106 protein-coding genes, 3 tRNA genes and 1 pseudogene (1 of these 110 only partly in view) are annotated in these 109,997 nt (G+C 68.1%); 51 read left to right on the forward strand and 59 right to left on the reverse strand.

The features are described 5' to 3' along the window. From D8670_RS00255 to D8670_RS00275, 5 genes are all read right to left on the reverse strand, one after another. A protein-coding gene (locus D8670_RS00255; RefSeq protein ID WP_121816096.1) for an NAD(P)/FAD-dependent oxidoreductase crosses the window boundary here: on the reverse strand, positions 1-119 show its 5' portion. The gene continues 430 nt to the left of window position 1, outside the view; the window shows 119 of its 549 coding nt (coding positions 1-119); it begins with the start codon at positions 117-119; its stop codon lies off the left edge, out of view. Between the two features lie 31 nt (positions 120-150). Beyond that, complete coding sequence (locus D8670_RS00260; protein WP_121816097.1) at positions 151-639, reverse strand: SRPBCC family protein; 489 nt, start codon at positions 637-639, stop codon at positions 151-153. 289 nt (positions 640-928) lie between these two features. Beyond that, a complete protein-coding gene (gene lrpA1 / locus D8670_RS00265) occupies positions 929-1,357 on the reverse strand; it encodes an HTH-type transcriptional regulator LrpA1 (RefSeq protein WP_121816098.1) in 429 nt (142 codons plus the stop codon). A 140-nt stretch (positions 1,358-1,497) separates the two neighbouring features. Continuing rightward, positions 1,498-2,433 (reverse strand): thiamine pyrophosphate-dependent enzyme, encoded by a 936-nt coding sequence (locus D8670_RS00270; RefSeq protein ID WP_121816099.1) that lies wholly within the window; start codon positions 2,431-2,433, stop codon positions 1,498-1,500. Positions 2,434-2,435: 2 nt separating this feature from the next. After that, positions 2,436-4,331 (reverse strand): 2-oxoacid:acceptor oxidoreductase subunit alpha, encoded by a 1,896-nt coding sequence (locus D8670_RS00275; protein ID WP_121816100.1) that lies wholly within the window; start codon positions 4,329-4,331, stop codon positions 2,436-2,438. 206 nt (positions 4,332-4,537) lie between these two features. Between D8670_RS00275 and D8670_RS00280 the strand changes: the two genes are divergently transcribed. Both D8670_RS00280 and D8670_RS20520 read left to right on the forward strand, forming a co-directional pair. Beyond that, positions 4,538-7,852 carry a PKD domain-containing protein gene (locus tag D8670_RS00280; protein WP_162994100.1) on the forward strand — a complete coding sequence of 1,105 codons (3,315 nt, stop codon included), beginning with the start codon at positions 4,538-4,540 and terminating at the stop codon, positions 7,850-7,852. Further along, positions 7,849-8,787, forward strand: coding sequence for a hypothetical protein (locus tag D8670_RS20520; protein ID WP_162994101.1), 939 nt, complete (start codon positions 7,849-7,851; stop codon positions 8,785-8,787). The genes D8670_RS00280 and D8670_RS20520 overlap by 4 nt, the downstream gene beginning before the upstream one ends. Before the next feature lie 4 nt (positions 8,788-8,791). Here D8670_RS20520 and aroC read toward each other — a convergent pair whose 3' ends face one another. The 3 genes from aroC to aroA form a co-directional block, all read right to left on the reverse strand. Then, positions 8,792-9,946, reverse strand: a complete 1,155-nt coding sequence (gene aroC, locus D8670_RS00290; RefSeq protein WP_121816103.1) for a chorismate synthase — start codon at positions 9,944-9,946, stop codon at positions 8,792-8,794. 92 nt (positions 9,947-10,038) lie between these two features. Then, positions 10,039-11,286, reverse strand: coding sequence for an alkaline phosphatase family protein (locus D8670_RS00295; RefSeq protein WP_121816104.1), 1,248 nt, complete (start codon positions 11,284-11,286; stop codon positions 10,039-10,041). A gap of 69 nt (positions 11,287-11,355) precedes the next feature. After that, the gene (aroA, locus tag D8670_RS00300) at positions 11,356-12,666 is read right to left on the reverse strand and encodes a 3-phosphoshikimate 1-carboxyvinyltransferase (RefSeq protein ID WP_121816105.1); all 1,311 of its coding nucleotides are present in this window, start codon (positions 12,664-12,666) and stop codon (positions 11,356-11,358) included. 120 nt (positions 12,667-12,786) lie between these two features. On the opposite strand from aroA, the gene D8670_RS00305 reads away from it, so the two are divergent. Then, on the forward strand, positions 12,787-13,959 hold the full coding sequence (locus tag D8670_RS00305) for a M24 family metallopeptidase (RefSeq protein WP_121816106.1): 1,173 nt from the start codon (positions 12,787-12,789) through the stop codon (positions 13,957-13,959). A gap of 30 nt (positions 13,960-13,989) precedes the next feature. Here the strand turns inward: D8670_RS00305 and D8670_RS00310 are convergent, their stop codons facing one another. Next, complete coding sequence (locus D8670_RS00310; protein ID WP_121816107.1) at positions 13,990-14,784, reverse strand: DUF7537 family lipoprotein; 795 nt, start codon at positions 14,782-14,784, stop codon at positions 13,990-13,992. Between the two features lie 94 nt (positions 14,785-14,878). Between D8670_RS00310 and D8670_RS00315 the strand changes: the two genes are divergently transcribed. The 5 genes from D8670_RS00315 to D8670_RS00335 all read left to right on the forward strand — a co-directional run bounded on the left by D8670_RS00315 (position 14,879) and on the right by D8670_RS00335 (position 19,001). Further along, positions 14,879-15,607 (forward strand): prephenate dehydrogenase/arogenate dehydrogenase family protein, encoded by a 729-nt coding sequence (locus D8670_RS00315; protein ID WP_121816108.1) that lies wholly within the window; start codon positions 14,879-14,881, stop codon positions 15,605-15,607. A gap of 40 nt (positions 15,608-15,647) precedes the next feature. Continuing rightward, entirely contained in the window at positions 15,648-17,078 is a 1,431-nt protein-coding gene (locus D8670_RS00320) for a small ribosomal subunit Rsm22 family protein (protein ID WP_121816109.1), read from the forward strand. A gap of 103 nt (positions 17,079-17,181) precedes the next feature. Further along, positions 17,182-17,985 (forward strand): 5'/3'-nucleotidase SurE, encoded by an 804-nt coding sequence (gene surE / locus D8670_RS00325; RefSeq protein WP_121816110.1) that lies wholly within the window; start codon positions 17,182-17,184, stop codon positions 17,983-17,985. A 70-nt stretch (positions 17,986-18,055) separates the two neighbouring features. Beyond that, positions 18,056-18,286 carry an Rdx family protein gene (locus D8670_RS00330; RefSeq protein ID WP_121816111.1) on the forward strand — a complete coding sequence of 77 codons (231 nt, stop codon included), beginning with the start codon at positions 18,056-18,058 and terminating at the stop codon, positions 18,284-18,286. Between the two features lie 58 nt (positions 18,287-18,344). Beyond that, on the forward strand, positions 18,345-19,001 hold the full coding sequence (locus tag D8670_RS00335) for an HD domain-containing protein (protein WP_121816112.1): 657 nt from the start codon (positions 18,345-18,347) through the stop codon (positions 18,999-19,001). Between the two features lie 30 nt (positions 19,002-19,031). Here D8670_RS00335 and D8670_RS00340 read toward each other — a convergent pair whose 3' ends face one another. Further along, the gene (locus D8670_RS00340; RefSeq protein ID WP_121816113.1) at positions 19,032-19,265 is read right to left on the reverse strand and encodes a DUF7385 family protein; all 234 of its coding nucleotides are present in this window, start codon (positions 19,263-19,265) and stop codon (positions 19,032-19,034) included. A gap of 156 nt (positions 19,266-19,421) precedes the next feature. Continuing rightward, positions 19,422-19,616 carry a cold-shock protein gene (locus D8670_RS00345; RefSeq protein ID WP_121816114.1) on the reverse strand — a complete coding sequence of 65 codons (195 nt, stop codon included), beginning with the start codon at positions 19,614-19,616 and terminating at the stop codon, positions 19,422-19,424. 248 nt (positions 19,617-19,864) lie between these two features. Between D8670_RS00345 and D8670_RS00350 the strand changes: the two genes are divergently transcribed. Then, on the forward strand, positions 19,865-20,380 hold the full coding sequence (locus tag D8670_RS00350) for a DUF6789 family protein (RefSeq protein WP_121816115.1): 516 nt from the start codon (positions 19,865-19,867) through the stop codon (positions 20,378-20,380). Between the two features lie 173 nt (positions 20,381-20,553). Further along, positions 20,554-21,174, forward strand: coding sequence for a class I SAM-dependent methyltransferase (locus D8670_RS00355; protein ID WP_121816116.1), 621 nt, complete (start codon positions 20,554-20,556; stop codon positions 21,172-21,174). A gap of 193 nt (positions 21,175-21,367) precedes the next feature. Here D8670_RS00355 and D8670_RS00360 read toward each other — a convergent pair. Then, positions 21,368-22,620, reverse strand: a pseudogene (locus D8670_RS00360) (anion permease). A gap of 168 nt (positions 22,621-22,788) precedes the next feature. Next, positions 22,789-22,860, reverse strand: a tRNA-Ala gene (locus D8670_RS00365). 221 nt (positions 22,861-23,081) lie between these two features. Here D8670_RS00365 and D8670_RS00370 point away from each other — a divergent pair. The 5 genes from D8670_RS00370 to D8670_RS00390 all read left to right on the forward strand — a co-directional run bounded on the left by D8670_RS00370 (position 23,082) and on the right by D8670_RS00390 (position 26,300). Then, the gene (locus D8670_RS00370; protein ID WP_121816117.1) at positions 23,082-23,636 is read left to right on the forward strand and encodes an NUDIX hydrolase; all 555 of its coding nucleotides are present in this window, start codon (positions 23,082-23,084) and stop codon (positions 23,634-23,636) included. A gap of 152 nt (positions 23,637-23,788) precedes the next feature. After that, positions 23,789-24,253, forward strand: a complete 465-nt coding sequence (locus D8670_RS00375; protein WP_121816118.1) for a 30S ribosomal protein S15 — start codon at positions 23,789-23,791, stop codon at positions 24,251-24,253. After that, positions 24,254-25,435, forward strand: coding sequence for an exonuclease RecJ (locus D8670_RS00380; RefSeq protein WP_121816119.1), 1,182 nt, complete (start codon positions 24,254-24,256; stop codon positions 25,433-25,435). Continuing rightward, positions 25,432-25,668 carry a KEOPS complex subunit Pcc1 gene (locus D8670_RS00385; protein WP_121816120.1) on the forward strand — a complete coding sequence of 79 codons (237 nt, stop codon included), beginning with the start codon at positions 25,432-25,434 and terminating at the stop codon, positions 25,666-25,668. Before D8670_RS00380 ends, D8670_RS00385 begins: the two co-directional genes overlap by 4 nt. Further along, positions 25,665-26,300, forward strand: coding sequence for a 30S ribosomal protein S3ae (locus D8670_RS00390; protein WP_121816121.1), 636 nt, complete (start codon positions 25,665-25,667; stop codon positions 26,298-26,300). The genes D8670_RS00385 and D8670_RS00390 overlap by 4 nt, the downstream gene beginning before the upstream one ends. Before the next feature lie 48 nt (positions 26,301-26,348). On the opposite strand, the gene D8670_RS00395 is transcribed toward D8670_RS00390, so the two are convergent. The 9 genes from D8670_RS00395 to D8670_RS00435 all read right to left on the reverse strand — a co-directional run bounded on the left by D8670_RS00395 (position 26,349) and on the right by D8670_RS00435 (position 36,600). Beyond that, positions 26,349-27,116: a DUF7289 family protein gene (locus D8670_RS00395; RefSeq protein WP_121816122.1), complete on the reverse strand. Its 768-nt coding sequence runs from the start codon at positions 27,114-27,116 to the stop codon at positions 26,349-26,351. Then, the gene (locus D8670_RS00400; RefSeq protein ID WP_121816123.1) at positions 27,113-27,619 is read right to left on the reverse strand and encodes a DUF7266 family protein; all 507 of its coding nucleotides are present in this window, start codon (positions 27,617-27,619) and stop codon (positions 27,113-27,115) included. The genes D8670_RS00395 and D8670_RS00400 overlap by 4 nt, the downstream gene beginning before the upstream one ends. Further along, entirely contained in the window at positions 27,616-28,578 is a 963-nt protein-coding gene (locus tag D8670_RS00405; protein ID WP_121816124.1) for a DUF7261 family protein, read from the reverse strand. Before D8670_RS00405 ends, D8670_RS00400 begins: the two co-directional genes overlap by 4 nt. After that, on the reverse strand, positions 28,572-29,219 hold the full coding sequence (locus tag D8670_RS00410) for a DUF7288 family protein (protein WP_121816125.1): 648 nt from the start codon (positions 29,217-29,219) through the stop codon (positions 28,572-28,574). The genes D8670_RS00405 and D8670_RS00410 overlap by 7 nt, the downstream gene beginning before the upstream one ends. Positions 29,220-29,221: 2 nt before the next feature. Beyond that, positions 29,222-29,731 carry a DUF7287 family protein gene (locus D8670_RS00415; RefSeq protein ID WP_162994102.1) on the reverse strand — a complete coding sequence of 170 codons (510 nt, stop codon included), beginning with the start codon at positions 29,729-29,731 and terminating at the stop codon, positions 29,222-29,224. Next, entirely contained in the window at positions 29,713-31,746 is a 2,034-nt protein-coding gene (locus D8670_RS00420; RefSeq protein WP_121816127.1) for a type II secretion system F family protein, read from the reverse strand. The genes D8670_RS00415 and D8670_RS00420 overlap by 19 nt, the downstream gene beginning before the upstream one ends. Then, complete coding sequence (locus D8670_RS21765; RefSeq protein ID WP_121816128.1) at positions 31,743-35,762, reverse strand: type II/IV secretion system ATPase subunit; 4,020 nt, start codon at positions 35,760-35,762, stop codon at positions 31,743-31,745. Before D8670_RS21765 ends, D8670_RS00420 begins: the two co-directional genes overlap by 4 nt. A gap of 444 nt (positions 35,763-36,206) precedes the next feature. Further along, positions 36,207-36,280: transfer RNA gene (locus tag D8670_RS00430), tRNA-Arg, on the reverse strand. Between the two features lie 20 nt (positions 36,281-36,300). Next, entirely contained in the window at positions 36,301-36,600 is a 300-nt protein-coding gene (locus tag D8670_RS00435) for a twin-arginine translocase TatA/TatE family subunit (protein ID WP_121816129.1), read from the reverse strand. A 122-nt stretch (positions 36,601-36,722) separates the two neighbouring features. Here D8670_RS00435 and D8670_RS00440 point away from each other — a divergent pair, with 122 nt between their 5' ends. Genes D8670_RS00440 through D8670_RS00450 form a run of 3 tightly spaced genes read left to right on the forward strand, consistent with a single transcriptional unit; the run spans position 36,723 to position 39,413 of the window. Then, positions 36,723-37,199, forward strand: a complete 477-nt coding sequence (locus tag D8670_RS00440) for a redoxin domain-containing protein (RefSeq protein WP_121816130.1) — start codon at positions 36,723-36,725, stop codon at positions 37,197-37,199. Positions 37,200-37,247: 48 nt separating this feature from the next. Continuing rightward, positions 37,248-38,063, forward strand: a complete 816-nt coding sequence (locus D8670_RS00445) for an HD domain-containing protein (RefSeq protein WP_121816131.1) — start codon at positions 37,248-37,250, stop codon at positions 38,061-38,063. A gap of 54 nt (positions 38,064-38,117) precedes the next feature. Beyond that, positions 38,118-39,413 (forward strand): MFS transporter, encoded by a 1,296-nt coding sequence (locus tag D8670_RS00450; protein WP_121816132.1) that lies wholly within the window; start codon positions 38,118-38,120, stop codon positions 39,411-39,413. Positions 39,414-39,621: 208 nt separating this feature from the next. Here the strand turns inward: D8670_RS00450 and D8670_RS00455 are convergent, their stop codons facing one another. Beyond that, the gene (locus tag D8670_RS00455) at positions 39,622-39,843 is read right to left on the reverse strand and encodes a TrmB family transcriptional regulator (RefSeq protein ID WP_121816133.1); all 222 of its coding nucleotides are present in this window, start codon (positions 39,841-39,843) and stop codon (positions 39,622-39,624) included. 275 nt (positions 39,844-40,118) lie between these two features. On the opposite strand from D8670_RS00455, the gene D8670_RS00460 reads away from it, so the two are divergent. Continuing rightward, on the forward strand, positions 40,119-40,346 hold the full coding sequence (locus D8670_RS00460) for a hypothetical protein (protein ID WP_162994103.1): 228 nt from the start codon (positions 40,119-40,121) through the stop codon (positions 40,344-40,346). Between the two features lie 83 nt (positions 40,347-40,429). On the opposite strand, the gene D8670_RS00465 is transcribed toward D8670_RS00460, so the two are convergent. From D8670_RS00465 to D8670_RS00490, 6 genes are all read right to left on the reverse strand, one after another. Continuing rightward, positions 40,430-40,526, reverse strand: a tRNA-Pro gene (locus D8670_RS00465). A gap of 132 nt (positions 40,527-40,658) precedes the next feature. Further along, positions 40,659-42,491: an FAD-binding protein gene (locus D8670_RS00470; RefSeq protein WP_121816135.1), complete on the reverse strand. Its 1,833-nt coding sequence runs from the start codon at positions 42,489-42,491 to the stop codon at positions 40,659-40,661. A 37-nt stretch (positions 42,492-42,528) separates the two neighbouring features. Continuing rightward, positions 42,529-43,404: a succinate dehydrogenase/fumarate reductase iron-sulfur subunit gene (locus tag D8670_RS00475; protein ID WP_121816136.1), complete on the reverse strand. Its 876-nt coding sequence runs from the start codon at positions 43,402-43,404 to the stop codon at positions 42,529-42,531. 1 nt (position 43,405) lies between these two features. Beyond that, the gene (locus D8670_RS00480) at positions 43,406-43,768 is read right to left on the reverse strand and encodes a succinate dehydrogenase hydrophobic membrane anchor subunit (protein WP_121816137.1); all 363 of its coding nucleotides are present in this window, start codon (positions 43,766-43,768) and stop codon (positions 43,406-43,408) included. Further along, positions 43,768-44,163: a succinate dehydrogenase, cytochrome b556 subunit gene (gene sdhC, locus D8670_RS00485; RefSeq protein WP_121816138.1), complete on the reverse strand. Its 396-nt coding sequence runs from the start codon at positions 44,161-44,163 to the stop codon at positions 43,768-43,770. The genes D8670_RS00480 and sdhC overlap by 1 nt, the downstream gene beginning before the upstream one ends. A 104-nt stretch (positions 44,164-44,267) precedes the next feature. After that, on the reverse strand, positions 44,268-45,287 hold the full coding sequence (locus D8670_RS00490; RefSeq protein ID WP_121816139.1) for a succinylglutamate desuccinylase/aspartoacylase family protein: 1,020 nt from the start codon (positions 45,285-45,287) through the stop codon (positions 44,268-44,270). A 168-nt stretch (positions 45,288-45,455) separates the two neighbouring features. Here D8670_RS00490 and D8670_RS00495 point away from each other — a divergent pair, with 168 nt between their 5' ends. Further along, positions 45,456-46,787: a RimK family alpha-L-glutamate ligase gene (locus D8670_RS00495; RefSeq protein ID WP_121816140.1), complete on the forward strand. Its 1,332-nt coding sequence runs from the start codon at positions 45,456-45,458 to the stop codon at positions 46,785-46,787. A 6-nt stretch (positions 46,788-46,793) separates the two neighbouring features. On the opposite strand, the gene D8670_RS00500 is transcribed toward D8670_RS00495, so the two are convergent. The 3 genes from D8670_RS00500 to D8670_RS00510 form a co-directional block, all read right to left on the reverse strand. After that, positions 46,794-47,849 (reverse strand): class I SAM-dependent methyltransferase, encoded by a 1,056-nt coding sequence (locus tag D8670_RS00500; RefSeq protein WP_121816141.1) that lies wholly within the window; start codon positions 47,847-47,849, stop codon positions 46,794-46,796. A 55-nt stretch (positions 47,850-47,904) separates the two neighbouring features. Then, a complete protein-coding gene (locus D8670_RS00505; RefSeq protein ID WP_121816142.1) occupies positions 47,905-48,498 on the reverse strand; it encodes a DNA-3-methyladenine glycosylase family protein in 594 nt (197 codons plus the stop codon). A gap of 286 nt (positions 48,499-48,784) precedes the next feature. After that, positions 48,785-49,939, reverse strand: coding sequence for an acyl-CoA dehydrogenase family protein (locus D8670_RS00510; RefSeq protein ID WP_121816143.1), 1,155 nt, complete (start codon positions 49,937-49,939; stop codon positions 48,785-48,787). A gap of 115 nt (positions 49,940-50,054) precedes the next feature. Between D8670_RS00510 and D8670_RS00515 the strand changes: the two genes are divergently transcribed. Continuing rightward, positions 50,055-52,031, forward strand: coding sequence for a 3-hydroxyacyl-CoA dehydrogenase/enoyl-CoA hydratase family protein (locus tag D8670_RS00515; RefSeq protein ID WP_121816144.1), 1,977 nt, complete (start codon positions 50,055-50,057; stop codon positions 52,029-52,031). A gap of 216 nt (positions 52,032-52,247) precedes the next feature. Continuing rightward, positions 52,248-52,763, forward strand: a complete 516-nt coding sequence (locus D8670_RS00520; protein ID WP_121816145.1) for a hypothetical protein — start codon at positions 52,248-52,250, stop codon at positions 52,761-52,763. A gap of 77 nt (positions 52,764-52,840) precedes the next feature. Here D8670_RS00520 and D8670_RS00525 read toward each other — a convergent pair whose 3' ends face one another. Further along, positions 52,841-53,611 (reverse strand): DICT sensory domain-containing protein, encoded by a 771-nt coding sequence (locus D8670_RS00525; RefSeq protein WP_121816146.1) that lies wholly within the window; start codon positions 53,609-53,611, stop codon positions 52,841-52,843. A gap of 127 nt (positions 53,612-53,738) precedes the next feature. On the opposite strand from D8670_RS00525, the gene D8670_RS00530 reads away from it, so the two are divergent. From D8670_RS00530 to D8670_RS00550, 5 genes are all read left to right on the forward strand, one after another. Then, the gene (locus D8670_RS00530; RefSeq protein ID WP_121816147.1) at positions 53,739-54,665 is read left to right on the forward strand and encodes a DMT family transporter; all 927 of its coding nucleotides are present in this window, start codon (positions 53,739-53,741) and stop codon (positions 54,663-54,665) included. Between the two features lie 143 nt (positions 54,666-54,808). Beyond that, on the forward strand, positions 54,809-55,522 hold the full coding sequence (locus tag D8670_RS00535) for a hypothetical protein (RefSeq protein ID WP_121816285.1): 714 nt from the start codon (positions 54,809-54,811) through the stop codon (positions 55,520-55,522). A gap of 71 nt (positions 55,523-55,593) precedes the next feature. Then, a complete protein-coding gene (locus D8670_RS00540) occupies positions 55,594-56,025 on the forward strand; it encodes a DUF7960 family protein (protein WP_121816148.1) in 432 nt (143 codons plus the stop codon). Positions 56,026-56,068: 43 nt separating this feature from the next. Next, entirely contained in the window at positions 56,069-56,797 is a 729-nt protein-coding gene (locus tag D8670_RS00545; protein ID WP_121816149.1) for a DICT sensory domain-containing protein, read from the forward strand. Between the two features lie 183 nt (positions 56,798-56,980). After that, positions 56,981-57,553 (forward strand): HalX domain-containing protein, encoded by a 573-nt coding sequence (locus D8670_RS00550; protein ID WP_121816150.1) that lies wholly within the window; start codon positions 56,981-56,983, stop codon positions 57,551-57,553. Positions 57,554-57,589: 36 nt separating this feature from the next. Here D8670_RS00550 and D8670_RS00555 read toward each other — a convergent pair whose 3' ends face one another. Continuing rightward, positions 57,590-59,590: a hybrid sensor histidine kinase/response regulator gene (locus D8670_RS00555; protein WP_121816151.1), complete on the reverse strand. Its 2,001-nt coding sequence runs from the start codon at positions 59,588-59,590 to the stop codon at positions 57,590-57,592. Positions 59,591-59,808: 218 nt separating this feature from the next. On the opposite strand from D8670_RS00555, the gene D8670_RS00560 reads away from it, so the two are divergent. Continuing rightward, positions 59,809-61,413: a sensor histidine kinase gene (locus tag D8670_RS00560; protein ID WP_121816152.1), complete on the forward strand. Its 1,605-nt coding sequence runs from the start codon at positions 59,809-59,811 to the stop codon at positions 61,411-61,413. Positions 61,414-61,420: 7 nt separating this feature from the next. Here D8670_RS00560 and D8670_RS00565 read toward each other — a convergent pair whose 3' ends face one another. Beyond that, positions 61,421-62,569 (reverse strand): acyl-CoA dehydrogenase family protein, encoded by a 1,149-nt coding sequence (locus D8670_RS00565; RefSeq protein ID WP_121816153.1) that lies wholly within the window; start codon positions 62,567-62,569, stop codon positions 61,421-61,423. A gap of 178 nt (positions 62,570-62,747) precedes the next feature. Here D8670_RS00565 and D8670_RS00570 point away from each other — a divergent pair, with 178 nt between their 5' ends. Continuing rightward, positions 62,748-62,918 (forward strand): DUF5786 family protein, encoded by a 171-nt coding sequence (locus tag D8670_RS00570; protein WP_121816154.1) that lies wholly within the window; start codon positions 62,748-62,750, stop codon positions 62,916-62,918. Positions 62,919-62,983: 65 nt separating this feature from the next. After that, positions 62,984-64,075 carry an aminopeptidase gene (locus tag D8670_RS00575; RefSeq protein ID WP_121816155.1) on the forward strand — a complete coding sequence of 364 codons (1,092 nt, stop codon included), beginning with the start codon at positions 62,984-62,986 and terminating at the stop codon, positions 64,073-64,075. Positions 64,076-64,096: 21 nt separating this feature from the next. Here the strand turns inward: D8670_RS00575 and D8670_RS00580 are convergent, their stop codons facing one another. From D8670_RS00580 to D8670_RS00590, 3 genes are all read right to left on the reverse strand, one after another. Next, positions 64,097-64,762, reverse strand: a complete 666-nt coding sequence (locus tag D8670_RS00580) for an O-methyltransferase (protein ID WP_121816156.1) — start codon at positions 64,760-64,762, stop codon at positions 64,097-64,099. A 68-nt stretch (positions 64,763-64,830) separates the two neighbouring features. Next, positions 64,831-65,151 (reverse strand): DUF7344 domain-containing protein, encoded by a 321-nt coding sequence (locus D8670_RS00585; RefSeq protein WP_121816157.1) that lies wholly within the window; start codon positions 65,149-65,151, stop codon positions 64,831-64,833. 100 nt (positions 65,152-65,251) lie between these two features. Continuing rightward, on the reverse strand, positions 65,252-66,205 hold the full coding sequence (locus tag D8670_RS00590; protein WP_121816158.1) for a mechanosensitive ion channel family protein: 954 nt from the start codon (positions 66,203-66,205) through the stop codon (positions 65,252-65,254). A gap of 137 nt (positions 66,206-66,342) precedes the next feature. Between D8670_RS00590 and msrA the strand changes: the two genes are divergently transcribed. After that, positions 66,343-66,885, forward strand: a complete 543-nt coding sequence (gene msrA / locus D8670_RS00595; RefSeq protein WP_121816159.1) for a peptide-methionine (S)-S-oxide reductase MsrA — start codon at positions 66,343-66,345, stop codon at positions 66,883-66,885. Continuing rightward, complete coding sequence (locus tag D8670_RS00600; protein WP_121816160.1) at positions 66,882-67,505, forward strand: peptide-methionine (S)-S-oxide reductase MsrA; 624 nt, start codon at positions 66,882-66,884, stop codon at positions 67,503-67,505. Before msrA ends, D8670_RS00600 begins: the two co-directional genes overlap by 4 nt. Before the next feature lie 140 nt (positions 67,506-67,645). Here D8670_RS00600 and D8670_RS00605 read toward each other — a convergent pair whose 3' ends face one another. Then, positions 67,646-68,683 carry an NAD(P)-dependent alcohol dehydrogenase gene (locus D8670_RS00605; protein ID WP_121816161.1) on the reverse strand — a complete coding sequence of 346 codons (1,038 nt, stop codon included), beginning with the start codon at positions 68,681-68,683 and terminating at the stop codon, positions 67,646-67,648. A gap of 122 nt (positions 68,684-68,805) precedes the next feature. Between D8670_RS00605 and D8670_RS00610 the strand changes: the two genes are divergently transcribed. From D8670_RS00610 to D8670_RS00620, 3 genes are all read left to right on the forward strand, one after another. Beyond that, complete coding sequence (locus tag D8670_RS00610) at positions 68,806-69,393, forward strand: DJ-1/PfpI family protein (RefSeq protein ID WP_121816162.1); 588 nt, start codon at positions 68,806-68,808, stop codon at positions 69,391-69,393. A gap of 243 nt (positions 69,394-69,636) precedes the next feature. Then, on the forward strand, positions 69,637-74,697 hold the full coding sequence (locus tag D8670_RS00615) for a S8 family serine peptidase (protein WP_162994104.1): 5,061 nt from the start codon (positions 69,637-69,639) through the stop codon (positions 74,695-74,697). 97 nt (positions 74,698-74,794) lie between these two features. Beyond that, positions 74,795-76,330 (forward strand): uracil-xanthine permease family protein, encoded by a 1,536-nt coding sequence (locus D8670_RS00620; RefSeq protein ID WP_121816164.1) that lies wholly within the window; start codon positions 74,795-74,797, stop codon positions 76,328-76,330. On the opposite strand, the gene dhaM is transcribed toward D8670_RS00620, so the two are convergent. Together dhaM and dhaL are read right to left on the reverse strand one after the other, a co-directional pair. Next, complete coding sequence (gene dhaM / locus D8670_RS00625) at positions 76,331-76,711, reverse strand: dihydroxyacetone kinase phosphoryl donor subunit DhaM (RefSeq protein WP_121816165.1); 381 nt, start codon at positions 76,709-76,711, stop codon at positions 76,331-76,333. Further along, on the reverse strand, positions 76,712-77,416 hold the full coding sequence (gene dhaL / locus D8670_RS00630; RefSeq protein WP_121816166.1) for a dihydroxyacetone kinase subunit DhaL: 705 nt from the start codon (positions 77,414-77,416) through the stop codon (positions 76,712-76,714). Positions 77,417-77,544: 128 nt separating this feature from the next. Between dhaL and D8670_RS00635 the strand changes: the two genes are divergently transcribed. Next, positions 77,545-78,912 carry a bifunctional metallophosphatase/5'-nucleotidase gene (locus D8670_RS00635; RefSeq protein WP_121816167.1) on the forward strand — a complete coding sequence of 456 codons (1,368 nt, stop codon included), beginning with the start codon at positions 77,545-77,547 and terminating at the stop codon, positions 78,910-78,912. 24 nt (positions 78,913-78,936) lie between these two features. Here D8670_RS00635 and dhaK read toward each other — a convergent pair whose 3' ends face one another. Continuing rightward, positions 78,937-79,929 (reverse strand): dihydroxyacetone kinase subunit DhaK, encoded by a 993-nt coding sequence (dhaK, locus tag D8670_RS00640; protein WP_121816168.1) that lies wholly within the window; start codon positions 79,927-79,929, stop codon positions 78,937-78,939. 121 nt (positions 79,930-80,050) lie between these two features. Continuing rightward, a complete protein-coding gene (locus tag D8670_RS00645) occupies positions 80,051-80,860 on the reverse strand; it encodes a BtpA/SgcQ family protein (protein WP_121816169.1) in 810 nt (269 codons plus the stop codon). Between the two features lie 99 nt (positions 80,861-80,959). On the opposite strand from D8670_RS00645, the gene D8670_RS00650 reads away from it, so the two are divergent. Beyond that, a complete protein-coding gene (locus D8670_RS00650) occupies positions 80,960-82,051 on the forward strand; it encodes an NADH:flavin oxidoreductase/NADH oxidase (RefSeq protein ID WP_121816170.1) in 1,092 nt (363 codons plus the stop codon). Positions 82,052-82,095: 44 nt separating this feature from the next. On the opposite strand, the gene D8670_RS00655 is transcribed toward D8670_RS00650, so the two are convergent. Both D8670_RS00655 and D8670_RS00660 read right to left on the reverse strand, forming a co-directional pair. After that, entirely contained in the window at positions 82,096-82,659 is a 564-nt protein-coding gene (locus tag D8670_RS00655; RefSeq protein ID WP_121816171.1) for a thioredoxin family protein, read from the reverse strand. A 125-nt stretch (positions 82,660-82,784) separates the two neighbouring features. Next, entirely contained in the window at positions 82,785-83,201 is a 417-nt protein-coding gene (locus tag D8670_RS00660) for an EamA family transporter (RefSeq protein ID WP_121816172.1), read from the reverse strand. A gap of 130 nt (positions 83,202-83,331) precedes the next feature. On the opposite strand from D8670_RS00660, the gene D8670_RS00665 reads away from it, so the two are divergent. From D8670_RS00665 to D8670_RS00695, 7 genes are all read left to right on the forward strand, one after another. Continuing rightward, complete coding sequence (locus tag D8670_RS00665) at positions 83,332-83,820, forward strand: Lrp/AsnC family transcriptional regulator (RefSeq protein WP_121816173.1); 489 nt, start codon at positions 83,332-83,334, stop codon at positions 83,818-83,820. Beyond that, entirely contained in the window at positions 83,817-84,953 is a 1,137-nt protein-coding gene (locus D8670_RS00670; RefSeq protein ID WP_121816174.1) for a pyridoxal phosphate-dependent aminotransferase, read from the forward strand. Before D8670_RS00665 ends, D8670_RS00670 begins: the two co-directional genes overlap by 4 nt. A 124-nt stretch (positions 84,954-85,077) precedes the next feature. After that, on the forward strand, positions 85,078-85,284 hold the full coding sequence (locus tag D8670_RS00675) for a YMGG-like glycine zipper-containing protein (protein ID WP_121816175.1): 207 nt from the start codon (positions 85,078-85,080) through the stop codon (positions 85,282-85,284). Between the two features lie 46 nt (positions 85,285-85,330). Further along, the gene (locus tag D8670_RS00680; RefSeq protein ID WP_121816176.1) at positions 85,331-86,515 is read left to right on the forward strand and encodes a GNAT family N-acetyltransferase; all 1,185 of its coding nucleotides are present in this window, start codon (positions 85,331-85,333) and stop codon (positions 86,513-86,515) included. Positions 86,516-86,726: 211 nt separating this feature from the next. Next, the gene (locus tag D8670_RS00685; protein WP_121816286.1) at positions 86,727-88,001 is read left to right on the forward strand and encodes an NRAMP family divalent metal transporter; all 1,275 of its coding nucleotides are present in this window, start codon (positions 86,727-86,729) and stop codon (positions 87,999-88,001) included. A gap of 2 nt (positions 88,002-88,003) precedes the next feature. Then, a complete protein-coding gene (locus D8670_RS00690; RefSeq protein ID WP_121816177.1) occupies positions 88,004-88,561 on the forward strand; it encodes a hypothetical protein in 558 nt (185 codons plus the stop codon). A gap of 122 nt (positions 88,562-88,683) precedes the next feature. Continuing rightward, entirely contained in the window at positions 88,684-90,558 is a 1,875-nt protein-coding gene (locus D8670_RS00695) for a sensor histidine kinase (RefSeq protein WP_121816178.1), read from the forward strand. Between the two features lie 2 nt (positions 90,559-90,560). On the opposite strand, the gene D8670_RS00700 is transcribed toward D8670_RS00695, so the two are convergent. Then, entirely contained in the window at positions 90,561-91,151 is a 591-nt protein-coding gene (locus tag D8670_RS00700) for a HalX domain-containing protein (RefSeq protein ID WP_121816179.1), read from the reverse strand. A 226-nt stretch (positions 91,152-91,377) separates the two neighbouring features. Here D8670_RS00700 and D8670_RS00705 point away from each other — a divergent pair, with 226 nt between their 5' ends. Further along, entirely contained in the window at positions 91,378-92,169 is a 792-nt protein-coding gene (locus D8670_RS00705; RefSeq protein ID WP_121816180.1) for a hypothetical protein, read from the forward strand. Here the strand turns inward: D8670_RS00705 and purL are convergent. Beyond that, a complete protein-coding gene (purL, locus tag D8670_RS00710) occupies positions 92,147-94,321 on the reverse strand; it encodes a phosphoribosylformylglycinamidine synthase subunit PurL (protein ID WP_121816181.1) in 2,175 nt (724 codons plus the stop codon). The genes D8670_RS00705 and purL overlap by 23 nt on opposite strands. A 152-nt stretch (positions 94,322-94,473) precedes the next feature. Here purL and D8670_RS00715 point away from each other — a divergent pair, with 152 nt between their 5' ends. Genes D8670_RS00715 through D8670_RS00725 form a run of 3 tightly spaced genes read left to right on the forward strand, consistent with a single transcriptional unit; the run spans position 94,474 to position 97,830 of the window. Further along, positions 94,474-95,160 (forward strand): PHP domain-containing protein, encoded by a 687-nt coding sequence (locus D8670_RS00715; RefSeq protein ID WP_121816182.1) that lies wholly within the window; start codon positions 94,474-94,476, stop codon positions 95,158-95,160. A gap of 2 nt (positions 95,161-95,162) precedes the next feature. After that, positions 95,163-96,299 carry an asparagine synthase C-terminal domain-containing protein gene (locus D8670_RS00720; RefSeq protein WP_121816287.1) on the forward strand — a complete coding sequence of 379 codons (1,137 nt, stop codon included), beginning with the start codon at positions 95,163-95,165 and terminating at the stop codon, positions 96,297-96,299. A gap of 58 nt (positions 96,300-96,357) precedes the next feature. After that, complete coding sequence (locus tag D8670_RS00725) at positions 96,358-97,830, forward strand: hypothetical protein (protein ID WP_121816183.1); 1,473 nt, start codon at positions 96,358-96,360, stop codon at positions 97,828-97,830. On the opposite strand, the gene D8670_RS00730 is transcribed toward D8670_RS00725, so the two are convergent. Both D8670_RS00730 and D8670_RS00735 read right to left on the reverse strand, forming a co-directional pair. Further along, positions 97,821-98,342, reverse strand: a complete 522-nt coding sequence (locus D8670_RS00730) for an NUDIX hydrolase (protein ID WP_121816184.1) — start codon at positions 98,340-98,342, stop codon at positions 97,821-97,823. The two genes, D8670_RS00725 and D8670_RS00730, sit on opposite strands and share 10 nt — an antisense overlap. 94 nt (positions 98,343-98,436) lie before the next feature. Further along, the gene (locus D8670_RS00735) at positions 98,437-99,432 is read right to left on the reverse strand and encodes a transcription initiation factor IIB (protein ID WP_121816185.1); all 996 of its coding nucleotides are present in this window, start codon (positions 99,430-99,432) and stop codon (positions 98,437-98,439) included. 322 nt (positions 99,433-99,754) lie between these two features. Here D8670_RS00735 and gatC point away from each other — a divergent pair, with 322 nt between their 5' ends. Together gatC and gatA are read left to right on the forward strand one after the other, a co-directional pair. Continuing rightward, positions 99,755-100,033: an Asp-tRNA(Asn)/Glu-tRNA(Gln) amidotransferase subunit GatC gene (gene gatC / locus D8670_RS00740; RefSeq protein WP_121816186.1), complete on the forward strand. Its 279-nt coding sequence runs from the start codon at positions 99,755-99,757 to the stop codon at positions 100,031-100,033. Further along, positions 100,030-101,298 carry an Asp-tRNA(Asn)/Glu-tRNA(Gln) amidotransferase subunit GatA gene (gene gatA / locus D8670_RS00745; protein WP_121816187.1) on the forward strand — a complete coding sequence of 423 codons (1,269 nt, stop codon included), beginning with the start codon at positions 100,030-100,032 and terminating at the stop codon, positions 101,296-101,298. Before gatC ends, gatA begins: the two co-directional genes overlap by 4 nt. 137 nt (positions 101,299-101,435) lie before the next feature. Here the strand turns inward: gatA and D8670_RS00750 are convergent, their stop codons facing one another. The 4 genes from D8670_RS00750 to D8670_RS00765 form a co-directional block, all read right to left on the reverse strand. After that, on the reverse strand, positions 101,436-101,885 hold the full coding sequence (locus tag D8670_RS00750) for an SPW repeat domain-containing protein (RefSeq protein WP_121816188.1): 450 nt from the start codon (positions 101,883-101,885) through the stop codon (positions 101,436-101,438). A gap of 132 nt (positions 101,886-102,017) precedes the next feature. After that, positions 102,018-102,173 (reverse strand): hypothetical protein, encoded by a 156-nt coding sequence (locus tag D8670_RS20525; protein ID WP_162994105.1) that lies wholly within the window; start codon positions 102,171-102,173, stop codon positions 102,018-102,020. 378 nt (positions 102,174-102,551) lie between these two features. Continuing rightward, the gene (locus tag D8670_RS00760) at positions 102,552-102,746 is read right to left on the reverse strand and encodes a hypothetical protein (RefSeq protein ID WP_121816190.1); all 195 of its coding nucleotides are present in this window, start codon (positions 102,744-102,746) and stop codon (positions 102,552-102,554) included. Between the two features lie 140 nt (positions 102,747-102,886). Beyond that, positions 102,887-103,297, reverse strand: a complete 411-nt coding sequence (locus D8670_RS00765) for a helix-turn-helix domain-containing protein (RefSeq protein ID WP_121816191.1) — start codon at positions 103,295-103,297, stop codon at positions 102,887-102,889. 223 nt (positions 103,298-103,520) lie between these two features. On the opposite strand from D8670_RS00765, the gene D8670_RS00770 reads away from it, so the two are divergent. Then, positions 103,521-104,111, forward strand: coding sequence for a DUF8170 family protein (locus tag D8670_RS00770; RefSeq protein ID WP_121816192.1), 591 nt, complete (start codon positions 103,521-103,523; stop codon positions 104,109-104,111). A 294-nt stretch (positions 104,112-104,405) separates the two neighbouring features. Here the strand turns inward: D8670_RS00770 and D8670_RS00775 are convergent, their stop codons facing one another. From D8670_RS00775 to D8670_RS00800, 6 genes are all read right to left on the reverse strand, one after another. Then, on the reverse strand, positions 104,406-104,756 hold the full coding sequence (locus D8670_RS00775) for a helix-turn-helix transcriptional regulator (protein ID WP_121816288.1): 351 nt from the start codon (positions 104,754-104,756) through the stop codon (positions 104,406-104,408). A gap of 67 nt (positions 104,757-104,823) precedes the next feature. Further along, a complete protein-coding gene (locus D8670_RS00780) occupies positions 104,824-105,570 on the reverse strand; it encodes an NRDE family protein (protein WP_121816193.1) in 747 nt (248 codons plus the stop codon). Between the two features lie 40 nt (positions 105,571-105,610). Then, complete coding sequence (locus D8670_RS00785) at positions 105,611-106,210, reverse strand: DJ-1/PfpI family protein (RefSeq protein ID WP_121816194.1); 600 nt, start codon at positions 106,208-106,210, stop codon at positions 105,611-105,613. Positions 106,211-106,265: 55 nt separating this feature from the next. Next, positions 106,266-107,765 (reverse strand): o-succinylbenzoate--CoA ligase, encoded by a 1,500-nt coding sequence (gene menE, locus D8670_RS00790; protein WP_121816195.1) that lies wholly within the window; start codon positions 107,763-107,765, stop codon positions 106,266-106,268. Continuing rightward, positions 107,762-108,799 carry an o-succinylbenzoate synthase gene (menC, locus tag D8670_RS00795; protein WP_121816196.1) on the reverse strand — a complete coding sequence of 346 codons (1,038 nt, stop codon included), beginning with the start codon at positions 108,797-108,799 and terminating at the stop codon, positions 107,762-107,764. Before menC ends, menE begins: the two co-directional genes overlap by 4 nt. Next, a complete protein-coding gene (locus tag D8670_RS00800; protein WP_121816197.1) occupies positions 108,799-109,743 on the reverse strand; it encodes a 1,4-dihydroxy-2-naphthoate polyprenyltransferase in 945 nt (314 codons plus the stop codon). The genes menC and D8670_RS00800 overlap by 1 nt, the downstream gene beginning before the upstream one ends. Between the last annotated feature and the right edge of the window lie 254 nt (positions 109,744-109,997).

A 109,997-nucleotide genomic window follows, 5' to 3' on the forward strand; every position in this document is an offset into this window, starting at 1 on the left:
GCCTTGTGCATCCACGTCTCGTCCGTGTCGAAGAGAGTGGTGTCGTGCCCGTTCTTCGCCGTGAACAGGGCGGCGCTCAGCCCCGCCGGTCCGCCGCCGATGACTGCTACGTCTGCCATGGAAGACGTACGGCGGACGATCAGTTAAACGTCAGCGGCGGCGCTCCAGCAGCTTCTTCGTCTTCCGGTGTCGGTAGCGAAACATCGGTTCGAACCCGATCGTCGCCAGCGGTCCGACGGCCTCTCCGACCTTTCCACCGGGGAGTTCGTACTCGACGTGGTCGCGGATCAGCGTCGCGCCGTCCTCCCCGACGAACTCGTGAGTGTGGACCCAGCGGTCGAAAGGTCCGTTCTCCATGACGTCCTGGAACGTCGCGCGCCCGTCGCGGTACTCGCGTTCGGTGATGACCGACGTCCACTCCTGCCGCGGGCCGAAGTTGAACGGGCGCATCGACATCCTGATCGCTGCCCCCACCTCCAGCACCTCCGGGTCGCGCTTCCCGTCCGGTCCCGTGACAGACTCCACCCGTAGGTTCGTGAACGCCGGCGTCAGCTCCAAGAGCCCGGAGACGGTCGAGTGGAAGTCCCAGACCTCCGGCAGCGGGGCCGCGACCCGCGTCTCGCGCTGGTAGACGGACATGCCCGTTCGTAGGGGCGACGGGAGTAAAACAGGTGGGGGTAGGCGAGACGATTCACCGGCGGCAGCGCTGGCGTACGCGAGTGAAACGAGGCAGGCGTTCGGAGCGTGCCGTCGCAATCGCGGGGACTTCGCGAACGGAGCGAGCGAAGCAAGCGAAAGCTCGGAGTGGCTTCGCTGCTCCAGCGGACACCGAAAGGGCGCAGCAGCGGACGTCAGAACGTGAAGCCACCTGATGAACTCGGAAATCGCTTTGCGATGTCCGACCGTCAGTCCGCTGCAGGGACTTTCTTTATTTGAGCCGTTCCTGCAGGAACGAGGGGTGGGCGGCCGTCACGCCGTCGATTTCGAGCAGGCCGTCGCTGATGATCTCGCCGAGTTCGTCCCCGTCGGCGGCGCGAACCTCGGCCATGAGCATGTGGTCGCCCGAGGAGGTAAACAGCGCCTCGACCTCGTCTAACTGTTTCAGTTCCTTCGTCGCCTCGACGTAGCGCTCGCTCTCCACGTCGATACCCACCATCGCGATGCTCTGGCTGGAGAGCTTCTTGGGGTCGATGTCCGCCGAGTACCCGACGATGACGCCCTCCGACTCCAGCTTGTCGATGTACTTTCGTACCGTCGGCTTGGAGACGTCGGCCCGATCGGCGATCTCCGCGTAGGAGGCCTGGGCGTCGTCCTCGAGGACAGAGAGTATACGATCTTCCGTGGACTGCGTACTCATAGGGATATATTTTGCTCCGACGGAAAAATATCTTTTGAACCCGAAAACAGTCTGCGCTCGGACTGAATAGTCAAACCGTCGTCAGAAAACCCCGACGGCGGTGCGTCGGGACCGGGCGCTGCGAGGGCGCGCCGTCCGGTCTACTTGTGGCGCTCGAGCAGGTCGGCACTGCGCTCCCACTCGTAGTCGTCGTCGAAGTACCGCTCCGCGAGCGGTTCGTCCGGCATCTCGCCGATCGCCTGCTTCTCCTCCTGGTAGGACGGGCGCTCGTCGTCGACGTAGAAGCGCCCGGTGAGGACCTCGCCCTCGTAGAGGGCGTCCTCTGCTTCGTACATCATCTCCGACGCCTCGCGGCGGTCGTGGATGTCGAAGTCGTAGTCGTCGCTGTCCTGGATGTCCACGTACGGGACGTACTGCTTCGCGTCCTTGTTCCAGGTCGGGCACTGGGTCAGGAAGTCGATGTGCGCGAAGCCGTCGTGCTCGATGGCCTCCTTGATGATCTCCTTGGCCTGGTTCGGGTTGACGGCGGCCGTCCGGGCGATGTACGACGCGCCGGACGTCAGGCTCTGGGACAGCGGCCGGATGGGCATCTTGGCGCTGCCCGAGGGCTGGGTCTTCGACTTGTGACCCTTCGGGCTCGTCGGCGAGGTCTGGCCCTTCGTCAGCCCGAAGATCTCGTTGTTGAACACGATGTAGGTCATGTCGTGGTTCTCCCGGGCAGTGTGGACGAAGTGGTTCCCGCCGATGCCGTAGCCGTCGCCGTCCCCGCCGGCGGCGATGACCTCGACGCCGGGGTTGGCGAGCTTGGCGGCGCGGGCGACCGGGAGCGACCGACCGTGGATCGTGTGGAAGCCGTACGTTTCGAGGTAGCTGTTCAGCTTGCCCGAGCAGCCGATCCCCGTTACCGTCAGCGTCTCGTCGGGCGTGCGGCCGACCTCCGGGAGGGCCTGCTTCAGCGCCTTCAGGACGCCGAAGTCGCCGCATCCCGGACACCACGTCGGCTGGGGCTCCAGCCCGGGCGTGAATTCGTCTCGGTCGATGTCGCGTTCTTCACCGATTGCGTTGAATGCGCTCATGATTAGTCACCTGCTGCGGGTTCGATCCGAGTACCGGTCGCGAGGTCGTCAGCGCTGTCGTCGATCTGGGCCTCGAAGCCCTTGACGATCTCGCCCGGCTCGAACGGGTTACCGTTGTACTTGAGGAGGCTGGTCATCTTGTCGCCGTAGAGGCCGAGTTCCTTCTGGGTCAGGCCGCGGAACTGGGCCGTGGCGTTCATCTCCACGACGAGCGCCTCGTCGACGCTCTCTAAGAACTCCGTCATCTCCCTCTCGGGGAACGGCATCATGTCGCTGACGCCGATGGACTTCACCGAGTGACCGGCGTCGTTCAGGCGGTCGACGGCCTCCTCGACCGCGCCCTGCTGACTGCCCCACGTGATGATCCCGTAGTCCGCGTCCTCGGGACCGTGGTAGGTCTGCTGGGACTCGTGTTCCTCGTCGAGCTCCGTGCGGATGGACTCGAGCTTCTGCATCCGGCGGTCCATCTGGTAGACCCGGTTCTCGGGGTCCTCGCTGATGTGACCGGCCTGGTTGTGCTCGTTACCCGTCGCGAGATAGCGACCGCCCTTCTGTCCCGGCAGCGAGCGCGGGCTGACGCCGTTCTCCGTCTCGTGGAGGAACCGGTGGAACTTGCCCGACTCGTCGTGTGCGGCCTCCGCGATCTCGTCCTCGGTGAGGACGCTCCCCGGGTCCGGGTTGGGTTCGCGGTCGAAGAAGCTCGCGGGGAGGTTCGTGTTCTCGCCGGAGAGCTTCTGGTCGAAGATGACGATGGCCGGGATCTGGTAGTCGTAGGCCATCTTGAACGCCATCCGCGTCTGGTCGTACGCCTCGGCGACCGTGCCGGGCGCGAAGACGACGCGGTTGGAGTCGCCCTGGCTGGAGTACAGGACGTGTTCGAGGTCGCCCTGCTCGGGCTTGGTCGGCATCCCGGTCGACGGGCCCGCGCGCATCGCCTCGACGAGGACGACCGGCGTCTCGGTCATCTCCGCGAGGCCGAGCGGCTCGCTCATCAGGGCGAAGCCGCCGCCGGAGGAGCCGGACATCGCCTTCACGCCGGCGTGGCTCGCACCGACCGCGAGCGCCGCCGCGGCGATCTCATCCTCGACCTGCTCGGAGATCCCGCCGAACTTCGGCAGGTTCTGGGACATGATGGTGAACACGTCCGTCCACGGCGTCATGGGGTAGCCGGAGATGAACCGGCAGCCCTCGTCGAGCGCGCCGTAGGCGATCGCGTTCGACCCGGAGAGCAGGACCTGCTCCTCGTCGTGCTCGCCCGTGGGGACGCGCAGGTCGTGCTCGAAGTCGTACTCCTCCTTGACCTGGTCGTAGGACTCCTGCAGGATCTGGAGGTTCGCCTCCAGGATGTCGCCGCCCATGGCGTCGGACATCAGGTCCTCGATGTGCGTGAGGTCCATGTCCAGCAGCGCGGCAGTCGCGCCGACGCCCGCCGTGTTCCGCATGACCTCGCGGCCGTGCTCCTTCGCGAGCCCGCGCAGGTCGAGGTCGAACACGTGCCAGTCGTTCTCCTCGGCGCGCTCCTCGAAGTTCGGCACGTCCTCGGCGTCGAGCAGCCCCGAGTCGTACACGATGATGCCGCCCTCGCGGAGTTCGTCCAGGTTCTCCGACAGCGGCTTCGTCTCCTCGTTGCCGTAGTAGGCGTTCTCCTGCGGATTTCGGGCGAACGAGTCGCCCAGCGCGAGCAGGAAGTTGTAGCCGTCACCGCGCGATTTCACCTCGTGCTCGGCGGCCCGGATCTCCACGTACGTGTGGCCACCGCGGATGCGCGAGGGGTAGTGACGATGCGTGAATACGTTCAGCCCCGCTCGCATCAGGGCCTTCGCGAAGTTCTGGCTCGTCGAGTCGATCCCGTCACCGGAACCGCCCGCGACTCGCCAGATGAGTTCGTTGTCAGTCATAGTTTAGCTCCCGGCCCTTTCGGGCCACCAGTGTCCATTAGTTTTCGATAGCTCAACTAAAGCCTTTGCTATACATTGACAAGGAACTATTGTGAAGATTCTTCGCGTTTGACGGTGAGGGGAACCACCTCTCTAGAAACCGATTCCAAATATTTATAATCCGGTTGAATGTGTAACTAACTCCGAGACGAATGAAAGGAATGGTAATGACCGTACTGCTCGTTACAGTAACGGTAGGCACCCCGATCGCAGGACATCCCCCGAACAACGAAGCTCCTCTCGCGGACGCCGGACTCGATCAGACCGTCTCTCTGGGCTCTACCGTCCTCTTGGACGCCACCGGGTCTCAGGACCCGGACGGAGAGATAGCCGCGTACAGTTGGCGTATCACCGCACCGAACGGTTCCGTCACCAGTCCGACGTGTACGGACTGCGCTCGGACGGAGTTCGCACCGTCGGAGACGGGAACCTACGCGGTCCGTGTTACTGTCACTGACGACGACGGCGCGACGAGCGCCGACACGCTCTACGTGAACGTGACGCCCGGCGACTCTCCGTCTGTGTCGCTTACCGGCCCGGACGCGCTCGATACCGGGACTGAGGGCACCTATTCCGCCGTGGTCCGACGCGGTGGCGCCTCCCTCGACAACGTACGCTGGCGGGTCGATGGAACGGTCGTACGAAGTGAGTCGATCACCGACGACCGGATCGCTCTCGAACGCTCGTTCGAGTCCCGCGGCAACCGCTCCGTGACGGCCGTCGTCGTCGACGAGTCCGGTCAGCGCGATACGGCGACGGTCACGACGCGGGTAGCGTCTCCGACGTCTCCGAGTCCGAAACCCTCGGATCCGGTCCGAACGGACCCCGATCCCGTCGTCCGCGGCGCGGAACTTCTCACAGGAACCGGCCCGTTTACCGAAACCTACACCGTCGAAACCAGACGGGACTCGTCTCGCGTCGAGCAGGTCAGCTGGACCCGCGACGGCGAGTCGAACGGCACGACACGGGAACTTACCGCGGACTGGGAGCCCGGTCGACACTCGCTCACGTCCGAGGTGACGTACGCCGACGGCTCCAGCGCCAACGCACAGTTCGAGAACGGCAGTACCACAGTCGTCGTCGATCCCCGTCCGACCGCCTCGTTCCGACAGATCGACAACGGAAGCACCCTCTCCGGCATCGTCGACGCGTCGGACGCCAACGGCAACCTCCAGCGAGTCTCCGTCGAAGTCGACGGGACGAGGATCAGAGAGTGGGACGCACGCGACAGTCCGCGGTTCGGCAAGATCTACGATCGACAACTCCTCTTCCGGGAGGACGAGGTCTCCCTCGGAACGGCTGAGAACGTGACGCTCGTCGCGGTCGACGCACGCGGGCAGCGCTTCGAAACGACCCGCAACGTAACCCCCCGCGCGAACCCGGAGATCGTTCGCGCCGAGTTCGTCAACGGGCCGGTCGACTCCTACCACGACCGGATCGAAGCGGAGCGCTACGCTGCCCATCACGTCGTTGAGGTGGATCTAGACGGAGCAAGCCCCGGTGCCGTCGAAGTGGAAACAGGGTCCCGTTCGACGAATGTGAGCGAAGTCGATACTGTAGAATTCAACAAATACAGGGACTATGATAGAGAAAGAGGAACACTTACCGTTCACACTTATTGGAGCGGGATATCACCCGGTAACTATACTGTTTTATCGGACGTAGAGATCTCTAACCAGAATCAAATAAATGATAGCACAGAATCCATTTCTACTACGTTCTCCGTGACACCCAGTCCGCCTGAAATCCGGATCAATATCACTCATGGCGGATATTTCGAGCATATCCGCGACTTCGGAAAGGTCGTGGATGCCAGAGATTCGTTTGATCCGGATGGGACGGAAATTAAGTTCCACTGGGGGCAAGGTGCGCAAGCGACTACCATAACCGGAGTTGGAAAGTTTAGCTCATTTCGGTATGCCAATTTAACAGTTAGGGACGATTATGGTCTAGAAAGTGAGATCCCCCATCAGTTCGCTCAGTATTATACTCCGGAGATAACACATGTAAGAGAAGTTTCTCAAGGGCCCTATAATCTAACTGACTCAGTTCGATTCAATGTGTACTCTGACCGTTTTCAGTTTACAAAGAATCTATTCCATGAACGCCACGATGTAGAGGTAACTGCAGCGTATGGCGTCCGCTTGTTAGAATTCAACAGTAATACAATCGAAAGGAGAGAGGCAGAAACGGATCCAGACATCGATCAGAGTGGGCAACAATATGTGGCGACTGTCGAGGTTGAAGCAGCAGCGCTCACTGGAGACAGGCCTGTGCCAGATGTTACGTTCTACAATCCTTCACATCCCCAGACGACTCGTAAAAACGCCTCACTTACTACGGACAGCCGTATCTTCGCTGCCGCAGAGTGGGAACGAACGAACATGACGGTTGAAGATCTATCTTATGATGTCCGTCTGCCATATCGAATACAGCGAACGGTAGGCTCCAGAGAGCGACGCAACCAGTTGTTAGAAGCAGGGTATCGCGTTGATCGACAGGGCGAAGCTGGCACTGAGTATGTAGTGGAGAAACGAGAGCAGGTACGGGAAGCCCAGTATGACGAAGAAACGCAGTGGTACCGGACGAGAACCGAACGTAATCAGTTCCTTGAGGTATCCAAAGGATGGCAGACAGGAGAGAGAGACGTCCAGCAACGAACCCGTACTACCACTGAGACGGAGTGGCGAAATACCCGCGGGGGCCGGGGAGAATTCACCGGAAATACCCGTCGTATTCAGACAGAACCTGCCCAGTATCGTACTCTTCGTAAATATCAATACGACACTGCTGTCGAGCGGACGAGAACGATAACGGAAACGCACACTGTTTCCGTTCCCGATCCGGACGGATGGGGGACGGTCGAACATACTTATGAGACGACAAAAGAAGAAACTTACACGACGACAGTCACGAGGTCGTATTGGAGTACAGCCGCTCGGGGATTCGGTCATTCATTCACCGGCGAAACACGGCGTGTCGAGAATTCACCTGCGGAGTACACGAATCAGTACCAGTATTCGTATCAAACAGAAGTAATCGAAAACGTTCCTCGATACAGCGCTACACGACGTATACAGACGCAGACAGCGAAGTACGAGTGGCAGATACACGAGACACTATCTGACGGGGTTATCGCGAGACAAATGGCCCAAACGAGTTCTGATATGAGGATCGGTGAACGGAGGCCCATCAGCCAGTGGGTCTTGAGTAAACAAAGTGGATTCCAGAACGTCACGAAGAGCGACTACGACAACCGAAACAATGTCATACGGACCAGAGCACTCGTCAGGGGGAATGTCACGCGCATTTCTGAACAAACCAATGGTGACAATCTCCGACGAGAATACGTTCGTGACTTCACGACGGAATATGTAGACTCAGGGGTTGTGGATCCAGAGGAAATAAAAGACGAGTTGCATTCGATGGGGGAAAAGAGAGATCCATGTCTCCCTAATCGAGTTACGAGGTGTGAGCGATGAGTAAGAAGTTGGTTTCCATTTCAGTATTACTATTGCTTCTTGTGGGTTCTCTGGGAAGTGTACCGATAGCTCTAGGAGAGCCAACTGCTGATGAAGGGTTTGACAATAATTCTGAAGAGGTAACTGATAGATATGGGATAGAATACACCGTTAAATTTCAGGAAAGTGAAAATAGGATCGAAGTGAGTGCCCATAATCCCACGTCCAGAGAGCAGTTGACAGGATTCGAAGTAAGAGTAGACGGTTATCGAAATAGAGAAGAAACTCTGAATATTTCCCAGAATAAAACCTGGAAAGAGTCGTGGGATATTACTGACAATATTGATGGTACTCAAGATGAACATCGAGTGATATTTTCAGTAGTTGGTGAATCTGTCAGGTTCAACTTTAACCGAGAGATAGATCTCTCAAATTCCACAGAAGTCCCCTCACCACGAATAACGAACGTCGAAGTGACCAACGGAACGGTCTACGGAAACGAAACTTCGGTCTTAGAGGTTACTGTGGAGAACCCCGCAGACCAGCTTTACGGTTCAAACTTGATGGTACATACGCTTGAAACGAACCATAGCCGTCTCGGGGGTGCTACCGCTGCACCCGGGGAACAGACGACGGTCCAAGTCCCGCTAGACGAACCACGGGGATCGACCATCGCCGGAGAGGTCCGACTGTACGACGAGAACCTCTCCGAGGCGGAGGACGGTTTCGATCAGCGCGAGTTCGTCGGCCGCGCCGGCGGGGACACGAAGGTGTGGAACAGGACGTACGAACCGGCCGACCCGCACTGGGCCAAAAGCGGCGGGTACCGGTACGAGAACGAGACGATGGAGGAGCGGATCGACGACGGTGAGGAAGAGTCGTCGGTGCCCGCAACCGTGACCCTCGCGGCGGGAATCATCCTCCTCCTCGCGCTCGTCGTCTGGCGGTATCGGTAACCCCTTACTCCTCGTTCTCCGGACTACTGGGGTGGTACTCCGTATCGTACTCGCCGGGCCGGTCGTCGACGCGGTCGGGGTTCATGCGGCCGGAGAGCAGCATGAAGTCGACGAGCGTCAGCGCGAGCATCGCCTCGACGACGGGGACGCCCCGCGGCGGGAGGACCGGGTCGTGCCGGCCGATCACCTTCTCCTCTTTCTCCTCGCCGGTCTCCCAGTCGACCGTCTGCTGGGACTTGGGGATCGACGTGGGCGCGTGCAGGGTCACCTCGCCGTAGATGGGTTCGCCGCTGGTGATGCCGCCCTGGAGGCCGCCGTGGTCGTTCTCGGCGGGGACCGGGTCGCCGTCCTCGCCGAACTCCCAGTGGTCGTTGCGCTCGTAGCCGGTGTACTCCCGGGCGTCCTTGCCGAGGCCGAACTCGAAGGCGGTCGTCGCGGGGACGCTCATCATCGCCTGGCCGAGGCGGGCCTCGACCGAGTCGAACCGGGGCGCGCCGAGGCCGCGCGGGACGCCGCGGGCCTCGAAGTAGATGCTCCCGCCGATGGAGTCGCCCTCCTCCTGGTACTCCTCGATGAGTTCCTGCATCGCCTCGGCGGTCTCGGGGTGGGCGCAGCGGACGTCGTTCTCCTCGGAGTGCTCCTTGATCTGCTCGAAGGAGACCTCGGGCGCCTCGACGTCGCCGATCTGGTTGACGTGGGCCTTGAGTTCGATCCCCTCGCGGGCGAGCAGTTTCTTGGCGATCGCGCCGGCGGCGACCCAGTTGACCGTCTCGCGCGCGGAGGAGCGCCCGCCACCGCCCCAGTTTCGCGTGCCGAACTTGGCGGAGTAGGTGAAGTCGCCGTGGCTCGGCCGCGGCGCAGTGATGAAGGGCTCGTACTTGCCGGAGCGGGCGTCCTTGTTCTGGATGACCATTCCGATCGGGGTGCCCGTCGTGTAGCCGTCCTGAACGCCGCTTTTGATCGAGACGTCGTCCGGCTCGCCGCGGCTCGTCGTGATCATCGACTGGCCGGGTTTGCGCCGGTCGAGGTCTTGCTGAATGTCCTCCTCGGAGAGTTCGAGCCCGGCAGGACAGCCGCTGACCGTCACGCCCATGGCCTCGCCGTGGCTCTCGCCGAAGGTGGTCACCTGGAACAGGCGACCGAAGCTGTTGCCGTTCATTACTCACTCGTCCGGACGCCGGCCATTTAGATGTTGCAATACGCGCAAGAACGGGCAGGGCGGCTCGGCAGCGTCGGCGAGATGGACGCCGACTACTCCCGCAACTCGGACAGCCGGACAGCCGCGAACGGCACCAGCATCTCGTGGGGGTGTAGGCCGCCGTGCATCCCGATCAGTTCCAGCTCACCCGGTTCGGCGTCGCCCCACCAGGTCCCCAGGTTCCGGTGAGTGAGAACCAGGTCGCCGAGGCGGCGGCGGAAGGCTCCGGAGGGCTCGACGTCGCCGAACAGGTCGCGGCCGAGGACCTCCTCGCGGGTGAAGACCCGCGCGTCGAGTTCGCCGCGGAGGCGGTCGGCGACGGCGTCGACGCGGTCCGGCCGGAGCTGTAGGTGAACGTTCCGTGGGCTCCCGGAGAAGCGGATCGGCGTGCCGTCGGCGCGCTGGCGGAGGGAATCGGGCAGCCCATCGATGCCGCCGAGGTCCACGTTGCGTGCGGGGTCGGTGTCGACGTGGCCGTGGTCGGCGGTGACGACGAGGAGCGCGTCCTCCGCGGTGTCGTCGCCGACGCTTTCGACCGCGCGTTCGAGCTGCTCGCAGAGCGACGCGAGCGTCTCCTGATAGGACTCCGCCTCGGTCCCGTCAGCGTGCGAGGCGGCGTCGATCTGGGGGAGGTAGGTGAAGACGTAGGACAGCCCGTCCCCGTCTGTGTCGACGAGGGCATCGCGGAGTCGGTCGCCGACCTCTACGACGTCCTCGTACGGGTAGCCCTCGACACCCTCGACCCCGTCCGCGAAGGGCGACACGAAGCGCGCCCCGATCCCCGCGTCCGCGAGTTCCGGGTACAGCGGGTCCGCGTTCGCCACGTCGTCGCGGGTCAGCCCGGTCGGCGGAGTCCCGTCCTTGGTCAGGAACGGGAGCGCTTCGAACTCCTCGTCGACGGTCGGTTCGTACACGTTCCAGCCGACCACGCCGTGTTCGGCCGGGAGGGCGCCGGTGTGGAGCGTGGTGATAGCTGCGGCCGTCTCCGAGGGATAGACGGAGGTGAGCGGCGTGACGACGCCGCGTTCGGTGATCCGGTCGAGGAGCGCGTGGCGCTCGCGGTCGCGCTTCCACTGTTGGAGACCGAACCCGTCGATCAGGACGACGAGGACGGTGTCGACGCCGTCCGTCTCGACGCCGTCGAAGACGTCTTCCGGGAGCGTTCGCCCGGTCTCCGCGCCGAGCAGCGACGTGGCGGTGTGGGAGACGTTCGCGAAGCAGTACCCCTCGTAGTCCGGGAAGAGGTAGCCGTCGTCCTCGAACTCGTCACGGAGGTGGGCCTCCACGTCCGACCGAAGCATGGTCGAGGCGTCGGCCGACCGCGAGAAGTAGCTATCGGTGCTGTGGGTCGGTGTACCGCTCTCGGTGGTTCACTCCCCCGAGCGTTCGACCGACGCGCCGAGGTCGTACAGCACGTCGAAGAAGTCGGGGAAGGAGACGTCGACGTGTTCGCCGCCCTCGATCGTCGTCTCGCCGTCGGCGACGAGGCCGGCGACAGCTAGCGACATGACGACGCGGTGGTCCGCGCGGCCGTCGACCCGCGCGCCGACCAGGTCCGAGTCGCCGCCGTGGATCGTGAGGGTGTCCTCCTCTTCGCTGACCTCCGCGCCGAGCTTCTCCAATTCCTCGGCCATCGCGCTCACGCGGTCGGTCTCCTTGTAGCGCACGTGCTCGCAGTTTTCGATCTCCGTGACGCCGTCGGCGATAGCGCCGACCGCGGCGACCGTCGGCAGGAGGTCCGGCGTGTCGCCCACGTCGACGGTGGTGCCGACGAGGTCGGAGCGTTCGACGGTGATGACGCCCTCCTCGCGGTCCCAGTCGACGGACGCGCCCATGTCTTCGAGGATGCCGACGATCGCGCTGTCGCCCTGCGCGCTCGGATGGGCGCCCTCGACGCGGAGGTCGTCCCCAGCGGCGACAGCGCCGGCGGCGAGCAGGTACGACATCGAGGAGAAGTCGCCGGGGACGTGGTACTCCCCGCCGGCGTCGTAGGACTGCCCGCCGGCGTCGTAGGACTGCCCGCCGGCGACGCTGAACCCGTCGTCGGTCTTCTCGGCGTCGACGCCGAAGTCGTCGAGCACCTCCAGCGTGATGTCCACGTACGGCGCGGACTTCAGTTCGGTTTCGAGGTCGACGTCGATCCCCTCGTCGGTGACGGCGCCGGCCATCAGTAGCGCCGTGATGTACTGTGACGACACGTCGCCGGGGATAGAGACCTCGCCGCCGGAGAGGGGGCCGCCGACGACCAGCGGCGCTTGCCCGTTGCCGCGGGTGCTCTCCGCGCGCCCGCCCAGGTCCTCGATGGCGTCGAGCAGCGGCCCTTGCGGGCGCGACCGAAGGGAGTCGTCGCCGGTGATGACCGTCGCGCCGTCGGCGAGCGCCGCCGCGGCGGTGACCAGCCGCATCGTCGTCCCGCTGTTGGCGCAGTCGACGACGTCGTCCGGGACGTAGGGGCGGCCGGCGAAGCCGGTGATCGCGAGGTCGTCGCCGGAATCTTCGACGGTGCCGCCGAAGGCCTCGACGGCGCGCATCGTCGCGCGGGTGTCGGCGCTCCGGAGCGGGTCGTGGACCAGCGCCCCGTCCGCGTAGCCGGCGGCGAGGATGGCGCGGTGCGTGTAGCTCTTCGACGGCGGGGCTCTCGCAGCGCCCGCGACCGTCGACTCGGAGACGGTGACGTCCATAGCGGATGCTTTCCCCGCACCGCTATCAGGCTACCGGAGTCGGCAGCGTTCCCCCGCAGCGGACGCCGAGAGCGGATCGGATCCCCGCATATTTTGTCGGTTCCGGCCGGAGCAACGCGCATGGAACCCGACCTCTCGCGACTCGACGCGCACCTCGACGACGCGGACGCCGACGGCTACCTCATCTACGACGACGACTCGGAGTCGGACCAGCTCTATCTCGCCGGGTTCGGCGCGCCCGACCCGTTCACGACGCTGTACACGCCCGACGGCCTCCACCTGCTCGTCTCCGGGCTGGAGTACGGCCGCGCGACCTCCGAGAGCAGGGCCGACAGCGTCACCCGACTGGCCGACTACGACCGCCGCGCGAAGATCGAGGAGTACGGTCGCCACGAGGCGTTCTACCGGATCATCGCGGAGTTCCTCGACGACCACGGCGTCGCCGCCGCCGCCGTCCCCTCGGACTTCCCCGTCGGCCTCGCCGACGGCCTGCGGGACCTCGACGTGACCGTCCTTCCTGAGACCGACGACGTGATCACGGAGATCCGGTCGGTCAAGACCGACGAGGAGGTCGAGCACGTCCGCGCCGCCCAGAAGGCGAACGAGGCGGCGATGGCGGCGGCGGAGTCGCTGATCGCGGCGGCCGACGTGGAGGACGGCACCCTCGTCTACGAGGGCGAGCCCCTGACCAGCGAGCGCGTCAAGGAGGAGATAGAGGTGACGCTCCTGCGCAACGGCTGCGCGCTCGACGAGACCATCGTCGCCTGCGGCGCGTCGGCCGCCGACCCGCACGACCGCGGGAGCGGCCCGCTCGCGGCCGACGAGACGATCGTCGTCGACATCTTCCCGCGGGACAAGGAGACGAAGTACCACGCCGACATGACCCGGACGTTCGTCAAGGGCGAGGCGAGCGACGAGGTCCGGGACTACTACGAGACGACCCACGACGCGATGGAGGCGGCGTTCGACGCCATCGAGCCCGGCGCGACTGGGGCCGAGGTCCACGACGCCGTCTGCGACGTGTACGAGTCGGCCGGCTACCCGACGCTTCGGAGCGACGAGAGCGCCGAGACGGGATTCATCCACGGCACCGGCCACGGCGTCGGTCTGGACGTCCACGAGCAGCCGGGCGTCCACCCGGACGGCGAGGAGCTCGAACCGGGTCACGTGATCACCGTCGAGCCCGGCCTCTACGACCCCGAGGTCGGCGGCGTCCGCATCGAGGACCTCGTGGTCGTCACGGAGGACGGGTACGAGAACCTCACGGACTACGAGAAGGCGTTAGAACTGTAACCCGCGCGTCGCGGGAAGTCGCTCCCGGAGTTACGCCTGCGAGCGGGCGTCCTCGACCCACGCCGGCGGTTCGACCGTCACGTCGCCGAGCGCGGTGACGCGGTAGCTCGCCTCGAACGAGACCGCCGTCCCGTCGCTCGTCGTCCCCTCGGCGGAGACCTGCACCTCGTGGACGACGCCGGACTCGCTGACGAGGGCGAAGCCGGAGGCGTTCTCCGTCTCGAAGTTCTCGTTGCTGTCGTTGTACGCGGCCAGCTCGTAGCGGACCAGGGTCTCGCCGTCGCGCTCGACGACCTCCTCGGCGGTGAAGTTACCGGTCGAGAGGAGGTCGTTCACCAGCTGGCCGGCGGTCTCCTGCCGGTGGGTCTCCTCGAAGGACGCGCTCGACTCCTGGACGCGGAGCCTGGTGTCGCCGTTCGCGGTCAGGTTGTTGTGCTGGTGCGTCGCGTTCTGGTACCACTCGTTTTGCATCCCCTCGGTCGCGATCGCGCCGACCATCCGCTGGTCGTCGAGGCTGCTCCGGAGGGAGTACGTCACGTTCTGGCTCCGCTCGCCCTGGACGGACGTCTGGTCGATCTCAATCGCGTAGTCGCTCTCGTTCAGCGCCGCGCCGTGGGCGGCGACCACTGCGTCCACGTCGTCGATGCCGTCGGCGGACGCCCCGTCGGGGTAGTCGACGTCCGAGAGCGACAGGGCCTCGGTCGTCTCCATCTCCGTCGTTCCGTTCGTCTCTCCCTCGGGCGCGTCCGAGCCCACGAGGCCCGAACACCCCGCGAGAGCGACGAGGGCGATCACGGCCGTGACTGCGAACAATCTGCGATTCATACCGATACCTACCATTTCTCATTGATAAACCTGGCGAGGGTATCGGTGCGCTGATCGAACCGCTTTTAGGAGAGAGCGAGCCTACTTCCCGTCAATGGAGGTACTGGTCGTCGGCGCGGGGGCGATGGGTCGCTGGTTCGCCGACGCCGTCGGGGCCGCGACCGCGTTCGCCGACGTGGACCGAGACGCGGCGGCGGCCGCCGCCGAGGCGACGGGCGGGCGCGTCGTCCCCCTCGACGGGGACGAGACGTTCGACGCGGTGTGTATCGCGGTGCCCATCTCGGCCGGCGAGGCGGCCATCGCAGAGCACGCCCCGCGGACCGAGCGCGCGCTGGTGGACGTCACCGGCGTCATGACCGGCCCCGTCGCGGCGATGGCCGAACACGCGCCCGACCGCGAGCGGCTGAGCCTGCACCCGATGTTCGCGCCGGAGAACGCCCCCGGCAACGTGGCGGCGGTCCGAGACGCCGCCGGCCCCGTCACCGACGCGATCGTCGAGGACCTGGCCGCGGCGGGCAACGACCTGTGCGAGACGACGCCCGCGGAGCACGACGAGGCGATGGAGACTGTACAGGCGAGTGCCCACGCCGCCGTCCTCGCGTTCGCGCTCGCGGCCGGGGACGTGCCCGAGGGGCTGACGACGCCGGTGTACGAGGACCTGGCCGCCATCGCGGACCAGGTGACCGGGAACGAACCGCAGGTGTACGCCGAGATCCAGTCGACGTTCGACGGCGCGGACGCGGTGGCGGAGGCGGCGGCCCGTCTCGCCGACGCGGACGGCGACGCGTTCGAGGCGCTGTACCGGGAGGCGAGCGAGCGATGAGCGACCGGCCCGCGACAGACGACAGCGAGGACACCAGACGATGACAGACCAGCGAGCGGCGATACGATCGAACGCGAAGTACCTGCGCAACGTCAGGCCAGTCGATCCCGAGGAGATCTGCGAGTACGTCGAGGGCCAGCCCCACCCCGCGGTCGTCCGGCAGACGCTCCGCGAGGAGGCGTTCGACCTCGGCCTCGTCGAGCGCGAGGACGGCACCTTCGTCCCGGTCGACGACGAGCCGGCGCGGCCAGCGTTTCACGGCGTCACGTCGTTTCCCGACGCCTACGCTCGGGAACTGGAGGACCTGCTGGTCGAGCGCTACGGCGCCGGCTGGCCCGAGGGAGAGAGCGGCGACGCGCTGCGGGAGACGATCCGGAAGCTGAAGGACGCATACTACCGACAGCATCCCGTCGAGTACGATGCGGAGGCGGCGCTCGCCTACGCGGTCTACCACCTGCCGGACTACTACGCCGCCGTCCAGTACGTCCTCGCGGAACTGGCCGAGGAGGGGCTGCTGCCCCGGACGCTCCGCGTGCTGGACGTGGGCGCGGGCGTCGGCGGCCCGGCGCTCGGCCTGCACGACTTCCTCCCCGACGACGCGCTCGTCGACTACCACGCCGTCGAGCCCAGCGCGAGCGCGGACGTCCTCGAACAACTACTCGACGGGACGCGGCGGAACTTCCGGACGACCGTCCACCGCGACCGGGCGGAGGAGTTCGACCTGAAAACGGATGGCTCGGCGGGAGACGGCGACGACTGGGACCTGATCCTCTTCGCCAACGTCCTCAACGAACTGGACGACCCGGAGGGGACGGCCCGCAGCTACCTCGACGCGCTGGCAGAGGACGGCTCGCTGGTCGCGCTTGCGCCCGCGGACAAGAACACGAGCGCCGGCCTCCGCGCGGTCGAGCGCTCCCTGACCGACGACGCAGCGGTGTTCTCGCCGACCGTCCGCCTGTGGCCCCACGAGGAACCGGACGACGCGGGCTGGTCGTTCACGGTGAAACCCGACCTCGACGCGCCGGCGTTCCAGCGTCGACTGGACGAGGCCGCGACCGATCCCGAACACGAGCCCGGCGAGTTCGTCAACGTCGACGTGCAGTACTCCCACGCGATACTGCGGCCGGACGGCCGGCGGAAGATCGACTACAACCCCGACCCGTCGCGGTTCGCGAAGATGGCTGAGATGGACGCCCACGTCACCGACCGCATCGACCTCGTCGCGCTCAAGTTGAGCCACGACCTCAGCGGTCCCGACGCCAACCCGCTGTTCAAGGTGAGCGACGGGAGCGAAGGGGTCGACCACTACGCCGTGTTGACGAAGGAGACGACGCTGAACGCCGACCTCCGGACGGCGGAGTACGGCGACCTGCTGACGTTCGACGGGGCGCTCGCGCTGTGGAACGACGACGAGGGGGCGTACAACCTCGTGATCGACGAGGAGACCGTGGTCGAGCGCGTGCCGGTGTAGGCACGACCGGCGGCCGCAGACCGCGGACCCCCGACCGCTGACGGTCGGTCCCTCGCTCCGACCGAGCGGTGGGCTTTTCGCGGAGGCCTCCTAGTCGAAGCCCATGGCGGAGAACGACCGGCCCGAGATCCTCCTGACGAACGACGACGGCATCGAGAGCCCCGGCTTCCGCGCGCTGTACGACGCGCTCTCGGCGGTCGGCAACGTCACCGCCGTCGCCCCCGCGGACGACCAGAGCGCGGTCGGGCGGGCGATGTCGAACGAAGCGGCGGTGACCGAACACGAGCTCGGCTACGCGGTCGAGGGGACGCCCGCGGACTGCGTCGTGGCCGGGCTCCAGGCGCTCGGGCCGTATCCGGACATCGTGGTCTCCGGATGCAATACCGGCGCTAACCTCGGCGCGTACGTGCTCGGGCGGTCCGGCACGGTCAGCGCGGCCGTCGAGGCGGCGTTCTTCGGCGTACCGGCCATCGCCGTCTCGCTGTACGTTCCCGTCGGCGACATCGAGTGGTCCGACTTCGAGCCGGCCCCCGGGGACTACGAGGAGGCCGTCCGCGCGACGACGCACCTCGTCGAGAACGCGCTCGACGCGGACCTGTTCGAGACCGCGGACTACCTGAACGTGAACGCGCCGATGCCCGAGGGGACGCCCGCCCCGATGGAGGTCACCGAGCCGTCGCACGTCTACGACATGGACGCCACCCACGAGGACGGCGTCGTCCGCCTCCACGACCGCATCTGGGAGCGCATGGCCGAGGGCGACGTTCCGGACCCCGAGGGGACGGACCGCCGGGCGGTCGCCGAGGGGCGGATCAGCGTCTCCGCGCTCACCGCGCCCCACACCACCGAGCACCACGAGCCGCTCGACTCGCTCGTCCAGGCGTACCCGGGCAACGCGTCGCGATAGGCCGCGAGGCCGGTCCCGCAGCGGTGACCGCGCGCGTGGTTTTACGTCGCGGTCGCCCGTACCGTCGACCATGTCGCACGTCGAAATCGAGTACTGCGTCCCCTGCGGCTTCCTCGACCGCGCCGAAGACGTCCAGCACGCCCTGCTGTCCTCGCTGGGAGAGGATCTAGAAGCCGTGACGCTGCGCACCGGCGACCACGGCGTGTTTCGCGTCGACGTCGACGGCGAAACCGTGTTCGACAAGGCCGACGACGAGTTCGACGTCGACGGCATCGTCCGCGACGTTCGGAACCGGCTCTAGCGCCCCCTCGTACCGCTCCGCCGACACCGTTTTGGTAGCCGTCCCCGAGACCCGACGTATGACCGACAGATCCGTCGCGGGGGCGACCGAGCACCGCGACCGCCCCGTCTTCCGAGCGATCGCCGACGAGATGGAAGCGTGGCTGGGCGACGACTCCACCGGCCACGACATGGACCACGCGTGGCGCGTGTTCGACCTCGGCGTCCGCATCGCCGAGGCGGAGGGCGCGGACGTCGAGGTCGTCGGCGCCGCCGCGCTGACCCACGACGTGCACCGCGCGATGGGCGAGTCGATGGACGTCCACCCGAAGGAGTCGCTTGAGGAGGTCCGAGCCGTGCTCTCAGCGGCGGGCTACCCCGCGGAGAAGGTCGACGACGTGCTCCACTGCGTGACGGTCCACGACGAGTACGAGTTCCGCGGGATCGAGCACGAGGCCGAGAGCGTCGAGGCCGAGGTGCTCCGCGACGCGGACAACCTCGACGCGATGGGGGCGGTGGGTATCGCCCGGACCTTCGCGTTCAGCGGCGTCGCGGGCCACCGTCTCTGGGACCCCGACGGCGGGGAGTACTCGGCGCTCGACCACTTCGACGAGAAGCTGTTGCGACTGCGCGAGGAGATGCACACGGAGACGGCGCGGGCGTTCGCCGAGGAGCGCCACGCCTTCATGGAGGAGTTCGTCGAGCGCTTCCGCGAGGAGTGGCGGGGCGAACTGTAACTGACGCGAGGACGTCGCCGCGGCCCGAACTCAGTGCTTGTGCGTGAACAGCAGCACGTCGTCCTCGTGAGTCGTCACGCAGAGGTCGAGCAGCATGCTCAGTTCGAGGCTGTTCATCTCCTCCTCGCAGATCACGAGGTCGTCGAACGGATCGTCGCAGGCCGGACAGGTGATGCTCACCGTGTTGCGGTAAGTCGTGACGCCGTCGGCGGACTCGTGGGGCGTCAGCGACGAGACCATCTCGTCGAATTCGCTTTCGTCCATGGTCTGACAGACGGACCGATCCATCATAATACTTCGTCGCCGCGGACCGGCGCGTGGGCTCGTCGGTCGTGCGGTCACAGAACCGTCGGTCGTCGCGCCCGATAGCCGGAGCGGTCGCTCGCCGGTCGAAAAATCGTAGAAAGCGTGGGTCGAACTCTAGACGCGAACGACGTTCGTCGCGCGCGGGCCCTTGGGGGCCTGCTCGATGTCGAATTCGATGTCCTCATCTTCTTCCAGGTCGGGGCCGCCAACGTCTTCCATGTGGAAAAACACGTCGTCGTCCGCGTCGTCAGTCGAGATGAAACCGTAGCCGCCAGTGTCGTTGAAGAAATCAACAGTTCCTTTCGCCATTACGAATAGACAAACGGCCGCTCTACGGATAACCTTTCCGAGAGTCGTGGTACCACGATGGTATCTTGATGGACGGTCGAACGAAAATACCCGGGCTCGTTCAACGCTCATCTATCCGAGTTGGGAGAGCTACGCCGGTTCGTCGGTCACCCCCTCACCGCCGGCGTGGCACGGCCACCCGACCCCGGTTAACGGGTGACAGTCACCCTCACAGTTTATAGTTAACGAGAACCACGTTACGAGTTAGCATGAGCAGCGAACACTCGGAGGCCAGTTCGATACCCGGCGAAGAAACGGTGCTCGCCGAAGAGATCCCGATCACGCTCCGGTTGATCGGGACGGCCATGGTCAGCGGGCTGGTCGGGATGATCCTGATGCTGCCTCTACTGGCGGGGGTCCCCATCCTGGTCGACCTGTTCCGGACCGAACCGATCCTGGAGTTCGCGACGTTCGCGACAATCATCGGGGTCGAGCCGTCGCTGATCGTCGGGATGGCGCTGTTCGGCCTCGGCGGCACGCTGTTCCTTCCAGTCCAGTTCCTCGTCGTCGGGGCGTTCCTCCCGCCGGACACCCCGCGGTACCTCCGCGGCGTCAGCTTCGCCCTCATCTACTGGATCGGGTTCATGCTGGCGTTCTGGCCCGGCGGCAGCGCCCTCGCGATCGGCCTGTTCATCGTCGTCTCGTTCGTCTCGCACGTGATCTACGGCCTCTCGATCGGCTACCTGACGGACCGGTGGGCCGAGATCCCGCAGCACGCGGTCTGAGGTTTCGAACCCTTTTCGAGAAGTCCGCAGCGGATCGGCTACTCGGTGATGCCGTGAGACGCTACCCTCGGTGCAGTGTTACGCCTCCCTCGACGAGCCCAGAACCGTGACCGAGCACTTGCCCGCATGAGCAACCCCCGCGGGTACATAGGCCCGGAGGCCGAAGGGCCGCTATGACCTCGTGGGACGAACGCTTTCGCACCGGTAGCTATCCGTCCGACCCGGATCCCGCGCCGGTCCTGCGGGACTACGTCGAGACGTTTCCGGACGGACGCGCTCTCGACGTGGCGACCGGCACCGGCCGAAACGCCGTCTTTCTCGCCGAGCGTGGGTACGAGGTCGACGGACTCGACAGATCCCGCGAAGGACTCCGGATCGCGCGACGGAACGCGACGCGGCGCGGCGTCGACGCGCGCTGTAACTGGATCCAGGCCGACGCGACGGCGTTCGAGTATCCGGCGGACCGGTACGACGTGATCGCGATCAGTTTCTTCCGACCGTTCGGGCGACTCCCGGACATCAAAGCGGCGCTGGCGCCCGGCGGCGTCCTCTTCTATCACCACCATCTCCGGTCGTCGGACCCCGTCGACGCCGGCCCCGGAACGGACCGCTACCGGTTCGCGTCGAACGAACTCCTCCGGGCGTGTCTCGACCTGACCGTCCTCTACTACGAGGAGACGACCGACCCCGACGGCGACCGTTCTGCCGCCCACGCAACCGTCATCGCCCGGAACTCGTCGGGTCCGGAGCAAACCTATCCGCGAACGCCCCGGTCGAGAGGGAGAAACGGGTAAGGACCGCCGCGACCGAACTCGTCGGCGGTGCCGACGCCCTGCCCGGCGAACCCCGCAGCGTCCTCGCACGCACGAATCACCGCCACCGCCTGTGCGGTGGAGACTAGTGTCGGGCACTGTCTCACCCGCTGGTCGGCGTAGACTCAGTTCGGAGGAGGGACCCGAGGCCCGGATACCCGGTCGGACAGTCGGTTCATAACAGGATCAGGAAGAGGAGATACGACCCGACGACCGATAGCGACGGCGTGAGGATCCAGAGGACGACGATACGGCTCGTTGCCGCCGGATCGAACAGGGTTTCGGCGGTCAGTTCCTCGATGTCCTCCTTGCCGATCGGTGGCACCGACGGGGGATCGTCGTCCCGGCCGGCGCGGGCGGGGCCCTCACCAGCCGCGAGCTTGCCGACGGTCGGGCCTGCGGGCTCGTCGCCCTCGGCCGGCGGGGCTGCGAGCGCTCCGATGGCGAGACTCGGGCCGGGTTCGTCCTCGGTGGGGAGGGCGGCTAGCTCCGCGAGCGTGACAGCACGACTCGCCCGACCCCAGCCGAGGCCGATGATACAGCAGGTCGTGCTCACCGCGAGGCTCGCAGGAATGCCGTAATACGAGAGGACGGTGATGATCGTCGCACCCACGGTGGAGACGATCAGAGCCGCCAGGATCGGGAGATCGGTGATGCCGTCACCGACCGTCGCGAGGGTGCGACGAGCGATAGTGAACCCGCCGAGGCTGATGGCGCCGACCGCGAGAAGCACGCCCTGGTCGATACTGACCGCTCCGTTGCCGACGACGGGGCGACCGCGTTGGCCGCGTTCGAAGCCCCTGCACTGAACCCCATGTAGCAGGCGATCCCGAGTACCAGCGCCGACCCGACGAGGTCGCGCGGTGACGCGTTCCGGTTGAATCTGAGTCGTGGAAGACCGCCCGAGCGGTCGACCTGTATCAACTGCCGTTCGAGTCGCGTGAACGACATGCGAGCGTCGAGTTGCGGATAGACGTACCGGCCGATGACGGTATCGATCACCAACCCGATGAGCGGCGCGACGAGCCACGCAGAAACGATGGTGAACATCAACGCCTCGTTGAGCGTCCCCGTCGCGAGCCCCAGTCCGACGATAGCACCGACGGCCGTCATCGACGTCGAAGCCGGGACGCCGTAGATGTTCGATATCAGCAGCGAGAGGCCGGTGAAAAACCGGACGCCGATACCCGCCACGGGGGTGAACTTCACCGACGGGACGATGCCGCCGCTCATCGTCTCGATGACGTTCCGGCCGACCGTCCACGCGCCCAGAAACGCGAAGACGGTAAAGAGCACTCCGGCAGTGAATTTTCTGACAAGTCAGCTCCCGACGGCCGGCCCGAAGGCGACCCCGGTCGACGATCCGCCCATATTAAACCCGACGAATGCGGCGACAAACAGGCCAACGACGAGCAGTGTTGTGGCCATAGTCGACTCTCGTATAGGACGACCGTTCCGGTTGTAAATGTAAGGGACCGTCTATCTGTGGTCGGGGCGTACGATGGCGATTCACAGAACGGCAAACAGGAGCGGGGACGAAGACGTCCGAACAGGATCCTTTCCTCTCGAACCCTGATCACGCCGCGAGAACGGTAGTGGACTCGGCGGGATTTGAACCCGCGGCCTTCCCCGTGCCAGGGGGATGATCTACCGCTGATCTACGAGCCCTCGTGCGCAGTATATCGTAGCGTCGGATGTATTGATAAAACCGTCGGATCGGTCGCTCCCCGGGACAGCGTATCACTCGGTCGACTCAACCCCGGTCGTTCGGCTCCGATCCCCGAGTACCAGCCCCGAGACGGTCACACACCGGCCGCACCGTCGGACCGAAGATCCGGAACGATCGTGACGTAGAAACGCTTTCTCATCGATGCGTGCTATCAATCACCATGGTCGATTTCGACTTCGCCGACATCGACGCCGTCGCGGTCGACCCGGACCACTGCCACCGCTGCGGCGAAGCGGTCGGCACCTGCGAGTTCGAGGGGAACGAACAGCCGTGGTGCCCGGAGTGCGACCTCGTGCTCTCCCGGAACCCGGTGCCGGGGGTCCACGTCGTCGTGCGCGACGAGGACAGCGTTCTCGTCCTCGACGAACCGATCCCGCAACATGAGGGGGTGTTGAGCCTTCCCGGCGGACACGCGAGACACGACGAGGGCCCGCGGGAGGCGCTCGTCCGCGAACTGGAAGAGGAAACCGGTCTCCGGGCCGACCCCGCGGACCTACGGCTGCTCACCGTTCTCCACGCCGAGGGGGCGGACGTCGCCTTCTACCTGATCACGTACGCGCTGGCGCGGGCCGACGCCGAGGGCGCGTTGACGCCGGAGGCCGAGGGGTTCGAGGTCGAGTTTCGACCGCTGCGGGAACTCAGAGCGTCGTCCGACCGAATTCGAGACTCCGACCTGGAGCGCATCGAGCTGGCGTTCGACGGCGACGCGGAGTAGAAACCCTTTAGTCCGGCACGCGGGTACGGTCCGACGGGAACAGCACGACCGCAAATCTGACACGCCGTCGCGTTCGACGGCTCGGGATTGCGGTAGTGCAGGCGCGAACGCGCCGATACTACAGCGGTCTGTGCGGTTCCTATCCTCAAACTATGGCACGAATGCACACCCGACGCCGCGGCTCGTCCGGTTCGGACAAGCCGACGGCGGACGAACCGCCGGAGTGGAGCGACGTCGACGACGAGGCCATCGAAGAGCGCGTCGTCGAACTGGCAGAGCAGGGGCTTGACCCGAGTCAGATCGGGATGAAGCTCCGTGACGAGGGCGTGAAAGGCACGCCGGTCCCGGACGTCAAGCTGGCGACCGGGAAGAAGGTCACGGAGATCCTAGAAGAGAACGACGCCGGCTCCGACCTGCCGGAGGACCTGCGGAACCTCATGGAACGCGCGATCCGACTGCGCGAGCACATGGAGGAGAACCCCCAGGACCACCAGAACAAGCGCGCGCTGCAGAACACCGAGTCGAAGGTCCGCCGCCTGGTCGACTACTACCGCGGCGACGCCCTCGACGAGGACTTCACGTACTCGTACGACGTCGCCGTCGACCTCCTCGAATAGATGTCCACCACGGGTCGAACCGCACCGGCCGACGCCGACGCCCTCGCCGCGCGGCTCCGCGAGGCCCCGTTCGTTCGGATCCTCGCGGCCGCCGACGGCGACAGCGTCGCCGCGAGCGCCGTCGTCGCTCGCGCGCTCGACTCGCCGTTCCAGGTGAGCGTCACCCGGACGGCCGACGAGCGCGAGCGCCGCGCGGCGCGGGTCGCGGACGACCACCCTGACGAGGCGGCCCTGACGCTCGTCGTCGGCGACGACGCCGACGGCCCGGCCGTCCCGGGCGTCGAGCGGCCCGCCAGCGTCACCGCCGTCGACGTCGCCCGCGAACTGGGCGCGTCGCCGGACCCGGTGCTTTCGCTCGCCGGAACGTTCGCGGCGGGGACCGTCCCCGGCGCGGGCGACAGCGCGAGCGTCCTCGCCGCGGCGGAGGAGCGCGACCTGGTCGAGCGCCGACCGGGCGTCGCCGTTCCCACCGCCGACCTGACGGACGGGCTGGCTCACACGACGCTCGTCCACGCCGACTTCTCCGGCGACCCGACGGCGGCCGGCGCGGCGCTGGCCGACCTCGACCTGCCGGCGGAGCTCGACGACGACGCCCGGCGGTCGGTCGCATCGCTCGTCGCGCTGTCGGCCACGGGCGGCGAGGGGACTATCCCGCGCGCCGCCGACGCCGTCGAACGGGCGCTTCGCCCGTACGCGACGCCGGACGCGCCCTTCGCCACCGTCGGCGGCTACGCCGACGTGCTCGACGCGGTCGCCGAGCACGCGCCCGGCACCGCCGTCGCGCTGGCGCTCGGCCACGACGCCCGCGACGCCGCGCTCGACGCGTGGCGCGACGCGAGCGAGCGCGCGCACCGCGCGCTCCGCGAGGCGACGACCGGCCGGTACGACGGCCTGTTCGTCGCCCGCGACGACGCCGCGCCGGTCGCCACGGCAGCCCGACTGCTGCGGGACTTCCGATCGCCGGAGCCCGTGGCGCTCGTCGTCGGAAACGGCGAGGCGGCCGCCGCGGCGACGGACGACCGCGGTATCGGCCCGGCGATGCGCGCCGGCGCTGCGGCCGTCGACGGCGAGGCAGGCGGCGACACCCGCACCGGCTACGCGCGGTTCGACCCGGACGAGGACGACGGGGCGACCAGCCCCGAAACGAGGGAGTTCATCGCGGCGTTCAGGGGGGCACTATGAAGCGCGCCGAGATCCGCACGGAACTGGAGCGGCCCGCCCTCGTCGCCGCGGCGGTCAGCCCCGACAACACGTCGGAGATGACCACGCGCGTCGAGGGCGACGCCGTCGTCACGCGCATCGAGCGCGAGACGACCGGCGGGCTCCGGTCGACCGTCGACGACTACGTCGTCAACCTCGACGTCGCCTCCCGGGTAGCACAGCTCGGAAACGACTTCACCAACACACAATCATGAGCGAACGATCAGTCTCGAAGCAGAAGCAGGAGAAGCGGTGGTACACCGTCCACGCCCCGGAGCAGTTCGACCGGGAGCCGCTCGGCGATACCCCCGCGGACGAACCTGAGAAAGTACTGGGCAGAACGATCGAAACCACGCTCGGCGACCTCACCTCGGACGCCGGCGAGAACAACACGAAGCTGACCTTCAAGATCAACGACGTGGGCAGCGACGCGGCCTACACCGAGTTCATCAAGCACGAACTCACCCGCGACTACCTGCGCAGCCTCGTCCGCCGCGGCGCCTCGAAGATCGAGGCCAACATCACGGTGCTGACGACGGACGACTACCGCGTCCAGATCCAGCCCGTCGCGTTCACGACGAAGAAGGCCGACGCTAGCCAGGAGAAGGCCATCCGCCGGACGATGATCGACCTCGTCAACGAGGCCGCCGACGAGCGCTCGTTCGAGCAGCTCATCGACAGCATCGTCGAGGGGCGGCTCTCCAGCGCCATCTACGGCGAGGCGAAGACGATCTACCCGCTTCGCCGCGTCGAGATCCAGAAGGCGACGCTCGAAGCGCGTCCCGAGGAAGTCGCCACCGAAGAGGAGACCGCTGTCGACGTCGACGAAGAGGAAGTCGAGGTCTAACCGACGCAATTTTTCTCCGCGACGCCCGAACGAGCCGAGAGCGCCGCGTCAGCCGATGAACCGGATGTGGATCTCGGTCTGTCGGACGTAGAGGTCGATCTGACCGCTATCGGGGGCGCACTGGTACGTGACCCTGTTACCGTCGGTTTCCTCGTGGGTCCATCCCTCGTCCTCGAAGTAGTCGCCCCAGGCCTCGGTCTTGCTGGAGTCGATGGTCACGTTCACGTAGTCGACCGATGCGGTGTCGGACGACGTGGTCGTACTCCGGTTGAGCGGATACCGCAGGTAGCGCTTGTCGAGTTCCGCGACGACCTGCGCGGTGCCGTCGGAACTGTAAGCGGTTTCCTCCGGCGTCGACAGCGACACGATCGAGACGACGGCGTGCGAGTCGGAACACTGGATCTCGGGCTCCGAGAGCATCGCGCGGCGGTTGTCGCCGTCGCGGCGGAACACGGCCCCGCTCTCGTACTCGATACGGGTGCCCTCGTACTCGTACGTTAGCGCCCCGACCCGATCGAACGATTGGTTCCAGTTCGGGGACGAGACGTTGAACTGGGTGTCCTCCTGGACCGAGATGGTCCCGCCCGAGAGCCGGAGTTCGCCGGATCGGCCCTGAACCTGTCGGTCCTCGATGTCGCCGAGGTTGTCCGAGAGGGCGACGAACGCCCGTTCGGCGTTGCGCTTCTGCTCGTCTTCCTGGTAGCCGGTGAGCGTCGACAGCCCGTAGGTGTAGGTGATACCGACGCTCGTGATGATGAGCGAGAAGACGAGCACGAACGCGATCATGTCGCTGACGGCGCGGTCCGTTCCTCTCATGGGTCGTTCTCGATAGTTATCGTCGGGCTTTCGCCCGGTTCGTTTTCGTACACGATGAACACGTCGCCACCGTTCGCGGCACCGTCCTCCACCTTCGTGTCCAGATCCAGCGGGACGACCACGTCGCGATCGAGCTCCGAAGTGGACAGTACCAGACATCCGTCGTACGCATCGACGTAACTGACGTCGCAGACGGTCCCGTTCCGTAACCGGACCGTGTAACTGGACCCGCTCACCCGCGACGGGTGGTTGGTCTCCAGTTCGATGCGTTCGTCGGCGTCAGGGGTCGCCGCTCGGTCGACGCTGCTTATCTCCCCGCCGATACGGTCGCCGATCGTGTTGAGCTCTCCGCGGGCCGCGTTCTCGCGTTCCTGTTCGAGGATGCTCCCCGCGGAGATGAGCAGTCCCGCGAGCAGGATCGTCGTGATACCGATGGCGAGGATGTGCGTGACGGCGACCGAGACGCCGCGGCGGTCGTCGCGGAAGTGGCCGCGGTCGATCACTGCGGTCCCTCCCTGACCGTGACGGTCTGGTTGCTCTCGTAGGTGACCGACCGGGACTCGAAGTCGAGGTCGACGCCGGCCTCTAGAAGGATGACGTTAGCGTACGGATCGTCTCCATTTCTGGTGTTGTAGTCTGATCGGCCGTCGTAGTCGGTTCCGTTGACGATGAACGAGTAGTTTCCTTCAATCTTATCCGAATCGTCGTACGAAACCGAATATGGGGCAGTAAGCTGCTCCATCGAATCGAACGTGCAGCCGTCCCCGTTGATGCTGCCGTTCGTCACATTAACCGACACCACTCCTGACGGATCACTCTCCGTGCATGACTTCTCTAACGTGTTCCCCTGATACTGATTGAGTACCAGTTCGTTGGACCCGGTTGTATACATTTCGAGCGTTATATCTTGCTCCGAACCGCCCTCACTTCGGAGCGTGATGTTGAAGTAACTGACAGCACTGCTGTAGTCTGGACCGGTATCGACGTTGATGATAAAATCGCTTACATTTCGAGGGTCAGAGTCTTCTACTGGGTGCCAGTCAGTATCTGAATCTGCAGATACAAACGTCCCGCCGTCTTCCTGCACCACTCGCGTCCCGTTCACTGTGCTCGATTTGTTGAACCGCACGTCGACGTACTGCGGACTCGTGTCCGCGTACGACTCCGCTAGGAGGTCGCCGTACACCGTGACGTTCTCGTCGACGTTCTCGACGACCTTGTCGTTGGAGTCCGTCCCGTTTTCCACGTGTTTCACGAGTTCGGGCAGTTCGCGGTCGACCTGCTGCTGGAACTCCGAGGCGTCCTCGACTTCCTCGACGGCGCCGCGGGCGGCGAGGTTGTTCGTGAACAGGACGGTGTTGAACACGACCACCAGACTGAGGATGATGAACGCGATGGCGACGCTCCCCACGAGTACCAGTTGGGCACGGTCGTCATCGGTGAAAGCGGGTCGGGTCACCATACGACGACGCGCACCTCCGCGACGGTGTAGATGGTACTGTTCGGAGCGGTGTCGCTCACCGGGAACTCGTAGTTCGGGTCCGCGGCCGCATCCTCGACCGTGCCGTCGTAGTTCGGCAGCGTGTCGTTGTCGTAGATCGTCACCATTCTGGTCGCGACGACGGCGTTGTCCGACGGCACGCCGCGATACACCATGTTCCTGCGCATCACGCCGACGGTGGCGTTCCCGCCCGCGCCCTCGCAGTTCGAGTCGTTCGTCGCGACGCAGCGGTACTCGACGACGACGTTGTACACCTTCCCGCGCTGGTTGAACGTCTGGTTCAACATCGTCCCGAACTGCGTTGGAGGCGGGTCCGCGCCGTAGCCGATGTCAGACCGTTCGCTCCCCTCGTAGTAGTCCGAGTCTTCGCCGTCGAAGTTCAACACGAGATACTTCAGCGACCCGTTGTTGTGGGCCTGCTGCAGGATGTCGTTGGCCTGCGTCTGGTGCTGCGCGCGGACGTCGCGGTCGACCGTCCCCGAGGTCGTCGGGGTGATGATGACCGACTGGAGCGCGAACAGCACCGCCGTCAGGATCAGCATCGAGCCGATGAACCCTTCGAGCGTGAACGCCTGCGCGCGCTCGTCGTTTCGTCCCGGCATGATCACCACACCCTCACGAGGAGTCGGCAGGCGGACTGGTTGTTGCCCGGGTCAGGGCTACAGACGTTGCCCTCGTCGAACGTGACCACGCGACTGGAACTCGCGGACGGCTGGTCACGGTACGTGTCGCCGCGGGCCAGTTTCGTACTGTCGATACTGTGGATCGTCGACCCGTTCTGCGTCCTGACCGTCACGTTGATTTGCGATGTCGTCGGCAGGGAGTAGAGCTTCCGGAGGGCGTCGCCGCCGTTTCCGGCGTCGAAGAACTCCTCCACCGACGCGTTGTCGAGCGTTCCGGACTTGCCCTCCACGGAGTGGTTGTCGACGAACGCCGACGCGACGCGGTCGGACTGGGCGATCTCGCTGTTCTGTACGTCCCCGTCGAACGGGGAGAAGATGGTGGGGATGAACGCGAACACGAACGCGGTCGTCAGCAGGAAGATGCTGATCCCCACCGCGAAGTCCTGGTTCGTCTGGGCGCGCTCGTCGCCGATCATCCCACCACCGTCCATACCGCGAGCGCGATCGTCTGGAGGATGACGACGAACTTCAGGCCGCCCATCAGGTCCGCCTCCCGCATGTAGCCGCTGATCATCCCGGAGAGGATCGCCTGCAGGGTCACCGCGTGGAAGAACAGCAGCGACAGCATCTGCGTGTCCACGCCGCTGGTGAGGCCCTGTTGCCCGCCGCCACCGCCGCCGGCCTGGTCGCCGAGCCCGGCCATCACGTCGAGGAACTGGGTCTTCAGGATGGCCATGACCGCGAGCAGCGTCAGGTAGGTCATGATGATGATGACCATCTGCATCCGCGTCCGGGACTTCCGCTCGCGCTCGATGTCGTCCTGGTTCTCGCTCGCCTGCGCGGCGGTCGTCAGCACGGCCGTGATCTGGCTGGACGCCTCCTGGGACTTGCTGATGAGCTTCACCGTGCGGGCGAGGCGGGGGATGTGGTACTTGTTGTTGAACTCCACCAGCGCCGCCTTCAGGCTCATCCCGTAGTTGACCTTGGCGTGGATCTGCTCGAACTCGTAGGCCAGTTTGCCGGAGGTCGTGTTCGCGACCGTCTCGAACGACTCCAGCAGCGTCAGCCCGGTGTCGTTCGCGGACGACAGCTTTCGGAGGTTGTTCGAGATGTCCGACAGCACGGCCTTCCGCGTCCGGATGTTCCACTCCCGGAAGATGGTCAGCGGGACGACGACGATGTACGTCGGCACGTACACGTAGAGGAACGTCCCCCAGACCGGCTGCTCGATCATCCCGTCGATGGAGGTCGGGGCCGACCCCGACGCGACCGCGGTGACGAGGATGACCAGCGCCGCCGGGACCGTCAGCGCGAGCGTGTACAGCGGGTTGTCGCGGAAGAAGATGTGCGGTCGCTTCAGCACCTTCTTCGTCTCGTGAGTCCCCTCGCGGCTTTTGATCCGGTCGAAGACGCTGTACTCGCCGGTGAACATCTCAACGAGGCCGAGGTCGAGCAGGCTGTCGTTGCTCGCGTTCTTCAGGCGGTCGCTGCTGCCGGCGGGTTCGAGGTAGCCGTCGCCGACCTCGTCCTGCTTGACCGTCGACACCATCACCAGGAACCCGACCCCGAGGATGGGGATGAGGCCGTACACGGTCCCGTACAGCATCGTCGTCTTCGCCTCGCCCATCATCCCCATGATGACCATGATGATGATGAGCAGCAGCGGGAACAGCGAGAGGGTCATGTACATCTCGCCGAACAGCTCCAGGGTCTCCAGCGTTAGCTCCTGTTGCTGTTTCGCGGTGCGCATGTGCTTTTCCTTCTTGTCGTCGAGGAAGCCCTGCATGTCACCGCCGCTGTTGACGATAGAGAGCATGTCCGTCAGAAACTGGCTGAGTTCGTCGCTCGGTGTCTCCATCGACTGCGTCCGCAGCGCGGTCCGGTAGTCCGTGTCGAAGTACTCCGTCTCCTGGACGATGTTCTTGAACTCGTAGGCCACTTCGCCGTACGTGTCCTCCGCCTGCGCCATCGCCTCGAGGATCTCGAGCTGGTTCAGCCCCCCCACCGACAGCGCGTACATGAACGAGACGGCGTCGGGGAGGAGCATGTTGATCTCCCGCTCGCGCGCCGACGCGCGGGAGTACGGTACCGCGACGAGCGCGCCGAAGCCCATCCCGAAGCCGATGGAGCCGAGGACGAGCCCCGTCACCACGATGAGCGCCGGGATCTTCAGCGTCTGAACGAGCCACAGCAGCGTCTCGTTCGGGATCCGCGCCCCGAGGATGAGCCCCACCTCCACGACGCCCGTCGCGAACAGCACGTACCCGAGCAGAGTCCCGATGAGCCAGAGGAACCCGCCGGTGAGGAAGCCGATACCGAGCGCCCGCGAGAGGTACATCTCGACGGGGTCGGTCATCCGCGCCTGCGCGAGTTTCGTCTCGACGCCGGCGATGAAGTCGCTGTTCTCGTCGAACAGCATCTCGTACAGGGGGTAGAACGCGTCGCCGACGGGGTCGTCGCTGGAGCCGATCGACCCGCCCGGTCCCGATTTGGTGTCTAAGCTCATCGTTCGTCCTCGTCCTCGTCGCCGGCGTCACCGAAGACCGATCCGCCGTCGTCGCCGTCGTCCTCGTCGTCACCGAATATCGACCCCTCGTCGTCCTCGCCGTCGCCGAAGACCGACCCGCCGTCGCCGTCGTCCTCGTCGTCGGTACTGAATATCGACTCGCCTTCGGTTTCCCCGAAGATCGATTCGTCGTCGTCACCGAATATCGACTCGTCATCGTCGTCGTCGCCGAAGACCGAATCGCCGCCGTCCTCGCTGCCGCCGTCGTCGCCGAAGATCGATCCGCCGTCGCCGCCGTCGTCATCGTCGTCGAAGAACGACTCGTCGTCGCCGAAGAGGCCGTCGCCGCCGTCGCCGCCGTCGTCTCCGAACGGGGAATCGTCGATGTCGGCTCCGTCGCCGCCGAACACGTCACCGGACGAGCGGTCCTCGTCTACCGAACTGTCGGACGGGGTCTCGTCGGGGCGGTCGGTCGTTCCGTCGGAGTCCCCGAACGGACTATCGTCGGCTTCGTCTCGGTCCGCGGAGTCGGCCTCCGAGGACGTTCCACCTTGCTGGACGGGATCAGCTTCCGCCGGCGTCGTCGCCGCCTCAGCCGCGTCGGAGGTCTCGGCGGTATCGGCGGACGGCTCCTCGGGCGTCGCGCTCGCGTCCGGCGGCGACTCATCGGCGCTGACGTCGCCGTCGCCGCCGGAGGCGGAGGCGTCGCCGCTAACCGGGTCGTCGTCGGTCGCCGAGGCGTCGGTCGCCGCCTCGTCGCCGGCGTCCCGGTCCGGGCTGGAACTGAACACCGGGTCGTCGCCGGGGTCCTCGACGTCGTCCGGTTGCTCGGCAGGACCGGCCGGTTCGGCGGACGACGCGCCAGCCTCCCCGGTTTCGTCGCCGTCCGTCGGGTCGCTGAAGACGGGGTCGTCCGGCTCGCCGTCGGCCGCGTCGTCCTCCGGCGCGTCCGCATCGGCGTCCTGTGCGGGGCTTGCGTCCGCGGGAGACTCGGTTCCCGCGGCGTCCACGGCCTCCGCACCCGCCTCGGTGGCGTCCTCGCCGGCCGCCGCGAGGGCCGGCGTCTCGTCCTCGTCGTCGTCCGCCTCCGACGCGTCTTCCCCGTCTTCGAGTTCCGGTGTCGCGTCGGCGTCGGCCGCCGGCGGTTCGTCTGCCGCGTCGTCCTCGCCGTCGCCGAACCCGTCGTCACTGAGCCAGCCGGGCCCCGCGTCGGACACTTCCTCGTCGCCCTCGGCGGTGCTGCCGAAGGTGAAGTCCTCGGCGTCGTCGCCGAGGTCGAAGTCCCCGTCGTCGACGCCCTCGTCGGTCAGGCCGCCGCCGAAGTCGAAGTCGTCGGCGTCCGCGGCGTCGGGCGTGATCGTCGGCTCCTCCTCGCCGGAGATGCCGCCGAGGGCGCTCCCGAGTCCGTCGGGGACCTGCCCGCGGTACTCCTCGAAGATGCGCTCCTCCGCGCGTTCGAGGATGTCCGTCGCCTCGTTGTAGATCTCCTCGCCGGCGTCCGGGCGCGGGACCAGCGCCTCCTTCTCGGGGTCGACGTCGATGAGGACGGACTCCATCTCGCGGAGGTCCTCGAGGCTCTCCTCCAGTTGCTCGTTCGCAATGAGCGTGAGGATCGTCTCGGGGTCGTTGATGTACGCCTGCACCGTCGCGGCGACCTTCGTGTACTCGTTCAGCCCGTTCTTGATGAGGTACGCGAGGATGACGCGTCGCTCGAACAGCTCGTCCTCCAGCCGGTCGCGGCTCCACCCGCGGTCGAACTGGATCTCGTCGAGGGTGTTCGAGTCCCCCATCATGAGGAACTCGTCGGTCTCGGCCTGCCACTGATAGACGTCCTGAACGTTGATCTCGTCGTTCTCGGCGTCGTAGTGGTTGATCTCGGTCAGCGACTTGTTTCGGCGGACCTTGTTCCCCTTGACCCGCGTCTGGGTCTGGATGGAGACGAGGTCGAGCGCCGTGAACATCGTCTTCGAGACGTTGATCGGGTCGGTGGTGAACCGCTTCAGCACCTCGCCGACGGAGTCGGCGTGGAACGTGGTGTAGGTGGTGTGCCCGGTCGACATGACCTGGAACAGCGTCCGGCCCTCTTCACCGCGGATCTCGCCCATGACGATGTAGTCGGGTCGCTGACGCAGCGCGGCCTCCAGCAGGTCGAACTCGTCGACGTCGCCCTCGCTGTCGTCGGAGAACGACGGCCGAGTGACGCTCGCGATCCAGTTCCGCTGGGGCAGCTCGACCTCGCGGGTGTCCTCGATGGAGACGATCTTCGAGCTCGACGGGATGAAAAGCGAGATCGCGTTCAGGCTCGTGGTCTTCCCGGACGCCGTACCGCCGGCGAAGATGAGCGACTTGTGGTTCTCGATGCAGAGCCACAGGAACGCCATCTCGTCCAGCGAGAACGTGTTCCAGTTGATGAGGTCGATCGGCGTGAACGGGACGTCCTTGAACTGTCGGATGGTGTAGTTCGTCCCGTGGTCGGACACCTCGCGCCCGAGCGTCAGCTGCGAGCGCGACCCGTCCGGCAGCGTCGCGTCGACCTGCGGCCGGCGCTTGCTGATGCCTTTCCCCGAACGCTGGGCGAGCTTGACGACGAAGTCGTCGAGTTCCTCCTCGCCGTGATAGATGTTCGAGATGATCTGCTCGTGGTCGGAGTGGTAGACGAAGACCGGGGAGTGGTAGCCGTTACAGGAGATGTCCTCCACGTTGATGTCGTGTTTGATCGGGTCGATCCGCTCGTAGCCGATGAAGTTCCGCTTGAGGAGGTAGAGCAGTTTCTCGACCTGATACTCCGAGAGCTGGTCCGGATCGTCTTCGAGGATAGCCGGTTCCGGCCGGGCGGACAGTCCGTCGAGACCGCCGTCATCGTCGTCGTCAGGCTCGGTCCCCGCGGTCGCCTCCTCATCGCCGAACAGTTCCTTGATGCGGCCGACGACCGACTCGGCGTCGATGCCGCCGACGGTACCGCCGCCCGGGTTCTCGAAAAGGTCGTAGCGTTTCAGCAGTCGCTTCGTCTCGCGTTCGATGACGGCCTTGCGGTCCTCGTCGCCGCCGTCGACCGCGGCGACGTCGTCGTCGGCGTACTTGATCGCCGTCCTGAGCTTCCCGGAGAGGAAGTCCTGCAGGTCCTCCTCGATCTCGGTGAGGTAGGGTTCGATCGCGTAGTACTTCTTCTCGTTTTCCTTCTCGGAGTGAAACAGGATGATGAAGGAGTAGGGCTTGTTGACCCAGTATCGGTCCTCCTCGCGGAAGTGGGTCTTCTTCTCCAGCGGAACCGCCTTCTCCATGTCGTAGCGGTTGACGACCGTCGTGTGGCCGTCCTGGGTGCTGAAGAACTCGTCCTCGTCCTCGTGACGGATGTTGACGGTCCGCTCCTCGACGACGTCGTGAAGTTCGTCGGCGAAGTCCTGTCCCTGGCTCAGGATGCCCTCTATCTCCTCGGGGTCGAAGCCGGCGGCGTCCTCCTTATCGAACGGCTCGGTCTCGCCCTCGGCGTCGGTCGGCAGGTCGCCGTCCTCCTCGTAGTAGAAGTCCCACTTGTAGTGTTCCCACGTGTACTCGTCCTTGACGACCGGCGTCGACTCGATGTCCTCCTTGAAGTCGGCCCAGAGCCGTTTCGCCGGCGGCGCGGCGTCCTCGGTGATGATCTCGCCGAGGTCGTCGGGGTGAAACCCGAGGTACTCCTCGGGGTCGAACTCGACGCCGTTCCAGTCGTCGCCGCTGGGGGGACCGACAGCCTCGTCCTCGGAACTGCCGAGACCGAGCGACCCTCCCGAATCGTTCGTCGAGTTCGCCGGGTACACCCTGTCGACCTCGTCGGCGTACCCGTGTTCCTCCATGAAGTCCGCCCACGTGTACTCCCCCACTACGGCGCCGCCCCCCTGGTCGGCGGCGTCCGGTTCCGCGTCGTCCGTCTCGGGCTCCGCAGAAGAATCCGGGTCGCCCGCGGACTCAGGTGCCGACTCATCCACCTCCCCTTCGAGTTGTTTAGTATCCGACTTGTCGGCGTCGTCGATAGCCATTAGGTACCCCCTGACGCCGACTAGGCAAAAAACCTTTTATCGATTATCATTACTGATATTCGAAAACTACTCCCGTACGCGATCTGGATTTCCGGGACTCTTGTGGCGTATCTCCGTTTTAATCTATCACTATCTCCGGTTGGGACACATTTCTGCGCAGATATTTCGGGGTGATCTACGCAGCGCTATATTTAGTATATCTTACCAGTCGGGTGAGTGTCGTAAACCGGACTCTGAAAGTATATTGACAGGACGGGTGAGAAGTCAGGTCGACTGGCCTCGCGTTCGCGTGATTCGGCTCCGGTTCCGCTCACACGGCTCACTGGCGTTCGCCGGTGAGCGGACGTGATGGGATTCGAACCACGCCGTCGGCTCACTCCGTTCGTCGCCGTCTACTTCGAATCTCGTACATCGCGGTCGCTCACGTCCGTTCGCGACACGCAGCGGACGTGATGGGATTCGAACCCACGCTCTGGAGGTTAGGAACCTCCCGCCTTGGTCCACTAGGCCACACGTCCGCAAAAGGAAGATCGCCGCGTTACTGCTCGGTATCGCGCTCGGTGTCCGTCTCCTCGCTGGTGACGGGGTCGGTGTCGACGAAGTCGTCGTCCGCGGTAGTGTCCGTGCTGGAGTCGGTACCGCCCTGACGCATCTCTTCGAGTTCTTGTTCGACTTCCTCGCGACCCTTCTGGAACTCGCCCATCGCCTCGCCCGTCGACCGCGCCAGTTTCGGGATCTTGTTCGCCCCGAACAGGAGCACGGCGATCAGGAGGATGACGACGAGTTCGGTTCCGCCGGGGAGGCCCCCAACGAAAGCCGGTGCAGTTTCAAGTACCATCTCTACCTCAGGCTAGCCGACTGGCGATTATAGTCTTTTTGCTCAGGAAGGCCACGTAGCGGGCTGATAGGTCAGTTGTAAACGTAATTGACTTCCCCCTGCTTTCGGAACTACCGAGCGCAATGATCGACACAGGTGACGACGCTCCCGACTTCACCGCACCGCTCGCGAACGGCGACATCGAGTCGTTCACCCTCTCGGAGGAACTCGACGACGCGCCCCTCGTTCTCGCGTTCTTCCCTGGGGCGTTCACGAGCGTCTGCACGTCCGAGATGTGCACCTTCCGCGACGAGCTCTCCGCGTTCGAGGACGTCGGCGCGACGGTGTACGGGGTCAGCGTCGACACGCCGTTCACGCTGAACGAGTTCCGCGACCAGAACGACCTGAACTTCGGGCTTCTCAGCGACGTCGACAAGGACGTCATCGACGCGTACGGCGTCAGCATGGACTTCGCCGACCTCGGCGTCCACGGCGTCGCCAAGCGCGCGGTGTTCGTCGTCGACGACGACGGCGAGGTCGCCTACGAGTGGGTCAGCGACGACCCCGGCGTCGAACCCGACTACGACGAGGTCGCCGCGGCCGCCGAGGACGCCGCGTAACGGACCCGCTCCCGATCTCTTTTAGCTTCGCCCCGCGAACGGAGTCGTATGGCAGAGATATCTAGCGACGGCAACGGCCGTACGTACGCACCCGACGCGGAGCACGCGTTCCCGGACGAGCGCCTGAACGCGGTGCTCGAGTTTCTGCGAAACGACGAGGAGGTGCAGGCGTACCTCGAAGCGCAGAACGTCAACCCCGTCACGCGCAAGGGGTACAACGACCACGGGGCGAAACACATCAGCATCGTTCGCAACCGCGCGCTGTGCCTCTACGACCTGCTGAAGGAGGCGGGCGTCGAGTTCAACGGCGCGAGCGACCAGGGCCTCGACGAGGCGGACGAGGCCGTCATCGTCGGGCTCGCCGGGACGCTCCACGACATCGGTCACGTCGTCCACCGGGACAGCCACGCCTACTACTCTATCCCGCTGGCCGCCGACGTTCTCGACCGGATCCTCCCCGAGTTCTACGACACGGCGGACGCCGTGCGGGTGAAAGGCGAGGTCCTGCACGCTATCCTCTGTCACCACACGTCCGAGGACCCACTGACCACCGAGGCCGGCGTCATCCGGGTCGCCGACGCGCTCGACATGGAGCGCGGCCGGTCGCGGATGCCCTACGAGATGGGTGGTCGGGGGATCAACACGATCTCCAGTCAGGCCATCGAGAACGTCGCCCTCCTGCCCGGCGACGACCGGGCGGTGCTCGTCGAGATCGAGATGACCAACGCCGCGGGCGTCTACCAGGTGGACAACCTGCTCAAGGCGAAGCTGCACGGGTCGGGCCTCGAAGACGACATCCGCATCGTCGCGGTCAACGTCAACGAGGAGGACGCGGACCAGCTCGTCGAGCGGATCGAGCTGTAGGGACGCGAGTTCTAAGGACTTACAAGCGTCCGGCGGCTGTTTCGGTTCGTAACCGTGTCGGGGTCCCCGGGCAGCGTTCGACATCTCTTTCGGAACCGCGAGTTCGTCGCGCTGGCGAGCACCGCGTTCGCCCGCAGTCAGGCGTATTCGACGATCCTCATCGCGCTCGCGCTGTACGCCGACCTCTTCAACACGAGCGGCGCGGTCGAGGGGCTGTTCGGCACCGCCTTCGCGGCGGCGCAACTCGTCATCGTCCTCCCGCTCGGCCGGTTGATCGACGTCGGCAACGCGAAGCGGTATCTCGTCGCCGGCCTCCTGCTCAACGTCGGCGTGTTCGTGGGGTTCTCGTTCGTCTCGGCCGTCGAGCACGTCGTCGCAATGCGCGTGGTTCAGGGAGTCGGCGCGAGCCTGCTCTGGATCACCGGTACCGCCGTCGTCGGCGAGATCAGCCCGGACGAGTCCCGCGGGCTCTGGCTCGGGGCGTACAACCAGGTCGGTGCCGTCTCCAGCCTCGCGGGCGACGTGTTCGGCGGCCTCCTGCTCTATCTCTACGGCTTCCGGACCACCTACGCCGTGCTGATCGCCGTCACCGCGTTCGCGACGCTCTCGGTCGTCCTCTTCCTCCGGGACAACCCCGGCGGGAAGAAGGACGCCGACGAGGCGACGGGCGTCCAGACGCTCCGGAACCTCCTCGGCCGGACCGCCGTCCGCGCGCTCGTCACGTTCCGCCTCGCGTTCAGCGTCGGGAAGATGGCGGTCATCATCTTCCTGCCCATCTACGCGCGCACCGAGTTCGGGATCAGCGCGCTCCTCATCGGCGGTATCCTCGCGGGCGGGAAACTCACGAAGTCGCTGCTGCAGGGGACCGTCGGCGAGTACACCGACAGGGTCGGGAGCAAACACCACTTCGTGCTCGCCGGTGCGCTGCTGTACGCGGTCGGGACGGCGCTCATCCCGTTCGCGGAGTACGGCGCGGCCGTCTTCCCGACGGTGTCGCTGACGGTACTCGGGGACACGCTGACGCTCGTACCCGCCTTCTTCGCGCTGTTTACCGCCTACGGGCTGATCGGCGTGGCCGACAGCCTCCGCCTGCCGGCGAGCATGGCGCTGTTCGTCGAGGAGGGGGAGCAGTTCGACGCCGTCGCCGGGAGCATGTCGCTTCGCTCTATCGCCTGGAAGGTCGGGCAGGTGTCCGGTCCCGTGGCGGTCGGCGCGCTCTGGGACGCGACGTCAGTGTTCGTCGCCTTCTGGACCGCGGCCGCATTCATCGTCGTCTCCTCGGGCGCGTTCGCGGTGCTGTACGACCGCGACCCGATCGGGGACGCGACGACCGTCGCGTCGACCGACTGAACGGCCGGCGAAAAGGTCCCGGCCGCTTCGCGGACGTGCCGCCCGTTGCGGTCTGGGAGAGGGGGGAACGCAACAGCCGTTAGTGACCACGCAACCGACTGTGACGGCGTCCGCAGTTGGCCGTGTGAAAGACGACGTAATATGCGTTGTGGTTTTGGAGGAACGTTCGTGTGAAACGCCGTTCCGGAGCGGCATGGATTTCCCGCCCTCACGTAGGCCGATACGTGTCGGCGTCTTTCCGCACCAGGTCCTGCCGCGAGAGGGTCTCCAGAATGCTGAACAGGGTGATCTTCTCCAGATGCAGTCCGTCCTGTAGCGCCTCAACGGTCGCCCCGCCCCGGGTGGAGAGATACAGGTACACCAGTTTCGCGCGCGGCGACTTCAGTTCTCGGGGGAGCGTCGCCTCCCCGCTCTGGGTCCGTGTAGCCATCGTACGCCGTTCCACCGGTTCGACGATATTAAAACCACTCTACGACGTTCGTCGAACTGAAACGCCGCGTTCGGTCCGTCGCGAGCGGCGAACCCGATCCTCGACGGCGAACGACGGCGTTTCTCGTCGCCGGACGCTCGTTCCGTTCGACCACCGTCGATACCGATGACTGATCGTGAACGTCCGCGGCCGCGGCGTCGGCAAGACTGCGATTACCAAGCACACCCAACTGTTTAGGCTCTGCACTCATCCGTCGGAGCGGCCTCCGTGTGCACATGAAAGACATCGTCAGTGCCCTACGGTCCAGCCTCGGACTCCAGCGCTCGTCCGTCGAAGCGCCGAACGATCCGGATCTGGCCGCGTCGAACGCGGGCGCTGCGGAGCGGGATCCGACGGGGTCGAGCGTCGACCTCTACGAGTGTCCCGCGTGTAACACCGTCCTCATCGAGCCAGCGAGCGACGAGTGTTCGCAGTGTCCCGACGGGACGCTGCTGAAGGTCTGACGCGGTCGCCGCTGTTCTCCGAAGACGACGTCGCTCGATAGCAGCGGCTCCCGAGAGAGCGCCTCGCAGACTGTGGTCCGGAGTGGAAGGGGCGGGATTTGAACCACGCGAAGCCTTGGAAGCCGCGCCGACGGGCAGGATCCGTCCGCGCGGGGCGCTCTACCACTGAGCCACCCTTCCTCGAGCGGAGCTACGATACCGAGCGACTAAGAAATGTCGCCCGAGCCGTCATACGGTCTGCCGGAACGATCTCCCGGAAGCAACCGCAGGACGAGTCGCGGTTGCGCCGGAAAGAGCTTGCAGCAGTCCGTCTCAGTAACTGCGGACCTTCGGCTCGTAGGTCTTGTTTTCGCCTTCGAGGATGACGGGCTTGTAGAACAGCTCGGGGTCCCCGTCGTTCCAGCGCAGCAGCGTGTGCTTCAGCCACTCGTCGTCGCGGCGCTCCTGGAACTCCTGTCGCCAGTGCGCGCCGCGGAACTCCTCGCGGGCGAGCGCGCCGAGGGTGATGGCCTCGGCGAGGTCGATGAGGTTCCGCGTCTCGATGGTGTGCAGGAGGTCGGTGTTGAACGTCCGGGACGGGTCGTCGACGTACACGTCCTGGTAGCGCTCGCGCGCCTCGCGGATGTCCTCCAGCGCGGTCTTCAGGCCGTCCTCGTTGCGGAAGACGTTGACGTTCTCCGTCATCGACGCCTGCAGGTCCTCGCGGATCGCCGCGTGCTGGAGCCCTTCGTCCTTCTCGAGGAACGACTGCACGCGCTCGCGCTCGTGCTCGACGGTCTGCTCGACGACCGCCGTGGGGTCGGCCAGCGCACCGCCGTCGGCCGCGACGTCGTCGCTCGTCTGCCGAATTGAGCCGGGCGCGACGGGCGTGTCGACCTCGCCGGGCTCGCACTCGTCGGTGTAGCCCGTCGTGATCTCGGCCTCCTTCATGTCCTTGCCGGCGGCGTGCTGCCCGGCGCGCTTGCCGAACACGATGAGTTCGGGCAGGGCGTTGCCGCCCAGGCGGTTCGACCCGTGGACCGAGACGCAGGCGCACTCGCCGGCCGCGTACAGGCCCTCGATACAGGTCTCGCCGTTCTCGTCGGTCTCGATGCCGCCCATCTCGTAGTGCTGGCCGGGCTTGACCGGCATCGGCTCCACGAGACCGTCGACGCCCTCGAAGTCCTCCGCGAGGTGGAGGATGTTCTCCAGGCGGTCGAGGATGCGCTCCTCGCCGAGGTGGCGCATGTCGAGGTAGACGTACTCGTCGTTGACGCCCCGTCCCTCGTTGACCTCGGTCAGCTCGGCGCGGGAGACGACGTCGCGGGAGGCGAGTTCGCCCTCGTTGTTCGCGTAGCCGTGTTCGAACATGAACCGCTCGCCGTCGGCGTTGTAGAGGACGCCGCCCTCGCCGCGGACGCCCTCGCTGATGAGGACGCCGGTCGAGGGGAGCGTCGTCGGGTGGAACTGGACGAACTCCATGTCCTCGAGCGGGACGCCGGCGCGGTAGGCCATCGCGTAGCCGTCGCCGGTGTTCGAGACGGCGTTGGTGGTGTGGTCGTACACCTGGCCGGGACCGCCGGTCGCGAGGATGACCCCGCGGTTGGCCTTGAAGCCCTCGATGTTGCCGGTCTTGACGTCGTACGCGACGACGCCGTGGCACTTGCGGTCCTCGGGGTCCTCGTGGTCGGTGACGGCGAGTTCGGTCACCTGCCACTCGTCGTACACCTGGATGCCGTGTTTGACCGCCTGCTCGTACATCGTGTGCAGCAGGTGGTGGCCCGTCTCGGCCCCGGCGTACGTCGTCCGGGGGAACGAGAGGCCGCCGAACGGGCGCTGGGAGACGCGGCCGTCGTCCTCGCGGGAGAACGGCATGCCCCAGTGTTCGAGGTTGATGACCTCCTCGGGCGCGTCCTGCGCCAGTGTCTCGATGGCCGGCGCGTCGCCGAGGTAGTCCGACCCCTTCATCGTGTCGTAGGCGTGGTCCTCCCAGGAGTCGCCCTCTCGCAGAGCGGCGTTGATGCCGCCCTCCGCGGCGCCCGTGTGACTGCGCACCGGGTGCAGTTTCGAGACGATCGCCGTGTCCGCTCCTTCCTCGCTCGCTGCGATCGCGGCTCGGAGGCCCGCACCGCCGCCGCCGACCACGATCACGTCGTGTTCGTGCATAGTTTGGTGGTAGTGTCGGTGGTTGGTTTCGCGTCGGTCACCAGAACTTCAGGTTGCTCTTGACAGCCTCGCGCTTGAGCTCCTGAATGTGTTCGGTCAGGGGGATGTCCTTCGGGCACACCTCGGTACAGGAGAACTGGGTCTGGCAGCGCCAGACGCCGTGTTCCTGTTCGAGGACGCGCATCCGGTGTTCCTGCAGGTCCTCGCCCTCGCGCTCGTCCATGTAGAAGCGGTAGGCCTTGTTGATCGCCGCGGGGCCGAGGTACTCGTTGTCCCCGGCGGCGATGTTGCAGGAGGACATGCACGCGCCGCACCAGATGCAGCGCGTCGACATCTTGATCTTCTCGCGGTTCTCGCGGGACTGGCGCTGCTCCTCCAGTTCGCCGTCCGGCGTCTCGTTGGTCTGGAAGTACGGCTCGACGGCCTCCATCTGGTCGTAGAAGTGCTGCATGTCGACGACCAGGTCCTTTACGACCTCCTGATGGGGGAGCGGCTCGACGCGGACGGGGGTCTCCAGCTCGCCCAGCTGCGTCTTGCAGCAGAGCCGCTGGGAGCCGTTGACGAACATCGCGTCGCTCCCGCAGATGGCCTGCCGGCAGGAGTGCCGGAAGGTGAGCGAGGAGTCGTAGTGGTCGCGCGCGTACATCAGCGCGTCGAGCACCGTCATCCCCTTCTCGTAGGGGACGTGGAAGTCGTCGAACCGCGGCTCCTGCTTGCCCTCGACTTCGGGGTCGTAGCGGAACACCTTCAGGTGGACCGTCTCGTCGGCGGCCTCCAGTTCCTCGCGCGCGAGGCGCTCGCGGTCGGCGGCCTCGCGGCGCTCGGCCTTCTCGGCCATCCGGCGCTCCTGATGCGGTTTGCTCTCCGTCTCGGCTTCGGTCTCCGTCTCGGTCTCCGGAACTTGCGTGCTCATGTTAGAATCCCGCCATTGCGATGGCGACTCTGACGCCCTGTGCGATCAGTCCGAGGCTGGCGACGACCAGCACCCACTTGACGACCTGCTTCTGCGTGCCTTCGAGGCCCTGATTGATCAGGGCGTTGTACACGCCGTTGACGCCGTGGAACGTGCCCGTCACGAGGAAGGCGATCATCGTCGCGAAGTAGCCGATGTTCTGCATCCGGGCCTGCGTGCCGGCGAACTCGATCTCGTAGGCGTGGTGCACGAAGTGCAGGAGGAAGAAGTGGAACGCGAGCACCACGACGAGAAACGCCGCAGTCACGCGCTGGAGGACCCATCGCGTGCTGGCGGGCTCGAACGAGGAATACCGTTCCGCCATCAGACGCCCACCTCCGAGAGGAAGGTCGGGACGCTCGCGACGACGATGAGGCCGGTCAGCACCATCGACGCGTAGAAGCTCTTGTCCTGCGCTTCGAGGCCGACGCCGAGGTCGACCATCAGCAGGCGGATCCCGTTGAGGATGTGGAACACGGCGACCGCCAACAGCCCGATCTCCATGATGCGGACGATGAACAGGCTCTCGAGGCCCTGCAGCGTCGTGTTGTACACTTCGGCGCTCTGGGTCGCGCTGCTCAGCACGGCGATGTGCGTGAACAGGTAGCCGATGAGCACCCAGCCGGTGAACTTGTGGAAGACCCAGGCCCACATGCCGGCCGAGAACTCCCGCCACCGACCGAAGTCCTCGACGCGACCTCGATTGTAAGACTGACTCATGCTCTACTCTGAGGCTTGGACCCCGGCGGTATAGAAGTTACTACCTTTCGCCGTCGGCGCCGGGGTTCGTCGGGGTCTCGGGGCGAACGCGTTCGCCCGACCGGTCAGACGGTCCCCCCGCGCTCCCGCTCCAGGGCGCTTCTGGTCGCCGGGTCGAGTTCAACGAGGTGGCAGATCGGGTTCCCCGGATACACGAGCGGGTTCTGGAGGATGCCCACGAGCAGGCCCGTGAAGGGGGCCGTCACATCGTTGGTCTCGGTCTCGAAGGGGTTGGTGATCGTGCATATCGTCTCGCCCTTCCGGACGAGCGACCCCCGCGAGAAGTGCATCTCGACCATCCCGCCGGTGTCGGCGCGGAGCCACGTCTTCTCGGCGGACCCGTCGACGACGGTGCGCCAGCCCGGCCACCTGACGGCGTTGGTGGGGTGCAGCCCGAACTCGGCGAAGACGCTCGCGACGCCCTCCAGCGCGCGGTCGATGAAGTGGCGCTGGAACTCGTGGGCCTTCCCCATCTCGATGGTGATCGTCGGGACCCCGTGCTCGGTCGCCTCCCGCCGGAGGGTGCCGCTCGGCCCGTCGCTGGAGATGATGACGTTCGACCCGAACGCGTTGGCCAGCCGGCGCACCTCCTCGTTCTCCGTGTCCCCCCGGACGTGGAGCATGTTCGTTCGGCCGCGCGTCGAGGTGTGGAAGTCGAGGCCGATGTCGCAGGGGGCGATGAAGTTGTCGAAGATACGGGAGGCGATCCGCTTCGAACTCGTGCTGTTTTCCGACCCGGGGAACGAGCGGTTGAGGTCGCGGTCGTAGATGGGGAGGTAGCGCTGCTGGGCGAGGAACCCGGGGACGTTGACGACGGGCATGCAGACGACCGTGCCGCACAGCCCCGAGTGGTCCCACTCGTTCGCCACCTCGCGGACGACCTCGATGCCGTTGAGCTCGTCGCCGTGGACCGCCGCGCTGAGAAACGCCGTCGGGCCGGGACGCTCCCCGTTGACGATCGTCACGGGGATCCGGACGGGGTCGCCGAGGTACGTCTCGCTGACGCTGTACCGGATGTTGGCCGACTCACCCGGCGCGACGCTCCCGCCGTTGTAGGTGAACGTCTCGGCCTCCGTGTCGCTCATATACGTGGTTCCGCGTCGGCCACGTAAAAGTCTGCCACGTCACGGTTTCGATGGGATCGAGTCCGACACCGAGCGGACGCGCCCGCACAGGCGGCAACTGACTGACCACGCTGTCTGTGGACCCGGAACACAGCTAACAGTTTTTGTTATGGCTATCGAACAGTACCTATGTCCAATACCGGGGAGACGGTTTCGGTCGGCGTTCTCAGTCTACACAACAGCAAGGAGACGAAGGCGATACTCAACGCGGTCGAGGAACTGGGACACGATCCGGAGTGGCTCCGCGAGGAGAACACGGCCGTCGAGATCGAGGACGGCGAGGTGCACATCGAGCCCGACGTCGACCTCGTGGCGAACCGACTGCTGCTGTCGAACACCGAGCAGCCGTCGGAGGAACTCGGGCTCGCGACCACGTTCGAACACCTGCGGCCGATGCTAAACAAGCCCCAGGCCGTGCTGACGGCGATGCACAAGTTCGCCGCGGCGACGGCGCTCTCGAACGCCGGCATCCAGGTCCCAGACGCCTTGCTGGCGCTCAGCAACGACCGTCTCAACCGCGACCGGTTCAAGTTCGGCGACGAGGCGGTGTACAAGACCGCCATCGGCACGCACGGCGGCGGCACGTGGAAGATCGGCCCCGAGGAGGAGGTCAACCCCCGCGTCGGCAACCGCCAGGCGTTCCTCCAGAGCCTCATCGAGCGCAGCGGCGAGCGCCACCGCGACCTCCGCGTCTACGTCGTCGGCGACGAGGTCATCGGGGCGATGAACCGCTACGCCCCCGAGAACGACTGGCGGACCAACGTGGCGCTCGGCGGCGACGTGGAGAACGCGAGCGAGGATCTCCCGTCGGAGGTCGTCGACATCGCCTTGCAGAGCACGGACGTCATCGGCCTCGACTACGCCGGCGTCGACCTCGTCGAGGGCGAGGGCGGGTGGTACGTCCTCGAAGTCAACCCGACCGCGGGGTTCAAGGGGATGTTCGAGGCGACCGGGCGGAGCCCCGCGCCGTACATCGCGAAGCTCGCCGTCGAGAGGGCCGGCGGCACCGTCGACGACTCGACCGTCGAGGATCTCTCCCGGGTCCTCGACGACTCCGTCCCGACGTGCAAGCCGGAACCGCTCCGCGCGCCCTCCGGCGAGTCCCTCGTCATCGGCTACACCGAGGAGGTCGTGGTCAGCGGCACCAGCGGGTCGGCGAACGTCGTCGCGAAGTCCGACACCGGTGCGACGCGGACGAGCATCGACACGCGCCTCGCCGCCGAGATCGGCGCGGGGCCGATCAAGAGCCTCACCAAGGTCCGCTCCGGCAGTTCGAAGACGGGACGCACCCGCCCGGTCGTCGACATCGTGGTCGGCATCGGCGGGCAGCGCCACACCGTCACAGCGAGCATCGAGGACCGCAGCCACATGTCCTACGAGATGATCCTCGGCCGGGACATCCTCGGGGACTATCAGGTCGACGTCAGCCGGCGCATCGACGCCGAGGAAGAAGAGGAGTAGCCGGCGTCACGGCTTCTTGATCGCCTGGAGCAGCGTGTTGCCCGGGCCGGCGCCCCGTATCGCGGTGCGCTCGATCCCCTCGAACCCGGCGTCGCCGAGCCACGCGGCCACCTCGTCGAACGCGGGAAGCGACGCGCCGAGGGTGACGAGGTAGGTCAGCGCGACGAAGCCGAGGCCGGCCCGGCCGACGGGCGTCCGCGCCGATCCGACGAACTGGTCGAGCACCGCGATCCGACCGCCGGGGTCGAGCGCGTCGTGCGCGCGCTCGAACAACCGGACGGTCTCGTCGCGGTCGTGAGCGTGGACGACGTTGAACGCCAGCGCGAGGTCGTAGCCGTCGCCGAGATCCTCCCGGAGGTAGTCCGCGCCCCGCGTCGTCACACGGTCGTCCAGCCCCGCATCGGCGGCGGTTTCGCGCGCGAGGCCGAGCGCGGCGGGGCGGTCGACGACCGTCGCCGAGAGCCCCGGCCGCGAGCGGCAGAGTTCGACGGCGAACAGGCCGTGCCCCCCGCCGACGTCGAGGACCGCGGACGCGCCCTCGGGAATGTCGACGGCGTCGACCACCTCGTCGACGACGACGCTCGCGGCCGCGCGGAAGCCGCGTTGAGTCGTCTCCCAGCGCTTTTCGTCGTCACCCAGCCACTCGTACAGCGTCTCGGGCGGCTCGCCCGTTCGGACCGCCGCTTCGAGGTTCTCCTCCCAGAACGGGAAGACGAGGTCGTCCCAGAACGTCAGCCACGAGGCCACGCTCGTGGACGACCCCGACGTCACCCACTTCGTCGTCATCCGCGTGTTCCGGTATCGGCCGTCTCGCTCCCTGACGTACCCCTGCGCGTCGAGAAACCCGAGGAGCGCCCGGACGCCGTCCTCGTGGGCGTCGATCCGGTCGGCCAGTTCGGCGGCGGTCTGTGGGTCGTCCGACAGCGCCTCGAACAGTCCCACGTCGACGGCGAGCGCCACGGCCTCGAACCCGGCGGCGCCGAAGAGGTCGAGCATCGGCGCCGGCGCCCTGTTCAAACGAAACAGGACGAGGCGTTCGAGGAGATTTGGAGCGACCGGCATACGCTGACTACGACCCGGACCTACTTCGTTCCGGTCGTCGCGCCGGCTCCGGCCCTCAGTTCGTCCCCACCGTCGCGTCGCCGCCTTCGTACTCGTGCCAGAGGTACAGCGACGCGACGGAGCGGTACGGCCGCCACGTCTCCGCGTACTCGACCATCTCGGCGCGCGTCAGCTCGCCGAACAGCAGCTCCATCCCGCCGCGGATCCCCAGATCCTCGACGGGGAACACGTCCTCCCGCCCGAGGACGAACATCGCGAACATCTTCGCCGTCCAGAGCCCGATGCCGTGAATGCCGGTCATGACGTCGTACACCTCCTCGTCGGTCATCCCCTCGAAGCGCTCGACGACGCGACCGTCCTCGAACTCCCGCGCGACGTTGCGGACGTACTCGATCTTCTGGCCCGAGAGGCCGATGTCGCGCAGCATCGCCTCGTCGGCCGCGAGCATCGCCTCCGGTGTCACGGCGTACTCCGCGAACAGGCGCTCGCGGATGGCCTCGGCGGAGGCCACCGACAGCTGCTGGTTGACGATCGAGACGACCAGTCGCTCGAAGGGGGAGTAGTCGTGGGTCAGCGTGAGTTCCCCGTACTCCTCGACCAGCGGGCCGATGTCGGGGTCCTCGCGGAGGAACTCGTGTGCGTCGGTCACGGCGTCCCGTAGCTATCCCACGGAAATATGCGTTCCGGGCCGGAAGCCCGGCGCGAGGCCGTGCGTCGAGCGTCGCGTGACCCACCGGGAGACGCTTCGCGTCTTCCGAGCCCCGCTCGCTCCGCTCGCGAGGACGGGAAAGGTCGTCGGCAGAAGAGAGTGATGGGGGTCGTGCATAAGCGTCCGCGAGCGAAGCGAGCGGAGCGAGGTCGCGGCCTTTTGGCCGAGCTTTTTCGCGGGAGAGGTTCGCTCGAAGAGCGAGCGAACCGACCGCGAAAAAGGTCGTTTAGTAGCCCTTCCCGAGCAGTTCGCGGGCGATGATGTTCTTCTGGATCTCGGTGGTGCCCTCGTAGATCTGGGTGATCTTGGCGTCGCGGTAGAACCGCTCGACGTCGAAGTCGTTGACGTAGCCGGCGCCGCCGTGGATCTGGACGGCCTCGTCGGCGACGTCGACGGCGACGCGGGAGGCGTACTCCTTGGCCATCGACGCGAGGGAGGTGAGCTGCTCGTCCTCGTTGTTGATGCTCCAGGCGGACTTGTACGTGAGGTTACGGGCCGCCTCGGTCTTGGTGTGCATGTCCGCGAGCTTGTGCTGGATGGCCTGGAACTCCGAGATGGACTGGCCGAACTGCTCGCGCTCCTGAGCGTACTCCAGCGCGCGCTCGCAGGCGCCCTTCGCGATGCCGACGCCCTGCGCGGCGACCATGGTGCGGGTCTCGTCGAAGAACTGCATGAGCTGGAGGAAGCCGGCGCCGCGGGTGCCGACGAGGTTCTCCTCGGGCACGCGCACGTCGTCGAAGATCAGTTCGGCGGTGTCGCTGGCGCGGATGCCGAGCTTGCCGGTGATCTTGTCTGCCTCGAAGCCGTCGCGGTCGGACTCGACGACGATCTGCGAGAAGCCGGAGTAACGGTCGGCCGCGTCGGGGTCGGTCTGGCAGAGGACGACGTAGTAGTCGCCGACGCTCCCGTTGGTGATCCACATCTTGTTGCCGTTAATCACCCACTCGTCGCCGTCCTTCTCGGCCTGCGTGGAGACCGAGGAGACGTCGGAGCCCACGTCGGGTTCGCTGATCGCCGCGCCCATGATGGCCTCGCCCTTCGCGACGGGTTCGAGGAACCGCTCCTTCTGGTCCTCCGTCCCGAACTCCATGATCGCGTCCCCGCCGAAGGAGGCGCTGGTGATCGAGAGGCCGATGCCGGGGTCGACGGCGAACAGTTCCTCGACGATGATCGCCACTTCGAGCGGCGAGTAGCCCGCGCCGCCGTACTCGATGGGGATGTTGGCGCCGGTCAGCCCCATCTCGGCGGCCTTCTCGATGATCTCGTGCGGGAACTTCTCCTCGCGGTCGTGTTCTTTCGCGATCGGTTCGACCTCGTTCTCCGCGAAGCGGCGCACCTCGTCGCGGATCGCCTGCTGTTCGTCGGACAGTCCGAAGTCCATGTGATGGCATTCCTTACACAATAATAAAGACCTTTGTAACCTGAAGTGAACCCAAATATCGTTTATTACTTCTTCGAGGGAAACGTTGAAACCAGTTGCAGATGAGGTAACTCGTATGGAGCTAGACGATATCAACAGCATTGCAGTTCTTGGTGCCGGGAACATGGGCCACGGAATCGCCGAAGTGGCGGCGCTCGCGGGCTACGAGGTGAACCTGCGGGACATCAAAGAGGAGTTCGTCCAGAACGGCTACGAGCAGATCGAGTGGAGCCTGAACAAGCTCGAGGAGAAAGAGCAGATCGGCGACGGCGAGGCCGACGCCGCGCTCGACCGGATCACCCCACTCGTCGACGTCGAGGAGGCCGTCGGCGACGTGGACTTCGTCATCGAGGCCGTCCCGGAGAAGATGGAGATCAAACAGGACGTGTACGGCGAGGTCGAGGAGCACGCGCCCGACGACGCCGTCTTCGCGACGAACACGTCCAGCCTCTCGATCACGGACCTCTCCGAGGTGACCGACCGCGAGGAGCGGTTCTGCGGCATGCACTTCTTCAACCCGCCGGTGCGCATGCAGCTGGTCGAGGTCATCTCCGGCGAGCACACCGCCGAGGAGACGCTCGACGTCACCGAGGAACTTGCCGAGGACTTCGGCAAGACGCCTGTCCGCGTGCGCAAGGACAGCCCGGGCTTCATCGTCAACCGGATCCTCGTCCCGCTGATGAACGAGGCCTGCTGGCTCGTCCACGAGGGCGAGGCCACCATCGAGGAGGTCGACAGCACGACGAAGTACGACATGGGCCTCCCGATGGGGAGCTTCGAGCTGGGCGACCAGGTCGGTAACGACGTGAGCTACCACGTGCTCGAATACATGCACGAGGTGCTCGGCGACGCCTACGAGCCGTGTCCGCTGCTGGAGGAGAAAGTCGAGAACGAGGAGCTCGGCAAGAAAACCGGCAAGGGGTTCTACGACTACGAGGACGGCGACGGCGCCGACATCCCCACCGACGCCGGGAGCGAGGAGATCCGCGACCGCCTGCTCGCCGTGATGGCCAACGAGGTCGCTCACCTCGTGGGCGGCGACGTGGCCGACCCCGACGCCATCGACGAGGCCGTGATGCTCGGCGCGGGCTTCCCCGAGGGGCCGGCCAAGCAGGCCGACGAGGCCGGACTCAAAGGCCTGCTGGAGACGCTCGAAAACGCCCACGAGGAGACCGGCGCGGCCCGCTACGAGCCCGCCGACTACCTCAGCGAGGCCGTCGAACAGGGCGGCTTCCGCGGCGGCAGCGAGGGCGAGGGCGACGCCTACGCCTTCGAGACCATCAGCGTCGAGGTCACCGAGGACATGGTAGGCCACGTCACCCTCGACCGCCCCCACCGCATGAACACCATCAGCGGCGACCTGCTCGACGAGCTGTCCGCCGCGGTCGACGAACTCGACGCGGACGACGACGTCCGCTCGATCCTGATCACGGGCGCGGGCGACAAGGCGTTCTCCGCCGGTGCGGACGTCCAGAGCATGGCCGCGGGCGGCGGCGACCCGCTCGAAGCGGTCGAGCTCTCCCGGAAGGGCCAGCGCACGTTCGGCAAGCTGGAGGAGTCCGACATGCCCGTCGTCGCGGGCATCGACGGCTTCTGCCTCGGCGGCGGCATGGAGCTGGCGACCTGCGCGGACATGCGCGTCGCCAGCGAGCGCTCGGAGCTCGGCCAGCCCGAGCACAACCTCGGCCTGCTGCCCGGCTGGGGCGGCACCCAGCGCCTGAAGCACATCGTCGGCGAGGGCCGCGCCAAGGAGATCATCTTCACCGCCGAGCGGTTCGACCCCGAGACGATGGAGCGCTACGGCTTCGTCAACGAGGTCGTCGCGAACGACGAGCTCGGGGACCGCGCTTACGAGCTCGCCGCCGACCTCGCCGCTGGCCCGCCCGTCGCGCAGCGCTACACGAAGCGCGCCATGCTCGCCGGTCGCGACGACACCGACGCCGGCCTCGAAGTCGAGGCGCAGGCGTTCGGCCAGCTGATGCAGACCGACGACCTGATGGAGGGCATCACGGCGTTCATGGGCGACGAGGAGCCAGAGTTCGAGGGCAAGTAAGCGAAGCGAACGCGTGCCCGAGTCGAGGTTCGTCGCCGTAGACGAGGAGCCGGAGTTCGAGGGGAAGTGAGGCGACTGTCGTCGGAGCGGCGCTCCGACGCGACGAGGGCGTGAGCCGGTCGACCTCGTGCCTTTCACGTACCGAATGTAACGGATTTACGTTTTACTGACCTGTCGTCCACAAGACTTTCACCGGGGCTGTCCCGAGGCCAGGGTATGCGACGATTAGCCGTCGCAGTCGCAGTGATCGCGCTCGTATCGCTCGCCGGTTGTTCCGCGATCGGCGGAGGGACGGCCGACGACGGAGCGGCCGACGGTCCCCTCGTCGAGGCCGGGGACCCGTCGGCGAACGCCACCGACGTCACCCAGACGGTCCGGATCGAAGTCGGCGAGGCGTCGGCCGGCGAGGAGTGGGAATCGGTCGCCGTCACGTACCCCCGCGACCGGTTCTCGGTCGACGGAGCGCAACACGACGCCGTCGAGTACGGCGTCGACACGAACGGCGACGGCGAGATCGACCGGGAGTTCAACGAGACCGACGTCAGCGGCGTCAACAACAACGCCTACTCGTACGCGCTCACCCTCGAAACGGGGTACACCCTGGCGGAGGGCGACGTGATCGTCGTTCGGTATCCGACCATCGACAACCCGTCCGAACCCGGTGAGTACGACGTCGAGGTGACGGTCAACGGCGCGCAGAACGAGACTGGGACGCTCACCATCGAGGAGTAGACTCGACGCCGCGGTCAGCGGACGACGAGTCGATATGGACGGTGAATCGTTCGCTCGGCGTCACCGACCGCTTTTCGTCAGAGTTCGTGCGCGATGTACTCGTTGAGTTCCGTGACCGCCGACGGCGAGTACGTCCAGTAGCCGGCCCAGACGCCCGGCTCCGTCTCCGCGGCCACGAGCGCGGCGTGTTCGGTCCCGTCGTCGGACGACGCGGGGTCCGGCGGGACGTACACGACGAACCACGCGTCGCGGAAGTCCTCGTCGTAGCCGCCGTGCATCGTCACGCCGAGGTCCCGAGGCGGCGTCCAGTCCGGAACCCCGTAGACGTGGGTGTCGACGGCGGTGCCGGCGAGCGTTTCGTAGACCCGCCTCGTCCCCCGTTCGTCGTCGATCCGGGAGAGGCGCTGGAACGACGCCCGGAGCGTCCCCTCGCCGGCTTCCCAGGCGGTCCGTTCGACGTACCGCGAGACGAGTATCAGCAGCAGCTTCTCGGTGTCCGACTGGGGGTACCCCCGGAGCGTGAACGGGACCTCGTCGAGGCCGGCGAGCACGTCCGGCACCTCGACCTCGGCGAGGTCGCGAGCCCCCGTTCGGAAGAGGTCGGAGTTCACGAGGAGGAGCGCGTCGGCGAGGGCGTCCAGCGGCGAGGTCGCGACCATTTCCCCGTCACGGACGAGCGCGACGACGTCCTCGTCGCGGTCCGGAAGGCTGCGCTCGTCGACGTCGACCGGCTGGTCCTCGAACGCGTCCTCGACCATCTCGGCGAGCGGGCGCGGCGCGGTGCGGTTTGCGACGACGAGCGACAGCGGGTCGGCGTCGAGGTCGTCGACGAACGTTTTCAGTGTCATTGGTCTGCTCCGCGACGGGATCGAGATCCGAGCGGACACAGTCGTTTGTCTGGCGACCTACAAAAACTCGGCGCACGGGAGTACTCCGCGGGCGGCGGGACGACGGATCAGGCCCGCCGCTTTCTCCATGTTTTTGACCCCTCCCCGCGCAGTGGCGTCCGTGACGGACGAACGCTTCTGGGGCGCCGCGCCGGCCGCCGCCGCAGGGTTGTGGGGCGGCATGTACGTCGTGAGCAAGTGGGGGTTCTCGCACGTGCCGCCGGTGACGCTGGCGTTCCTTCGCGTGTCGCTCGCGGCTGTCGCGCTGCTCGTCATCGTGCGCGTCAGCAAGCCGGCCCGGTCGTTCTCCCGGCGTGACTGGCTGGACTTCCTCCACCTCGGCGTCTGGGTCGCCGTGACGCTCGTCACCCAGTTCGTCGGGACCGACCTGACGAACGCCAGCCAGGGGTCGCTGTTGACCGTCCTGACGCCGGTGTTCACGCTCGCGCTCGGCGTCGCGTTCCAGAGCGAGCGGCTCACCGGCCGCAAAGCGGGCGGGATGGCGCTGGCGGCCGCGGGGACCGTGCTGGTGCTGTCCGGCCAGTACGACCTGACCCGCGTCGCCGACGGGAGCCTCGCCGGCGTCGCGCTCCTCCTGCTCGCCAGCCTCGGGTGGGCGGCCTACACGGTCGGCGGGAAGCGCCTCGTCAGGACGTACTCCGCGCTGGAGACCGCGACGTACTCCACGCTGTTCTCCGTGCCGCTGATCGGCGTCCTCGTCCCTGCGGAGGCCCTCCTGACCGACGCGACGCCGACGGCCGTACCCCTCACCGCGGGCGTCGTCGGCGCGGTGCTGTATCTCGGCCTGCTCTCCACCGCCGCGGCCTGGTACCTCTGGTACAAGGGTCTGGAGTTCGCCGACGCCGGAACCGTCGCGGTGTTTTTCTTCGTCCAGCCGCTCGTCGGCGCGGCGCTGGGCGCGACTCTGCTCGGCGAGTCGCTCGGCCCGTGGTTCGTCGGCGGCGGCGCGGCGATGGCGGCCGGCGTTTACGCGGTGACGACGGCGAGGGCGTGACGGCGGCGACACGATAATGGCGGAGCGCGGTGGACGTGACGGCGCGGGCGGCCCCGAGATTCGTTCACTTTCACTAACACTTTTGTGCCGGTGCTGTGATACCGGTGCGCATGAGCACGACCGTACGCGGCACGGTCCGCGGGATGGGGACCCGCGCGAACCCGGCGTTCGCCGTCGGCGCGGTGGCGGTCCCCGTCGTCGTTCTGGCGTACGCGGTGACCGGACCGCTGCAGCACCACACCTACGCGCACGTGATGGCGGGCACGCTCTGGACGGGGATCGACCTGTTCATGGCGCTGATCCTCGGTCCCGTGCTCGGCGGGCTCGACGTCGACGCGCGGGCGAGCGTCTTCGAGCGGTTCACCCCGAAGATGACGTTCCTCATGCCCACGCTGGCGACGGTCACCATCGTCGGCGGGATCACGCTCGCGGAGCGTCTGGGCTACTTCCCGCACGCGGACCCGTGGCTCGCGCTGTTCACGGCCGCGACGCTGCTGCCCGCGCTCGCGCTGATCGGCTGGCAGTTCCGCGCGTTCGGCGACCGACGCTGGCAGGCCGCTTTCGGCCTCGCGCTGGTCGGCAGCGCGGCCTATCTCGCCCGCACGCTGCCGGAGTTCGCCATGACGCGCCCGGTTATCGCCGTGACACTGGTCGTCGTCGCGGCGCTCGCCGTGCTCGGGTTCGGCGTCCTGATGCCCGGCGAGGTGCGCATATACCGCGAGATGGTGTCGAGCGACCCCGACCCCGAGGTGATCAGCCGCATCGGGATGCGGAACGCGAAGCTCAGCGGCGTCCAGGGCGTCCTCCAGCTCGCCGTCATCGCCGTCATGGTGTATCTGCGCTGGGGAGGGTTCTGATACCGCCGAGCCGGCGCCGGGCTAGGGACCGCGCCACCGGCGTTTTGGTGCCGCGGTCCCTAGCCCGGTCCATGTACACGGGGAAGACGGAGAAGCCGTGCTGTCTCTGCGACGACCCGTCGATCAGCGCGCGCATCGACCTGCCGCCCCGGGCCGTGCAGCTGCTGAAGCACAGTGACCCCATCGCGTGGCGCGACATCGTCGGGGAGGTGTCCATCTACTTCTGCGCGGACGACTGGGAGACCGTCAAGGAGCTGGTGCTGGAGACGGGGATGAGCCCGCTCTCGCGGTGCAACGTCGCCCGCGCCTCCTTCGACCTCCGCGAGGACTTCGAGGCGCTGCTGAACGAGACGCGGGCGGAGCCGGACCAGCGACCGGTCGAGCGGGAGTTCCGCGAGCGGAGCGATGCCGCGCTGGCCGACCCCGACGCGGCGTCCGAGCGCGAACTGGTCGAGGCGCGGGTCGTCAGGTGGGCGCTCAAGGACCTCGCCGACGAGGCCTGACCCGCCCACAGGTTATTACCGTTCGACGCGTAGGAGCGCCCGAATGTCGCTCCGGGACGTGGTGCGAGACGTGGAGGACCGGCGCAAGACCCTGACCGTCTTCAACCCGCGGCAGGGGGACGGGTTCGTCGACGACCTCCGGTCGTACTTCGAGCGCCAGAACGTGACCGTCCGGGCGGAGGAGACCGACACCGGCCGCCCGACGGACTTCGCGGTGCTGCGTCGGGGCGACGAGGTCCTCACGACGACGCCCGCGGACGCGCTCGCCGACGCGGTGGCGTCGCCCGCGACGAGCGACGACGGGGACGGCGCCGACGGCTCGGTCCGCACCGACGTGTTGCGGTACCTGAACGAGACGACGTTCACCGCCTACGGCGTCGACCGGATGCTGACGGCCTCGCGCGAGATCGAGGACCGCGCCTGGCGCGTCGGCGAGGGCCGCCTCCACGCCGGGTTCCAGTACGTCTCGGTGCTCGACGGGGAGACGGACGTGTACGGCAACCTCGCGGAGCGGCCGATCGACGTCCACGTCTACGCCGCTCCGGACGAGGCGCCGCCCTCGCTGGCCGGCGTCTCGGTCCACGTCGAGAGCGCGGACGAGATCGAGCGCACCTGGTTCGTCGCCTTCGACGGCGGCGGCTTGGACGACCAGAAGTGCGCGCTCCTGGCCGAGGAGCGCGGCGACCGCAACTTCTACGGGTTCTGGACGTACGACCCGGCGATCGTCGACCGGATCGTCGACCACCTCGAACGGCGGTACGTCGGTCGGTGAACGGGCGAGTGCGGCCGAGCAGTTCGGTCCCGCCCGCGGAGAACCGGACCTCCGTCGGCCGGGCGACCGCGTTGCGAAGGCCCGGACCGGACGACGGTCGCCCCCTGTCGGGCCGCGGCATTTATCACTCATTGATTCCTTGCTCTCAGTAACCGAGAACGTGACTCGGATCCCGACCCAACCATGTCCGATGACTCTCTCGAAGTACTCGTCGTAGACGACGAATCGCGCCTTGCCGATCTGTTCGCCGCCTGGCTCGGGAGCGAGTGGAACGTCGAGACGGCGTACGACGGCGAAGCCGCGCTCGAACGAATGACCGAGTCGGTCGAACTCGTCCTCCTCGACCGGCGGATGCCCGGTCTCTCCGGCGACGAGGTCCTCGAACGGATCCGAGAGGAGGGCTACGACTGCCGCGTCATCATGGTGACCGCGGTCGACCCCGACTTCGACATCATCGAGATGGGCTTCGACGACTACCTCGTCAAGCCGGTCTCGAAGGAGGACCTGCTCGACATCGCGGAGAAGATGGAGACCCGGTCGACCTACGCCGCGGAGGTACAGGAGTACTACGCCCTGACGTCGAAGAAGGCGCTTCTGGAGTCCGAGAAGTCCGAGCGCGACCTGGAGGAGCGCGAGGAGTACCGGGAGCTCTGCGAGCGGGTCGACGAACTCGAGGAGCGCGTCGACGACGCGATGTCGGGGCTCTCCGACCACGACGACTTCGTCGGGGCGTTTCAGGACCTCCCCGGCGAGTGATCGCCCGGCTCCTCGCCGCTTTTCTCGCCGCGTCCCTTACTCCGCCGGCCGCTTCACGTCCGCGAACTCGAACCGGGCCCCGCCGCTCTCGCTCTCCGTCGCCGTCACCGTCCAGCCGTGCGCGCTCGCCACCTCGCGCACCACCCACAGCCCCAGCCCGAGGCCGTTCTCCGACGTCGTGAAGTCGGACTCGAAGGCGTGCTCGCGGACGTGCTCCGGCATCCCCCGGCCGTCGTCCGCGACGAAGAAGCCAGCCGTCCGCCGGTTCTCCGCCGCGTCGGCCACCGGCGGGTCCAGCGCCTCCGCCGCTGCCGGGTCGCCGACGTCGAGGGGACCGGCCCTGACGGCGACGTCGTCGCCGCCGTGTTCGATCGCGTTGCGGAAGAGGTTCTCCAGCAGGCGCAGCAGTCGCGACCGGTCCGCGGCCACGCTGCCGAGGTCGTCGACGGACAGGGTCGCCGCCTCGGTGCTGACGTTCGACCACGCCTCCTCGACCGTCGCCGTCAGGTCGGTCGGGTCGGTCTCGGTGACCGTCTGTCCGTGTCTGGCGAGCGCGAGCACGTCGCCGATGATGTCCTCCATCCGGTCCAGGGCGTCGTCGACGTTGTCGAGCTGACTCGTGCTGTCCTGCTCCATCGCGAGGTCGAGGTAACCCTGCGCGACCGACAGCGGGTTCCGCAGGTCGTGGCTGACGATCTCGGCGAACGCCTCCAACCGCTCGTTCTGACGCTGGAGCTCGCGCTCGCGTTTCTTCCGTTCGGTGATGTCGCGTACGACGCCAACGGTGCCCTGAAGATCCCCGTCATCGTCGGTGAGCAGGGCGATCTGGTTCTCGCAGGGGACGACCCGCCCGTCCTTCGTGTGGACGCCCATCTCCATGGCGGCCGTCTCGGCGTCGCCGTCGAGCAGTCCGCGGATCTTCTCGCGCCCCTCCGCGACGTCCGCCTCGTCCATGACGATCGAGACGTGCTCCCCGAGCAGGCCTTCGCGCGTGTACCCCGTCATCGCGACGAGGCCGTTGTTGACGGTCATGAAGTGGCCGTCCGCGTCGAGGGCGTACATCCCGTCGCCGACGGTCTCGACGAGGCGCTCGTACCGCCGGAGGACGCGCTCCTGCTGTTCGATCCGTCCCCGGAGCGCCATCGAGTGGAGCACGTTCGACACCGTGTCCGCGATCTCCTCTATCGCCGACCGCTCCATCTCGGAGACGCCCTCCGGGTCGTCGGTGTAGACGCCGAGGACGCCGTACAGTTCGTCGTCGGCGGCGAGGGGAGCGAGCACGGTCGCGGTGCAGTCGTTGTCGAGGGCGGTCTCCTCCCACGGCACCGACAGCGGGTGGTCGCCGACGTCCTGCACCACTGTCGTCTCCCGGGTCCGGAGGACCCGCTCTATTAGCGTCTCCGGCGTCGAGGGATCGACGGCGAACGTCTCGGCGATCGACCAGTCGTCGACCGCCGCGCCCGTCACCCAGGGGACGACCTGGCGCTCCCCCGTGTCGTACTCGCCGATCCAGGCGAACGAGTACCGGCCGCCGAGGGTCAGCTGGTCGCAGACCGCCCGCTCGACGTCCATGGGCGACGTCGCGTCGACCAGTCCCCGCTTGACGTCCCTGACGACGTCCTCCGGTCGGGTCCCGCCCGGCGGCGCCGCGTCGGCGGGGTTGCGGGCCATCGAGTTCGCGACCCAGCCGGCGAACGCCTCGTCCGACCCCGGCTGCCCGAGCTCGTCGACGAAGTCGACGACCTCCGCGACCGCCGTGCCGCTTCCGTCCGGCGTGTCGTACTCGGTGACGATCAGCAGCGGGAGGTCCGGGTGGCGCTCGCGGATGGCCTGCAGTATCGCGGGGGCGGCGGACACCGTCGCGTAGTCGCTCACCACGCAGTCGACGTTGCCGTCCTCGACGTAGTCGATGGCGGCGTCGAAGCCGGGGGCGGTGTCGACGGAGACGGCCGGCGCCGACCACCGAAGGGGCGCAGCGAGCTGTTCCCGTCGCTCCGCGTCGTCACAGACACAGAGGACCCGTTTCGACTCAGTCATTAGTGTTCGCTGGTCTCGTACCGACGTCGCCCGGAACGCGCGGACGGCGTCGGGCGCTTTCCTACCTTTAGCCAACACGCCGTTATAACGTTTGTTGTCACCTTTTCGGCGGCAGCGACGGCCGAGACGGGCGCCGCCTCAGCGGACTCCTGAGGGTCCGAGCCGCCAAGTATATTCGTGCACGCCTCCAGAGATGAGATAGTTCGGAACTATCTGCGATGCGTTTGAGAACCAAGCTCCTCGTTCTTTTCCTCCTCCTCGCGCTGACGACGGGGAGCGTGGTGTTTCTTGAGTTCCAGTCCCACCAGCGGCTACTGATCGAGAACGCCGAGACGGACGCCGAGAAGCAGGCCGAGTCGACCGCGGTCCAGCTCGACGACAGGCTCGTCACGAGCCAGCAGACGCTCTCCGTCGCCGCGTCGCATCCCGACGTGGCGAAACACGGCTCCGACACGCAGTCCCGATATCTCGACTCGCTGCTGGAGCGGACGGCGTTCGACGGCGCGTCCGTCGTCGCGGGGAACGGGACGCTCGTCGCGATCGGCGGCGTCGACGAGTCGACGCGGCGGGACGTGCTCGGCAGCGACCTGAGCGACCGTCGGTACGTCCGGCGTGCATTGGCCGGCGAGACGCACGTCAGCGAGCCGATAGACGCCGAGACCGACAACGCGGTCGTCGTCGTGAGCGTGCCGGTCCGCGAGAACGGGTCGGTCGTCGGGTCGCTCAACGCCGCGATTCACCTGTCGAACGCCTCCTTTTTCTCCTCCATCGCGGGGCGGACCGACGAGACCCAGTCCATCGCCGTCGCGGCGGGCGAGCGGACGCTGTACGACTCCGGCGGCGACTTCGACGACCCGGTTACCGGGACCGCTCGGATGGATGCGACCGGGTGGACCGTGACGGTCTCGCAGGACCGGGCCGCGGTCGCCGAGGGCGTTCGGAGTCTGGTGGTGCAACAGCTCGCCCCCATCGTCGTCGCGTTCGCGACGCTGTTCGGCGTCGTCGCCTGGGTCTACCGCAAGGACATCAAGCAGGCCGAGAAGCTGCTGAACGGCGTCACCGCGCTGGAGCGACGGCAGTACGACACCGAACTCGTCCTCTCGGGGAGCAGCGAGTGGGGCGAGCTGGAGGCCGCCTTCTCGCGGCTCGCCGCGACCCTCGCCGAGCGCGAGACGATGCTGCTCGTCCTGAACCGGCTGCTCCGGCACAACCTCCGCAACTCGCTGAACGTCATCCAGGGGCGGGCGGGGCTGCTGAAGGACGCGACCGACGACGCCACGCGGCGGCACAACGCCGAGGTGATCCGAGAGACCAGCCAGGAGCTGATCGCCCTGAGCGAGAAGGCGCGGACGACGGAGCAACTGCTCGTCCCGCCCTCGGAGGTCGATACCTCGCCGGTCGACCTCGCGGCGGTGGTGCGACGCGCCGTCGGCGAGTTCCGCGACGCCCATCCCACCGTCGCGTTCCACCTGACCGCGCCCGACTCGGCGTCGGTGCGGGCGGGCCACGAGGTGGAGATCGCCGTCGAGGAACTACTCGACAACGCGGTGAGCCACGCGGGCCGCGACCCGCGGATCGACGTCACCGTAAAGCGGCGCGGTGACGCGACGGAACTGCGCGTCACCGACGACGGCCCGGGGATCCCCGCCGACGAGCGCGAGGTGCTGCTCGGCGAGCGCGAGATATCCCAGCTCCACCACAGCGGCGGCCTCGGGCTGTGGCTCGTCGGGTGGATCGCGAACCGCTACGACGGGGAGTTCGACATCGAGAGCGACGGCGGGACGACCGTCGCGCTCCGGTTCGCGACCGCCGACGGCGCCTGATCCGGCCTCAGGACTGGTTGTAGATGAGGTTCCGCTGGATCTCGTTGGCCCCCTCGTAGATGACGGGGATGCGTACGTCGCGGTAGACGCGGGCGATCCGGCGGTCGGTGAGGATCGAGCGGCCGCCGTGGAACTGCATCCCCCGCTCGGCGCAGTCGACGGCGGTCTCGGTCGCCTTCGTCTTCGCCATGGCGGCCCAGAGGCCGGCGTTCCCGCCGCTCTCGACCTTCTCCGCGGCGCGGTAGGCGAGCGACCGGGCGGCCTCGTACTCCATGCGCATGTCCGCGAGGCCGTGCTGGACCGCCTGGAAGTCGCTGACGTCACGCCCGAACGCCTGCCGTCCGTGGGTGAACTCCCAGGCCTCCTCGATGGCCGCCGCGGCGAGGCCGAGGCCGTGACCCGAGACGACGACGCGGCCGTGGTTGAAGAACTCGGCGAGCATGTAGAAGCCGGCGTCCTCGTGGCCGATCAGGTTCTCCTCGGGGATCCGGCAGTCGTCGAAGACGATGTGGCCCTGCTTCGAGGCGCGCATCCCCATCTTCTCGGGGATGTGCTCGGCGTCGTAGCCGTCCGCGTCGGTGGGGACGATGAAAAGCGAGTGGTTGCCGTAGCGGTTGTCCTCGTCGTCGCCCGTCCGGGCGTACACCGTAAGCCAGTCGCCCTCGACGGCGTTGCCGACCCAGTACTTCTCGCCGTTGAGGACGTACTCGTCGCCGTCTTTCTCCGCGCGGGTCTGCATCCCGGCGAGGTCGCTGCCGGTCTCCGGTTCGGAGACGGCGAGGCCGGTTATCTGCTCGCACTCCGCGACGGGGCGGAGGTACTCCTCTTTCTGCTCCTCGGTCCCGTACTCCTCGATGATGGAGGCGCCGAAGCTCGCGAGCTGGAGCGTCAGCGCGATGCCGGCGTCGGCGCGGAAGAACTCCTCCGCGATGCCGAGCACCTCGACGAGCGAGAGGCCGCGGCCGCCGTACTCCTCGCCGATGTCCTGCGCGACGAGTCCCGCCTCCTGGCCCGCTTCGAGGATCTCCCAGGGGTACTCGCCGGCGCTGAAGTACTCCTCGGCGTTGGGTGCGATGTGCTCCTCGGCGAACTCGCGGGCGTCTCGTTTCACGTCCCGCGCGTGCTCGGGGACGATACTCTCGTCAAGTAGTTCCATGGACGATACAGGGAGCGATCGGTCATATAGCCCATGGAACGCACGACACGGCGCGAAGAATTTACCTGCCGTTGGGAGTTGGCGCCGTTCCCGCTCCGTCGCGGCCGTGCGATGCGAACGCGTCCCGAACGTATCCCGAGTCGTGATACTTTACTTGCTACCGGCTCCCCGTCGGGGTATGGGCTTCGGTAGCTACGACGAATCCGAACAGCAGGACCAGAACGTGGACGACGAGGACGACGGCGAGGGCATCAACGTCCACGAACACGAACACGAGGGCGAGGTCTCCACGGAGGGCGCCGACAGCGACGCGCTGCTCGACCAGCTGCAGGACATCAAAGAGGACTGAGACACGTCGTTTTCTCGCTGTTTCGTTTCGTAACGAATATCACGGTTTTGGCTGAACGAGGGGGTATGGATCCCCGAGTCCGCGAACACGCGGAAGTGATCGTCGACCAGTGCACCGACGTCGAGGCCGGCGACGAGGTCGTCATCTCGGCGCCCGCGGTCGCCGAGGACCTGGTCGTCGCCCTCTACGAGCTGGTCGGCGAACGCGGCGGCATCCCCCGCACGACCGGCGCACCGAAACGCGCGCACCGTGCGTACATGCGGGCCGCCGACGAGGACCAGTTCGAGCTCTCCGAGGTCGGCATGGCGATGGCGGAGGCGGCGGACGTGGCCATCCACGTCCGGGCGTCGTCGAACGCGTTCGAGACGAGCGACGTGGACCCCGAGAAGACTGCCGCCCACCGAAAGGCGAACCGGCCGGTCAGCGAAGAGATGATGGACAGCCGCTGGTGTCTCACGAAGTATCCGGCCCCGGCGAGCGCCCAGAAGGCCGAGATGAGCACCGAGGCGTACGAGGAGTTCGTCTGGAGCGCCGTCAACAAGGACTGGGAGGCCCAGCGCGAGTTCCAGGAGCAGCTGGTCGAGATCCTCGACCCCGCGAGCGAGGTCCGGATCGTCAGCGGCGACGGGACCGACCTGACGATGAGCGTCGACGGGATGAACGCCGAGAACGACTGGGGCGACGTGAACATGCCCGCGGGCGAGGTGTTCACTGCGCCGGTGCCGGACTCCGTCGAGGGAGCTGTCCACTTCGACATGCCGCTCATCGCACAGGGACGCGAGGTCCTCGACGTCCGCCTCACCTTCGAGGACGGCGAGGTCGTCGACCACAGCGCCAGCAAGAACGAGGAGGTGCTCACGTCGCTGCTGAACACGGACGAGGGGGCGCGTCGGCTGGGCGAGCTCGGCATCGGGATGAACCGCGACATCGACCGGTTCACCTACGACATGCTGTTCGACGAGAAGATGGGCGACACCGTCCACATGGCCATCGGCCGCGCCTACGAGGAGAACGTCGGCGAGGACCGCGAGCACAACCAGAGCGCCGTCCACGAGGACATGATCGTCGACATGAGCGAGGACTCCTACATCGAGGTCGACGGCGAAGTGATCCAGCGGAACGGGACGTTCGTCTTCGAGGACGGGTTCGAAGCGTAAGCCAAGCGCCGGTTTGGTGGTTCACTGCACCCGATAGCTCACCGCGATCCCCTCGCCGAGCGGGAGGACGACCGTCTCGAAGTCCGGGTCGTCGCGGACCGTTTCGAGGTACTCCGCGATCCCCAGCGTCTGCTCGTTCGCGTCGCCGGGGTCGTCGCCCTCCAGGATCGCCAGCAGCTTCTCGAACTCGATGACCCCGGCTATCATCGCGTTGTCGGCGACGACGACGCCGCCCGGCGGCACCTTCTCGCGGACGGCGTCGAACGCCTCTCGGTAGCGGTGCTTCTGGTGGTCGATCAGCACCACGTCGAACGGGCCGTCGTAGCGCTCGACGGCGTCGAGGGCGTCGCCGCTCTCGTACCGCGCGAGGTCGTCGTAGCCGCCGCGGGCCATGTACTCGCGGGCCAGCTCCAGTTCGTCCTCGTCGTGCTCGGTGAGGACGATCTCGCCGTCCCCGGGGAGCGCCTCGGCGAACCAGTACGCCGAGTAGCCGTACCCCGAGCCGAACTCGAAGACGCGCTCGGCGTCGACCATCCGCGCGGCGATCCGCAGCGTCGCGCCGACCTCGTGACCGACGGTCGGGAAGCCCGTCTCGTCGGCGTACTCGGCCATCTCCTTCAGCACCTCGTCGGGGGCGGGCGCGACGGCGCGGACGAAGCGAACCGTCTCGTCGGGAACGATCTCCATGTGCGTCCGTGCCACTGACGGCACCGTAACGGTTTGGTTCGCGGAGCGGGAGCGCCCGCGACGGTCCGTCAGGGCCAGTTCGCGGGCAACTCGTCCCGGTGATCGTCGAAGAGACTGAGGACCGGTCGGATGCGGTCGAAACGGGGGCCTCTGGACACTCGCTCGCTCTCGCGGTCCCAGTCGACGTACCCTTCGTGAGTCAGCAACGGCAGGTGGTTGTGGAACAGTTCGACCCGCAGGGTTTCGAGGTCTTTCTCCCCCGCGTGCACGTCTTCCGGGACGTCCAGACCGTCGATTGCCGCCTCCTCGTCGAGCAGCGAGACCAGCAGCCGCCGACGCGGCCGGTCTCTGAGCGCGGAGAAGATGTCGTTCCAGTCAGGGTCGGACACGGTCGTCGAAGTGTTAGTGCTGCAACAACAAACCCCTTTTGCCGGTCCGTGAAGGTTGCCCACACCCTCCGCGACCGCCGGACCGGTCGGCGGCCGGGCCTCAGCGGTTGCGGCTCACCGGGAACGCCACGCGGTCGGGGCGGTCGTTGAACCGCTCCAGTATCCGCTCGTACAGGGCGTTCTTCGTGCGCTGACCGCGCTTCGGGTGGACGAGGTAGCGCAGGCGGAGCTCTACCCACGACTCCTGCTGGACGACGTTGACGCTCGGCCGGTCGTTCACCTCGAGTTCGACCGGCGTCTCCGAGAGCACCTCCCGGTAGCGCGCGACGTTGCGGCGCATCTCCTCGCCGAGGTGATCGTCCGCGACGGCGATCATCTCGCTCCGGGCGAACTCCAGGTCGGTCTCGTAGGCAACCTGCACCGACACCTCGTTCCAGACGTAGGGGAACTCCTCCCAGGAGTAGTTGAACACCTCCGAGGAGAGTACGACGCTGTTGGGGACGGTGACGATCCGTCCCGACGGCTGGTTCGAGGTGACGAGGTCCCCGTTTATCTCCCACAGCGTCGTGACCAGGAAGTCGACGTCGATGACGTCGCCCTTCGCCTCCTCGATCCGGACGCGGTCGCCGACCTGGTACGGGCGCTTGACGAGGATGTACACCCACCCGAGCAGGGAGAACAGCGGCTGCTGGAGCGCGAACGTGACGGCGAAGCCGACGACGCCCAAGGAGAAGAGGACGCCCACCCACTGCTCGGTGAGCGCGCCGAACACGCCGACCAGCGCCGCCGCGCCGAACGCCAGCCGGAGCACGTTCCGGACGTCGTGCAGGCGGCGCTTGCTCTTCGAGCGGCGTTCGAGCGCCCCGAAGACGAGGAGGTAGAGGCCGTACGCGCCGAACGCCACCGCGGCCGCCGTCAGCAGTTTCGCGGCGAGCACGTCCGCGGCGAGCGTCCCGACCGTCGGCCACTCCGTCGGGAGAGACCGCACGAGCGCGACGCCGAGGGCGCAGGCGAGACCGGCGAGGATCGACAGACTTCCGAGGCGACGAGTCACTGTCGAACGGTTACGCGGGCGTCACTAAACCGTTCCGACGCCGTCCCGCGGCGCGCGGTCGGCCGTCGTCCGCGTACGGGCCGGGATCCGCGACCGGCAGACGAATAGGGCCCCAGCCCGTAGGGAGGTCAAGTACGATGTCCACAGCGAAAGCGACGTTCGGCGGCGGTTGCTTCTGGTGCACCGAGGCGGCGTTCAAGCAACTCGACGGCGTCGAGTCCGTCACCTCGGGGTACGCCGGCGGGCACGTCGAGGACCCCACCTACCGGGAGGTCTGTTCCGGCGACACCGGCCACGCCGAGGTCGTGCAGGTCGAGTACGACACCGACGAACTGAGCTACCCCGACCTGCTGAAGGTGTTTTTCACCGTCCACGACCCGACCCAGCTGAACAAGCAGGGGCCCGACGTGGGGACGCAGTACCGCTCCATCGTCCTCTACCACGACGACGAGCAGCGCGAGCAGGTCGAACGCTTCCTCGTCGAACTGACGGAGGAGGGCGCGTACGACGACGAGATCGTGACCGAGGTCGAACCCCTCGAAGAGTTCTACGAGGCGGAGGAGAAGCATCAGGACTACTACGAGAAGAACCCCGACGACCGCTACTGCAGTTTCTACGCCGAGCCCAAGGTGCAGAAGGTCCGCGAGAAGTTCGGCGATCAGGCGGCCGCCGAGCAGTGACCCTGTACCCCGCCGCTATCGAGTCGTACGACGAGTCGGCGCCGTCGCCCGACGAGACGGAGACGGCCACGTTCGCCCTCGGCTGCTTCTGGGGCCCGGACGCGGCGTTCGGCGCCCTCGACGGCGTCGTCCGCACCCGCGTCGGCTACGCCGGCGGATCGAAGGCGGACCCGACGTACCACGCTCTCGGCGACCACAGCGAGGTCGTGCAGGTCGACTACGACCCCGGCGAGCTGTCGTTCACGGACCTGCTCGACGTCGCCTTCCGCAACCACGAGCCGCGTTCACAGCCGAAGAAGCGCCAGTACCAGAACGTCGTCTTCCACGAGACCGACGCGGAGCGCGAGGCGATAGCCGACTACGTCGCGGAGAGCGACTGGCCGGCGGACAGCGTCGAGACGCGGGTCGAACCCCTCGATACGTTCTACCTCGCGGAGGACTACCACCAGAAGTTCAACCTCGGCAACCAGCCGTCGCTGGAGCGCCCGTTCGAGGAGGCTGGCTACGACGCCGACGAACTCCGAGAATCGGCCGCCGCGACGAAGATCAACGCCCACGCCGCCGGGAAGGACGTGCCCGCGTTCGAGGAGGCGCTGACGTACGACCCGCGGAAGAGGTAGTCGCGTCGCGTTCCGAACGGACGGCTCAGCGATTTCTGTCGGCCGCCGTCGTCAGCAGCGACTCGTGTCCGACATCCGGTATTCTATACAGCGAAACACGATTCACGAGACGCGTTTCGAGCGACTCGCGCCGACGGCCGCTACGGCTTGATCACCGCGCGGCCCTCGATCTCGCCGTGTTCGAGCTTCTCGGCGACGGTGTTGATCTGGTCGAGGTCGTACTCGGTGGTGTGCAGTTCCATCTCGCCCTGCTCGACGAGGGCGACGAGTTCCTGCAGTTCGGTGTAGGTGCCGACGAGCGTCCCGCGGTAGGAGACCTCGCCGTCGACGAGCGTCTGCGAGGGCTCGTGGACGTGGCCCCCGTAGCCGACGACGTGGTGGTCGCCGCGGCCGGCGAGGATATCGGGCGCGAGTCGGGTGGTCTCGTCGCTGCCGACGAAGTCGAGCGACTGCAGCGCGAGGTCGCCGTCGGTGATCCCCTCGACCGCCTCGCCGACGTCCTCTTCGGTCGGGTTGATCGTGTAGTCGGCCCCGCACTCCTCGGCCAGATCGAGCGCGGCGTCCTTCACGTCGACGGCGATCGTCTGGGCGGCGCTCATCGAGTCGACGGCCTGCAGGCCGATGTGGCCGAGACCACCGATGCCGATGACGACCGCGTAGCTGCCGGGCACGAGTTCGTCGACCGCCTTCTTCGCGGCGTGGTAGGCCGTGATGCCGGCGTCGGCGTGCGGCGCGATGTCCACCGGGTCGAGCGAGTCGAGCTTGATCGCGGCCCGCTCGTTCGTGAGCAGGTACTCCGCGAAGCCGCCGTCGGTGGTGAGGCCGGGGAACTGCGCGTTCTCGCAGTGCATGTCGTCGCCGAGGCGGCAGCGGCGGCACTGCCCGCAGGTCATCAGCGGGTGACAGATCACCTGGTCGCCCTCCTCGACGGTGGTCACCTCCTCGCCCGTCTCGACGACGGTGCCGGCGTTCTCGTGGCCGAGGGTCTGCGGCAGGTCGACGGGGGCGTACTCCTCCCACATGCCCTCGACGATGTGGTTGTCCGTCTGGCACCAGCCGGCGCCCTCGACCTCGATCACGACGTGGTCCGACCGGGTCGCCTCGGGACGGTCGACCTCCTCGACGCTCAGCGCCTCGCTCATGTCGTCCGTGTACTCGTGGAGTCGCGCGGCGAGCATGCGCATTGATATCACATAACTCTTGTAAAAAGTACGGGCGGCGGCGGATCCGGCCGGGAAACCGGTTTGAATTCCGAGTCGTCGGGGACGTTAATAGGGCGTATGGCCTATGTTATCATGCCATGTCCCGGATACTGCTACTGGCGGGCGACTTCGTCGAGGACTACGAGGTGATGGTACCGTATCAGGCGCTTGAGATGGTCGGGCACGACGTCGACGCGGTCTGTCCGGAGAAGGAGGCGGGAGAGACGGTCAAGACCGCGGTCCACGACTTCCGCGGCGACCAGACGTACGTCGAGTCGCGGGGGCACGACTTCGAACTGACCGCGACGCTCTCGGCGGTCGACCCGGCGGAGTACGACGCGCTCGTCGTCCCGGGCGGTCGGGCGCCGGAGTACCTGCGGGGCTACGACGAGGTGCTCGACGCCACGAAGCACTTCTTCGAGGCGGACAAGCCGGTCGCCGCCCTCTGTCACGGCCTGCAGATACTCGCCGCGGCGGACGTGCTCGAGGGCCGCACCTGCACGGCGTACCCGGCGCTGCAGTCCGAGGTCGAGACGGCGGGCGCGGAGTGGGCCGACGGCGTCGCGCGCGACGGTAACCTCGTCACCGGACAGGCCTGGCCGGACCACCCCGAGTGGCTGTCGGAGTTCCTCGACGTGCTGGGCACCGAGATCGACCACGGCGAACCCGTGGCCGCCGACGACTGACCGCCCTTCGAGCGTTCTTTTACTGGCCGACGGTTTCCCGCTGATACCGCCGATCCTTCTAGCTGATATAACATTATCCCGACAGTGAGTGAAACTAATTAGATTTTTGTGAGATGTTTTCTATCGTAGGTGGTACGGATCAGTATTTTGACTTTATCGATGCTCCGGACCAACTCAGCGAAAGCGCAGGTGTCTCGCTTCGCGAGGGGACTCTTGATCCTCCTCGTAGCAGTAGCGGCGACGATGGCCGTCGCGGTCCCCGGTGCGGCAGTTGGCCCGCCGGCGACGGTGGGCGATCCGGGACCTGCCGCCCATGGAGCGACGGACGTGCCCGGGGACACGAACGTGACGGAGCACAACGTCACGCTGATCAGCGGACAGACCGTGACCGTGGTCCGGCGCGGAAACGACACCGAGTACCGGGTTGCGCCCGGCGCGGACCTCCGAAAGGTGTCGACGCCGGAGGGGACGTACTTCTTCCCGGAGCACGTCGACCTCGATCGGGTCGACCCCGCGCTGTTCAACGTCGACAGACTCGTCGAACAGAACTTGACGGACGGTGAGTCCGATACGATCCCGGTGATCGTCCAGCGGACGTCGGAAGACGAGGACGCGGCGTTCACTGCAACTTCGGTACAGGAGGCGAACAGGGAGTTCCGTAGTGGCCTCCGACGCACCGACGGTGTCCGTACCGAACGGACGCTCGACATCGCCAACTCGGTCTCCGCGGACGTCGAGAAGTCGGGGACGGCTGAGACGTTCGAGGCGATCCGATCGGACGACGACGTTGCGGGCGTCTACCTCGACCAGCGCGTCTCCGTCACGCTCGAAAACGCCACCGAACGCGTCTCCGCCGCGCAGGCGCGGGCGGAGCACAACGTGAGCGGTCGGAACGTCACCGTCGCCGTGCTCGACACCGGCATCGACGCCACGCACCCCGACCTGAACGGGTCAGTCGTCCACGCGGCGGACTTCACCGGCGAGGGGATCGAAAACGATCCCTTCGGCCACGGAACGCACGTCGCCGGCATCGTGGCGGGCGACGGCACGGCCAGCAACGGGACGTACGTGGGCGTGGCGCCGAACGCGAGCCTGATCAACCTCCGCGTGCTCGACGACGACGGCGGGGGTGAGAAGTCCGACGTCATCGCGGCCATGGAGTACGCGGTCAATGACACCGACGCCGACGTCGTCAGCATGAGCCTCGGATGGCCCGCACAGCGCGACGACCCCTTCTACGGGGCGGTCGAGAACGCGGTCGAGAACAACGTGACCGTCGTCGCCTCCGCCGGCAACGAGGGACGCTACGGTCGGTCCACTATCGGCTCTCCGGGCGTCGTCCCGGCGGCGATCACTGTCGGCGCAAGCACGGACGCCGATACCCTGACCGACTTCTCGTCCCGCGGCCCCACCGCCGACCGGGGCCTCGTCAAGCCGAACCTCGTCGCGCCGGGCCACGAGGTGACGAGCGCGGAGGCCGGAACGGACGGATACGTCTCTCACTCCGGGACGAGCATGTCCGCGCCGATGGTGAGCGGCACCGCGGCGCTCCTGCTGGCGGACAACCCCGACTGGTCGCCGACCGAACTCCGGAGCGCGCTCGTCGCCACGACCGACCGTCTCAACGACTCCTACGACGTCTACGAGACCGGGACGGGTCGACTCAACGCCACGGCCGCGCTCTCGACCGACCTCGTCGTCAACCGGACGACGACCGATTTCGGTGACCTCGAACCGAACGCCGAGGCGAACCGGACGGTCGAGTTCACTAACCTCCGGAACGAGTCTCGGACGCTGAACCTCACGGCGAGCGTCACCGGTGTGACGACCAACGTCACGGGGAACGTCACGCTGAACCAAACCACCTTGAGCCTCGGCCCCGGCGAGACCGGCAGCGTCGAGATAACCGTCAACGCGAGCACGACCGAGGACTTCTACTCCGGCCGGATCCGCGTCGAGGGTGGCGAGTACCGGGCGATCTTCGGCTACACGACGAGGAGCGAACTGACGGTCAGGAAGGCCGATCGGAACGGCACTGAGGTCGGCGTGGAAGGCGACTACGTCGTTCTGGTCTCCCACGACACCGAGTCCGTGTCGTTACTCACGGTCTCGAACGGGACGGCGAAACAGCGCCTGTTCAGCGGCAACTACACCGTCATCTCGCCCGGCTACGACGAGTCGAACGGCTACACGCCCATCCTGATGGGCGACGTCGTCACGGTCGACGGCGACACGACCCTCTCCCTGTACGAGAACGAGTCGGTGGCCTACACGGTCGACCCGAGCGCCATCGAGAACGGAACGGGGCGATTGGCGAACCTCACGGTCGGCGGGGAACTCCAGAACACGCTGCCGAGCGGCCAGTCGCTCGACATCGGGACCCTGAACTTCTTCGCGGACAGCCGGACCGTGCGATTCGGTCAGACGCAGGCGATGAACGCGAGCGTCTCCTATCTGCTCGCGCCGTCGAGCCGCTACGGGAGCGACTCCGACTACCACCTCGACGTGCCCGTGGCGTACCATCTGGTGTATCCGACTGTCGGAATCAGCAGTTTCCAGACGTGGACGCCGGATAACGCCACTCTCGCCGCGCAGAACGCGACGTACCACCGGACGGACGTCGGACAGTCGTACTACGTCCGGCACGACATGACCCACCGGCTGTATCCGACGTCCTCGAGCAGGATGATCTACCTGTCGGTCGAGGACCGGGCTGATCAAACGCTCTACGTCTCGCCGTCGACCAGCAGTCATCGGGTCGACCATCGCGTCGAGGCCATCGTCGGCGGAGACTGGTACAGCCAGGCACGGAGCCACTCGATCAGCCCCGGCGAGCGCCGTCAGGTCGCCGTCGGGAAACAGCCTGTCGTCGGGAGCCAGGCGCACTGGCGATTGCGGAACGATTCCACGGCGGATAACGTCTCGCTGTGGACGTACACGCAGTTGGACCAGCACCCGACGCGGTTCGTCCGCGACAGCCGGACCGGCTACTACGTCTACCGGAACTCGACGGAGGTCGCCAACGGGTCCACGGCCGACGGGATGGTGGGCTACACGAGCGACGCCGAACTGGTCGACGGGACGCGGTACGCCGTCACCCTCCTCGGGTCGAACCCCTACGACAGGCTCGGGACGAGCGTCGTCACCCGCCTCGCCGCGACGTACCAGCGGGGCTCGGACAACGCTCCCCCGCGGATAGCGGCCGTCGAAGCCCCCGGCGCCGGGCAGTACAACAACCTGACCTACGGCGGGGCGTCCCTGCGGGTGACGGTCGAGGACGGCAACATGACGAACGGCAGCGTCATCGTCAGGTACGCGAACGCGTCCGTCACCGACGCGCCGTACGACGGATCGCTAGCGAACACCAGCGCGAACTGGACCGAGGCGAACGTCACCGTCAGCTCGGCGGACGCCGGCGCGGTGACCTACGAGGCCACCGTCGACACGTCGACCGTGCAGACGGAGCGTCTCCACCTGGACGTCGTCGCCGTCGACGAGGCGGGTAACGTCCGCGAGTCGCTGGTCGAGAACGCGTACAACGTCGGTCCGGTCGGCGGGGCGTACGTCTCCGGGAGCGTGAAGTTACCGTCAGGCGACGCCGCGGTGGGCGACGAGGTCGTCGCCGTCGACGACAGCGGACGCGTCGTCGATTACAACCGGACCACCGCCTCGGGCGACTACCGCCTCACCGTCGACCGCAACGAGACGGTGACGGTGGGCTACCTGCAGTACAACGAGTCCACCGGCGCGCCGTTCCCCGCCGACGGGAGCGTCGACCTGGCGGCGATCGAACGGGTCAACGCCTCCACCCACACCGATCTCGGACGGACGGCCCTCCCCGAGGCGAACGAACTCGGGTTCGCCGCGGTGAACGAGTCCGGCGGCGGCGTCCCGCACGCCGAGGTGTCCCTCTCCGTCGAGACGGACGGCGTAACCTACGAGCAACTGTTCGCCGTCGGCGCGAACGGCTCTCGGCCCGTCGACGGCCTCGAACTGGCGGGCAACGCCACTCTCGTGGTCAGTCCGCCGCCCGGCGCCGACGCGTACGTCTCGCAGACGTACACAGAGACCGTCCGGATGGACGGGGACCGGAACATCACGGTCGTCCTCGACGAGGCGTCGGTCGCACCGCGCGTGAACGTCTCCGCCTCGTCGACGACGGTGAGCACCGGCGAGCCGGTCGAGTTCACCGCGACCGGTGCGCCGGCCACCGTCGTCCAGCACAAGGAGTGGACCTTCGGGGACGGCGCCGCCGCGGTCGGAACCGGCGCGAGCGTGACGCACAGCTACGACGAGAGCGGCGAGTACGCGGTCGAACTGGCCGCGGTCGACGGCGCCGGTAACGTCGGAACTGCGACGGTGAACGTCACCGTCGAGTCTGAAAGCATCGGTGGCGGCGGTGCGGCCCCGCCGCAAAACCTCGAAGACCCGCTCGGTATGGACGCGTCGGTCTCGACGGCGCTCGACGGCGCAACCGTGTCGATCGTCCGCGGGGAGGCCGGCGGGTCAGCGTCGGCTGACCTCCCGTCGACGGCCGCCGTCGACGGCGTCTCGTTTGACGAACTCGACGTCACGCTGGCCGCCGAGAATCGGGAGTTCGACCTGGAAGTGGCGGCGTCGAACCAGTCGCCGGACGGCGTGACGGCGTTCGACGACCGCGCGACGCTCGGCTACCTGTCGGTCGAGAAGTCGGACGTCACCAACGACGACATCGCGAACGCGACGATCGCATTCACCGTCGCCGAGGAGGGCCTCCCCGACGGAGCGTCGCTCGACGACGTCAGCCTCTATCACTACGCGAACGGCAGCTGGGAGGAGCTTCCGACCGAGCGCAACGGGACGGCCTTCACTGCCGAAACGGACGGCTTCTCCGCGTTCGCCGTGGGGGTCGCCCGCGCCGACGTCGACGTCACCGGCGCGTCGGTCGACCCCTCCGCGGTCGGCGCCGGCGAGTCGGTCACTGTCACCGCGACCGTCGCGAACGACGGCTCGCTCGACGGCAGTGAAACCGTTTCCCTCACCGCCGACGGCGAGACGCTCGCGTCGACGAACGTTAGCGTCGCGGCCGGCGAGACCCGCACCGTCGAGTTCGACGTGACCCTCGACGACCCCGGCTCGGTCGAACTGGCGGTCGGCGACGTCGACGTAGGCGAAGTGTCCGTGTCGGCGGCGACGGAGACGACCGCTTCGACGACTGCCGCGGCTGCCGACGCCGATTCCGACAGCGACGGTCAGGCGGGATTCGGCGTGACCGTCGCCCTCGCGGCGCTGCTCACCGGGACGTTGCTCGCCCGCCGCCGGTAGCGGGGCGCGTCACCCTCGGTCCCGCGGTCCGAATCGCCGCCGCTTCTCCGAATCAATACGCATTTGACTCCCGCATGGGGAGTGGGATTCAGACCGAATGGCGCACGAAGAGTCCACGGCGGCGTCGACCGCCGACGACATCGAGTACGGTATCGACGACAGACCGCCGACGGGGGAGTCGGTGCTGCTCGGCCTCCAGCACTACCTGACGATGGTCGGCGCGAACATCGCGGTGCCGCTGCTGCTCGCCGGCGCACTCGACATGCCGGGAGACGTCGCGGCCCGGTTCGTCGGCACGTTCTTCGTCGTCTCGGGCGTCGCGACGCTGGCGCAGACGACGCTCGGCAACCGCTACCCGATCGTCCAGGGCGCGCCGTTCTCCATGCTCGCGCCGGCGCTTGCCATCGTCGGCGTCGTGAGCGCCACCGGCGAGGCGGCGTGGCAGACGAAACTCGTCGCGCTCCAGGGCGCGATCATCGCCGCGGCGCTCGCCGAGGTCGCTATCGGCTACCTCGGTATCGTCGGGAAGATCCGCCGGTACCTCTCGCCGGTCGTCATCGCGCCGACCATCGCGCTCATCGGCCTCTCGCTGTTCAACGTCCCCCAGATCGCCGGCGCGACGAACTGGTGGCTCCTCGGGTTCACCGTCCTGCTCATCGTCGGCTTCTCGCAGTACCTCGACGTGGCGCACCGCGCGTTCCGCCTGTTTCCCGTCCTGCTCGGCATGGTGACCGCGTGGCTCGTCGCCGCCGCGCTCTCGGTGGCGGGCGTCTACACGCCCGAGTCGTCGGGCTACGTCCCCCTCGGGCAGGTCGCCGACGCCCCGGCGTTCCTCGCGATCTACCCGCTCCAGTGGGGGATGCCCGAGTTCCAGCTCTCGCTCGCGATCGGCATGTTCGCGGGCGTGCTCGCCTCCATCGTCGAGAGCTTCGGCGACTACCACGCCGTCGCCCGCATCGCCGGCCACGGCGCGCCGAGCGAGAAGCGCATCAACCACGGCATCGGCATGGAGGGGCTGATGAACGTGTTCTCCGGGATCATGGGCACCGGCGGGTCGACCTCGTACTCGGAGAACATCGGCGCGATCGGCCTCACGGGCGTCGCCTCGCGCTACGTCGTGCAGGTCGGCGCGGTGACGATGATCGTCGTCGGCTACGTCGGCTACTTCGGCCAGCTCGTCACCACCATCCCCGACCCCATCGTCGGCGGCCTCTTCGTCGCCATGTTCGGCCAGATCGTCGCGGTCGGCCTCTCGAACCTGGAGTACGTCGACCTCTCCTCCGGCCGGAACACGTTCGTCATCGGCTTCGCGCTGTTCGCAGGCCTCGCGGTGCCGGCGTACATGGGCGGCTTCGAGAGCGCCGCCGCGTTCCGGAGCGGCATGGAGAGCGTCGCGGTGCTCGGCCCCGTGCTCGGGACGCGACTCGTCGCCGACACGCTCTACGTCATCGGCGGCACCGGGATGGCCGTCGGCGGTCTCGTGGCGCTGGTTCTCGACAACACCATCGAAGGCACGCCCGAGGAGCGCGGCCTCGTCGCTTGGGAGCGGATCACAGAGGACGAGAGCGACTTCCGGACCGCCTGGGAGCGGTGGCGTGGCGGGGACGAAGTTGCCCCGGAATCGGCCGACTGACTACGTCTTCGACACGTCGCGCGCTTCCTCCGCGGACTCCCTGACCGAGTCGAGCGTCGCCTTCGAACTCGACGCCTCGACGGCGGCGTTGAGCGCGCCTTCCAGTATCGGCGCGTCGGCGACGACGACGTCCTTCTCGCTCGTCTCGACGGCCATCTCCGCGTTCATCACCGCGCTCCCGAGGTCGACGAGGACCACGACCTCCGCGGCGTCCATCGCTTCCAGCGCGTCCTGGATGTCGGGGACGCTGGTGCCGATGCCGCCGTCGGGGTCGCCGCCGACCGGGACGATCTCGGCGTCGGCCCCGCCCATCTCCGCGGCGATGTCGCTGATGCCGCGGGCGGCGTCGGCGCTGTGGGAGACGACCAGCAGGCCGACCATCTACTCCTCCGCCTCCTCGTCGGGGATGGTCGGCGAGGTCGCGTCCACGTCCGCCGCGCCGTCGAGGTGCTCCTCGGCGGTGGCGAGCAGTTCCTCCAGGACGAACAGCGTGCTCGTCGCGCCGGGGTCCTGATGGCCGACGGAGCGCCACCCGAGGTACGACGCCCGTCCCTTCGACGCCCGGATCGGCACCGTGAACTCGACGCCGCGCCGGGCGGCGTCGACGGCCTTCGCCAGCGCTTCGAGCGGCGGCAGGTCGTCCTCCTCGATCGACTTCTTGTACGTGTGGACCGCGGGCGTCACCGCGTCCACCATCGTCTTGTCGCCGACCCTGGCGTCGCCGCGGTCCTGTAGCTTCTCCAGGTACGTCTCGGCGAACGCGACGCTGGTCTCCGCGGTGACTCCCTCGGCCAGTTCCTGACTGGCGCTCATGATCGACCCGCCGTACAGCGGCCCCGCCGCGCCGCCCACCTCGGAGACGAGCGCCGTCCCGACCGTCTTCGCGATCTCCTGAGCGTCGGGGTCGTCGAGCGCCTCGACCTTCTCTAGCGCCGCCCGGAACCCTCGGTTCAGGTTCGCGCCGTGGTCGGCGTCGCCGATCGCGGAGTCGAGATCCGTGAGGTGCGACTTCTCCGCCTCTATCCTGTCGGCGACGTTCTCGACCGCGGCGAGCAGCGCCTCCCGTTCCGCCTCCGTCTCAGGCATGTCACTGCGTACCAACAATAGGGCGAGTGAAAACTCTTTGCGGTGAACGGGCCGTTTACCGGCCGCCGCTCGCTGCACCCGCTCGGAAGCCGACACCCTGATTAGCCGCCCGGTCGTCGCCGGCGTACATGTCCCTTCGCCTCCTCCACTACTCCGACCTGGAGACCGCGCTGGACGACCCCGAGCGCTGCGCCCGCCTCGCCGGCACGCTCGCCGCCCGCCGCGACGACGACACCGTCGTGATCGGGACGGGCGACAACACCGCTCCGGGGGCGCTCTCGCTGGCGACCGAGGGCCGGGCCGCGCTGGAGTTCTTCCGGACCGTCTCGCCCGACGCCGACACCTTCGGCAACCACGACTTCGACTTCGGCCCCGCCGTCGCCCGCGCGAACGCCGGTGCCGCGCCGCAGGCGTGGCTCTGCGCCAACGCGAGGCAGGACGGCGAGCGCTTCGCGGCGGACGTCGGGGTCGAACCGAGCACCGTCGTCGAGACCGACAACTACCGCGTCGGCGTCGTCGGCGTCGCCCACCCCGAGACCGTCGAGATAAACCCCGCCGCGGCGGGCGTGGAGTTCGCCGACCCCGTCCCAGTGGTCCGCGAGGAGGCGGCGGCGTTGCGCGACCGCGGCGTCGACCGCGTCGTCGTCGCCTCCCACTGCGGGAAGGGCGACGCCCGAATCGCCCGCGAGACCGACGTCGACGTGGTGCTGGGCGGCCACGTCCACGACGTCCACGTCGAGACCGTCGCGGACACGCTCACGGTGCGACCCGGTCGCGGCGGGAAGTACGTCGCGGAGGTCGCGTTCGAGCCCTCGACTGCGGCGACCGTGCGCGAGGTCGACGACGGCCACCGCGACGACGATCTCGCGGCGGCCCTGCGGGACAGGCTCGCAGAGCACGGGCTTGACGAAGTGGTGGCGACGGTCTCCGACCCGATCGAACTCACCGAGGAGTCGGTGATGGTCGCCGAGAGCCGCGCCGGCAACTTCGTCGCCGACGCCCTCCGGTGGGGCGCGGACGCGGACGTCGCCATCTCCCCCGCCGGGGCGCTCCGCTCCGACGGTGCGCTGGAGGGCGAGGTCACCGCGGCGCAGACGATCAACCTGACGCCGTACGAGGACGACCTCGCCGTCGTCTCGCTGCCCGGCGACCGCCTGCTGGACGCGCTCGCCGAACTCCCGATCGGCTACCACCACGACGACTTCCCGCTGCGGTACTGCAGCCACGTCAGCGGCGCCCGGATCGTCTGGGACGACGCGGACGGCGTCCTCCGCGAGGCGACCGTCGGCGGCGAGCCGGTGGACCCGGACCGCGAGTACACGCTCGCCGTGGCGGATTACCTGATCGAGACGGACCACGTGAGCGCGGCGTACGGCGAGGGCGACGTGATCCGCCGGTGCGGCGTCGCTCACGAGGCCGTCGTCGACTACGCCCGCGAGAACGGCATCGCGCCGGAGATCGAGGGACGGATCGAGCGCCCGTCGCTGGACGAGTGAACGGCGGGCGACCGCTTACCCCCGCTACCGCTTGAGCGCCGGCGTGTCGGCCTCGTGTTGCAGCAGGTCCTTCAGTTCGTCGTCGACGTCCATCACCGTCACCGAACAGCCCTGCATGTCGAGCGACGTCATGTAGTCGCCGACCCAGGCGTCCCACGTCTCCAGCCCGCGGTCGTCGAGGATCTGCTGGACGCGGCGGTTGACGACGAACAGCTCCATCTGCGGCGTGCCGCCCATCCCGTTAACGATGGTGACGACCTCGCCCTCCGGGTCGAGGTCCTCCAGCACGGCCTCGGTCAGTTCGTCCGCCACGTCGTCGGCGGGCATCTGCTCGGTGCGCTCGACGCCGGGTTCGCCGTGGATCCCGATCCCGAGTTCGATCTCGTCGTCGCCGAGGTCGAACGTCGGTTCGCCCTTGTCGGGCGTGATACAGGAGGTCAACGCCATCCCCATCGTGCCGACGCGGTCGATCGCCTTCTCCGCGACGCGCCGTACCTCCTCCAGGTCCTCCCCGCGGTCGGCCATCGCGCCCGCGACCTTGTGGACGAGGATGGTACCGCAGACCCCCCGCCGGCCGGAGGTGTACGTCGAGTCCTCGACGGCCACGTCGTCGTTCACGACGACCTGCGCCACGTCCGCGTCGGTCTCCATCCCCGCCATCTCGGCGGCCGTGTCGAAGTTCATCACGTCGCCCTCGTAGTTCTTCACGACGCAGAGCACCCCCTCCCCGCCGTCGGCGGCGGCGATCATCTCGTTCAGCTCGTCGGCCGTCGGCGACGTGAACACCTCGCCCGCCGCCGCGCCGTCGAGCATGCCGGGGCCCAGATAGCCCGCGTGCGTCGGTTCGTGGCCGCTCCCCCCGCCGCTGACGACGCCGACCTTCCCGTCGACCGGCGCGTCCGCCCGGACGAGCACCTTCGTCCCGTCGAGCCGACGCACGCGGTCGGGGTACGCCGCGACCATCCCGTCGAGCATCTCGTCGACCACGTCTTCCGGATCGTTGATCAGCTTCTTCATGTCCAGTGAGAACAAGTACCGAACTAACCATAATTCTAGCCCTACCGGTCCTCTCGCGTAGGTATTCCGCCACCGCCGGCCCAGCGATCGCCCGCCGTACCGGGACCGCTCGCGGCGGCTTTTAGCCCTCGTCTCTTGCCTCGACCACCCGACGGACGCGGTCGGGGTCGACGGGGTTCGTCGTCTCCCCGCCCTCCTTCAGTGCGGTGCCGACGATGACCCCGTCCGCCGCGGAGAGCGTCGCGGCGACGGTCTCCGCGGTGACGCCGCTGCCGACGAACAGCGGGACCTCGCGGTCGAGTGAAGCGACCTCTTCTCGCGCCGCATCGAGGCGCTCCTCGGGCGTCGGTTCGCCCGTGCCTGCGCCGGAGACGACGACGCCGTCCGCCATCCCGCGCTCCACGGCGTCGGCGACGCGCTCGGCGAACGGGCGGTCGCCCAGCGGCGCGGCGTGCTTGACGCCCACGTCCGCGAGGATAGACACGTCCGCGTCGAGGCGGTCCCGGAGACGCACTGTCTCGTGCGCCGCCCCCTCGATTACGCCCTGATCGGTCACCGCCGCGCCCGAGTGGACGTTCACCCGGACGAAGTCGGCGCCCGTCGCGGCCGCCACCGACACCGCCGTCTCGGCGTCGTTCCGCAGGACGTTGACACCGACGGGGAGGGAGACGGCGTCGGCGACGCGCTCGACCGCCGCGGTCATCGACGCCACGACGTGTTTCGGCACGTCGTCGGGGTAGAACGGCGCGTCCCCGAAGTTCTCCACGAGGACGGCGTCGGCGCCGCCCTCGGCCAGCGTCCGGGCGTCCGACAGCGCGCGCTCCTCGATCCGGTCGCGGTCGCCGTCGAACCCCGGCGACCCCGGCAGCGGCGGGAGGTGGACCATGCCGACGACCGGCGAGGCGGCGCCGAAGACGCTCTCGAGTTCCATGGGCGGTCTTCGGTCCTGCGGCAATTAACTGGCGGGTGTTTGGCGGCAATCCCCTCCCTGTCCGTGCCCGTTTAACCGCCGAGTCCGCAAGCACGCACGATGACCGACGACCTCTTTACGCCGCTGTCGCTCCGGGGGACCGAGATACCGAACCGGATCACGGTGTCGCCGATGTGCCAGTACTCCTGCGAGGACCGCGACGGCCTCGCGACCCAGTGGCACAACGTTCACCTCGGGAGTCGCGCCACCGGCGGTGCGGGCCTCGTGATGGCCGAGGCGACGGCCGTAGAGGCCCGCGGCCGCATCACGCCCCACGACCTCGGCATCTGGAGCGACGAGCACGCCGACGCGCTCGCGCCGACCGCCGAGTTCATCGAGAGCCAGGGCAGCGTCCCCGCGATCCAACTGGCCCACGCCGGGCGGAAGGCCAGCAAGACGCGACCGTGGGACGGGAGCCGCCCCCTCTCGCCCGACGAGGGGGGCTGGGAGACTATCGCGCCGACGGACGCGCCGTACCCCTACGAGGAGGGAGGAGCCGCGACGCGCCGGATGGACCAGAGCGACGTCGAGGACGTGATAGACTCGTTCTCGGCCGCCGCCGAGCGCGCGCTCGCCGCCGGGTTCGAGGTCGCGGAGGTCCACGCCGCCCACGGCTACCTCCTGCACGAGTTCCTCTCGCCGGTGACCAACGACCGCGACGACGACTACGGCGGGAGCTTCGAGAACCGGACCCGCCTCGTCCGCGAGGTGACCCGCGCGGTGCGGGACGTCTGGCCCGACGAGAAAGCCGTCTTTGTGCGGCTCTCCGCGACTGACTGGCTCTCGGACCGCGAGTCGTGGACGGTCGACCAGACCGCGCGCCTCGCGGACCTGCTCGCCGAGGACGGCGCAGACCTGATCGACGTGAGTTCGGGTGGTATCCACCCGGACCAGGAGCTCCCTCACGGCGGCCCGAACTACCAGGTGAAGTACGCCGAGCGCGTCCGCGAAGAGACCGACGCCGCCGTCGGCGCGGTCGGCGGCATCACCACCGGCCAGCAGGCCGACGCGCTGATCCGCAACGACCGCGCGGATCTGGCCATCGTCGGCCGCGAGCACCTCCGCGACCCCTACTTCGCGCTCCACGCCGCGGAGGAACTCGGGATGGAGGACCGCATCGACCCGCCGGTGCAGTACCGCCGGGGGTTCTGAGGGCGCGGCGACTCGCTATCGCCGCAGTTGCCGTCACCGGCGCCCTACTCGTCTTTCCACTTGATCGAACAGCCCTGCGACGGCTGCCACTCCAGGTCGACGTCCTCGCCCGCGAGCACGGCGTCGATGGCCTCGCGGATCTGGAACCGCGTCGGCTCCTCCTCCGGGTTCAGCGCGTCGTCGAGGCGCCCGTGGTAGGCGAGGCGGAACGCGCCCTCCTCCCGCCGGAACAGGAAGGGGTCCGGCGTGCAGACCGCGCCGTACGCCTCGGCGACCTCCTGCGACTCGTCGCGGAGGTAGGCGTCGTAGTCGACCCTGCCCTCCTCAACGAACTCGCGCATCTTCTCCATCGAGTCCTCGCCGTACTCCTCGGCGTCGTTGGGGTTGACGCCGACGACGGCCGCGTCGTCGTATTCGTCGGCGAGGCCGTTCAGCAGGTCGAACTTCGCCTGCGCGTACGGGCAGTGGTTGCAAGTGAACACGACGAGCAGCGCCTCCGCGTCCGCGAAGGAGTCGAGGGAGTACGTCTCCCCGTCGACGCCCGGCAGTTCGAAGGCCGGCGCCTCGTCGCCCGGTTCGAGCTCGGAGTCCGACTCTAGCAGCACCATACGCGAGAGAAACGGGGCGCGAGAGTTAGTGCTTACCACTCGCCTCGACGAGCGGCGAGTCGGAGACGGCGGACGACGGAGCGTGAGCCCAGAAAAGTTCGCGCCGGGAACGACCGGCGCGGCGTTCACTCGACGGTGGTGAAGTAGACCGCGAGGAGGGCGAACCCGACGCCGGCGGCCTTTCGCGCGGTGAACGGCTCGTCGAGCACGGCGATGCCGAGCAGCGAACTCGTCACCAGGAAGAGCCCGAACACCGGCGTCACGACGCTCACGGGCCCCATCGACAGGGCGCGGTAGTACGCGAGGATGCCGATGGCGAGACAGATACCGGCGGCGTACATGTACGGCGATTTCGGGTGCGTGAGGTACTCGCCGACGGGGTGGTCGCCCACGGCGACGACGGTGAGCGCGACGCCGACGAGGATGGTGTTCGAGACGGCCGTCGCCACGTCGCTCGGGATCGACTGGGTCGCGACCTTCATCAACGGGGCGACGAGGGTGTACGATATCAGTGCGACGACGGACCAGCCGATGTAGTTCATATCGACAGCGGGGGCCGGAGCGGTGATAGGGTTTCGAATCGATCCCGGTTTGGTCCGGCGTCGCACGCCCTTCGTCAGGTATTGGCACGGACAGGAAACCCTTATGTCGGACCCACCGACTGTCGTACGTATGACCGACAAGCGCGAGCTACTCGACCTCCTGCTCGAAAACGCGCGCTACTCGACCGAGGACCTGTCCCGGATGACGGACCTCTCCGAGGAGGAGGTCGTCTCGACGATAGAGACCCTTGAGGACGAGGGCATCATCCGCGGCTATCAGGCCGTCGTCGACTGGCACCGCGTCAAGGAAGAGCACATTCGCGCGGAGGTCGAGCTGAACGTCACGCTGGACCGCGACACCGGGTACGACGACATCGCGGAGCGCCTCGCGCGCTTCCCCGAGGTGACGACGCTCCAGCTCGTCAGCGGCGACTACGACTTCCACCTCGAGGTCGAGGGCGACTCGCTGCAGGAGGTGTCGAACTTCATCAGCGAGAAGGTCGCCCGCGCGCCGGAGATCACCCAGACCGTCACCCACTACGTGATGGAGACGTACAAGGACCGCGGCATCGAGTTCGAGGACGGCCACGACGACGACCGGTTGTCGATCTCGCCATGAATTTATCGGACAGAGTCGAGCGCGTCCCCCCGTCGGGGATCCGCAAGTTCTTCGAGCTAGCCGAGGAGATGGACGACGTCATCTCGCTGGGCGTCGGCGAGCCGGACTTCTCCGCGCCGTGGGCCGCCCGCGAGGCCGCCATCCAGTCGCTGGAGCGCGGCCGCACGTCCTACACCGCCAACCGGGGGATGCGGGAGCTGCGCGAGGCGATCAGCGACCACGTCGCCGCCCGCTACGACCTCGACTACGACCCCGACGACGAGATCCTCGTCACGACGGGCGTCAGCGAGGGCGTCGACGTGGCGATGCGCGCGCTGGTCGACCCCGGCGACACGGTCGCCGTCCCCCAGCCGTCGTACATCTCCTACGCGCCCGGCGTCATCTTCGCCGACGGGGACCCGCTCCCCGTCCCGACGCGAGAGGCCGACGACTTCAAGCTCACCTACGAGCGGCTGGAGGCGAGCGGGGCCGCCGACGCGGAGGTGCTCATCACCTGCTACCCGAACAACCCGACCGGAGCGGTGATGACCGAATCCGAGCTCGAACCGGTCGCGGAGTTCGCCCGCGAGCACGACCTCACGGTGATCTCCGACGAGATCTACGCCGATCTGAGCTACGGGTTCGACCACACCTCGATCGCCACGCTGCCCGGGATGCGCGAGCGGACCGTCGTGTTCAACGGCTTCTCGAAGGCGTACGCGATGACGGGGCTTCGCCTCGGCTACGCGATGGCCCCGCCGGAGGCCATCGCGGGGATGAACCGCATCCACCAGTACTCGATGCTGTCGGCCCCGACGACCGCACAGCACGCCGCGCTGGAGGCGCTGCGCTCCTGCGACGACGAGGTCGAGGAGATGGTCGCCACGTACAACCGGCGGCGCAACCTCGTCCTCTCGCGGTTCGAGGAGATGGGCATCGACTGCTTCGAGGCGAAGGGCGCGTTCTACGTCTTCCCCGAGGTCCCCGGCGCCGACGCCGAGCGGTTCGCCGAGGACCTGCTCCACGAGCAGGGCGTCGCGGTCGTCCCCGGCGACGTGTTCGGCGAGGGCGGCGAGGGCCACCTGCGCGTCTCCTACGCGACCGGCACGCAGGACCTGAAGGAGGCGATGGACCGCATCGAGGCGTTCCTCTAGGTCGGCGCGGCGGGACGAACGCACCTCCCCGTCGGCGCAGCGCTCCGCATCGCGAGGATCACCCGGCGGTAACCGCCCGGCCGGCACCCCGACATTAATGGACGCGTACCGCGATAGTTCATGTATGGTATCCGATCGTATCAAGCGAGCGCTGAGTCGTTCCCGCCACGCCGCCCTCGGCGCCAGCATCGGCGCGGCCGTCGGCGGTCTGTTCAACCGAAACGCCGCGAGTTCGGGCGCCGCGCTCGGCGCGCTCGCCGGCGCCATCGTCGGCGAGAAGCGGGTCTCGGCCCGTACCCGCGTCGAAGAGGCGGTCGAGACCGAGGCGTAGGGGGCGCGACCCGTACTCTTTTGCCGGCGTTCCGCGAGGTTGGCGCATGGTCGAGTACCGGCGGGTCCCGGACGACCGCGACGCGGAGTTCGGGGAGACGATCCACTACGCGTTCGCGCCCGAGGAAGGGCCCCCCGACGCCGACGACGAGCGCAGCGACGGTTCGTCGTTCGTCCGCCGCGGCCTCTTCGAGGGCGAGGAAATGCTGTGCGTCTGCAAGCACCGCTCGTTCCGGATGCGCCTCCGCGGGGAGTTCCGCGACGTGGCCGGTCTCTCCGCCGTCGCGACGCCGCCGGAGCACCGCCGGAAGGGCCACGTGCGCCGCCTCCTGTCCGAGTCGCTCAGCGAGTACCGCGAGCGGGGCGACCTGCTCTCGGCGCTGTGGCCCTTCGACTGCGGGTTCTACGGGCAGTACGGGTGGGCGACTGCGAACAGGTACGCCACGTACGAGATGCCGCCCGAGTCGCTGGCGTTCGCCGCCGACGCGGCGAGCGGCGACCACCGGCCGCTCGGGCCCGACGACTGGGCCGCCGCCGACCGGGTGTACGACACCCACGCCGAGCGGTTCGCGCTGGCGATGGACCGCACGGAGACCTGGTGGCGCGAACGCGTGTTCGACAGCTCGTGGCGCGATCCGCCGTACGCCTACGGCTGGGAGCGGGACGGGGAGCTAGCGGGCTACGTCGTCTACCGCGTGAACGACAAGGGCGAGGAGAAGACGCTCGCCGTCCGGGAGTTCGCTTACGCCGACCGGGAGGCCCGCCTGAACCTGCTGTACTTCCTCTACAACCACGACTCGCAGGTCGACTCGGTGAAGCTGTCGCTGCCGGAGTCGAACTACCTGCTCGACGAGGTCGACGACCCCGCCGAGGTTGACTGCGAACTCGGGCTCGGGCCGATGGTCCGCCTCGTCGACGTTGCCGAGACGCTGTCGGCGCTCGCGTATCCGGCGGACGGCGCGGTCGCGCTCGCCGTGTCGGACCCGTTCGCGGACTGGAACGACGGGACGTTCGAACTCGCGGTCGAGGACGGCGCGGCGACCTGTCGGCCGACGGACGCCCCCGCGGACGTCGAACTGGGCGTCGGCGCGCTCTCGCAGTTGGTCGTCGGCTACCGCTCCGCCGAGGCGCTGGCGGCCGCGGGCGAACTCGACGCCACAAGCGCGGACGCGCTGGAGACGCTGGCCGCGCTGTTCCCGGAGACGGACCCGTTCCTGCGGGAGTTCTTCTGACGGCCGCACCGGGAATTCGCAGGCCGCAACGCTCGGTCGGGCGTCGCGCCCGGCTGCGCGCCGCCGTACTACCCGGTTGTACCACCGGATAGAAACCCCTTTAGGCCTCGCACGGAAGGTCCGAGTAATGACAGAACGGACCGGAGACGCGTCGGCGAGCGAGGAGATCGGCGCGGCGTCGCAGGAGGGAATCGCGTCGAAGCTATCCGCGATGGGACCGGCGTGGCTCGCCGGCGCCATCGCCGCCGGGCCGGCGACGATGGCGAGCCTGCTCAGCGCGGGAGCGGCGCACGGCTACGCGCTGCTGTGGATCGTCGTGCTCTCGGCGGTGCTCGGCGCGCTCTCGCAGTACCTCGCGATGCGGCTCGGCCTGCTCACCGAGGCGGGCATCGTCTCGGTCGTCGAGCGCCACCTCGGCGAGGGGTGGGCGTGGCTGCTGGTCGCGGACGTCGTCGTCGCCGCCGGGCTGGCGCAGCTGATCATCATGAAGACCGTGGCAGACGTCAGCGCGACGGTGACGGGCGTGGACGCCCGGATCTGGGGCGTGGCGTGGGCCGTCGTCCTCGCGGTCGGCCTCGCCGGCCGGGGCTACCGAGTCGCGGAGGTCGGCGCGAAGGTGCTCGTCTCGGCGGTCGTCCTCGCGTTCGTCGCGTCGCTGTTCGTCGTCCCGATCGACCCGGCGGCCGCCGCCGGCGGGCTGGTGCCCGCCGTCCCCGCGGGCGTCGACGGCGCGCTGCTCGCCGCCGGCGTCCTCGGCGGCGCGGTCCACGTGACGCTGGTGACGATGCAGTCCTACACCATGCGGGCGCGGGGCTGGAGCCGCGACGACTACGACCTCGCCGTCTTCGACGTGGGCGGGTCGATGCTGGTCGCGTTCGGGATCTACAGCCTCGCCATCTTCCTCGTCGCCGCGAGCGTCCTCGACTCGCCCGACCTGACCGCGGTCGGGGCCGCACAGGCGCTCGAACCCGTCGCGGGGTCGGGCGCGAAGTGGCTGTTCCTGCTCGGCCTCTGGGGCGCCGCCGTCTCGACGCTCGGCGGCAACACCGTCGTCCCGCCGTACCTCGTCGCCGACAAGCTGGGCTGGGACACCGACGTGTCCGACCCGCGCTACCGCGCCTTGCTCGTCGCGGTGGCGCTGCTCTCGGCCGGCGGCGCGTTCCTCGGCGGCGCGTTCTTCCCCCTGCTCGTGCTGGTGCTCGCGTTCGGTCTCGTCGGGACGCCGTTCGCGCTGGCGCTCGTGCTGTACCTCCTCAACCGCGACGACGCGGTGCCCGAGCCGAACCCGACGGCGGCCAACGTCGGCGGGGTCGCGCTCCTCGGCGTCGCGGCCGTCACCGCCGGCTCGTTCCTCCGAGAGCAGTACGTCTCCGGCGTCGACGCGATGACCGCGCTCGTGCTCCTGTTCGCCGGCGTCTTCGCCGCGGCGACGCTGGTCCTGATCGTCCGGTTCGTCCGCGAGACGCTGGCCGGCTCGCGGGCGTGAGGATGGCGTCGGGCCTCCCGTTCCCGCTCTCCGGCACCACGCTCGTCACCGGCCCGTCGAACGTCGGCAAGACGCGCCTGACCGCCCGGGCGTTGGAGTCGTGGGTCGCCGAGCGCGGCCCGGACGGCGTCGTCGTCCTCGACTTCGCGCCCGTGGTCGAGCGCGACGACGAGGTCCTCGGCGGCCGGCTATCGCGGTTCGCGGCGATCCCGGAGAGGGCGTGGCACGGCGTCCTCGACGCACACGCGCCCCGGGCCGACGGCGAGGACGCGGCCGACGCCCGGCGGCTCGCCGCCGACAACGCCGCACGGGCCGAGACGCTCCTCGACGAAGCGCCGCCGGACCCCGCCGCCGTGTTCGTCAACGACGCGACCATCCCCTTCCAGCACGAGCGCGGCGACCCCGACCGCCTCGTCGCGTACTCCGAGGGCGCGACGGCGGTGCTCAACGTGTTCGAAAGCGACGAACTCGGGACCGGCGACGCGGTCTCGCGCGCCGAGAACGCAGCGCTCGCTCGCCTTCGCGACTGGGCCGACCGCGAGCATCGTCCCGGGAACTGACCGACGCCGCGTCCGGGGTTCGGCCACGAAACGTAAGTACCGGCTCCTGCTATGATCACGAAACCGATGACGGATCGCTCCGCGGCGGGAGCGCTCGCGCGGCGCGACCGGGTGAGACAGCAATGACCGACATCGAGGTCGCGGACGGACTGGAGATCGTCGACCGCGTCACGGACGCGTTCTTCGCGCTCGACGGGACCTGGCGGTTCACGTACCTCAACGACCGGGCCGAGGAGATGCTCGACCCGGCCGGCCGGGGGCTGCTGGGGGAGGTCATCTGGGACGTGTTCCCCGAGACGGCCCACACCCCCTTCCCGTCGCAGTTCCACGACGCGATGGACGAACAGTGTCCCGTCGCGTTCGAGACGTTCTACAACCCGCTGGAGACGTGGTTCGAGGTCCGCGCCTACCCCGCCGAGGACGGCCTGTCAGTGTACCTGCGCGACATCACCGAGCGCAAGCGCCAGGAGAGCGAGGCCAACCAGCACGCGGCCATCGTCGAGGCGGTCCACGACGGCGTCATCACGCTCGACGACGACAACGAGATCACCTACGTCAACCGCGCCGTCGAGGCGACGCTGGGCGTCCCCCGCGAGCGCCTCGTCGGGAAGCACGTCTCCGCGCTCCCGCGCATCGCGACCATCGACGGCGACAGCGCCGACACGCTGGACGAGGCCCTCGACGACCTCCGGGAGAGCGACGCCCCGGAGCGGCGTCTGGAGGTCACCTTCGAGATGGCCGACCAGTCCACCCGGGTCGGCGAGATCCGGATGGTCCCGATCCCCGGAACCAACACCGACAGCGTCGCCGGCGTCATCCGCGAGGTCACCGACCGACACGAGTACGAGCGCGTCGTCACCTCGCTGCACGACGTCACCCGGCACCTGTTCCAGGCCGAGACGCGCGACGACATCTGCGCCGTCGCGGTCCACACCGCCTCGGAACTGCTCGATCTCCCGATCAGCGGCGTCTGGCTCCTGGACGAGGAGCGGGACCGGCTCGAACCGGTCGCGGCGACCGCCGGCGCGCACGAGGTCGTCGGCGGGCTCCCCCAGTTCGGCCGCAACGAGGGGCTCATCTGGGACGCCTACCTCAGCGGCGAGTCCGCGCTGTTCGACGACCTCAAGGAGGAGGAGGGGAAGTACAACCCCGAGACGCCGATCCGGAGCGAGCTCATCGTCCCCATCGGCGACCACGGGGTGTTGATGACCGGCGCCCAGACCGTCGGCGCGTTCGACGAGCGCGACCGCGAGCTCGCGGAGATCCTCGCGGCGAACACCGCGCTGGAGCTCGACCGGACCGAGCGCGAGCAGCTGCTCTCGGAGCGGGAGACGGCGCTCAGCGAGCAGACCGAGCGCCTGCAGGCGCTCGAAACCTTGCTCGACGGCCACGCCCGCGAGAAGCTGGAGACCGCGCTGGGCGCCCTCGACGACGTCGAGGACGAGCGGGCTGAGGACGCCCGGTCGGCGCTCGCCGCGGCCGACCGTCTCGTCGGCGACGCGACCGAGCTGTCCACCGGGCGGGCGGCGCTGGGGTCCCGGACGTTCGTCGACGTCTCGGACGCGGTCGACGACGCCGGGGAGCGCGTCGCCGCCGACGAGACGGTCCCGGTCTCCGACGTGACGGTAACCGTCGCCGAGGACGCGACGCTGCGGGCCGACCGCGACCGGCTGGTCCGCCTCTTCGAGACGCTGTTCCGGTGGTCCGAGGCGGGGACGACCGCCGACGTCCGCGTCGGGCTGCTCGCGGAGGCGAAGGCCCGCTCGGTCGCCGACGGCGGCTATCCCGGCGGGATCTACGTCGAGCGGGCCGACGCGACGCCCCCGGAAGACGTTCGGACCGTGACCGACCCGGACGCGGACGGCCCGATCGGCCCGGCGATAGCCAGAGAGATCGCGCAGGCACACGGCTGGACGCTGGTCGCGGCGGCGACGCCCGACGGGACGCTCCGCTTCGAGGTAGCGGACATCACGACGCTCGAACCGACGGCCGAGTAGCGTCAGTTGGACCGGGACGCCGACCGCGACAGGTCCTGACAGACCCGGCGGTAGGCGCCGTGGCTCGACAGTTCGCCGAGCGTGTCGTCTATCTGCTCGCGCAGGACCGCGAGGCGGTCCTCCAGGCGGGCGTACTCCTCGCTGGCGCGGAGTTCCGCCTCGCTCTTCTCCGAGTCCAGAACGGCCTTCTTCGAGGCGAGCGCGAAGAACTCCTGGATCTGCTCGTCGTACGTCGACCGGAGGAGCAGCTGGTCGACCGTATCCAGCAGGTCGCCGCGGGCGACCGGCTTGACCACGTAGTCGTCGAACCCCATCTCGATGATGTCGAAGTCGGGTTCGACCGCGGTCACCATCGCCACGCGGCACTCCAGGTCGCGCTCGCGGATCGTGTCGAGGACGCGGTCGCCGGAGACCCCCGGCATCCGCCGGTCCAGCAGAACCGCGTCGACGTCCTCGTCGATCGCGTCGAGGGCCTGCGTCCCGTCGTAGGCGGTTCTGACGGTGCAGTGGTCCCTGAGCCAAGAGGCGTAGAGGTTGGCGAGGTCGGGCTCGTCCTCCACGATGAGGACGACCGGGGTGCCCGCCCCCGTCATAGCGAAGTCCCACCCGTGAATTGACCCATCGTCGTAAAACTCACCGCGGAACTATTTTAATATGTCGGCCGAAATAGGAACGAAAGAATGTGCGGCGGCGCGGATACCCGCCGTCACGGGGCCGGGCAGCGCCGACGAGGCCCGTCCAGCGCGACTCGTCGCGCCCACGGGGGCGGCCGCGCCCCGGACGTGGCGCTTCCGCCCACCATCACCGCCACCTCGAACCATGACCGACCGTTCCGACGCGAAGTTCGACCCCACGCACGTCCTCCTCGCGACGGAGCCGGCCGACGGCACCGCCGCCGCCGAGGTGCGGCGGACCAACGCGGCGCTGTGGCCGGTACTGGACCGCGGCGACCGCGTCGACCTCTGGCTGGCGGCCCGCCAACTCGGGGACGACCACCCCGACGTGCGCGACGAGATAGCGGCGTCGTTCCGCCGACTCGACGAGGGGCGGTTCCGCGGCCGGTTGCCGGCGTGCCGGGACGCGACGGAGTCGCTGCTCTCGCTGACCTCGTTTCACCGCTTCGTCTCGCTGGAGCGGCTGGAGGTCCGCACCCCCGACGGACTGCTCCTCCGGCACGTGCCGGACCACGGAACGTTCGACCTCGACGAGACGGCCGCCGCCGGCGTCGCGAGAGCGATCGAAGCCGATCTGGACGACGTCCACGCGGCGCTGTGGCCCGCCCGGACGCTCGCCGAGTGGTGGTCGGACGGACGGCGCTACGCCGTACGACCGCCGCAGTTCTGCGTCGAACGGGAGGACGGCAAGGTGGGGTTTTGCACCGACCTATCCGGGATTTGGGGGATCGCCGTCGACCGCGACCGCCGCCGGATCGACCTCCGGTGGGGCGAGTCGTCGGACGGCCTCCTCGGCCGGATCGGGGACGCGATACGGCCGACGCCGCCCTCGACGTTCCGGTTCGACGACGAGGGGCGGTTCGAGAGCGCGGCGGCGGCGTTCGAACTGGTCGGCGAGAAACTCGACGCGCCGGTCAGGACATCTGGTCCGCGATGACCGAGCGCAGGGCGGCGATCGCGTCGGCGTCGTAGGCGAGGTCGGCCCCGTCCGCGTCGACCGACAGTTCGCCGGTCGCCGTCCCCTCGCCGATCTCGCGGACCGGCGCGACGCCGTCGAACGCCGTCCGGACCGCGGCGGGGTCGGTCGTCTGGACGACGGCCCGGCCGGGGCGCTCGTGGAACAGGGCGGTCGCCGGGTCGGCCGCGGCGGGCAGGGACACGTCGAGTCCGGCGTCTTCCGTGACCATCTCGGCCAGCGCGACGGCGAGGCCGCCGTGGCTCACGTCGTGGACGGCCCGCGTCGCGTCGGCGTCGGCCACGTCGGCGAGCGCCTCGACGAACGCCGCGGGGTCGTCCGCGAGTTCGGGGAACCGGTCGCTCCCGCCGAACTGCGCGAGGTACTCGGAGCCGCCGAGGCCGACGTCGCGGCCGTCGAGCGCGGGGTCGCCGACGACGAGCACGGCGGCGTCGTCATCGGCCGCGAGCGGCGGCGCACTGTAGCTCTCCTTGGTACCCGTCATCGCCAGCGTCGGCGTCGGCGGGATGGGGCCGCTCGGGGAGTCGTTGTACAGCGAGACGTTCCCGCCGACGACGGGCGCGCCGAGCGCCGAACACATGTCGGCGAGACCGTCGACGATCCCCTTGAAGCCGCCGTACACGTCGGGCTTCTCGGGGTTACCGCCGTTGAGGCAGTCGACGGCCGCGAGCGGCGTCGCCCCCTTCGCGGCGAGGTTCGTGGCGTTCTCCAGCGCGACGGCGCGAGCGCCCTCGTACGGCGCGGCGTCGGTCCAGTTGGGGTCCGCTCCGGAGGAGATCGCGAGCCCCTGCTCGGCCTCCCGGATAGCGAGGACGGCGGCGTCGTCGCCGGGCGGCACGCTGGTCCGCACGCCCACCTCGTGGTCGTACTGGCGGTACACCCAGCGCTTGGAGGCGGTGTTCGGGCTCCCGACGACGGCCTCGAACGCCTCGGCGATGTCGGCGTCCGCGAGGTCGCGGTCAGGCTGTGCCGGCTCCTCGTGGGGCAGGTCGTTCATCGGCGCGCCCTCGCCGAGGAACTCGGCGGGCGCGTCGACGACGGTTTCCCCCTCGAAGGTACAGACGTAGTTCCCCTCGGTCACCTCGCCGATGACCGAGCAGCCGAGGTCGTAGCGCTCCGCGACCTCGCGGACGCGCTCGACGTTCTCGGGAGCGACCTCGTAGCACATCCGCTCCTGGGACTCCGCGAGCAGGATCTCCAGCGCGTTCATGTTCGGCTCGCGCTGGTGGACCCGGTCGAGTTCGATCTCGGCGCCGAGACCGCCCTTGGCGACGAGTTCGCTCGACGCCCCGCCGAGGCCGGCCGCGCCGAGGTCGCGGGCGGACTCGATCAGCCCCGCCTCGACGAGGTCCTCGCTGGCCTCGATCAGCAGCTTCTCCGTGTACGGGTCGCCGACCTGCACGGCGGGGCGGTCCTCGGTCTCGGCGTCCTCCGAGAGGTCCTCGCTGGCGAAGGAGGCGCCGCCGAGGCCGTCGCGGCCGGTCGAGTTGCCGACGAGGACGAGCTCGTTGCCCGGCTGCTGGGCCTCCGCGGTGATCATCCGCTCGGCGTCCAGCAGGCCGACGCAGGCGACGTTGACCAGCGGGTTGCCCTCGTAGTCGTCGTGGAAGGCGACGCTGCCCGCCACGGTGGGGACGCCGATGGAGTTGCCGTAGTCGCCGATGCCCTCGACAACGCCCTCGAAGAGGTACCGCGAGTGCTCGCGGTCGAAATCGCCGAAATAGAGCGAGTCGGCGAGCGCGATCGGGTACGCGCCCATCGACAGCGTGTCGCGGACGATGCCGCCCACGCCGGTCGCCGCGCCGTCGTACGGGTCGACGTAGGAGGGGTGGTTGTGGCTCTCGATGCCCATCGTGACGTACGTCGAGTCATCGGAGCGGCCGCCGCTATCGGCGTCGACGTCAGCCGACGGCAGGGCGACGACGGCCGCGTCGTCCCCCGGGCCGATGACGACCTGCTCCCCCTCGCTGTCGAAGGCCGACAGCAGGGGGCGGGATGAGCGGTAGGCGCAGTGTTCGCTCCAGAGGTTCTCGAAGAGCGCTTCCTCCGCCGGCGTGGGGTCGCGCCCGAGCTCCTCGACGACGAGTTCGCGGTCCGAATCGGCGAGGCTCATTCATTCATCTGTTCAAACACGGTGGATAAGAGGCTTTCTATGTGCACATTCGTGCATAATATGGCGCCCGGCGGCGGCCGCCGAAATCCCGCTCGCGTCGCCGTCGACCCGAGACCGGGGCGTTTTTGCTACCCCCCTGCGAAGGGCGACCCGTGCTGTCGGCCGAACTTCACTGCCACTCGTCGCTGTCGTACGACGGCCGGGACCCGGTCGAACTCCTGCTGGAGCAGGCGGAGGCCGTCGGGCTGGACGCCCTCGCCGTCACGGACCACGACGAGATAGACGCCAGCCTCGACGCCGCGGCGAAGGCCGAGGAGTACGATCTGGTCGGGATCCCGGGGATGGAGGTCTCCAGCGCCGCCGGCCACGTCCTCGCGCTGGGCGTCGAGGAGCGGGTCCCCGAGGGGCTCTCCTACCATGCGACGCTCAACCGCATCCGGGACCTCGGCGGCATCGCCGTCGTCCCGCACCCGTTTCAGGAGTCGCGCCACGGCGTCCTCGCGAACATCTCGATGGACGCGCTCGCCAGGGCCGACGCCATCGAGGTGTACAACTCCCGGCTTCTCACCGGCCGGGCGAACCGCCAGGCCGAGGCGTTCGCCAAGGAGCGCGGCGTCCCGATGACCGCCGGGAGCGACGCCCACATCAGCGAGATGGTCGGGCAGGCGGTCACGCGGATCGGCGCGGAGGAGCGCAGCGTCGAGGCTATCCTCGACGCCATCCGCGAGGGCCGGACAACCGTCGAGGGCAAGCGCACCCCCTGGCACATCAGCTTCCGACAGGCCGCGGGCGGCGCGAAGCGCCGCGTGAAGCAGGGCCTGTTCTCCTTCCTCAGATGACGCTGCAGGGGGCGACCCCCGAGGCGGTCCGCCGCGCGCTCGACAGCGGCGACCCCCTCCCCGGCACCCGCGGCTTCGCCGGCGAGGTCGACGGGACGTTCGTCCGGGACGTCCTCGGCCGATATCCCCTGTTCGTCGACGGCGACGACTGGGCGCGGTCGCCGTCGGATCTCTCCGACCCCGTCTCGTTTCCGGCCGGCCACGCGCGCCCGGCGGACGCTCCGAGGGCGGAGCCCGAACGGGTCTGGACGCTCCCCGATCCAGACCCAATCGAAGACGAGCGCGCCGCGGTGCGGAACGTGCGCGACGCCCTCGCCGCGAGCCTCGACGACGCGAACGAAGCGGACGGCGAGAGCGACGCGGGTGAGGCTGACGGCGATACCGACCCCGACCCGAGCACCGCGGTGGCGTTCTCCGGCGGGGTCGACTCCGCGGTCGTCGCCAGCCGCATCGACGGCCCGCTGTACGTCGCCGGCTTCCCCGAGAGCCACGACGTGACGGCCGCGCGCGACGCGGCGCGGGCGATGGGCCGCGAGGGCGACCTCCGAGTCATCGAACTCTCGCTCGACGACGTCGAGGGCGCCGTCCCCGAGGTGGCCCGCGCCACGGGCCGGACGAACGCGATGGACGTGGCGATCGCGCTCCCGCTGTACCTCGTCGCCGAGCGCGCGGCCGCCGACGGGCACGACCGCCTCGCGGTCGGGCAGGGGGCGGACGAGCTGTTCGGCGGCTACGCGAAGATCGCCCGCGCGCCGGACGATCCGCGGGTCGACGCCGACACCGTGCGCGGCGCGCGGCGGGAGGTCCTCGGGACGCTCCCCGACCAGTTGGAGCGGGACGTGCTGGCGCTGCGCGGTGCCGGCGTCGAACCGGTCGCGCCGCTGCTCGACGACCGCGTGATCGCCGCGGCGCTCTCGCTCCCGGGTGAGTCGCTCGTCGACGACCGCGGAGAGCGAAAGCGCGCGCTCCGCCTCGCCGCCCGCGAGTTCGTGCCCGACGGCGTGGCGTTCAGGGAGAAGAAGGCCGTGCAGTACGGGAGCCTCGTCTCCCGCGAACTCGACCGCCTCGCCCGTCGGGCGGGGTTCAAGCGCCGGACGGACGATCACGTCTCGCGGTACGTCGCCTCCAGAATCCGGTAATTATCGGCGTCTTAGGTACTGAACCGCTTATCCCTCCGGAGGGCGTACACCGGGTCCGATGCGTCGCTCGATCGTGATCGCCGGCGTCCTGGTTCTCATCGCGCTGGTCGCGACAGGAGGCATCTCGCTGTTCGCGCCCTTCACCACCGACGACGTCGCGCCGCAGCACGACCGCGAGCCGGAACTCGTCCACCCGAACGGGAGCGATAGCGGCTTCTACCCCTACCTGAACGCGCAGCCCCGGTTCACGCAGCGCAGTCCGGTCAACATCATCATCCACGGGAACACCTCCCGGGTCGTCCAGATACTGCGGGAGGAGACGGCGACCCAGTGGAACGAGACCAGGGAGGACGAGCAGGACATCGGCGGATCGGCGATCATAACCGGCGAGAACGAGACGCTGGCGAACGGCACCGTCGTCAACGAGTCCGTCGCGGCCAACCGCTCGGACGTCGACGAGAGCTTCGTCAACGGGAGCCGCGTCAACGCGACCGACAACGAGAGCCGCGCCGGCGTCGCGAACGCCACGGCCGACAACGCCACCGCGGCGAACGGGTCGGCGAACGAATCGGCGAACGAGTCGTTCATCGACAGGATCGACCCCACGACTGCCTGGGGGCGGACGACCGGCGCGACGCGGTGGGCGTACGTCGACCCCGGCCCGAACCAGAGCGGCGAGTGGGTGCAGGAGACGATGCAGGTCCACTACGGCGAGTACTTCGGGTCCCGCCTCCACATCCGCATCTACGGGGGCCCGAACGAGAGCGAGGAGTGGGTGTTCATGCAGGCCCACAAGGAGCACTACGACTGGTTCACGCTCCGCCACCGCGTCGACAGCTCCGAGCAGGCCCAGTCCTACGTCGAGCAGGAGTTCATGGGCCAGCCGTTCGTCGAGGAGGACGGCGTCTACCGTATCTACCTCGGCAACGGCGGCCCCTCCGACTCCGACGGGTGGGCGACGGTGATCGAACTCGCCTACCTCGTCCCGTTCGTCCTCGGCCTCGGACAGTCCAGCCTCGGTCGCTCCGTCCGGAGCCGGCTTCACGAGATCGACCTCGGGAACATCGACGAGGTCAGAGAGCGGACCACGGTCCGCCACATCGTCCTCCCGCTGGTCATCGTCACGCTCCTGCTCGGCGTCCGATACGGCGGTATCTTCCTTGAGAACAACGCGCCGATGCTCACGATGCACGCCATCGCCGCGCTGCTGTACCCCGTGATGTCGCTCGGCATCCCGATCGCCACGTACCTCATCGCGAGCGGGATCGAGCGCCAGTACGACGCGGCCGTGATCGCCTCCACAGCCCTCTCGGTGGGGATCTGGCTCGACTACGCCTACCTCGGCATCGCGACGCTGCCGGTCGAAGTCGTCCTCCAGCGGATCATCGTCATCCTCGCGCTCGGCCTGATCGCCGGCGGGGCCGCGAGGCAGGGCGTCCGCGAGACGCACTCGCGGTGGAACGACATGCTCGTCGGCGGCGTCGTCCTGTGGGTGGTCGTGCTCGCCGGGACGCTGCTCGGCTACTTCTGAACCCCGTCCGCGTCCGACGCGGGGGCGTCTCGTCCCTCCGTCCCCTCCGACACTGCCTCGATCGCTCGCCGACCGATGTCGGCCACGTCCGCGTCGAACCGGTCTTCGCTCGCCGCCAGTTCCGCCGCGGTGAACCACTCCCAGGCGTCGGCGGGCGCTTCGCCCGCCGCCGGCGAGAGGTCCCGCGAGTCCGCCGCGGCGTAGTAGACGTGGTCGATGTGCTGGTGGCCCACCTCGCCGTCGTGGACGTTGACGTCGGCCAGCTGGAAGTGCTGCGGCTCCGGAAGCGGTTCCACCGACGCCGACGACACGTCGCCGGGTTCGGCGAGAAGCGTCACGTCTAACCCCGTCTCCTCGCGGACCTCGCGCTTCGCGGACTCGTGTGGCAACTCGTCGCGGTCGACGTGACCGCCGGGCGGGAGCCACTTGCCGAGGCGGTCGTGCTCGTGCAGCAGGGTCGCGCCGTCGTGGACGACGTACACCGTCGCGGTGAAGTGGCGGGTCGTCTCCATGCCGTGGCGAACCGACGCGGCGCGCTTGTAGGTGTCGTTCTCGGCCGCGGACGGCGGAGAAGGGCGGTGGCGTTCGAGCCGTTCACCGAGGTGCTCACGCCGACGCGGCGTCGTTCGCGTCCAGAATCTCCTGATAGCGGTTGCGGATGGTGACCTCGCTGACGTTCGCCACGTCGCCGACGGTCGACTGGGTGACTTTGTCGTTCGTCAGCAGCGAGGCCGCGTAGACGGCGGCGGCCGCGAGACCGACCGGCGACTTGCCGCTGTGGACGCCCTCGTCTCTGGCCGTCTCAAGGAGTTCGCGGGCGCGGCGTTCGGCCTCGTCCGGGACGCCGAGTTCGCTGGCGAACCGCGGGACGTACTTCGCCGGGTCTGCCGGCCGGATCTCCATGCCGAGTTCGCGGATCACGTACCGGTACGTTCGACCGACCTCCTTTTTCTCGACGCGGCTAACGGTCGCGATCTCGTCGAGGCTGCGCGGGACGCCGGCCTGGCGGGCGGCGGCGTAGACGCAGGCCGTCGAGACGCCCTCGATGGAGCGACCGGGGAGCAGCTCCTCGTCGAGCGCGCGGCGATAGACGACGCTGGCGGTCTCGCGGACGTTTTCCGGCAGGCCGAGCGCGGACGCCATGCGGTCGATCTCGCCGAGCGCCTGCTTCAGGTTGCGCTCTCTCGCGTTGCGCGTGCGGAAGCGCTCGTTCCACGTGCGCAGGCGCTGCATCTTCTCGCGCTTCCGCGAGGACAGGGCGTTGCCGTAGGCGTCCTCGTTCTGCCAGCCGATGTTGGTCGACAGCCCCTTGTCGTGCATCGTGTTCGTCGTCGGCGCGCCGACGCGGGACTTCTCGTCTCTTTCCCTGGCGTCGAACGCGCGCCACTCGGGGCCGCGGTCGACGTTGTCCTCGTCGACGACGAGTCCGCAGTCCTCACAGACGGTCTCGCCCTGCGCCTCGTCGGTGGCGATGCGACCCCCGCACTCCGGACAGACCGTCTGGTCCGCCCGTTCTCGCTCGTCGTCGCTCTCTCGTTCGGTCGGCGCGCGGCGGTTCGTGCGCCCTCTGGTCTGATGTCTGTCATTTTGAGTTGGACTCAGGGGACAGCACCTGCAGAAGCCCTGAGCGTGTATTTTTCTCAGGACTATCGCACCTTAAACATGACGCCGGTGGTCGCCCGTGCCGGTGTTTCCCGGCCCTCTTAGCGCCTCTAGGCGGCGATTGGCGGCTTCTCAGATCGGGGTCGAACGGATGGGTCGGACGCGGACGGCGACGGTCCGAGAGATCGGCGGACGAGCGGTCGGGTCCGCGGGAGCACACCTGAACGCGGACGGAGGTGCACGGCGGTTCGGTCGGCCGGCGCGACGGCGGGGTTTCCGCCATATCGAAACCCTTACTCCCCGGAAGGCAGTGGCTCAGACCATGAGCGACACGCCCGTAGACACCGACAAGGTGCGCCACGTCGCGGACCTGGCGCGGGTGGACCTGGACGACGACGACGTCGACCGGTTCGCCGAGCAGTTCGCGGACATCCTGGCGTACTTCGAGACGCTCGACGAGGTGCCGGCGGTCGAGCGCGAGGCCGACCTCGCGAACGTCATGCGCCCCGACGAGGTGCGCGAGAGCCTGAGCCAGGAGGAGGCGCTCGAAAACGCCGCGGAGACCGAGGACGGCTACTTCAAGGGGCCGAACGTCTCATGAGCGACGGGATCTTCATCACCGAGGAGACGATCGAGGGCGCGGACGACGGCCCGCTCGCCGGGCGGACCGTCGCCGTCAAGGACAACATCTCCACCGAGGACGTTCGCACGACCTGCGGGTCGGAGATGCTCGCCGACTACGTCCCGCCGTACGACGCGACGGTCGTCGAGCGCCTGACCGAGGCGGGCGCGACCATCGTCGGCAAGGCCAACATGGACGAGTTCGGCATGGGGTCGACGACCGAGACTTCGGCGTTCGGCCCGACCGAGAACCCCGCCGCCGAGGGGCGCGTCCCCGGCGGTTCCTCCGGCGGGTCGGCGGCGGCCGTCGCCGCCGGCGAGGCCGACCTCGCGCTCGGGTCCGACACCGGCGGCTCCGTCCGCAACCCCGCCGCGTTCTGCGGCGTCGTCGGAATCAAGCCCACGTACGGCCTCGTCTCGCGCTACGGGCTGGTCGCGTACGCCAACAGCCTCGAACAGATCGGCCCGCTCGCGCCGAGCGTCGATGACGCGGCGGAACTGCTCGACGTCATCGCGGGCGAGGACCCGCGGGACGCGACGACCCGCGACGAGGGGACCGACAGCGACTACGCGGCCGCCGCCGACGGCGACGTCGACGGCCTGGAGATCGGCGTCCCGACGAACCTCGTCGACGGGGCCGACGAGGGCGTCGTCGAGACGTTCTGGAGCGCGCTCGACGAACTGGAGGACCGCGGTGCGACATACCACGAGGTCGAGCTGCCCTCCGTCGAGCACGCCGTCGAGGCGTACTACGTCATCGCCATGTCCGAGGCCTCCTCGAACCTCGCCCGGTTCGACGGCGTCCGCTACGGCCATCGGGCCGACGCCGAGGGCAACTGGAACGAGGAGTTCGCCGAGACGCGCAAGGAGGGCTTCGGCGAGGAGGTCAAGCGCCGGATCCTCCTCGGCACCTACGCCCTCTCCGCGGGCTACCACGACAAGTACTACAAGAAGGCGCAGGACGCCCGGGCCTGGGTGAAGCAGGACTTCGACGAGGCACTCGAGGACGCCGACGTGCTCGCCAGCCCGACGATGCCGGTCCCGCCGTTCGAGCGCGGCGAGAGCCTCGACGACCCGCTCCAGATGTACCTCGCCGACGCAAACACCGTCCCGGTCAACCTCGCAGACCTGCCCGCCATCTCCGTCCCCGCGGGCGAGACGGACGGCCTCCCGGTCGGCATCCATTTCGTGGGATCGGCGTTCGACGAGGAGACGATCATTCGGGCCGGTAGCGCGCTGGCGTAGAGAGCGGAGTTTTTGGTCCAGATTTTTGCGGGGGGAGGCGCCGTGCGCCGACCGCTGTAAAAAGGTGAATGCGAGACGCTCGTTCGAGCGGGCGGGCGCTGAGCGTCGCGATCGATCGCCTCCCGCACCCGTCCGCGTCAAGTCGACGCCTCACCGACCTCACGACGGCGGGTCTCGGCCTCGCGGGCACTGAACGCGCCGAGGCCGAGGGCGGCCAGTCCAACGGCGAAGTCGTTCAGGGAAGCGAGGTCGCCGAACCCCCCGAAGAGAACGATGTCCGGGCCTAACAGGAACGGCATCGCGACGAGCCACGCTCCGAGGACGGCGACGAACACGCCGGCGGCGACGTTCCCGATTCGGGCGTCGGACCGGCGGGAGTAGTTGTAGCCGCCGATGGCCAACAGCACGGCGCCGACGATGACGTCGTTCCAGAGGTGGCCGGCGCTGAGGTCGAGCGCGACGGCCTGAGCGATCAACCAGAGACCGAGTAGCGCGACAAGGGCGGAGATCAGCCTACCGTGTTTGTTCGGATTCGGGGCGTCTCTCGTCTCGCGTCGGGCAGGACCGTCGGCGGTGCGGTCGCTCATGGTCTGTCCATCACGGGGATGGGCCGTCGACGTAAAGCGACTGGTGCCAACGTGCTGTGGTAGCGCCGACCTGATAGGTGGTGTCTCCGACCGCCGATGACCCCTCGTGGCCTCAGAACGGCGGCGAAGCGCTCACAGGCGCCGGTCGTCACGGTAGTAAAGCACCGCGACGCCGAGCGCCAGCAGCAGGAACCCCCACCACATGGAGTCGTAGGGGAGGACCTTCAGGATCAGCGTGACGATGCCCGAGGAGAGCAGGGACCAGCCGAGCGTCGTTCGGTGTGCCATGCGGGGGTCTAAGCGGTCGAGTCCTAAAGGCGGCGTTCGTGGTTCGCCGACAGGAACGGCGGTTTCCGCATCGGGCATCGTCGCCGCGAACGCGGGCTACCGGGCGCCGCGCCGGCGCTTTCGTATCACTCGCGCGACGACGGTCGCGGCGCCCGCCGCGAGGAAGACCAGGGCGGCCCCCGCCAGGTGCTTCAGTATCGGCGGTCTGGGACCCTCCGACGTCAGTCCCTCGTCACGGCGATCGGATCGAGTACCGGAACCGAACAGCGGCGTGCGGGTAGTGTTCTCCATACCGGAGGAAGGCGCTCGATCGGGATAAGGAGGGACGAGTCATGATACCACACCACATATCCCCGTTTGGAGGCAGTTCGCCGTGGCCTACTCCTCTCGCTGCCGGTCCACCGTCGCTTCGAGTTGCTCCACGCGCTCCTCCAGTTCCGCCACGCGATCCGTTCGGAGGCGGCGGAGGCCGAACAGCGCGGCGACGACCGCGGCGACGACGCCGACGAGAAGGACCAGCACGAGGAGGACGATCGCGATCTCGATGCCGCCGGGGATCTGCAGGACGACCATACGGGCAACAGACCGGGACGAGTGATAAAATTCCCCTCAGCTCCCTCGTTAGAACAAGGACGGGGGGCTCCGCCGACGCGCTTCACGGTGGCTCGGACGCCGGTGGTCTGAACCCACGATGTGTGCGGCCGCGCTGCCGGTTACCGCTCCGGCCGCGGCGCGCGCTCGTAGCGCCGGATATCGTCGGTCTTCTCGACGGCGTCGTACACCTCGCGGAGCGTCTCCCTCGCCCGGAGCAGGCCGTGACGGTCGAGGAAGTCCCGAGCGTCGTCCGTGATCCCGTAAAAGACGTGGGGCAGGTCGCGGCTGCGTCGCTCCGGCGGGAGTTCGACGCGTTCGACCACGTCCGCGTCGACCAGCGCGTCGAGGTGCCCGCGGATGGTGGAGCCGCTCTTGCTCGGGTTCACGTAGTCGAGTTCCTTGAGCGTCGGCAGCCCCTCGGGATGCCCGAGCAGGTCCTGGAGGAGTGCGAAACGGGTCTCCTGCGTGACGGCGCGCAGTCGCTCGCGCTCCCGGTCGACCCCGCCCGTCGCCGCGTCCGGTTGGCTCATACGCGTACGTTCGACCGGTTCGGTATTAATCGTTGTGGTCAATACCAAAACGGTTCTAGCCGGTCCATTCTCAGCCGTACCGATCGAGGTGTAGCCGCGATCGCCCCCGATAGAACCATTACGATGTTGACAGAATACGCCCGGTAGACCGCCCCCTCCCGCCGGGTTACAGTTCCACTCCGCGGCTGACAGTTATGTGGTAGCTCCGCGACGCGCCGAGCGTATGACCGACGACCGGCCGCCCGGCGGACCCGCGCCCGCCGAGGTCATCGACGACCTCTCCGACCACCTCCACGACCGCTCGCTCACGCCGGAGGAGTACGAGCGGCTCAAGCACGCCGTCGCGGAACTCGCGCCGATCTTCGAACACGACCGCTCGTACTTCGTCCTCGGCAGCTACGGCGACCCCGAGATCCGCCGCCTCCAGCTCGTCAAAGACCGCCTGAACCGCCGCCCCGACGCCTACGCCTTCCTGATGGTCGACGTCCGTCGGGAGTGGACGAACACCTACCTGAAGTTTCGGGTCCTCGCGGACTACGTCGACGCCATCGTCGGGGTCGCCGAGCACGACCGCGGCGGCTTCCTCGTCGAACAGGGGATGTTCGTCGCCGACGAGGAGTACTTCCGGAAGACTCACGTCTGCACGCGCGAGTACGAGGGACTCGACGCGGACGATCTGGACACCGACGCGGATCCGGAGAGCCCGTACAGCGGAATGCAGACCCCCATCTTCGACATGCTGGACGACGCCGGCCGGCTCTACCGCTGGAAGACGGAAGGAGATTTGGTCGAGTGCGTCGCGGAGATAGAGTGAGGGCGGAGAACGCACCAACGGGCCGAGAGCGCGGCGAGGAACGGTCGCGACGAACCGCGCGTCTTGCGAGCTGCTTGCAAACGCTTCGCGTTTGCAGCATCACGAAACGGCTTCGCCGTTTCGATAGACCTCGCTCGCTGCGCTCGCGGGGACGCGAGAAGGCAGTAGGTCGAGAAACGATGCACCCGTGAACGAGCGAAGCGAGCGGCCGTTTCGGCCGGGCTTTCGTCGCGAGCGGTGTCCGCAGCGGGCTAGCGGTCCACGAGGACACCCGAGCGAGAAAAGGTCGTGTTGCTACTCCTCGTACGCGAGGTTCATGATCCACTGCGAGAAGGCGTCACTGTTGGCGTTGACCTCCTCCTCCCCGATGAACGGCGACAGCATGTCGCCGGCCATCAGCAGGGAGAAGTCGAGGTCGCGCGCGGTGGGCGAGATGAGGTAGGTGTTGTGCCCGTCGTAGACCGTCTCCTCGCGGTCGACGAGCCCCTTCTCCTCCAGGGACTCGGCGATGCGGCTCCCCTTCCGAGAGGTGACGTCGAGCTCCTTCCAGAACTCGCTCTGGTGGATCCCGCCGGTTTCGCGGACGAGTTCGAGCGCCCGGCGCTCCTCCTCGGGGAGCTCTTCCTCGACTGCTGACGCGCTCACGCCGACCACCTCCGGACGTTGCCGGTCGCGGCTACCATTGTACTGTTCACAACGGGCTCCATGTTGCTTAAACCTGCCCTTCCACGTCGACCTCGCGGTAGGCCGCCTCGCAGGGCGGGCCGTCCGCGAACCAGTAGCGAGCGCCGCGCTCGCCGAGCAGGACCAGCGACGAGGAGCGCGTGCCGAACCCGTCCCCGTGGACGCAGACGCCGTACTCGTGGTCGGCGAGCACGTCGCCGGCGCGGTCGACCCAGCCCTCGGCCGTCTCGCCGGGTTCGGGGGTCAGCGCGGCCCGGACCCGGCGGGCGTTGTCGGCCTGCTCGCGGGCGGCGTCCGGGCGAACGTCGGGCACGGCGAACTCGCCGTCAGCGCCGACGTTGACAACGACGTGGACGCCCGGTTCGAGCCGCGAGAAGCCGAGCCGGCCGTCCCACTGGAACAGGTGCGCCGCGGCGGCGTCGGCGACGACGAGGTTGAAGCCGTCGTACTCGCGGTCGTCGACCTCGCGCTCGACGAAGCGGGCGGCCGCCTCCGCGGACTCGTGTCGGAGCGCGTCGCGGACCAGCAGGCCGCGGGAGCGCTCGCCCGCGAGGTCGGCGTCGGTCCAGCGGTTCGTTATCGCGACCAGCAGGCCGTGCTCGTTGTAGCCGATCCACGTCCCGCCGGCCTCGGCGTCCCGCGGCGCGACGACCCGGGGCTCCTCGTCGACGACCGCGGGCGGTTCGGACGGCCGCCCGAACAGTTCGTCGCGGTTCGCCGCCACGACGACTGGCGCGTCGGGAAACACCTGCCAGGCCAGGGTGAGCGTGCACACGACCCGGGATTGGGCGGCGCGGCGCTTAAAACGTCGTGCGTCAGCGTTCGATCTCGACCTGAACGATGTCGTCGCTCCGGTCGTGTTCGAGTTCGCTGGCCACCTCCGTCGAGAGCTCGTAGTCGCGGAACCGCTCGACGAGCCACAGCGAGAGGTCGATGCCGGAGGTGATGCCGCCCGCCGTGATCACGCCGCCCGTGTCGACGACGCGGGCCTCCTGAAGCGTCGCGTACTCGCGGAGGTCGGCCCGCGCGGCGTGGTGGGTCGTCGCCGGGCGGTCGTCGAGCAGGCCGGCGGCGGTGAGCAGCATCGCGCCGGTGCAGACGGAGGCGACGGTCGCGCCCGCCTCGTGGCACTTCGCTATCTCGTCGGGCACCAGCCCATCGTCGACCTCCCGGCGGACGCCGCCGCCGTCGTTCCAGCCGCCGCCGGGGACGATCAGGAGGTCGGGGTCGTCGAGGACGCTGTCGACGACGAGCTTCGTACCGTGGCTCGCGGTGACCGTGTCGACCACCTCGCAGCTGACGTAGGAGACGTCGAACGCGCCCTCCATCTCGTCGGCCATGGAGAACACCTCGTAGGGGGCGATGGCGTCGAGCTCGTCGAAGCCGTCGAACAGGAGGATCGAGACGTCGCGCATGGTCGTTCCACGGGCAGGTGGAGCAAAAAGGCGCGGGAACGTGTAGGAAACGATATCAGTCGTCGCGGAGGCGCTCCCGGACGGCCTCCCGGTCGACCGTCCCCGAGGCCGTCCGGGGGAGCGCGTCCGCGATGCCGACCGTCTTCGGGCGCTTGTACGGCGCGAGGCGGCCGTCGAGGTGGTCGTCAATCGCGGGCTCGTCGACGTCGCCGACGAGAAGCGCCGCGACGCGCTCCCCCCACTCGGGGTCGTCGAGGCCGACCACCGCGGCGTCGCGGACGGCGGGGTGCTCGCGGAGCGCGTCGGCCACCTCGCCGGGGTCGACGTTCTCGCCGCCCGTCACGATCCGGTCCGATCGCCGGTTCAGGACGTACAGGCGACCGCCGTCGTCAACGTAGCCCACGTCGCCGGTGTGCAGGCCGCGCTCGCCGAAGGCGTCGGCCGTGGCGTCGGGGTCGCCGTCGTAGCCCGGCGTCACCGTCGGCCCGTCGACGACGAGTTCGCCCGGCTCGCCCGGCGCGCGCTCCTCGCCGTCCTCGCCGACGACCGTCACGTCGGTGACCGAGAGCGGGCGGCCGACCGTGCCGAGGTGTTCGACCGCCTCCGCGGGCCGGGCCGTCGCGATCTGCGAGGCCGTCTCGGTCATGCCGTAGGTCGGACAGACCGGGACCCCGGCGTCGGCGCAGCGCTCGACCAGTTCGTCCGGCGCGGGCGCGCCGCCGAGCAGGACGAACCGGAGCGAGTCGGCGAGGCCGGCACCGTCGCGCGCGTCCAGCATCCGGCGGAGCATCGTCGGCACGAGCGACGTGCCCGTCGCGTCGTGCGCGGCGAGCGCGGCCGCCGTCTCGGCGGCGTCGAAGTCGCGCTGGAGGACGACGGTCGTCCCGTAGATCGCCGAGCGCAGGACGGGCGCCAGCCCGCCCATGTGGTACATCGGGAGCGGGTCGAGCCAGCGGTCGTCGGGGAGGACGCCGAGGCGGAACGCCGACGCCGCCGCGCTCGCGAGCAGGTTCCCGACGGTCAGGACGACCGCCTTCGGTCGGCCGGTCGTCCCCGACGTGTAGAGGATGCACTGTGGGACGCCGAGCGCGCGCTCGACCGGCGTCACCGGTTCGGGGTCGGCGGCCGAGAGCGCGACGACGGCCCCCGCGCCGTCGCTCGACGGCGGGTCGACCGAGGCGACGGGCGTCTCGCCGGCGACCTCGACCGCGGCGGCCTCGATGTCGGCCTCGCAGACCAGCAGCGCCGGCTCCGCGCGCTCGACCTGCGACGACAGTTCGGCCGGCGTAAGCCGGACGTTCAGCGGGACGAGCGTCGCGCCGAGGCGCGCCGCTGCGTGGACGAGGCGGACGAACGCCAGCCGGGAGTGCAGCAGGACGCCGACGCGGTCGCCCTCGCGGACGCCCAGCGCGGCGAGCCGGCCGGCCGTCTCGCCGACGGCGCGGTCCAGCTCGGCGTAGGTGAGCGACTCGCCGGTCTCGTGGACGACGACCGCGGTCTCCTCGGGGGCGCTCCCGGCCTGCAGCGACACCGGATCGCGACAGCGTCGGGTCATCGCTCCCACGCCCCCGTGGTTCCGTTTCCGGGTAGTTGCGGGACGTGGATCGCCCCGTCGCGCACCGGTGCGGGGTCCGCGGTGAGGTCTTCGGCGAGTCGCTCCGCCGTCGCGAGGCCGCAGGCCGGCAGCCCCGGGAGCGACGCCGCGAGGTGGACAGCCGCGGTGCGGGCGACGACGGCGTCGACGGTCGTCGTGACCACCGGCGTCACCCCCGCCCGGCGCGCCCGGAGCGCGGCGTCCCGCGCCCGGTCGACCCCGCCCAACGCCATCGGTTTGAGCACGAGCACGTCCGCCGCGCCGGCGTCGAGCACGGCGTCGACGCCGTGAGCCCCGACCCCCTCGTCAACGGCGACGCCGACGGGGCCGCGCCGGAGCGCCGCGTGGCCGTCGAGGTCGTCGGCCGGAAGCGGCTGTTCGACGAAGGCGACGCCGAGATCGGCGAACGCGTCGAACGCCCGCTCGGCCTGCGCCGGCGTCCACGCGCCGTTCGCGTCCGCCCGGAGCTCGACGCCGGGCCCCACCGCGTCCCGGACCGATCGGAGCCGACGGAGGTCCGCGTCGACCGGCCGCGCTCCGACCTTCACCTTCACGCAGTCGAAGCCGTCAGCGACGGCGTCGCTCGCCCGCCGGGCGGTCTCGGCCGGCGGCGCGTCGCCGACGGTCGCGTTCACCGGGACGGTGGTCACTGCGGCCTCGCCGCCGAGGTAGCGGTACAGCGGGACGCCGGCGCGGGCGGCGCGCAGGTCGGCCAGCGCGAGCGAGACCGCGTGGCGCGCCGCGGGGCGGTCGCGGCCGACGGCGTCGAGCGCGGCGTCCGGTCCCTGGGGGAGCGCCCGCGCGGCGCGCGAGAGCGCCTCCCGGCAGGCGGCGAGCGACTCGGTCCACCCCGGTAGCGGCGCGGCTTCGCCGACGCCGTGGCGGCCGCCGTCGCGGATCCGGACGAGGATCCCCTCCCGGGCGGTGATCTCGCCGCGGGCGGTGCCGAGCGGGCGCGAGAGCGGGACGGCGAACTCCCGTCGCTCCAGTCGCATCAGACCACCAGACCCAGCGCGAACAGCGCCGAGAACCCGGCGAGCAGTTTCCCGGTCCGCTCCAGCGCGGGGTTCAGCGCCTCGCCCGAGCGCTCCGTGCAGACCGTCCGGGCCACCAGCGCGGCGTACGGCAGCGTCAGCAGCGGCAGGAGCACGCTCGGGCCGAAGTCGGTCAGCCAGAACCGGACGGGAACGGCGTACGCGAGCGCCAGCAGGGCGACGTACTCGACGCGGCTCCAGCGGTAGCCGAGCAGGACCGCGAGCGTCGTCTTGCCGGTCTCCGCGTCGGTCTCCATGTCCCGGACGTTGTTCACGACGAGGATGGCCGTCGAGACGCCCGCGACGGGGAGGCTGGCGAGCAGCGCGGTCGCCGTCAGCGTCCCCGGCGGGACGGCGGTCGCGAGCGGGTCGGCGAGCACCTGCGCGGCCTGCACGTAGTAGGTGCCCGTCACCGCGACGACGCCGAAGAAGACGAACACGAAGAGGTCGCCGAGGCCGTGGTAGCCGAGGGGGTACGGCCCGCCGGTGTACGCGATGCCGCTCGCGACCGACAGCAGACCGATCACCAGGATGGGGAGGCCGCCCACGTAGACGAGGTAGGTGCCGGAGAGGACGGCGAGGCCGAAGGTGACCGCCGTCGCCCGCTTGACCTCCCTGGGCGCGATGATGCCGGACTGGGTGACGCGGGTGAACCCCTCGCGGTCCTCCGTGTCCGCGCCCTTGACCGCGTCGTAGTAGTCGTTCGCGAAGTTCGTCCCGATCTGGATGAGCGCCGCGCCGATAAAGGCGACAAGCGCCGGCAGCGGCGCGAACACGCCGTCCCGGACGGCCAGTCCCGTCCCGACGAGAACCGGCGCGGCGGCCGCGGGCATCGTCTGGGGCCGCGCGGCCATCAGCCACGCCTTCGTCCGGGAGACGTCCGCGGCGTTGGCGACTTCCGTCATTGTCGGGCGTTAGGATGGGCGCGCCATAGCGTCTGCGGTTGGCGGAGGGTGGTGGGGGCGTTGCTGCGATAGAGAGACCGAACGTACGGCGGCGAAGCCGCCGTAGCCCCGAAGACTCACATAAGCGTCCGCGAGCGCAGCGAGCGGTTCACCGGGCGCGACCGGAGGGAGCGCACGGCCTTTTTGCCGCGAGCGGTGGGCCCCCGCGGGGGGGGGGCCCCGGGGGGGGGAATGGGGGTTGAGTGGTGGGCGGG

It is taken from the genome of Halostella limicola (genome assembly GCF_003675875.1).
In the GTDB taxonomy this organism is placed as follows: Archaea; Halobacteriota; Halobacteria; order Halobacteriales; family Natronoarchaeaceae; genus Halostella; species Halostella limicola.

Bases quoted from the DNA above. Each gene is read 5' to 3' on its own strand.
- aroC (WP_121816103.1), bottom strand. From the start codon at position 9,946: ATGAACGGCAACAGCTTCGGTCGCCTGTTCCAGGTGACCACCTTCGGC.
- D8670_RS00320 (WP_121816109.1), top strand. From the start codon at position 15,648: ATGACAGACCAGCGAGCGGCGATACGATCGAACGCGAAGTACCTGCGC.
- D8670_RS00655 (WP_121816171.1), bottom strand. From the start codon at position 82,659: ATGGTGCTGCTAGAGTCGGACTCCGAGCTCGAACCGGGCGACGAGGCG.
- D8670_RS00565 (WP_121816153.1), bottom strand. From the start codon at position 62,569: ATGGAACTACTTGACGAGAGTATCGTCCCCGAGCACGCGCGGGACGTG.
- D8670_RS00475 (WP_121816136.1), bottom strand. From the start codon at position 43,404: ATGAGCACGCAAGTTCCGGAGACCGAGACGGAGACCGAAGCCGAGACG.
- D8670_RS00650 (WP_121816170.1), top strand. From the start codon at position 80,960: ATGACCGACGACCTCTTTACGCCGCTGTCGCTCCGGGGGACCGAGATA.
- D8670_RS00375 (WP_121816118.1), top strand. From the start codon at position 23,789: ATGGCACGAATGCACACCCGACGCCGCGGCTCGTCCGGTTCGGACAAG.
- D8670_RS00700 (WP_121816179.1), bottom strand. From the start codon at position 91,151: ATGACGGGGGCGGGCACCCCGGTCGTCCTCATCGTGGAGGACGAGCCC.
- purL (WP_121816181.1), bottom strand. From the start codon at position 94,321: ATGAGCCTCGCCGATTCGGACCGCGAACTCGTCGTCGAGGAGCTCGGG.
- D8670_RS00675 (WP_121816175.1), top strand. From the start codon at position 85,078: ATGGTATCCGATCGTATCAAGCGAGCGCTGAGTCGTTCCCGCCACGCC.
- D8670_RS00800 (WP_121816197.1), bottom strand. From the start codon at position 109,743: ATGACGGAAGTCGCCAACGCCGCGGACGTCTCCCGGACGAAGGCGTGG.
- D8670_RS00670 (WP_121816174.1), top strand. From the start codon at position 83,817: ATGAATTTATCGGACAGAGTCGAGCGCGTCCCCCCGTCGGGGATCCGC.
- sdhC (WP_121816138.1), bottom strand. From the start codon at position 44,163: ATGAGTCAGTCTTACAATCGAGGTCGCGTCGAGGACTTCGGTCGGTGG.
- D8670_RS00405 (WP_121816124.1), bottom strand. From the start codon at position 28,578: ATGGTGACCCGACCCGCTTTCACCGATGACGACCGTGCCCAACTGGTA.
- D8670_RS00535 (WP_121816285.1), top strand. From the start codon at position 54,809: ATGGGGACCCGCGCGAACCCGGCGTTCGCCGTCGGCGCGGTGGCGGTC.
- D8670_RS00660 (WP_121816172.1), bottom strand. From the start codon at position 83,201: ATGAACTACATCGGCTGGTCCGTCGTCGCACTGATATCGTACACCCTC.
- D8670_RS00530 (WP_121816147.1), top strand. From the start codon at position 53,739: ATGTTTTTGACCCCTCCCCGCGCAGTGGCGTCCGTGACGGACGAACGC.
- aroA (WP_121816105.1), bottom strand. From the start codon at position 12,666: ATGGACGTCACCGTCTCCGAGTCGACGGTCGCGGGCGCTGCGAGAGCC.
- D8670_RS00440 (WP_121816130.1), top strand. From the start codon at position 36,723: ATGATCGACACAGGTGACGACGCTCCCGACTTCACCGCACCGCTCGCG.
- D8670_RS00520 (WP_121816145.1), top strand. From the start codon at position 52,248: ATGCGACGATTAGCCGTCGCAGTCGCAGTGATCGCGCTCGTATCGCTC.
- D8670_RS00515 (WP_121816144.1), top strand. From the start codon at position 50,055: ATGGAGCTAGACGATATCAACAGCATTGCAGTTCTTGGTGCCGGGAAC.
- D8670_RS00270 (WP_121816099.1), bottom strand. From the start codon at position 2,433: ATGAGCGCATTCAACGCAATCGGTGAAGAACGCGACATCGACCGAGAC.
- D8670_RS00695 (WP_121816178.1), top strand. From the start codon at position 88,684: ATGACCGACATCGAGGTCGCGGACGGACTGGAGATCGTCGACCGCGTC.
- D8670_RS00495 (WP_121816140.1), top strand. From the start codon at position 45,456: ATGTCCAATACCGGGGAGACGGTTTCGGTCGGCGTTCTCAGTCTACAC.
- lrpA1 (WP_121816098.1), bottom strand. From the start codon at position 1,357: ATGAGTACGCAGTCCACGGAAGATCGTATACTCTCTGTCCTCGAGGAC.
- D8670_RS00545 (WP_121816149.1), top strand. From the start codon at position 56,069: ATGTCGCTCCGGGACGTGGTGCGAGACGTGGAGGACCGGCGCAAGACC.
- D8670_RS00620 (WP_121816164.1), top strand. From the start codon at position 74,795: ATGGCGCACGAAGAGTCCACGGCGGCGTCGACCGCCGACGACATCGAG.
- D8670_RS00490 (WP_121816139.1), bottom strand. From the start codon at position 45,287: ATGAGCGACACGGAGGCCGAGACGTTCACCTACAACGGCGGGAGCGTC.
- D8670_RS00470 (WP_121816135.1), bottom strand. From the start codon at position 42,491: ATGCACGAACACGACGTGATCGTGGTCGGCGGCGGCGGTGCGGGCCTC.
- dhaM (WP_121816165.1), bottom strand. From the start codon at position 76,711: ATGGTCGGCCTGCTGGTCGTCTCCCACAGCGCCGACGCCGCCCGCGGC.
- D8670_RS00750 (WP_121816188.1), bottom strand. From the start codon at position 101,885: ATGAGCGACCGCACCGCCGACGGTCCTGCCCGACGCGAGACGAGAGAC.
- D8670_RS00570 (WP_121816154.1), top strand. From the start codon at position 62,748: ATGGGCTTCGGTAGCTACGACGAATCCGAACAGCAGGACCAGAACGTG.
- D8670_RS00335 (WP_121816112.1), top strand. From the start codon at position 18,345: ATGACCGACAGATCCGTCGCGGGGGCGACCGAGCACCGCGACCGCCCC.
- D8670_RS00275 (WP_121816100.1), bottom strand. From the start codon at position 4,331: ATGACTGACAACGAACTCATCTGGCGAGTCGCGGGCGGTTCCGGTGAC.
- menC (WP_121816196.1), bottom strand. From the start codon at position 108,799: ATGCGACTGGAGCGACGGGAGTTCGCCGTCCCGCTCTCGCGCCCGCTC.
- D8670_RS20520 (WP_162994101.1), top strand. From the start codon at position 7,849: ATGAGTAAGAAGTTGGTTTCCATTTCAGTATTACTATTGCTTCTTGTG.
- D8670_RS00395 (WP_121816122.1), bottom strand. From the start codon at position 27,116: ATGAGAGGAACGGACCGCGCCGTCAGCGACATGATCGCGTTCGTGCTC.
- D8670_RS00605 (WP_121816161.1), bottom strand. From the start codon at position 68,683: ATGCTCGCCGCGCGACTCCACGAGTACACGGACGACATGAGCGAGGCG.
- D8670_RS00770 (WP_121816192.1), top strand. From the start codon at position 103,521: ATGACCGACGACCGGCCGCCCGGCGGACCCGCGCCCGCCGAGGTCATC.
- D8670_RS00665 (WP_121816173.1), top strand. From the start codon at position 83,332: ATGACCGACAAGCGCGAGCTACTCGACCTCCTGCTCGAAAACGCGCGC.
- gatA (WP_121816187.1), top strand. From the start codon at position 100,030: ATGAGCGACGGGATCTTCATCACCGAGGAGACGATCGAGGGCGCGGAC.
- D8670_RS00615 (WP_162994104.1), top strand. From the start codon at position 69,637: ATGGCCGTCGCGGTCCCCGGTGCGGCAGTTGGCCCGCCGGCGACGGTG.
- D8670_RS00340 (WP_121816113.1), bottom strand. From the start codon at position 19,265: ATGGACGAAAGCGAATTCGACGAGATGGTCTCGTCGCTGACGCCCCAC.
- D8670_RS00345 (WP_121816114.1), bottom strand. From the start codon at position 19,616: ATGGCGAAAGGAACTGTTGATTTCTTCAACGACACTGGCGGCTACGGT.
- D8670_RS00295 (WP_121816104.1), bottom strand. From the start codon at position 11,286: ATGCTTCGGTCGGACGTGGAGGCCCACCTCCGTGACGAGTTCGAGGAC.
- dhaK (WP_121816168.1), bottom strand. From the start codon at position 79,929: ATGAAGAAGCTGATCAACGATCCGGAAGACGTGGTCGACGAGATGCTC.
- D8670_RS00580 (WP_121816156.1), bottom strand. From the start codon at position 64,762: ATGGAGATCGTTCCCGACGAGACGGTTCGCTTCGTCCGCGCCGTCGCG.
- D8670_RS00610 (WP_121816162.1), top strand. From the start codon at position 68,806: ATGTCCCGGATACTGCTACTGGCGGGCGACTTCGTCGAGGACTACGAG.
- D8670_RS00500 (WP_121816141.1), bottom strand. From the start codon at position 47,849: ATGCCGGTCGCTCCAAATCTCCTCGAACGCCTCGTCCTGTTTCGTTTG.
- D8670_RS00455 (WP_121816133.1), bottom strand. From the start codon at position 39,843: ATGGCTACACGGACCCAGAGCGGGGAGGCGACGCTCCCCCGAGAACTG.
- dhaL (WP_121816166.1), bottom strand. From the start codon at position 77,416: ATGCCTGAGACGGAGGCGGAACGGGAGGCGCTGCTCGCCGCGGTCGAG.
- D8670_RS00730 (WP_121816184.1), bottom strand. From the start codon at position 98,342: ATGGAGACGACCCGCCACTTCACCGCGACGGTGTACGTCGTCCACGAC.
- D8670_RS00635 (WP_121816167.1), top strand. From the start codon at position 77,545: ATGTCCCTTCGCCTCCTCCACTACTCCGACCTGGAGACCGCGCTGGAC.
- D8670_RS00510 (WP_121816143.1), bottom strand. From the start codon at position 49,939: ATGGACTTCGGACTGTCCGACGAACAGCAGGCGATCCGCGACGAGGTG.
- D8670_RS00765 (WP_121816191.1), bottom strand. From the start codon at position 103,297: ATGAGCCAACCGGACGCGGCGACGGGCGGGGTCGACCGGGAGCGCGAG.
- D8670_RS00280 (WP_162994100.1), top strand. From the start codon at position 4,538: ATGACCGTACTGCTCGTTACAGTAACGGTAGGCACCCCGATCGCAGGA.
- D8670_RS00390 (WP_121816121.1), top strand. From the start codon at position 25,665: ATGAGCGAACGATCAGTCTCGAAGCAGAAGCAGGAGAAGCGGTGGTAC.
- D8670_RS00645 (WP_121816169.1), bottom strand. From the start codon at position 80,860: ATGGAACTCGAGAGCGTCTTCGGCGCCGCCTCGCCGGTCGTCGGCATG.
- menE (WP_121816195.1), bottom strand. From the start codon at position 107,765: ATGACCCGACGCTGTCGCGATCCGGTGTCGCTGCAGGCCGGGAGCGCC.
- D8670_RS00540 (WP_121816148.1), top strand. From the start codon at position 55,594: ATGTACACGGGGAAGACGGAGAAGCCGTGCTGTCTCTGCGACGACCCG.
- D8670_RS00690 (WP_121816177.1), top strand. From the start codon at position 88,004: ATGGCGTCGGGCCTCCCGTTCCCGCTCTCCGGCACCACGCTCGTCACC.
- D8670_RS00525 (WP_121816146.1), bottom strand. From the start codon at position 53,611: ATGACACTGAAAACGTTCGTCGACGACCTCGACGCCGACCCGCTGTCG.
- gatC (WP_121816186.1), top strand. From the start codon at position 99,755: ATGAGCGACACGCCCGTAGACACCGACAAGGTGCGCCACGTCGCGGAC.
- D8670_RS00385 (WP_121816120.1), top strand. From the start codon at position 25,432: ATGAAGCGCGCCGAGATCCGCACGGAACTGGAGCGGCCCGCCCTCGTC.
- D8670_RS00555 (WP_121816151.1), bottom strand. From the start codon at position 59,590: ATGACTGAGTCGAAACGGGTCCTCTGTGTCTGTGACGACGCGGAGCGA.
- D8670_RS21765 (WP_121816128.1), bottom strand. From the start codon at position 35,762: ATGGCTATCGACGACGCCGACAAGTCGGATACTAAACAACTCGAAGGG.
- D8670_RS00445 (WP_121816131.1), top strand. From the start codon at position 37,248: ATGGCAGAGATATCTAGCGACGGCAACGGCCGTACGTACGCACCCGAC.
- D8670_RS00370 (WP_121816117.1), top strand. From the start codon at position 23,082: ATGGTCGATTTCGACTTCGCCGACATCGACGCCGTCGCGGTCGACCCG.
- D8670_RS00550 (WP_121816150.1), top strand. From the start codon at position 56,981: ATGTCCGATGACTCTCTCGAAGTACTCGTCGTAGACGACGAATCGCGC.
- D8670_RS00350 (WP_121816115.1), top strand. From the start codon at position 19,865: ATGAGCAGCGAACACTCGGAGGCCAGTTCGATACCCGGCGAAGAAACG.
- D8670_RS00355 (WP_121816116.1), top strand. From the start codon at position 20,554: ATGACCTCGTGGGACGAACGCTTTCGCACCGGTAGCTATCCGTCCGAC.
- D8670_RS00725 (WP_121816183.1), top strand. From the start codon at position 96,358: ATGCGTCGCTCGATCGTGATCGCCGGCGTCCTGGTTCTCATCGCGCTG.
- D8670_RS00380 (WP_121816119.1), top strand. From the start codon at position 24,254: ATGTCCACCACGGGTCGAACCGCACCGGCCGACGCCGACGCCCTCGCC.
- D8670_RS00310 (WP_121816107.1), bottom strand. From the start codon at position 14,784: ATGAATCGCAGATTGTTCGCAGTCACGGCCGTGATCGCCCTCGTCGCT.
- D8670_RS00435 (WP_121816129.1), bottom strand. From the start codon at position 36,600: ATGGTACTTGAAACTGCACCGGCTTTCGTTGGGGGCCTCCCCGGCGGA.
- D8670_RS00680 (WP_121816176.1), top strand. From the start codon at position 85,331: ATGGTCGAGTACCGGCGGGTCCCGGACGACCGCGACGCGGAGTTCGGG.
- D8670_RS00560 (WP_121816152.1), top strand. From the start codon at position 59,809: ATGCGTTTGAGAACCAAGCTCCTCGTTCTTTTCCTCCTCCTCGCGCTG.
- D8670_RS00785 (WP_121816194.1), bottom strand. From the start codon at position 106,210: ATGCGCGACGTCTCGATCCTCCTGTTCGACGGCTTCGACGAGCTCGAC.
- D8670_RS00480 (WP_121816137.1), bottom strand. From the start codon at position 43,768: ATGGCGGAACGGTATTCCTCGTTCGAGCCCGCCAGCACGCGATGGGTC.
- D8670_RS00760 (WP_121816190.1), bottom strand. From the start codon at position 102,746: ATGGTCGTCCTGCAGATCCCCGGCGGCATCGAGATCGCGATCGTCCTC.
- D8670_RS00415 (WP_162994102.1), bottom strand. From the start codon at position 29,731: ATGGACGGTGGTGGGATGATCGGCGACGAGCGCGCCCAGACGAACCAG.
- D8670_RS00410 (WP_121816125.1), bottom strand. From the start codon at position 29,219: ATGCCGGGACGAAACGACGAGCGCGCGCAGGCGTTCACGCTCGAAGGG.
- surE (WP_121816110.1), top strand. From the start codon at position 17,182: ATGGCGGAGAACGACCGGCCCGAGATCCTCCTGACGAACGACGACGGC.
- D8670_RS20525 (WP_162994105.1), bottom strand. From the start codon at position 102,173: ATGGCACACCGAACGACGCTCGGCTGGTCCCTGCTCTCCTCGGGCATC.
- D8670_RS00575 (WP_121816155.1), top strand. From the start codon at position 62,984: ATGGATCCCCGAGTCCGCGAACACGCGGAAGTGATCGTCGACCAGTGC.
- D8670_RS00420 (WP_121816127.1), bottom strand. From the start codon at position 31,746: ATGAGCTTAGACACCAAATCGGGACCGGGCGGGTCGATCGGCTCCAGC.
- D8670_RS00685 (WP_121816286.1), top strand. From the start codon at position 86,727: ATGGGACCGGCGTGGCTCGCCGGCGCCATCGCCGCCGGGCCGGCGACG.
- D8670_RS00305 (WP_121816106.1), top strand. From the start codon at position 12,787: ATGGAACCCGACCTCTCGCGACTCGACGCGCACCTCGACGACGCGGAC.
- D8670_RS00460 (WP_162994103.1), top strand. From the start codon at position 40,119: ATGAAAGACATCGTCAGTGCCCTACGGTCCAGCCTCGGACTCCAGCGC.
- D8670_RS00260 (WP_121816097.1), bottom strand. From the start codon at position 639: ATGTCCGTCTACCAGCGCGAGACGCGGGTCGCGGCCCCGCTGCCGGAG.
- msrA (WP_121816159.1), top strand. From the start codon at position 66,343: ATGTCCACAGCGAAAGCGACGTTCGGCGGCGGTTGCTTCTGGTGCACC.
- D8670_RS00330 (WP_121816111.1), top strand. From the start codon at position 18,056: ATGTCGCACGTCGAAATCGAGTACTGCGTCCCCTGCGGCTTCCTCGAC.
- D8670_RS00315 (WP_121816108.1), top strand. From the start codon at position 14,879: ATGGAGGTACTGGTCGTCGGCGCGGGGGCGATGGGTCGCTGGTTCGCC.
- D8670_RS00705 (WP_121816180.1), top strand. From the start codon at position 91,378: ATGACCGACCGTTCCGACGCGAAGTTCGACCCCACGCACGTCCTCCTC.